The 113,410-nt window shown below is 69.4% G+C and carries 107 protein-coding genes, 3 pseudogenes and 1 riboswitch (1 of these 111 cut by a window edge); of the genes and pseudogenes, 65 read left to right on the top strand and 45 right to left on the bottom strand.

What is annotated here, in order from left to right; genetic code table 11:
• Both ABZ928_RS43685 and ABZ928_RS43680 read right to left on the bottom strand, forming a co-directional pair.
• On the bottom strand, positions 1-863 hold the 5' end (the start) of the coding sequence (locus ABZ928_RS43685; protein WP_361532233.1) for a hypothetical protein. 1,249 nt of this gene lie to the left of the window's left edge; only the first 863 of its 2,112 coding nucleotides appear in the window; the start codon lies at positions 861-863; the stop codon falls past the left edge of the window.
• A gap of 51 nt (positions 864-914) precedes the next feature.
• The gene (locus ABZ928_RS43680) at positions 915-1,247 is read right to left on the bottom strand and encodes a hypothetical protein (protein ID WP_361532230.1); all 333 of its coding nucleotides are present in this window, start codon (positions 1,245-1,247) and stop codon (positions 915-917) included.
• Positions 1,248-1,509: 262 nt separating this feature from the next.
• Here ABZ928_RS43680 and ABZ928_RS43675 point away from each other — a divergent pair, with 262 nt between their 5' ends.
• The 3 genes from ABZ928_RS43675 (at position 1,510) to ABZ928_RS43665 (ending at position 4,394) form a co-directional block, all read left to right on the top strand.
• Positions 1,510-2,181 carry a hypothetical protein gene (locus tag ABZ928_RS43675; protein WP_361532227.1) on the top strand — a complete coding sequence of 224 codons (672 nt, stop codon included), beginning with the start codon at positions 1,510-1,512 and terminating at the stop codon, positions 2,179-2,181.
• Positions 2,182-2,200: 19 nt separating this feature from the next.
• Positions 2,201-3,013 carry a hypothetical protein gene (locus ABZ928_RS43670; protein ID WP_361532224.1) on the top strand — a complete coding sequence of 271 codons (813 nt, stop codon included), beginning with the start codon at positions 2,201-2,203 and terminating at the stop codon, positions 3,011-3,013.
• A 124-nt stretch (positions 3,014-3,137) separates the two neighbouring features.
• Positions 3,138-4,394, top strand: coding sequence for a mucin-2 (locus ABZ928_RS43665; RefSeq protein WP_361532221.1), 1,257 nt, complete (start codon positions 3,138-3,140; stop codon positions 4,392-4,394).
• Positions 4,395-5,048: 654 nt separating this feature from the next.
• Here the strand turns inward: ABZ928_RS43665 and ABZ928_RS43660 are convergent.
• From ABZ928_RS43660 to ABZ928_RS43640, 5 genes are all read right to left on the bottom strand, one after another.
• Positions 5,049-5,579, bottom strand: a complete 531-nt coding sequence (locus ABZ928_RS43660; protein ID WP_361532218.1) for a DUF3093 family protein — start codon at positions 5,577-5,579, stop codon at positions 5,049-5,051.
• 119 nt (positions 5,580-5,698) lie between these two features.
• On the bottom strand, positions 5,699-6,784 hold the full coding sequence (locus ABZ928_RS43655; RefSeq protein ID WP_361532215.1) for a hypothetical protein: 1,086 nt from the start codon (positions 6,782-6,784) through the stop codon (positions 5,699-5,701).
• Positions 6,775-7,446: a hypothetical protein gene (locus tag ABZ928_RS43650; protein WP_361532212.1), complete on the bottom strand. Its 672-nt coding sequence runs from the start codon at positions 7,444-7,446 to the stop codon at positions 6,775-6,777. Before ABZ928_RS43650 ends, ABZ928_RS43655 begins: the two co-directional genes overlap by 10 nt.
• 217 nt (positions 7,447-7,663) lie before the next feature.
• A complete protein-coding gene (locus ABZ928_RS43645) occupies positions 7,664-8,005 on the bottom strand; it encodes a hypothetical protein (protein WP_361532209.1) in 342 nt (113 codons plus the stop codon).
• Positions 8,002-8,232: a hypothetical protein gene (locus tag ABZ928_RS43640; RefSeq protein WP_361532206.1), complete on the bottom strand. Its 231-nt coding sequence runs from the start codon at positions 8,230-8,232 to the stop codon at positions 8,002-8,004. Before ABZ928_RS43640 ends, ABZ928_RS43645 begins: the two co-directional genes overlap by 4 nt.
• 163 nt (positions 8,233-8,395) lie before the next feature.
• On the opposite strand from ABZ928_RS43640, the gene ABZ928_RS43635 reads away from it, so the two are divergent.
• Positions 8,396-8,680 carry a winged helix-turn-helix domain-containing protein gene (locus ABZ928_RS43635; protein ID WP_361532203.1) on the top strand — a complete coding sequence of 95 codons (285 nt, stop codon included), beginning with the start codon at positions 8,396-8,398 and terminating at the stop codon, positions 8,678-8,680.
• 140 nt (positions 8,681-8,820) lie between these two features.
• On the top strand, positions 8,821-9,204 hold the full coding sequence (locus tag ABZ928_RS43630) for a hypothetical protein (protein WP_361532200.1): 384 nt from the start codon (positions 8,821-8,823) through the stop codon (positions 9,202-9,204).
• A 99-nt stretch (positions 9,205-9,303) separates the two neighbouring features.
• Here ABZ928_RS43630 and ABZ928_RS43625 read toward each other — a convergent pair whose 3' ends face one another.
• Positions 9,304-11,700, bottom strand: coding sequence for an endonuclease/exonuclease/phosphatase family protein (locus ABZ928_RS43625; RefSeq protein ID WP_361532197.1), 2,397 nt, complete (start codon positions 11,698-11,700; stop codon positions 9,304-9,306).
• 416 nt (positions 11,701-12,116) lie between these two features.
• Between ABZ928_RS43625 and ABZ928_RS43620 the strand changes: the two genes are divergently transcribed.
• Together ABZ928_RS43620 and ABZ928_RS43615 are read left to right on the top strand one after the other, a co-directional pair.
• Positions 12,117-12,635 (top strand): hypothetical protein, encoded by a 519-nt coding sequence (locus tag ABZ928_RS43620; RefSeq protein WP_361532194.1) that lies wholly within the window; start codon positions 12,117-12,119, stop codon positions 12,633-12,635.
• Positions 12,636-12,708: 73 nt separating this feature from the next.
• The gene (locus ABZ928_RS43615) at positions 12,709-13,509 is read left to right on the top strand and encodes a hypothetical protein (protein WP_361532191.1); all 801 of its coding nucleotides are present in this window, start codon (positions 12,709-12,711) and stop codon (positions 13,507-13,509) included.
• Positions 13,510-13,608: 99 nt separating this feature from the next.
• On the opposite strand, the gene ABZ928_RS43610 is transcribed toward ABZ928_RS43615, so the two are convergent.
• Together ABZ928_RS43610 and ABZ928_RS43605 are read right to left on the bottom strand one after the other, a co-directional pair.
• Positions 13,609-14,520: a hypothetical protein gene (locus ABZ928_RS43610; protein ID WP_361532188.1), complete on the bottom strand. Its 912-nt coding sequence runs from the start codon at positions 14,518-14,520 to the stop codon at positions 13,609-13,611.
• 75 nt (positions 14,521-14,595) lie between these two features.
• Entirely contained in the window at positions 14,596-15,309 is a 714-nt protein-coding gene (locus ABZ928_RS43605; protein WP_361532185.1) for a hypothetical protein, read from the bottom strand.
• Positions 15,310-15,755: 446 nt separating this feature from the next.
• On the opposite strand from ABZ928_RS43605, the gene ABZ928_RS43600 reads away from it, so the two are divergent.
• From ABZ928_RS43600 to ABZ928_RS43560, 9 genes are read left to right on the top strand one after another with little or no spacing between them, the layout of a single operon-like run.
• Positions 15,756-16,475 (top strand): hypothetical protein, encoded by a 720-nt coding sequence (locus ABZ928_RS43600; RefSeq protein WP_361532182.1) that lies wholly within the window; start codon positions 15,756-15,758, stop codon positions 16,473-16,475.
• A gap of 17 nt (positions 16,476-16,492) precedes the next feature.
• Positions 16,493-17,410 (top strand): hypothetical protein, encoded by a 918-nt coding sequence (locus ABZ928_RS43595; protein ID WP_361532179.1) that lies wholly within the window; start codon positions 16,493-16,495, stop codon positions 17,408-17,410.
• Complete coding sequence (locus ABZ928_RS43590) at positions 17,407-18,714, top strand: ATPase, T2SS/T4P/T4SS family (RefSeq protein ID WP_361532176.1); 1,308 nt, start codon at positions 17,407-17,409, stop codon at positions 18,712-18,714. Before ABZ928_RS43595 ends, ABZ928_RS43590 begins: the two co-directional genes overlap by 4 nt.
• A gap of 2 nt (positions 18,715-18,716) precedes the next feature.
• Entirely contained in the window at positions 18,717-19,730 is a 1,014-nt protein-coding gene (locus ABZ928_RS43585) for a type II secretion system F family protein (RefSeq protein WP_361532173.1), read from the top strand.
• On the top strand, positions 19,727-20,650 hold the full coding sequence (locus tag ABZ928_RS43580; RefSeq protein WP_361532170.1) for a type II secretion system F family protein: 924 nt from the start codon (positions 19,727-19,729) through the stop codon (positions 20,648-20,650). Before ABZ928_RS43585 ends, ABZ928_RS43580 begins: the two co-directional genes overlap by 4 nt.
• A gap of 44 nt (positions 20,651-20,694) precedes the next feature.
• Positions 20,695-20,946, top strand: a complete 252-nt coding sequence (locus tag ABZ928_RS43575; protein ID WP_361532167.1) for a hypothetical protein — start codon at positions 20,695-20,697, stop codon at positions 20,944-20,946.
• A gap of 42 nt (positions 20,947-20,988) precedes the next feature.
• On the top strand, positions 20,989-21,426 hold the full coding sequence (locus tag ABZ928_RS43570; RefSeq protein WP_361532164.1) for a TadE family protein: 438 nt from the start codon (positions 20,989-20,991) through the stop codon (positions 21,424-21,426).
• Between the two features lie 35 nt (positions 21,427-21,461).
• The gene (locus ABZ928_RS43565) at positions 21,462-21,860 is read left to right on the top strand and encodes a TadE/TadG family type IV pilus assembly protein (RefSeq protein WP_361532161.1); all 399 of its coding nucleotides are present in this window, start codon (positions 21,462-21,464) and stop codon (positions 21,858-21,860) included.
• 47 nt (positions 21,861-21,907) lie between these two features.
• A complete protein-coding gene (locus ABZ928_RS43560; RefSeq protein ID WP_361532645.1) occupies positions 21,908-22,369 on the top strand; it encodes a pilus assembly protein TadG-related protein in 462 nt (153 codons plus the stop codon).
• Between the two features lie 44 nt (positions 22,370-22,413).
• On the opposite strand, the gene ABZ928_RS43555 is transcribed toward ABZ928_RS43560, so the two are convergent.
• Entirely contained in the window at positions 22,414-24,069 is a 1,656-nt protein-coding gene (locus ABZ928_RS43555; RefSeq protein ID WP_361532158.1) for a sigma-70 family RNA polymerase sigma factor, read from the bottom strand.
• A gap of 196 nt (positions 24,070-24,265) precedes the next feature.
• On the opposite strand from ABZ928_RS43555, the gene ABZ928_RS43550 reads away from it, so the two are divergent.
• Together ABZ928_RS43550 and ABZ928_RS43545 are read left to right on the top strand one after the other, a co-directional pair.
• Positions 24,266-24,679 carry an SsgA family sporulation/cell division regulator gene (locus tag ABZ928_RS43550; RefSeq protein WP_361532155.1) on the top strand — a complete coding sequence of 138 codons (414 nt, stop codon included), beginning with the start codon at positions 24,266-24,268 and terminating at the stop codon, positions 24,677-24,679.
• 16 nt (positions 24,680-24,695) lie between these two features.
• Complete coding sequence (locus ABZ928_RS43545; RefSeq protein ID WP_361532643.1) at positions 24,696-25,160, top strand: hypothetical protein; 465 nt, start codon at positions 24,696-24,698, stop codon at positions 25,158-25,160.
• On the opposite strand, the gene ABZ928_RS43540 is transcribed toward ABZ928_RS43545, so the two are convergent.
• Positions 25,108-25,332, bottom strand: coding sequence for a DUF397 domain-containing protein (locus ABZ928_RS43540; protein ID WP_361532152.1), 225 nt, complete (start codon positions 25,330-25,332; stop codon positions 25,108-25,110). The genes ABZ928_RS43545 and ABZ928_RS43540 overlap by 53 nt on opposite strands.
• 8 nt (positions 25,333-25,340) lie before the next feature.
• Positions 25,341-26,186, bottom strand: a complete 846-nt coding sequence (locus ABZ928_RS43535) for a helix-turn-helix transcriptional regulator (protein WP_361532149.1) — start codon at positions 26,184-26,186, stop codon at positions 25,341-25,343.
• Positions 26,187-26,414: 228 nt separating this feature from the next.
• Between ABZ928_RS43535 and ABZ928_RS43530 the strand changes: the two genes are divergently transcribed.
• From ABZ928_RS43530 to ABZ928_RS43520, 3 genes are read left to right on the top strand one after another with little or no spacing between them, the layout of a single operon-like run.
• Entirely contained in the window at positions 26,415-26,822 is a 408-nt protein-coding gene (locus ABZ928_RS43530) for an ATP-binding protein (protein WP_361532146.1), read from the top strand.
• Between the two features lie 33 nt (positions 26,823-26,855).
• A complete protein-coding gene (locus ABZ928_RS43525; protein WP_361532143.1) occupies positions 26,856-27,758 on the top strand; it encodes a hypothetical protein in 903 nt (300 codons plus the stop codon).
• On the top strand, positions 27,745-28,071 hold the full coding sequence (locus tag ABZ928_RS43520; RefSeq protein ID WP_361532140.1) for a hypothetical protein: 327 nt from the start codon (positions 27,745-27,747) through the stop codon (positions 28,069-28,071). The genes ABZ928_RS43525 and ABZ928_RS43520 overlap by 14 nt, the downstream gene beginning before the upstream one ends.
• A gap of 4 nt (positions 28,072-28,075) precedes the next feature.
• Here the strand turns inward: ABZ928_RS43520 and ABZ928_RS43515 are convergent, their stop codons facing one another.
• From ABZ928_RS43515 to ABZ928_RS43505, 3 genes are all read right to left on the bottom strand, one after another.
• Entirely contained in the window at positions 28,076-29,095 is a 1,020-nt protein-coding gene (locus tag ABZ928_RS43515) for a hypothetical protein (protein WP_361532137.1), read from the bottom strand.
• A gap of 81 nt (positions 29,096-29,176) precedes the next feature.
• Positions 29,177-30,256, bottom strand: a complete 1,080-nt coding sequence (locus tag ABZ928_RS43510) for a hypothetical protein (RefSeq protein WP_361532134.1) — start codon at positions 30,254-30,256, stop codon at positions 29,177-29,179.
• The gene (locus ABZ928_RS43505; RefSeq protein ID WP_361532131.1) at positions 30,244-30,921 is read right to left on the bottom strand and encodes a hypothetical protein; all 678 of its coding nucleotides are present in this window, start codon (positions 30,919-30,921) and stop codon (positions 30,244-30,246) included. Before ABZ928_RS43505 ends, ABZ928_RS43510 begins: the two co-directional genes overlap by 13 nt.
• A 476-nt stretch (positions 30,922-31,397) precedes the next feature.
• Here ABZ928_RS43505 and ABZ928_RS43500 point away from each other — a divergent pair, with 476 nt between their 5' ends.
• The 4 genes from ABZ928_RS43500 to ABZ928_RS43485 all read left to right on the top strand — a co-directional run bounded on the left by ABZ928_RS43500 (position 31,398) and on the right by ABZ928_RS43485 (position 36,770).
• Positions 31,398-34,280 (top strand): BTAD domain-containing putative transcriptional regulator, encoded by a 2,883-nt coding sequence (locus ABZ928_RS43500; RefSeq protein WP_361532128.1) that lies wholly within the window; start codon positions 31,398-31,400, stop codon positions 34,278-34,280.
• Positions 34,281-34,290: 10 nt separating this feature from the next.
• A complete protein-coding gene (locus tag ABZ928_RS43495; protein ID WP_361532125.1) occupies positions 34,291-35,025 on the top strand; it encodes an A24 family peptidase in 735 nt (244 codons plus the stop codon).
• A 91-nt stretch (positions 35,026-35,116) separates the two neighbouring features.
• Entirely contained in the window at positions 35,117-36,316 is a 1,200-nt protein-coding gene (gene mqnC / locus ABZ928_RS43490) for a cyclic dehypoxanthinyl futalosine synthase (RefSeq protein ID WP_361532122.1), read from the top strand.
• Between the two features lie 7 nt (positions 36,317-36,323).
• Complete coding sequence (locus ABZ928_RS43485; RefSeq protein WP_361532119.1) at positions 36,324-36,770, top strand: hypothetical protein; 447 nt, start codon at positions 36,324-36,326, stop codon at positions 36,768-36,770.
• Here the strand turns inward: ABZ928_RS43485 and ABZ928_RS43480 are convergent.
• The gene (locus ABZ928_RS43480; protein ID WP_361532116.1) at positions 36,767-37,786 is read right to left on the bottom strand and encodes a chitinase; all 1,020 of its coding nucleotides are present in this window, start codon (positions 37,784-37,786) and stop codon (positions 36,767-36,769) included. The two genes, ABZ928_RS43485 and ABZ928_RS43480, sit on opposite strands and share 4 nt — an antisense overlap.
• 306 nt (positions 37,787-38,092) lie before the next feature.
• Between ABZ928_RS43480 and ABZ928_RS43475 the strand changes: the two genes are divergently transcribed.
• From ABZ928_RS43475 to ABZ928_RS43460, 4 genes are all read left to right on the top strand, one after another.
• Positions 38,093-38,479: a hypothetical protein gene (locus tag ABZ928_RS43475; protein ID WP_361532113.1), complete on the top strand. Its 387-nt coding sequence runs from the start codon at positions 38,093-38,095 to the stop codon at positions 38,477-38,479.
• A gap of 19 nt (positions 38,480-38,498) precedes the next feature.
• A complete protein-coding gene (locus ABZ928_RS43470) occupies positions 38,499-40,808 on the top strand; it encodes a bifunctional polysaccharide deacetylase/glycosyltransferase family 2 protein (protein WP_361532110.1) in 2,310 nt (769 codons plus the stop codon).
• Position 40,809: 1 nt separating this feature from the next.
• Positions 40,810-42,153 carry an acyltransferase gene (locus tag ABZ928_RS43465; RefSeq protein WP_361532107.1) on the top strand — a complete coding sequence of 448 codons (1,344 nt, stop codon included), beginning with the start codon at positions 40,810-40,812 and terminating at the stop codon, positions 42,151-42,153.
• Positions 42,154-42,222: 69 nt separating this feature from the next.
• Positions 42,223-42,918, top strand: a complete 696-nt coding sequence (locus tag ABZ928_RS43460; protein WP_361532104.1) for a demethylmenaquinone methyltransferase — start codon at positions 42,223-42,225, stop codon at positions 42,916-42,918.
• A gap of 19 nt (positions 42,919-42,937) precedes the next feature.
• Here ABZ928_RS43460 and ABZ928_RS43455 read toward each other — a convergent pair whose 3' ends face one another.
• Together ABZ928_RS43455 and ABZ928_RS43450 are read right to left on the bottom strand one after the other, a co-directional pair.
• Complete coding sequence (locus ABZ928_RS43455; protein ID WP_361532101.1) at positions 42,938-43,252, bottom strand: PASTA domain-containing protein; 315 nt, start codon at positions 43,250-43,252, stop codon at positions 42,938-42,940.
• Positions 43,253-43,426: 174 nt separating this feature from the next.
• A complete protein-coding gene (locus tag ABZ928_RS43450) occupies positions 43,427-43,933 on the bottom strand; it encodes a GNAT family N-acetyltransferase (protein ID WP_361532098.1) in 507 nt (168 codons plus the stop codon).
• 97 nt (positions 43,934-44,030) lie between these two features.
• Here ABZ928_RS43450 and ABZ928_RS43445 point away from each other — a divergent pair, with 97 nt between their 5' ends.
• Positions 44,031-45,314: a geranylgeranyl reductase family protein gene (locus ABZ928_RS43445; protein WP_361532095.1), complete on the top strand. Its 1,284-nt coding sequence runs from the start codon at positions 44,031-44,033 to the stop codon at positions 45,312-45,314.
• 17 nt (positions 45,315-45,331) lie between these two features.
• Here ABZ928_RS43445 and def read toward each other — a convergent pair whose 3' ends face one another.
• A complete protein-coding gene (gene def, locus ABZ928_RS43440; protein WP_361532092.1) occupies positions 45,332-45,958 on the bottom strand; it encodes a peptide deformylase in 627 nt (208 codons plus the stop codon).
• Positions 45,959-46,047: 89 nt separating this feature from the next.
• Between def and ABZ928_RS43435 the strand changes: the two genes are divergently transcribed.
• Positions 46,048-47,868 (top strand): FAD-dependent oxidoreductase, encoded by a 1,821-nt coding sequence (locus ABZ928_RS43435; protein ID WP_361532089.1) that lies wholly within the window; start codon positions 46,048-46,050, stop codon positions 47,866-47,868.
• Between the two features lie 105 nt (positions 47,869-47,973).
• On the opposite strand, the gene ABZ928_RS43430 is transcribed toward ABZ928_RS43435, so the two are convergent.
• A complete protein-coding gene (locus ABZ928_RS43430) occupies positions 47,974-48,792 on the bottom strand; it encodes a C40 family peptidase (protein ID WP_361532086.1) in 819 nt (272 codons plus the stop codon).
• A 713-nt stretch (positions 48,793-49,505) separates the two neighbouring features.
• Here ABZ928_RS43430 and ABZ928_RS43425 point away from each other — a divergent pair.
• The 14 genes from ABZ928_RS43425 to nuoN are packed head-to-tail and all read left to right on the top strand — an operon-like array spanning position 49,506 to position 65,559.
• Positions 49,506-49,865, top strand: coding sequence for an NADH-quinone oxidoreductase subunit A (locus tag ABZ928_RS43425; protein ID WP_007383963.1), 360 nt, complete (start codon positions 49,506-49,508; stop codon positions 49,863-49,865).
• A 14-nt stretch (positions 49,866-49,879) separates the two neighbouring features.
• Positions 49,880-50,434, top strand: coding sequence for an NADH-quinone oxidoreductase subunit B (locus tag ABZ928_RS43420; protein ID WP_003998928.1), 555 nt, complete (start codon positions 49,880-49,882; stop codon positions 50,432-50,434).
• Positions 50,431-51,189, top strand: coding sequence for an NADH-quinone oxidoreductase subunit C (locus ABZ928_RS43415; protein ID WP_361532083.1), 759 nt, complete (start codon positions 50,431-50,433; stop codon positions 51,187-51,189). The genes ABZ928_RS43420 and ABZ928_RS43415 overlap by 4 nt, the downstream gene beginning before the upstream one ends.
• Entirely contained in the window at positions 51,186-52,526 is a 1,341-nt protein-coding gene (locus tag ABZ928_RS43410; RefSeq protein WP_361532080.1) for an NADH-quinone oxidoreductase subunit D, read from the top strand. Before ABZ928_RS43415 ends, ABZ928_RS43410 begins: the two co-directional genes overlap by 4 nt.
• Entirely contained in the window at positions 52,523-53,440 is a 918-nt protein-coding gene (gene nuoE / locus ABZ928_RS43405) for an NADH-quinone oxidoreductase subunit NuoE (RefSeq protein ID WP_361532077.1), read from the top strand. Before ABZ928_RS43410 ends, nuoE begins: the two co-directional genes overlap by 4 nt.
• Positions 53,437-54,789, top strand: coding sequence for an NADH-quinone oxidoreductase subunit NuoF (gene nuoF / locus ABZ928_RS43400; protein ID WP_361532074.1), 1,353 nt, complete (start codon positions 53,437-53,439; stop codon positions 54,787-54,789). The genes nuoE and nuoF overlap by 4 nt, the downstream gene beginning before the upstream one ends.
• Positions 54,786-57,290, top strand: a complete 2,505-nt coding sequence (locus ABZ928_RS43395; RefSeq protein ID WP_361532071.1) for an NADH-quinone oxidoreductase subunit G — start codon at positions 54,786-54,788, stop codon at positions 57,288-57,290. Before nuoF ends, ABZ928_RS43395 begins: the two co-directional genes overlap by 4 nt.
• Complete coding sequence (gene nuoH / locus ABZ928_RS43390) at positions 57,287-58,654, top strand: NADH-quinone oxidoreductase subunit NuoH (RefSeq protein WP_361532068.1); 1,368 nt, start codon at positions 57,287-57,289, stop codon at positions 58,652-58,654. Before ABZ928_RS43395 ends, nuoH begins: the two co-directional genes overlap by 4 nt.
• Positions 58,647-59,258, top strand: coding sequence for an NADH-quinone oxidoreductase subunit NuoI (gene nuoI / locus ABZ928_RS43385; RefSeq protein ID WP_361532065.1), 612 nt, complete (start codon positions 58,647-58,649; stop codon positions 59,256-59,258). Before nuoH ends, nuoI begins: the two co-directional genes overlap by 8 nt.
• Positions 59,255-60,112: an NADH-quinone oxidoreductase subunit J gene (locus tag ABZ928_RS43380; RefSeq protein ID WP_361532062.1), complete on the top strand. Its 858-nt coding sequence runs from the start codon at positions 59,255-59,257 to the stop codon at positions 60,110-60,112. The genes nuoI and ABZ928_RS43380 overlap by 4 nt, the downstream gene beginning before the upstream one ends.
• Positions 60,109-60,408, top strand: a complete 300-nt coding sequence (nuoK, locus tag ABZ928_RS43375) for an NADH-quinone oxidoreductase subunit NuoK (RefSeq protein WP_003974374.1) — start codon at positions 60,109-60,111, stop codon at positions 60,406-60,408. Before ABZ928_RS43380 ends, nuoK begins: the two co-directional genes overlap by 4 nt.
• 14 nt (positions 60,409-60,422) lie before the next feature.
• The gene (gene nuoL / locus ABZ928_RS43370; protein WP_361532059.1) at positions 60,423-62,336 is read left to right on the top strand and encodes an NADH-quinone oxidoreductase subunit L; all 1,914 of its coding nucleotides are present in this window, start codon (positions 60,423-60,425) and stop codon (positions 62,334-62,336) included.
• 5 nt (positions 62,337-62,341) lie between these two features.
• A complete protein-coding gene (locus ABZ928_RS43365) occupies positions 62,342-63,913 on the top strand; it encodes an NADH-quinone oxidoreductase subunit M (RefSeq protein WP_361532056.1) in 1,572 nt (523 codons plus the stop codon).
• A complete protein-coding gene (gene nuoN / locus ABZ928_RS43360; RefSeq protein WP_361532053.1) occupies positions 63,910-65,559 on the top strand; it encodes an NADH-quinone oxidoreductase subunit NuoN in 1,650 nt (549 codons plus the stop codon). The genes ABZ928_RS43365 and nuoN overlap by 4 nt, the downstream gene beginning before the upstream one ends.
• Before the next feature lie 76 nt (positions 65,560-65,635).
• On the opposite strand, the gene ABZ928_RS43355 is transcribed toward nuoN, so the two are convergent.
• Positions 65,636-66,205: a hypothetical protein gene (locus tag ABZ928_RS43355; protein ID WP_361532050.1), complete on the bottom strand. Its 570-nt coding sequence runs from the start codon at positions 66,203-66,205 to the stop codon at positions 65,636-65,638.
• A gap of 245 nt (positions 66,206-66,450) precedes the next feature.
• Between ABZ928_RS43355 and recQ the strand changes: the two genes are divergently transcribed.
• Positions 66,451-68,451 carry a DNA helicase RecQ gene (recQ, locus tag ABZ928_RS43350; protein ID WP_361532640.1) on the top strand — a complete coding sequence of 667 codons (2,001 nt, stop codon included), beginning with the start codon at positions 66,451-66,453 and terminating at the stop codon, positions 68,449-68,451.
• A gap of 249 nt (positions 68,452-68,700) precedes the next feature.
• Here recQ and ABZ928_RS43345 read toward each other — a convergent pair whose 3' ends face one another.
• The 8 genes from ABZ928_RS43345 to fahA all read right to left on the bottom strand — a co-directional run bounded on the left by ABZ928_RS43345 (position 68,701) and on the right by fahA (position 78,607).
• Positions 68,701-71,574: a fumarate reductase/succinate dehydrogenase flavoprotein subunit gene (locus ABZ928_RS43345; RefSeq protein WP_361532047.1), complete on the bottom strand. Its 2,874-nt coding sequence runs from the start codon at positions 71,572-71,574 to the stop codon at positions 68,701-68,703.
• Between the two features lie 11 nt (positions 71,575-71,585).
• Complete coding sequence (locus ABZ928_RS43340; protein ID WP_361532637.1) at positions 71,586-72,260, bottom strand: ABC transporter ATP-binding protein; 675 nt, start codon at positions 72,258-72,260, stop codon at positions 71,586-71,588.
• A gap of 343 nt (positions 72,261-72,603) precedes the next feature.
• Positions 72,604-73,596, bottom strand: a complete 993-nt coding sequence (locus ABZ928_RS43335; protein ID WP_361532044.1) for an ABC transporter permease — start codon at positions 73,594-73,596, stop codon at positions 72,604-72,606.
• Entirely contained in the window at positions 73,593-74,933 is a 1,341-nt protein-coding gene (locus ABZ928_RS43330) for an ABC transporter substrate-binding protein (protein WP_361532041.1), read from the bottom strand. Before ABZ928_RS43330 ends, ABZ928_RS43335 begins: the two co-directional genes overlap by 4 nt.
• 16 nt (positions 74,934-74,949) lie before the next feature.
• Positions 74,950-75,177 carry a ferredoxin family protein gene (locus tag ABZ928_RS43325; RefSeq protein ID WP_030347217.1) on the bottom strand — a complete coding sequence of 76 codons (228 nt, stop codon included), beginning with the start codon at positions 75,175-75,177 and terminating at the stop codon, positions 74,950-74,952.
• A gap of 113 nt (positions 75,178-75,290) precedes the next feature.
• Positions 75,291-76,079, bottom strand: coding sequence for a GntR family transcriptional regulator (locus ABZ928_RS43320; RefSeq protein WP_361532038.1), 789 nt, complete (start codon positions 76,077-76,079; stop codon positions 75,291-75,293).
• Positions 76,080-76,200: 121 nt separating this feature from the next.
• Positions 76,201-77,142, bottom strand: a complete 942-nt coding sequence (locus ABZ928_RS43315; protein WP_361532035.1) for a M56 family metallopeptidase — start codon at positions 77,140-77,142, stop codon at positions 76,201-76,203.
• Positions 77,143-77,386: 244 nt separating this feature from the next.
• Positions 77,387-78,607, bottom strand: a complete 1,221-nt coding sequence (gene fahA / locus ABZ928_RS43310; RefSeq protein ID WP_361532032.1) for a fumarylacetoacetase — start codon at positions 78,605-78,607, stop codon at positions 77,387-77,389.
• A 214-nt stretch (positions 78,608-78,821) separates the two neighbouring features.
• Here fahA and ABZ928_RS43305 point away from each other — a divergent pair, with 214 nt between their 5' ends.
• Positions 78,822-80,075, top strand: a complete 1,254-nt coding sequence (locus ABZ928_RS43305) for an ATP-grasp domain-containing protein (protein WP_361532029.1) — start codon at positions 78,822-78,824, stop codon at positions 80,073-80,075.
• A gap of 28 nt (positions 80,076-80,103) precedes the next feature.
• A complete protein-coding gene (locus ABZ928_RS43300; RefSeq protein WP_361532026.1) occupies positions 80,104-81,300 on the top strand; it encodes an FAD-dependent oxidoreductase in 1,197 nt (398 codons plus the stop codon).
• 149 nt (positions 81,301-81,449) lie between these two features.
• Here the strand turns inward: ABZ928_RS43300 and ABZ928_RS43295 are convergent, their stop codons facing one another.
• The 4 genes from ABZ928_RS43295 to ABZ928_RS43280 form a co-directional block, all read right to left on the bottom strand.
• Complete coding sequence (locus ABZ928_RS43295) at positions 81,450-82,055, bottom strand: hypothetical protein (protein WP_361532023.1); 606 nt, start codon at positions 82,053-82,055, stop codon at positions 81,450-81,452.
• Between the two features lie 15 nt (positions 82,056-82,070).
• Positions 82,071-83,198: a glycosyl hydrolase 53 family protein gene (locus ABZ928_RS43290; RefSeq protein WP_361532020.1), complete on the bottom strand. Its 1,128-nt coding sequence runs from the start codon at positions 83,196-83,198 to the stop codon at positions 82,071-82,073.
• A gap of 129 nt (positions 83,199-83,327) precedes the next feature.
• Entirely contained in the window at positions 83,328-84,473 is a 1,146-nt protein-coding gene (locus tag ABZ928_RS43285; RefSeq protein WP_361532017.1) for an arabinogalactan endo-1,4-beta-galactosidase, read from the bottom strand.
• A gap of 43 nt (positions 84,474-84,516) precedes the next feature.
• Positions 84,517-86,505 carry a beta-galactosidase gene (locus ABZ928_RS43280; RefSeq protein ID WP_361532014.1) on the bottom strand — a complete coding sequence of 663 codons (1,989 nt, stop codon included), beginning with the start codon at positions 86,503-86,505 and terminating at the stop codon, positions 84,517-84,519.
• A gap of 244 nt (positions 86,506-86,749) precedes the next feature.
• Here ABZ928_RS43280 and ABZ928_RS43275 point away from each other — a divergent pair, with 244 nt between their 5' ends.
• The 5 genes from ABZ928_RS43275 (at position 86,750) to ABZ928_RS43255 (ending at position 92,010) form a co-directional block, all read left to right on the top strand.
• On the top strand, positions 86,750-88,102 hold the full coding sequence (locus ABZ928_RS43275) for an extracellular solute-binding protein (protein ID WP_361532011.1): 1,353 nt from the start codon (positions 86,750-86,752) through the stop codon (positions 88,100-88,102).
• Positions 88,103-88,157: 55 nt separating this feature from the next.
• Positions 88,158-89,156, top strand: coding sequence for a sugar ABC transporter permease (locus ABZ928_RS43270; RefSeq protein ID WP_361532008.1), 999 nt, complete (start codon positions 88,158-88,160; stop codon positions 89,154-89,156).
• Positions 89,153-90,055 carry a carbohydrate ABC transporter permease gene (locus ABZ928_RS43265; RefSeq protein ID WP_361532005.1) on the top strand — a complete coding sequence of 301 codons (903 nt, stop codon included), beginning with the start codon at positions 89,153-89,155 and terminating at the stop codon, positions 90,053-90,055. Before ABZ928_RS43270 ends, ABZ928_RS43265 begins: the two co-directional genes overlap by 4 nt.
• Positions 90,052-91,080 carry a LacI family DNA-binding transcriptional regulator gene (locus ABZ928_RS43260; RefSeq protein ID WP_361532002.1) on the top strand — a complete coding sequence of 343 codons (1,029 nt, stop codon included), beginning with the start codon at positions 90,052-90,054 and terminating at the stop codon, positions 91,078-91,080. The genes ABZ928_RS43265 and ABZ928_RS43260 overlap by 4 nt, the downstream gene beginning before the upstream one ends.
• A 93-nt stretch (positions 91,081-91,173) precedes the next feature.
• Entirely contained in the window at positions 91,174-92,010 is an 837-nt protein-coding gene (locus ABZ928_RS43255; RefSeq protein ID WP_361531999.1) for an HAD family hydrolase, read from the top strand.
• On the opposite strand, the gene ABZ928_RS43250 is transcribed toward ABZ928_RS43255, so the two are convergent.
• The 3 genes from ABZ928_RS43250 to ABZ928_RS43240 all read right to left on the bottom strand — a co-directional run bounded on the left by ABZ928_RS43250 (position 92,007) and on the right by ABZ928_RS43240 (position 96,378).
• The gene (locus tag ABZ928_RS43250; RefSeq protein WP_361531996.1) at positions 92,007-92,453 is read right to left on the bottom strand and encodes a transglycosylase SLT domain-containing protein; all 447 of its coding nucleotides are present in this window, start codon (positions 92,451-92,453) and stop codon (positions 92,007-92,009) included. The genes ABZ928_RS43255 and ABZ928_RS43250 overlap by 4 nt on opposite strands.
• Positions 92,454-92,458: 5 nt before the next feature.
• Positions 92,459-92,645: riboswitch (cyclic di-AMP (ydaO/yuaA leader) on the bottom strand.
• Positions 92,646-92,852: 207 nt separating this feature from the next.
• Positions 92,853-94,847, bottom strand: a complete 1,995-nt coding sequence (locus ABZ928_RS43245) for a CocE/NonD family hydrolase (protein WP_361531993.1) — start codon at positions 94,845-94,847, stop codon at positions 92,853-92,855.
• 28 nt (positions 94,848-94,875) lie between these two features.
• Positions 94,876-96,378: a peptide MFS transporter gene (locus ABZ928_RS43240; protein WP_361531990.1), complete on the bottom strand. Its 1,503-nt coding sequence runs from the start codon at positions 96,376-96,378 to the stop codon at positions 94,876-94,878.
• A gap of 245 nt (positions 96,379-96,623) precedes the next feature.
• On the opposite strand from ABZ928_RS43240, the gene ABZ928_RS43235 reads away from it, so the two are divergent.
• The 5 genes from ABZ928_RS43235 to ABZ928_RS43215 all read left to right on the top strand — a co-directional run bounded on the left by ABZ928_RS43235 (position 96,624) and on the right by ABZ928_RS43215 (position 102,224).
• Positions 96,624-97,634: a polyprenyl synthetase family protein gene (locus ABZ928_RS43235; RefSeq protein ID WP_361531987.1), complete on the top strand. Its 1,011-nt coding sequence runs from the start codon at positions 96,624-96,626 to the stop codon at positions 97,632-97,634.
• Between the two features lie 187 nt (positions 97,635-97,821).
• Entirely contained in the window at positions 97,822-98,829 is a 1,008-nt protein-coding gene (locus ABZ928_RS43230; protein WP_361531984.1) for a CHRD domain-containing protein, read from the top strand.
• A 232-nt stretch (positions 98,830-99,061) separates the two neighbouring features.
• Positions 99,062-100,303: a sigma-E factor regulatory protein RseB domain-containing protein gene (locus tag ABZ928_RS43225; RefSeq protein WP_361531981.1), complete on the top strand. Its 1,242-nt coding sequence runs from the start codon at positions 99,062-99,064 to the stop codon at positions 100,301-100,303.
• A 33-nt stretch (positions 100,304-100,336) separates the two neighbouring features.
• Complete coding sequence (locus tag ABZ928_RS43220) at positions 100,337-101,317, top strand: ABC transporter ATP-binding protein (RefSeq protein ID WP_361531978.1); 981 nt, start codon at positions 100,337-100,339, stop codon at positions 101,315-101,317.
• Positions 101,304-102,224 (top strand): ABC transporter permease, encoded by a 921-nt coding sequence (locus tag ABZ928_RS43215; RefSeq protein ID WP_361531975.1) that lies wholly within the window; start codon positions 101,304-101,306, stop codon positions 102,222-102,224. The genes ABZ928_RS43220 and ABZ928_RS43215 overlap by 14 nt, the downstream gene beginning before the upstream one ends.
• Before the next feature lie 35 nt (positions 102,225-102,259).
• Here ABZ928_RS43215 and ABZ928_RS43210 read toward each other — a convergent pair whose 3' ends face one another.
• On the bottom strand, positions 102,260-102,844 hold the full coding sequence (locus ABZ928_RS43210; RefSeq protein ID WP_361531972.1) for an NAD(P)H-dependent oxidoreductase: 585 nt from the start codon (positions 102,842-102,844) through the stop codon (positions 102,260-102,262).
• Positions 102,845-102,945: 101 nt separating this feature from the next.
• Positions 102,946-103,485: a DUF6668 family protein gene (locus ABZ928_RS43205; RefSeq protein ID WP_361532634.1), complete on the bottom strand. Its 540-nt coding sequence runs from the start codon at positions 103,483-103,485 to the stop codon at positions 102,946-102,948.
• A 252-nt stretch (positions 103,486-103,737) separates the two neighbouring features.
• Between ABZ928_RS43205 and ABZ928_RS43200 the strand changes: the two genes are divergently transcribed.
• Entirely contained in the window at positions 103,738-105,216 is a 1,479-nt protein-coding gene (locus ABZ928_RS43200; RefSeq protein ID WP_361531969.1) for a tetratricopeptide repeat protein, read from the top strand.
• Between the two features lie 75 nt (positions 105,217-105,291).
• Here the strand turns inward: ABZ928_RS43200 and ABZ928_RS43195 are convergent, their stop codons facing one another.
• From ABZ928_RS43195 to ABZ928_RS43185, 3 genes are all read right to left on the bottom strand, one after another.
• The gene (locus ABZ928_RS43195; protein WP_361531967.1) at positions 105,292-106,251 is read right to left on the bottom strand and encodes a M28 family metallopeptidase; all 960 of its coding nucleotides are present in this window, start codon (positions 106,249-106,251) and stop codon (positions 105,292-105,294) included.
• A gap of 193 nt (positions 106,252-106,444) precedes the next feature.
• A complete protein-coding gene (locus tag ABZ928_RS43190) occupies positions 106,445-106,897 on the bottom strand; it encodes a VOC family protein (RefSeq protein WP_361531965.1) in 453 nt (150 codons plus the stop codon).
• Positions 106,898-106,956: 59 nt separating this feature from the next.
• Entirely contained in the window at positions 106,957-107,388 is a 432-nt protein-coding gene (locus ABZ928_RS43185) for a helix-turn-helix domain-containing protein (protein WP_361531962.1), read from the bottom strand.
• Positions 107,389-107,478: 90 nt separating this feature from the next.
• Between ABZ928_RS43185 and ABZ928_RS43180 the strand changes: the two are divergent.
• Positions 107,479-108,837: pseudogene (locus tag ABZ928_RS43180) on the top strand (MFS transporter); the annotation flags it as partial.
• Here the strand turns inward: ABZ928_RS43180 and rarD are convergent.
• On the bottom strand, positions 108,732-109,757 hold the full coding sequence (gene rarD, locus ABZ928_RS43175) for an EamA family transporter RarD (protein WP_361531959.1): 1,026 nt from the start codon (positions 109,755-109,757) through the stop codon (positions 108,732-108,734). The pseudogene ABZ928_RS43180 and the gene rarD sit on opposite strands and share 106 nt — an antisense overlap.
• Before the next feature lie 107 nt (positions 109,758-109,864).
• Complete coding sequence (locus ABZ928_RS43170; RefSeq protein WP_361531956.1) at positions 109,865-110,719, bottom strand: SDR family oxidoreductase; 855 nt, start codon at positions 110,717-110,719, stop codon at positions 109,865-109,867.
• 91 nt (positions 110,720-110,810) lie between these two features.
• Between ABZ928_RS43170 and ABZ928_RS43165 the strand changes: the two genes are divergently transcribed.
• The 5 genes and pseudogenes from ABZ928_RS43165 (at position 110,811) to ABZ928_RS43145 (ending at position 113,115) form a co-directional block, all read left to right on the top strand.
• On the top strand, positions 110,811-111,254 hold the full coding sequence (locus ABZ928_RS43165; RefSeq protein ID WP_361531953.1) for a helix-turn-helix domain-containing protein: 444 nt from the start codon (positions 110,811-110,813) through the stop codon (positions 111,252-111,254).
• Positions 111,255-111,501: 247 nt separating this feature from the next.
• On the top strand, positions 111,502-111,930 hold the full coding sequence (locus ABZ928_RS43160) for a DUF6082 family protein (protein ID WP_361531950.1): 429 nt from the start codon (positions 111,502-111,504) through the stop codon (positions 111,928-111,930).
• Between the two features lie 85 nt (positions 111,931-112,015).
• Positions 112,016-112,273 (top strand): hypothetical protein, encoded by a 258-nt coding sequence (locus ABZ928_RS43155; RefSeq protein ID WP_361531947.1) that lies wholly within the window; start codon positions 112,016-112,018, stop codon positions 112,271-112,273.
• 113 nt (positions 112,274-112,386) lie between these two features.
• A pseudogene (locus ABZ928_RS43150) lies at positions 112,387-112,821 on the top strand (DUF6082 family protein); the annotation flags it as partial.
• A gap of 63 nt (positions 112,822-112,884) precedes the next feature.
• Complete coding sequence (locus tag ABZ928_RS43145; RefSeq protein WP_361532631.1) at positions 112,885-113,115, top strand: hypothetical protein; 231 nt, start codon at positions 112,885-112,887, stop codon at positions 113,113-113,115.
• Positions 113,116-113,170: 55 nt separating this feature from the next.
• Here ABZ928_RS43145 and ABZ928_RS43140 read toward each other — a convergent pair.
• A pseudogene (locus tag ABZ928_RS43140) lies at positions 113,171-113,410 on the bottom strand (2-oxoacid:ferredoxin oxidoreductase subunit beta); the annotation flags it as partial.

Below are 113,410 nucleotides of genomic sequence, written 5' to 3'. Positions count from 1 at the left end.
GCGATGGCGTCGAACAGCTGGGAGTAGTGGTCGGCTTCCCAGGGGTCCTTCCCGCTGCCGTTCATCCACTGGGTGTCCATGGCCTGCTGGTCCTTGGAGAAAACCCGGTCACCCAGCGAGACCAGGAAGTCCTTGTCGTACGATCCCCCGGCGAGAAGCGGTGTCAGCCTGTCAGGCCTGAAGCCGCGGTTCGGGTCCATGGCGAACTTGTCGAACCACTTGTTCCAGTTCGCCTGCTTCTGCTTGGCGGTCTCGCCCTCGAAGGCCACTTTGGAGAAGGTGCCGAGCGTCTTGGCGATGAGATTGCGGTCGTGGGACAGCGCGTCAGGGTGCTTGTCGTAGTAGTCGTCGTAGGGATCATCGGCCATCTCGTTGGACAGCCAGACCAACTTGTCCGGCCCGAGGGTCTTGTAGAAGGCGTTGACGAAGTCGGCGTCGTCGGCGTTCGCCTCCAACTCTGCGAAGAGCTCCGCCGAGTTGCTACCGCTGAAGTCCTTCTTCAACCTCTCGGCCAGATCTTTGCCGTTGCGTTCGGCGGTGGCCTTCTGGCTGACCATCCCCTCGTCGATCGACACCATCAACGAGCCCTTGGGGCGGGACGGGTACGGTTCGTCAGCGGCAAGGGCGAGGTGGTAGCGCCGAGTCAGCAGAGGAAGCTCGTCCCTGGCCCAGCCAGCCACCTTCAGGACGTCACCGAGCTCCGTGGTCCCGATGCCGTAATACGCAAGCTGCGTCTTGTAGTAGGTGGCCCGGCCCTGCAGGGTCTCCTGGTCCTGCCGCACGGAGTTGATCGTGGCCTTGAGTTTGTCCGGGTCGATCCCTGAAAAGATGCTCTTGCCGCTTCCCCCGTCGTCCGGGCGCATACCGTCCCCCGTTTCCCTCGTATCGCAATCCGGTGCTGCTCTGGAGCCTTGTCAGTACATGCGTCTGTTGCGGTTCATCGAGGCGGCTTCCTCGGGCGTGACCTTTTCGGGCATGGTGTCGATTTCACGCTGAATGTCCTCAAGGACCTTGTCGATGCGTGAGCGCACTGTTGCGCGACGCCCGGACACGTCGTCGTGCCACTTATCGGCGTTCGTACCCACCCATGACTTATCGGAGTCCCGGCCGCCCTTCCCGACGTCGGTCGCCGCTCGCTTCAGGGTGCCCACCAGGTCGGACCGTTCTTTTTCGAGCTGCTGCTTCAGGCCGCGTAGTCGCTCCCGCTCGGGATTGTCCACCTTTGGCTTGTCGCCGTCGGTTCCCATGCGTCCGCCTCCCCTTATCCGGGGGCACTTTACAGAGCAGGTGTAAAAGGAACCCCAAGTCTGTGAGTGCTTTCGGTGGAGGTGCTGATCGGGCAGGGGGCGGCCCTCTTTTTGCCTCTCCATCGCGTCACGCCCGCCCGCCGGGAGCCTTGGCCGGTCTGTCCGACGACCGGGGCGTGCGGAGGCGCCTGCTTTTGTGGGCATCTCGGGTGAAACCAGTGGGGATTATTCGAATCGATTACCCTTCCTTTACGATGACTTGGTGTGCGAGCAGGCCGGGCTGTATGTTCTGGTTTGCGGCTATGCACCCTTTATTTTCCTGGCGGTTGGCGGAGCGAGGGAGGTGTTGAGGCAGATGAAGGGGGTCACGTTCCAGCTGCGGCGGGTCGCCTCCGTCAGGGGCACCCGGGGTGAGGTTCTCTCCTGGGCCGGGGATGTCGCCGGGCTCGGTCGCATCGGACTCGCCTTTCCCACCGACTACAGCGACTATCCGTCGACGTACACCGAGGTGGCGGTCAGCGGGGACGGCGTCCCGCTCACCACATACCTTGGGCTGCGGTACTTGCGGCGACCCCTGCTGGCCAGAGGCGAGTTGAGCATCGACTGGGAGCCGGCCGAGCTCTCCAGGAGTGCCTGGTTGGTCGGCCGGGAGGCGCGAGCCCTGCGGATCCGGGTCAAGGGGCGCACGTACACCTATGCCCAACGGGGTGGCAAGCGTGGTCACGAACTGGCGCGAGCCGGGGCGTCCGTGCGCATCCGGCGATCCAGCTGGAGTAAGCCCCGCACTATTTCCGGGACTTGCTGCGGCGACGCGGACGCCCTCGACATCAGTATCGCGCTCGTCCTCGAGGGCGTATACACCCGAAATCTGTCAGTGACCGGGGCGCTTGTCTCGCTGCCCGGACGCATTCTCAATCGGTTCAGCGACCTCTAATCCTGAGGGGAAACAAAGAATGCCTTCTATCGATGCGGCTCGGCGTCGGGTGCGGTTGTCCGATGCTCATGTCAGCGTGCTGGGGCTTCTCGTGGAGGAGGGGCAGATTCCTGACGAACTCGCCCATTCACGGGCCGAGTTGCAGGAAGCCGGGATTCTCGACGGTGATGACAAGATCGTGGCCGATCTCTATCCCCTCGTTGCCACGCTCATGGAGCCGCACGTCATCGCGCGTGTCGAGGTGACCGGGCCGGGCGGGGTCACGCAGAGCGGAGCCGTCGTCGGCGACGACTTCATCTTCACTCACGAGAACTGGCCCGGTGAGGCCGAGTCTGAGTATGTGCCCGCTGAGCCTGAGACGTTGGTATGGGCTCTGGCCCGGATGGTGGACCTGCACCGGGACTTCACGGACGGCATCGACTACGACGAGGTGATCCCGTCGACCATGGGCGCCTTCGACGGCGTGGTCGCCTGCATGGAGGCCGGGCAGTTCGAGGAGCCCGAGGCTGTGGCCGCGGCTGTCGGCGCGCCGGTGCGGTTGGCGGAGGTGCTGTCCCAGCTGAACTGCATGTGGCGCATGACCATGGCCTGGAAGGGCGCCGAGTCGCAGCAGACGCTCAGCAACGGGCTGGCCGTTTCGTCGCTCGCGGTGTGGGACTGCGGGATCGAGGGCTACTGGCTGCGGGAGCTGCCCGCGGAGCCGGTGACCGAAGGGCAAGTCGACGAGAGCAGCGAGCTGAGGGTGCGGCGTACCTCGGCCAAGGAGCTCTGGCACCTGATCACCGATCTGATTCCCGACGGGGCGCAGATCGCCTCTACGCGGCAGGCCTAGCCCGCCTCTTGGGGCCATATGAGTGCGTCGGCATCGGTGGCGACCTGAGGCTCTGCCTTCGCCTTCTGGCACCAGGCCCTGCACCAGTTCCTGTACGAAGCGCAGCACATGATCACGGGGAAAAATGAGCGACAGTTCCAAGCGCATGGCCAATCCGGATGACATGGAGCACCTGGCGAAACTGTTCGACGGCCGGGGCCATCTGCGGGACAAGTTGGACGAGGCCTTCACCCGGGCGTCCCGTCTCGGTGTGACCGACAAGCTGAGCTCCCTCAAGCCCATGCGGAACTGGGCCGACGGCACGGCGGTCGATCTTCGTCGGCGTGCGGCCATCCTGCGGGCCGACAAGGGTGATCCCAGGGCTGCCGCGTTGTACGCGGGGTTCACGGCGGAGGAGCTGAAGGGGGCGAACCTTCCGCCTGACGCGATGCTGATCGCGAACGCCTCCGTCGCCAACGGCGACAAGTTCGACACCAAGTGGCTGGAGCGGCAGAAGGGCGAGACGCTCTCGGACTGGATCGAACGCATCAAGGGGGATGCCGTCGCCAAGGTCACGGGTGACGAGAACCTTGGGGAAGTGGTCGGGGACTACATCGACTTGACGGCGATGGCTTCGACAGTTCCGGGAGCCTTCAAGATGTCGGCAATGGGCACGCTCCAACTCATCAAGTACTTCAAGAGCCTCAAAAACCCTGGACGGGTCGAGTTCTTGAAAGCACCCGGAACCACGCTCGCTCAGCTCTTGAAAGGGCAGTCGACGTCACGCTTCATTCCGGCACGTATTCGCGCCCTGGCTGCCACTATCGGGTCGCGTACTCCTGCTCCGATCCTTGATGCGCTGACAGGAAAGGACAGCCTGGCTGCTCTTTCGGGGCGGCAGTGGGCTTGGGAGGCGAACCTGCTCAAGGTCGGCAAGAATGCTGGCGCTCTGAGTAGGGCTGCCGGAGCGAGTCGACTGGGTGCCTTCGCTTCGGGAGCCGGGACAGCGATGCGTACGGCCGGTTGGTGGCGTGCGGCAGGGGTCGGTGGCAGCGCGGTGTCCACGGTGATCGGTGCTGTCGACCTGGTGCAGGAAGGAAACCCTGTTGAGGCCTTCAAGCGGGACAAGGCCGGATATGTAGCGAAGGCTTCCGGCGTGGCATTCAACGCCTCCATGACTGCGGCCATGATCGCACCCAACCCGGTCACGATCGGCGCGGCGGTGGTTACGGGTGCCGTCTATGGTGTCGCCACCATCATCGACAACCGGGAAAAGCTGAAGGCGTTCCCGGGCAAGGTGGCGGACGCTGGAGCCTGGGCAGGGAAGAAGATCGGCGAGGGCGCTGGGAAGATAGCTGACGGTGCGAAGGCGCTAGGTAGTGCGCTCAATCCCTTTGATTGATCCTTTGTGGCGAAAGAGGTTAGGGTCGGACAATGTCCCAATATTCGTTCGAGCTTCAGCGGCATACGAACACCGTCACTTCGCGCGAACAGTCCCATGTGACCTTTTGGCGTGGCAGTGTAGGGCAGCTGGGTCTTGTGGAGCTGATCGTGCCTGCTCTCGAAATCGTGGCCGTATCCGAACCGAGGGCGCTCATCGGAGCCATGGTGACCGGAGAAAATATTCCGATGTCATCTTTCAAGGGTATTCGATACGGAGGGCGACCACGCTTGGCTGAAGGCAAGTTGAGCGTGGCGGGGCAGCATGCTTCTTTCACCCGTAAGACCTTGCGGATGAGTAGAAGAGGCCGGTCTCTGAAGATCTGGGCGGTAGGGCGGGAGTACCAGTACCGGGAGGAGGGGAACCGGCGGCATCACATATTGGAACGGCCCGAGTCCAGGATTGCTGTGGTCCGCTCTAGCGGGGCAGATCCCAAGAGTATTTCCGGAACTGCCTACGGGGCTGTGGACTCTGTGGATATCAGTCTTGCGATCCTGTTCGAGGGCGTATACACGCGGAATCTGTCGTTCCGTGGTGCGATGGTTTCCGCCCCGGGGAGGTTCTTGGACGCCCTGTCTTCGCTCTCTTGAGTTTCTGATTGAGCGGGGGTACGAGCTACCGGCTAGGGTGCGGCACGCTCGTAGCCTGGGCCAGCGCCGTGAGGAAAGCCGTGCGGTCACGGGTGGCGATCGTGAGTTGCTCGCCCTGCCAGGTGCGGATGACGACGGTGTCCATGCCCATGGGGGCGCCCCAGCCGCCGCCTACGAGGCGGGGAGCGCCGCGGTCGGTGGCGCGGAGGCCGGGCACGGGTGCGTCGATCGTGTTCAGCGAGGCGGCGTACCGCTGAGCGGCTGTGGTGGCCTCGGCTGCGGCTGCCTGTACCGAGGCGGGGTCGATGGTGGCGAGCGGGATGCGCTCGCGGCCTACGCGCAGGGTCTGGGCGTCGATCTGGATGCGGTGGTAGATGAACTTCGAGATCGGGACCGCCAGGCAGGGGAGCAGCAGGAGAAGGAACAGCGCGCTCAGGCCGAGCCAGAGGCCGAACTCGTCGGGGAGGGTGTCTATGCCCATGTATCCGATGCCGAGCAGGTAGAGGGCGATGCAGATGGCGGACCAGGTTTTGGGGGTTTTCTCTGTGTAGTGCATGGTCCCTTTTTCGGGGTATCGGTGGTCGATTGTCGTCCTGCTCGCGGTCACGCCCACGCGCATGGGGTGCGGGCGCGTGGGCGTGGGCGTGAGGCTCAGCTGTGAACTGTGGTGGCGATTCAGCGGTTTACGGCCTGGATTTCCTGGACGGTGATGTCCTGGGTGGTTCCGAAGGTGCCGTTGGGGAGGTCGCCGCCGGTGCCGCCGGTGCCGGTCCAGGCGATGTCCCAGGTGATGGTGGCGCGGAGTTTGTAGGTGCCGTCGCCGGAGGAGCGGAGGTACTTGAGGCCGCAGGGCGGGGTTTCGTCGGACTTGCCCTTGGCCCAGGGTTCGCCGATGGAGCCATCAGCGTTGATGGTGCACTCGCCGGAGGCGGGGTAGGTCTGCGCGTCCTCGGTGCCTGGTTCGATCTTGAGGGCGACCGGCTTGGCGGTGGTGGTGGCCTGGATGTTGAAGCCGGGGACGTTGATGGCTGCGGTGGCCTGGACCTCGTTGAAGGTGGCCTTGTCGAGCCAGGCCCAGGTCGCCAGGTTCACCTTTGTGACGGCTTTGGGGGCGAGGGTGACCTCGGTGTCGGGGAGTTCCATGTGCTGGTAGGCGAGGGCGGCGAGGATCTCCGGCTTGATCGCCTCTTCGTACTGGGCCGGTGGGGCTTCGCCGTTCTCGACCCAGAAGGGGAGGTCGCTGCACGCCATCCGCTTCAGGGCGTCCGGCTCGTTGGGGTTCTCGACGCCGGCCCAGAACATCCCCTCGCCGTCCTTGTCGACGTTGTAGTCCTTGTAGCCGGGGGTGTCGGTCCAGCCGAAGCCGTCCTCGTAGTGGCGCTGCTCCTCGGCTGTCGCCGCGCCTGCGGTCCCATTCATGCCTGGAGTGTTCTTGGCCTTCTCGAAGTCCTCGGTCATCTTCTTCTTGAAGTCCTTGGCGCCGAGGTAGGGGGCGTACCAGCAGGACGGGGGCGTCCAGTTGACGTCGGAAGAGCTGACGTTGCCGGTACTGCCGTTCTTGGCGACGGAGCCGGAGTATTGGATCTTCGCGGCGGCGTAGATGCCGGTCGAGTCGCCACCGCCCGACTGTTCTGTCGTGCCGCCGTCACCGAAGCCTGGTGACTCCCCGGCATAGGCCGGTGCTGCGAGGGCGACGATGCCGAAGGCCAGGGCCAGCGCTGCGGCGTCGAGGAGCGTGCGTCCTGACCTGCTCACTGGCACTTCGCCGCCTTCTCCTGGACGTACACCTTGGACGCCTGCCACAGGCTGTCGGCCGTGGGGACCTTGACCATGATGATTTTGAAGTAGCCGAAGTCCGTGATGCTGGGCGTGGTCTTCAGGACCTTTCCGGTCTTGACCTCTTTGCCGTAGAACTTGCTTGAGTCCACGCAGAACGAGACTTCCACGGCGCTGCCGTTCGTGGTGGACCGGGTGCTGACGTCGTAGTGGCGTCGGGTGCCGGTCGCCGTCCAGCCACCTTTGACCCTCTCGTTGATCTGCACCTGCGCGTAGTGCAGTCCGTCGCCGGTGGAGTAGGCGACGACACCTGCATCGTCGGCCGTGCGCTTGACGACGCCGTGGTAGATGGCCCGGATGTAGTTCGCGGCATCGTCCATCGCCGCAGCCTCGTTCTTGTCCTTCGGCTTGTCCCAGTCGAAGACCAGGTTCATGTCCTTGGGCAGCGACACATCCACCCCGTCCGGCTTGTCCTCCGCCGGGGCTCCCGAAGCCGACGCCGAGGCCTTCGGAGTCTCCGAGCCCTGGTCGGCGCCCGCGATTTTGTCGTTGTCCTTGGAGTTGTCGTCCCCGCTGCCGCAGGCCGTCAACAGCAGTGCGGCCGTTGCCGCGAGCGCGGCAGCAACGGGCAAAGTACGGCGCTTCACAGTGAACTCCCCGTGAGACATAAGTTCAGTCAAGAGATCTGACGGTATCGGTGGGGTTCTCGGTTTCGCCAGAGCGAACTTCCCTGTGAACGTGGGCAATTCCGGTCGTATGGGGTGTCTGTTGGTGTGAGCTGTGTCCTGATCGTGCCCAAACGGGCGACGGCCTCGGACGGTCTGACGAGACGCGCCCGGGCCGTCGTTGCGGGCGTTCCGTTCGCTATCGCGGCGTCCCGCATCTCGGGCATGCGCACGGCGGATACGCCGACGTCCACGGCACCGGTTCCGCCCGGCCGCCGGCGATGAACTCCAGCCTGCCCCGGTCCTCGGTCACCGTTCCCTCGGCGTCGAGCCGGTAGATGCGCAGGGTGAGGCGGGAGCGGCGGTGGGCGGGCTCCATGAGGTCCAGTACGTCCGGCTGGGGCGGGTAATGGGGTGCGCACTCCCGGCAGGCGTACACGTTGAAGCCCGGGCCCGTCGGCGCGTGGACCTCGTGGACCAGGACCGGTTCCTCTGTCGTACGTTCGCAGCGGGCGCACATGCGCAGCGCCGGGCGGCTCATCGCGTCACCCCCGCCGGGAGGTGGACGCCGTGGATGCACGTCGGGCCCACGTCGATGCCCAGGGTGGCCAGCCAGGCGGCCCGGCGGCGGGCCCGCTGGAGGTGGCGAGGCGGTGGGGTGGGGAGGTAGCGCAGGGGCGGCAGCGCGCCCAGGCGGTGGCGGCCCCTCGGGCGCGGGGTGCACAGGGTCAGGATCCAGGCGAGGGCCCGGACGGTAAGGTCCAGCACGTTGACGCTCCTCAGTAGCGTTGGCCATGCCCCGGGACGGCTTCCCTCCGTCGCCGGGGTCTCTTTTGTGACAGGCACGCTACTGGGTGCATGTGGGAGGTGTATAGCGGTTGGGCGCACTCCACTCGTCCGTGTAACTGGATACTGTCGTACGTTGTTCGATATGACGCCGGAATCAGGTCAGTCGCCGATCGACCCGAACAAGATCGCGTACGTCTATATGCAGATGGCCGACCACATCGCCGACCGGATCGCCAAGGGGGAGCTCCGGCCCGGCGCCCGACTCCCCGGAGAGCGTGATCTCGCCGCGGAGTACGGAGTGGCTCATCTGACCGCTCGCCGTGCCACCCGCGAACTCCGCGAACGCGGCCTCGTAGTCACCCTCCCCGCCAAGGGCACCTTCGTCGCCTACCCCGAAGCCGCAGACCCCGCCCCCGACGAGCAGTAGGCCTGCCCCAGGTCGGCCCGCAGCCGTACGCCGCCGGGAGACCGCGCAAAGGTCTCCCGGCCGTGCTCGGCGTGGCGATCTAGAGTTGCAGGCTGCAGTACCGGGAACTGCGAACTGCTGACACGGCACATGGAGATGGAATGCTGAAGAACCGAGTGGTGCACGGGGTGCTCACGATGGCCGGGGCCCTCGTACTCGTCGTCGGTGCGACGGGGACGGCAAGCGCCGCGGACACCACGTTGACGTTGAAGCGCAGTGGGCACACGCTCGGCACGATGACGCATCTCGACCCCGACCCCGACACGTTCCGGGTGTGCGACAAGCGGGCCGATGGGCACAGCGTGACCGGGAAGCTGTACATGTACACGGCCGGATGGCAGCTGAAGGAGACGAAGTCGGATGGTGGTGACGCCGGTTGCGACTACTTCGACTACAACGTCGTTCCCTATGTGGCCAAGTACATGATGAAGCTGTGCCGGACCGGTACTGACATCTGCGTCCAGAAAGAGTTCACCGAAGACTGAGAAGACTGAGATGAAGAGTTCTTGACGACGTACGGGGAGCGGCCCCGCCCCGGACGGTGAGAGTCCGTCCAAGTGCGGGGCCGCTGCGCGTCGTTGGGGTCAGTGGCCGCCCCGGCACCGCCCCACGTCGATCCGCACGATCTGCGGGTCATGGTCGCTCGCCTGGTCCGAGAACTCCGCGTTGATGTGGACCACGTCGTAGTCGAAGTGGGTGACGGCCGGGGTCGTCAGGGTGTGGTCCAGGGTCTGGGAGTTGCCGTCGTAGACGTAGGTGTAGCGCTCGGCGGTGGGGAGGGTGGTGACGAGGTCCTTCAGGACTCCGCCGTCCGTCAGAGTGGTGACCGTCTTCGAGAACTCGTAGTCGTTCAGGTCGCCCAGGACCACCGCCTTGGCGTCCTTGTCGGCCGTCAGGAGGGACTTGACGAAGGTGTTCACCTCCGCCGCCTGGAGGGCGCGCTGGGTCTCCGAGCTGCGGGTCGGGGGCTGGTAGCGGCTGTGGAGGGACTGGTCGCCGCCCTTGGAGTTGAAGTGGTTGGCTATGACGAAGACCGACTCGCCGTGGAAGAGGAACTCGCCCACCAGCGGCTTACGGCTGCTGTCCCACGCGTCGCTCGTCGGGTTGATGCGGCCCGGGGAGTACGTGAGGGTCGCGCCCTTTCTCGTCTTCACCACCGAGGTCGCGGTCGTCGCGTCGCCGCCCGCGCGGTCCACGAAGGAGACCCGCTTGGGGTTGAAGAGGAAGACCTGGCGGATGTTGCCGCCGGGCTCGCCGCCGTCCTGGTTGTTCTCGGGGGAGATGTAGCGCCAGGAGTAGCGCGGGCCGCCGGCCGCGACGATGGCGTCGGTGAACTTGGTCAGCGTCGCCTCCGCCGTCACCGTGCCGTCGTTGGTCGCGCCGGTGTCGTCCTGGATCTCCTCCAGGGCAACGACGTCAGGGGACTTGAGGTTCACCGCGACGCCCTCGGCGAGGCGGTCGAACTTGGCCTGGTCGTCGGAGGGGTCGAGGTTCTCGACGTTGTACGTCGCTACGGCGAGCTCGTCGCCCTTCTGGCGGCGGGTGATCTCCTGCTTCAGGCCGTTGTCGGTGAGGGTGCCGAGCTGCGTGGCCTGGACGTTGTAGCCGCCGTACGTGGAGTAGTCGAGGGGGCCCGTCGTGACGCCGGAGAGCACATCACCCACGTCCGCCACCGGGAAGTCCGTCGTCTTGTCCAGCGACATGACCTCGACCCGGCCCGTGTTCTGGCCGTCGTAGGAGGAGTAGATCGTGCCGCCGCGCTTCGTCGGGTTCTCGTCCGGCTTCACCGTGACCCACAGCTCGTCGTACGCGTCCGTCGCGCCGGTCACGCGCGCGTCGGAGAACGTCGTCCGCATGCCCTCCAGGGATTCGTAGAAGTCGAGGGCGTACGTGGTGGGTTCGAGGGGGAGGGACTCGATGCCGCCGTCGGCGGTGGGTGTGTACGCGTCGGGGACTGTTGTGGCGTCCAAGGCGACCGGCTCGGGGACCGTGTTGCCGGAAGACAGGACCGTCGCGACCGGGCCCGTGATCTCGGTGACCGACTGCTGGCCGCTGGCCGGGTAGTACTCGCTGACCTTGCCGGTGACCAGGACCGAGTCGCCGACCGACACCGTCGGGACCGCCGAACCCGTGTAGACGAAGATGCCCTCGCTGGTACGGGCGTCGGTGTCCGCCTCCGGGTCCTGGATCCAGTAACCCTTCGAGCCCGACGTACGGACTCCCGTGACGATGCCGGGGACACGGGTGACCGCCTTGCCCGCGTACGGGGAGAGGCGGGTCGTGCCCTGGATGTCGTGGACGCGGACGGTGCCCGGGTCCGTCGTACCGCCACCGCCACCGCTGCCGCCGCCGTCGCCGCTGCCCGAATCGGCCGTCTGGCCCGCCGAGTTGTACGGCGTCGGGGTGCCGGCCGTGAGGTCCGTCGCGTTGTCGTCCGTGTCTGCGAGGGACTCGGGGCGGGCCACGGACGCCGTGTTGGAGGCGCCCGTCGCCGGGCCGCTGCCCTCGCGGACGACCGCGGTGCCGTATCCCACGATGTCGAGGACCCGGCTGTCGGCCGTGCAGTCCGCCGCGGTCTTGCAGGTCAGGGCGGTGGTGCCGGAGACGAGGGCGATGGTGCCGGTGGTGGCGCTCATCGCGATCGAGCCGGAGGCGTCGGGGGTGGGGAGGGCGGTCGTGCCGCCGGTGCCGGTGCCCTCGCCGATCAGGTAGCGGTTGCCGGCCGCGAGGGAGCCGCTGAGGGACGTGACCTGCCAGAGGGAGCTGGCCGAGGCCGAGCCCGGGAGGTACTGGACGCTGTAGCCGGACAGGTCGAAGACCTCGGAGCCCGCGTTGGCGAGCTCGACGAAGTCCCGGGTCAGCGTCGCGCCCGAGTTGCCTCCGCCGCCGTACACCTCGGAGATGACCGCGGTCGCCGACGGGGTCGCGGCGGCGGTCCAGGCGGGGAGGGCGGTCAGGGCGAGTGCGCCTACCGCGCCCACGGATATCAGGGGGTACGTGGCACGCCGGGTACGCGGGCCTCTTCCTGTACGGCTGCTTCTTCCATCGGGGCTGGACACGCTGGCGGTCTCCTCGGATCGGACGCCCGGGGGCGGTACGGGGTGGTACGGCGGGCAGTACGGCGGGTGGTGCGGGGCGGTACGGCAGTGCGGCGATACGGCCGTACTTGAAGCGGGGGTGTGGGGGGACCCGTGGGGAGTTGGCTCAAGTTACGCGCGTAGAAGTGGAGGCGCCAAGAGGGCGGAGGTTAAATCCTGGGAACAGGTGGGTGAGTGGCGCCTGTGAGACGTGACTTGAGGGCCTTGGGTGGGGAGTTGGCGTGAGCGGTGGACGGGATCGGGTTCAGGGGCAGGGTCCGAGCCGGGGTCGGGGTCGGGTGCGGGGCGGGGTGGGGGTTGTGGGGTTCCTGCTCTTCCTCGTCGCGGGGTTCGGCGTACTTCTGCTGGTCTTCGGCGTCGGGCGGCGGGTCGAGCGGGACTTGATCGAGGAGTTCGTCGAACTGCCCGGTGGGGCTTGGGCGGTCGGGGGTGCGCTGGGGGTGGTCAGCGTGCTCGGGTGGGTCGGCGGGACCGCGGTCTTCGGGGTGGACGGGGCCGTGAACAAGTGGGTCCAGGGGCGGTCGTTGCGGGTCGCTCGCTGGGTGGGGGGTGTCGTGTGCTGGGGCGCGGCGTTGGGGCCGTTCGTGTTGCTGTTCAGCGGGTTGCCCGGCAAGAACTGCCGGTCGTCGGCGTGCGAGTACGTCCCTGGGACCGGGCCCGCCTTCCTGGCGTACGCCGTTGTCGCGGGCGGGCTCGGGTACCTCTGGCGGTGGTGGTGGCGGGGCGTCTTGGAGGCGCAGGAGGCGGAACGGCGGGAGCGGATGCGGAAGTTGAGGAAGAGAGGGAAAGGGAAGAGCCGGGCGGCCCGGCAGCGGTGACCGGGCGGGCCGTTCAGGCCGGTAAGGTGCGGGTTCGCAACGGCCGGCCGACTCACGGGGAACGCGCGCACGCATGGGCACTCACGACATATCGACCGTAGATCCGGGAGGCGGCGGTCCTGAAGGCAGCGGTCCGGGAGCCGGCGGTTCGGGAGGCGGCGGTTCGGGAGGCGGCGGTCCTGAAGGCAGCGGTCCGGGAGCCGGCGGTTCGGGAGGCGGCGGTTCGGGAGGCGGCGGTCTGGGAGGCGGCGGTCTGGAAACCGGGGGCCTGGGCCTGGGGCTGCGCCTCACCCCGCGTCCTACGCGCAACAGCGTCAAGTGGGCCCTGCTCCTCCCCCTCCTCTCGGTGCTCGCTGGTGTCGTCACGCAGTATCCGTACGGCGGTCTCTGGATCGGCGTCGTCATCATCTGCGGCCTGGCCGCCACCGCCGCGATCCTCGCCGGAGGCGTCTGGCACCGGGCCGGGGCCGCGGTGCTCGCGACCGCCGCGGTGTTCGCGCTGAGCTTGTTCGCGGGGCCCGCCTTCTACGAGACGTATCTGAAGCAGGCGGGCGAGAAGACGGTCGCCGCCGTCGTGGACACCGGGGAGAAGCGAGGGGTCAAGCGGAGCACCGTGCTGGATGTGTGCCGGGTCGTCGCCACGTCGGGCGAGGTGTGGGACCTGTCCGCCCGCCAGAACTGTCATGGGCAGTTCGAGGCGGGGCAGCTCGTCGTCGTGTTCGAGGATCCGCTCGGGGTGCTCGACCCCTGGGTGGAGGCCCGTCCTGGGGAGCGGAAGCTCGATGCCCTCACCCTCGGCCTGACCGGGGGACTGTTCGTGGTGACCGGCGGGGTGCTCTTCTACGCCGGACAGCGGCGGCGGGACGGTCGGTGAGGTGCGTGTGCGCGCCGCGTCACTGGACTTGGGGCGCCTCCCGCACCCTGCGGGCCCGGCAGGGTCGGCAGGGTGCGGGAGGTCGTTCCGATGGGGGCCTCAGCCGTCGGCTTCCGTGAACAGGTCCTCCGCCGTCTCCGCGGTCACGGCGCGGGTGAGCCAGGCGCGGAGGGTGTCCAGGTCCGTGCAGGTGCTGATGCGTTCGCGTACGGCGTCCGGGACGTCGAGGCCGCGGGTGGTGAGGATCAGGAGGATGTCCTCGGCTCGGCTCTCGGCCTGGCCTTCGACGCGGCCTTCGACGCGGCCTTCGGCGCGCAGGCGCTGGGAGGTCTCGGAGCGGAAGAAGGAGAGGTCGACGGCCATCAGTTGCCTCCAGGTCTCGGCGGCCAGGGCTTTGCCGAGGCCGAGTTCGGTGAGCTCGGCGAAGATCCTGGCGGTGTCCTCGTCGATCGTTTTCAGGGCTACAGCCAGGGCTTTCAGTATGGCAGGGGCGTTCGGGTCCTTGGCGTGTGTGATGGCGCTGAGTGTCGCGAGCGGGATGTCGCGGGCGGCGGCGGAAGGGTCTGTGATGACGGGGACGTTGTGCGGGCCGAGGACGAGCGGGCGGAGGGTGAGCGTGGGCCAGAAGGCGGGGCCGATGACGATGGGCTTCTCGGCCCACCTGGCCGTGCTTCGGTCCTGGCACGTCACCACCAGGACCGGTGGGATGCCGTACTTCTCGCGCAGGTGCGCCACGTAGTAGGCCCAGCTGCTGGGCTTCTTCGGGTTTGGCTTGCCCTGTGCCTCGATGATCAGGAGGTGGCTCTCGCCCGAGGTCGCGTCGATTCTCAGGAGGGTGTCGACGCGTCGTTCGGTCGGCTGGATCTCCGTGAGGTCGTTCGGCAGCAGGGACACGGCGACCGGGTCCGGGAAGTCGGCGAGAGGGAGGTCGAGACGCCGGAAGGTCCGGGCGAAGACGCCCGGGTCCTCCTGGAAGATGCGGTGCATCGCCTCGTGGGATGAGGTGACCATGGAACGGACGGTAGGTAGGTGGTGCCGGCCCGGTCCGGTGTACGGCGTTGGATCACCCGACCGGGTGAGGCGTGATCAGCCCAGCTTCGCGTTCTGTGCCTTCAGCCCCGCCGCCGAGAGCTTGGCGTCGCTCGGCCTGCCCTGGGCGATGGCTCCGCCGTTGACGCCGAAGTAGACGGCGAGGACGTCGCCGTCGCGGACGGCCTCCGTGTGCACGGTGTGGGTGATGCCCTGGTAGGTGAGTGTCGAGGCGAAGGCCAGCGCCCCGTTCGTGATGGCCTTTTCGGCGGTCACCGAGCCGTAGGTGCTGGTGTTCTTGCCGGCCTTGGCGGTGAAGCCCGCGCCGCACGCGCCCACGGCCTTCTGGAGGCCGGTCAGGGCTGCCTCGGCCTTGGTGTCCGTGGTGTAGGCGGCGAGCGTGATGTACGTGCTCGGGTCGCTCCAGCTCTTCGACAGGTACCGGCTGAGGTCGGCTTCCGGCTCGTCCTGGGGGAGCTGGTTCATCGCCAGCGCCAGGGGCTTGCAGCTTGCCTTGTCGGTGCTCACCTGGTCCGCGGAGGTGGCGAACGCGTACTCGGCGCTGAGCTTCTCCACGTTGTAGCCGGGGACGTCGGCCTTGGTGACCATGAGTTCGGCCAGCCGCTCCGCCGGGCTGACCTGCTTCGCCTGGGAGGCGGTGGCCTTCGGCTTGTCGGCGGCCGTCTTGTCCGAGGTGTCGCCGTCTCCGCCGCCGCACGCGGTGAGTGTGACGAGGGCGAGCAGGGAGAGGGGGAGCGCGGCGCGCTTCATGGGGGGACTCCTCGGCGGATCGGTAAGTGGCTCTGTGGGGGCGTGAATCGAGCAAAGATCATGGCACGGCGGTTTCCGGCCCTCGTGAGCGAATCGTGCAGGCCTCATGGGTGGACCGTGACGAAGGGGCTCCCGTGAGGACGATGGAGGGCGGGAATCGGATTCGCTCACGCACAGCGGACGGCAAGCTTCCGGGCCGGATGTAACTGGGCGAGCAGCGCCTTTAGTTGCAGATGGATAACGGGGTGATGGGTGATGTGCGCGACGTCGGACGCGCCTTGAGGGGCTTATGTGCGGCTGATACGGTGCGATGGCTTGACACTCACCCCGGCGATGGCTATCCGCGGAGATCGAGAAGAACGCGTGGATCGAGCAGGCGCGGGTGAAGTGTCCCATTTCGTAGGGAATTTGGCAGACAATTTCTTGGCTGTACGGGGAGCGGTTGCGTGAAGATCCAAGAGCGTTCGGGGGCGGCTCACGGTCGTTCCGCGGCTCCGGCTCAACCCTCGGTCGGTGACCGGCTTCCCACGCCTCCTCGCGAGCGCAAACCGGCGTTGGCCGCGCTGGCGGTGCTGTTGATTCTGGTGGGTGCCCTCGGGGCGACCATGCTGGTGCTGCAGGCCGGGGACCGGGTCGAGGTCGTCAAGGTCACCAAGGAGATCCCGGCCGGCGGAGCGGTCACCGACAGCAACGTCACCTCCGTGCTGGTCGCCGAGGACTCCAGCATCCACTACATCAAGTGGGAGCAGCTGGCCTCGCTGAAGAAGCTGAAGGCCCTCAACGCGATCCCGGCGGGCGCCGTGCCCGTCGGTGAGATGTTCGGTGATGACACGGGCGCCACTCAGGGCAAGGCCCTCGTCGGTCTCTCCCTGAAGGCGGGCCAGTTCCCGGCCGGTCTGGAGGAGGGTGACGTCGTCGCCGCCTACCGCGCCGCCGACGGCGGGTCCGGCTCCAACAGCTCCGCCTCGACGTCGGGCAGCGACAACTCCGTACTCGCCGAGAAGGCGATCGTGACGTCCGTGCCGGATGCCGCGAGCGGTGACGAGATCGTCAGCAGCTCGAACACGGGGATCACCGTGGCCGTCGACCCCTCCGACGCCGCCGCCCTCGCCCAGGCCGCCGCCGCCAACGCAGTCGTCCTCGTCCTCGTCCCCAGCAGCAACTAGAAGGCGGCCCCGACCCCATGGCGCTCATCGCTCTCGCCGCCGACAAGGGTTCTCCCGGCGTCACCACCGCGGCCGTCGCCCTCGCGGCGGTCTGGCCGCGGCGTGTGCTGCTCGCGGAGACCGACCCGGCGGGCGGCGACCTCGTCTACCGCAGTGCCGCCGCGCACGGCGGGCCGCTCAACCCGAACACCGGCATGCTGTCCATCGCCGCCACCGCCCGGCGCGGCCTCGTCCCCGACCAACTCTGGGACCACGTCCAGCCGTTGAGCGGCGGCCTCGAAGTCCTCGTCGGCCTCGGGAACGCCGAGCAGGCCGCCGGTCTCGCCGGCCTGTGGCCCACCCTCGGCCACTCCTTCGCCGCGCTCGCCGAGTCCCCGCAGGCCGCCGCCGACGTCATCGCCGACTGCGGCCGCATCGCCGGTGACACCCCCGCCGTCGACCTCTTCCCGCACGCCGCCCTCGTGCTGCTGATCAGCCGCACCGAGCCGGAGGCCATCGCCCGCGTCCGCGACCGTGCCGCCGCCCTCGGCAACAAGCTGCACGGCGGCCAGCGCGGCGTCGCGACCATGGGCAACCCGATGATCGGTGTCGTCCTCATCGCCGACACCAACAACGCGGCGAAAATCGCGGGCCAGGTCAACGACATGCTCGTGCACGCCCAGACCGGAGCCCGAGTCGTCGGCACCATCGCCGACGACCCCGCCGGCGCCGACCAGTTGGCAGGGCGCAAGCGCGGACGCCTCGACAAGTCGCTGCTCATCCGCTCCGCCCGCAAGGTCACCGCGGACCTCTACCAGCAGTACGGCGCCGCCTGGTCCGTACCCACCCAGGCCCAGCACGGCCAGCTGCATGGCCAGATGTCCGGTCAGATGCACAGCCAGACGCATGGCCAGGCGCCCGGCCAGATGCCCGGCCATGCGGAGGCCGGCCGATGACCGCTGTCGACCATCAACTGGTCAAGCGGTTCCGGCAGGACGCCGGCGACCGGATCGCCGAGCAGCGGCGCCAGGACCAGGTGTCCGGCGTCACCCCGATGTCCCCCGAGGACGAACGGCACTACGCCCGCGCGGTCATAGCCCAGATCCTGGAGGACCATGCCCGCACCGAGATCAACGCCGGGCGCACCCCCCTCGACGCGGAGACCGAGGAGCAGTACGCCGCCGCCGTGCACGCCGCGCTCTTCGGCGTCGGGCGGCTCCAGCCGCTGCTCGACAACCAGGACGTCGAGAACATCGACATCAACGGGTACGACCAGGTCTTCGTCGGCTACTCCGACGGCCGCGAGGTCAAGGGCGACCCCGTCGCCGAGTCCGACGAGGAGCTCATCGAGCTCATCCAGGTCCTCGGCGCCTACTCGGGCCTCTCCTCCCGCCCCTTCGACTCCGCCAACCCCCAGCTCGACCTCCGCCTCCCGGACGGCTCCCGTCTGTCGGCGGTCATGGACGTCACCCGGCGCCCCGCGCTCTCCATCCGCCGCGCGCGCATGGGCAAGGTCTTCATCTCGGACCTCGTCGGCAACGGCACGCTGAGCCCCGAGGTCGCGCACTTCCTCGCCTGCGCGGTCCGCGCCCGCAAGAACATCATGATCGCGGGTGCGACCAACGCCGGTAAGACGACGCTGCTGCGCGCCCTCGCCAACGAGATCCCGCCGCACGAGCGACTCATCACCGTCGAGCGTGCGCTTGAGCTCGGGCTCGACACCTTCCCCGATCTCCACCCCAACGTCGTCGCCTTCGAGGAACGGCTGCCCAACTCCGAAGGCCAGGGCATGATCCCGATGGCCGAGCTGGTCCGCCGATCCCTCCGTATGAACCCCTCCCGCGTCATCGTGGGTGAGGTCCTCGGCGACGAGATCGTGACGATGCTCAACGCGATGTCCCAGGGCAACGACGGCTCGCTCTCCACGATCCACGCGAACAGCTCCAGCGAGGTCTTCAACCGTATTTCCACGTACGCGTTGCAGGCCTCCGAGCGACTGCCCATCGAGGCCAGCCAGATGCTGATCGCGGGTGCCGTGAACTTCGTCGTGTTCATCCAGCGGCGCAACAACTACCAGACGGGCGGCCGCCTCCAGCGCATGGTCACCTCCATCCGCGAGGTCAACGGCGTGGACGGCCGCGTGCTGTCCAGCGAGGTGTTCGCCGAGGCGCACGACGGCCGGATCGTGCCGCACGCGCCCATCGCCTGCGTGGACGACCTGATCGCACAGGGCTACCGGCCCACGGGAGCGTGGGGGTGACCATGACGACTCAGACGCGGAATCTCGCCGCACTCGACTCGCTCGGTTCCATGGGCGGGCTGTTCTCCACCGAGGTCCTGTACTCGATCGGCTGCGGTGTCGCCGTCGGCGGCGGTCTCGCCCTGTTCCTCGTCGCCGTACGAGGTCTGCCGGCCAAGCCGGAGCACGAGAAGCAGAAGGCGGCCGAGCGGGCCAGCGAGCTGATCCGGTTCGCGGGGCAGCGCGGGTCGCTGGCCGCCATCATCGGGATCGTCGTGCTGCTGCTCACCCAGTGGGCCGTGGCCGGTATCGCGGCCGGAGTGCTCGTGTTCTTCTGGGACCGGCTGTTCGGCGGTGCCGCCGAGGAGCGCGCCGCGATGAAGCGCGTGGAAGCGCTGGCCGGTTGGACGGAGTCGCTGCGTGACACCATCGCCGGCGCGGTGGGTCTGGAACAGGCGATCCCGGCGTCCGCACGTGCCTCGGCCCCCGTGCTGCGTCCGCACCTCGACGCGCTCGTCGACCGGCTGCGCGCCCGCACCCCGCTGCCCGACGCGCTCCAGCTCCTCGCCGACGAGATCGACGACGCGTCCGCCGACATCATCGTCGCGGCCCTCATCCTCAACGCCCGGCTGCGCGGCCCCGGTCTGCGCCAGGTGCTCGGCGCGCTCGCCAAGTCGGCGCGCGAAGAGGTCGACATGCGGCAGCGCGTGATGGCCCAACGCGCCTCCACCCGGCGCTCGGTGCAGATCGTCGTGGCCGTGTCGGTCGCCTTCGTCCTCGGACTGTCCGTGTTCAACCGAGAGTTCGTGGAGCCGTACGGCACCGCGGTCGGACAGCTCGTCCTCGCCCTCGTCTGCGCCCTGTTCGCGCTCGGCTTCTGGTGGCTGCGCAAGCTGTCCACCATCGAGACGCCCGAACGCTTCCTGGTCAAGGACGAGTCGGCGGTCCAGTTCGTACGTCCTCGCACGCCATCCCAATCGGCCCAGGCAGCCCAGTCGTCGCAGCCGTCGCCGCAGGAAGAGGGGGTACGCCGATGAGTGACATCACCATGCCGGTCGTCGTCGGCGCGGTCATCGGCCTCGGCATCTACGTCCTTGTCCGTGCCCTCATGCCGACCAAGCGCAGCGCGGTCTCGCAGGTCGCGCGGATCGACGCGCTCCGGGCGCGGGGGACGGCTTACGAGTCTCCCCGGGCCGCCGCCGACAAGGGGCGCCTCGGTTCCATCCGGGCCGATGTCGGGCAGCGCGTCGCCGAGTTCTACATGCAGCAGGGCTGGGAACAGCGCTCGCTGCGCGCGGACCTCGCTGTGCTGGACCGTAGCTGGGAGAAGTTCCTGGCGACGAAGGTGTTGCTGGCTACGGCGGGCCTGTTCTTCGGTCCGTTCATGTTCGCGATCGTGTGGACGCTCGGCTTCGGCTCCAGCCCGATCATCCCGGTCTGGCTGGCGCTGCTGTTCGCGGCCCTGTTCTTCTTCCTGCCCGACCTGGAGGTACGGCGGGACGCCGCCGACAAGCGGCGCGACCTGCGGCGTGTGATCGGCGCGTACCTCGACCTCGTGTCGATGAGTCTCGCCGGCGGCCGCGGTCTGCCGGAGGCGCTGATGGCGGCGGCCGACGTATCGGACGGCTGGGCCAACCAGCGCATCCATAACGCCCTCGCCGACGCCCGTATCACCGGTATCAGTCAGTGGCAGGCGCTCGGGCAGCTCGGTGAGGAACTGGGCGTGGAGGAGCTGAAGGATCTCTCGGCCTCCCTCGCCCTGGTGGCGGACGACGGGGCCAAGGTCCGTGAGTCGCTCGCCTCCCGCGCCGAGACCATGCGGCACCGGGAGATGGCCGAGATCGAGGGCAGTGCGGGCGAGAAGTCACAGTCGATGCTCGTGGCGCAGCTGTTGCTGTGCGCGGGCTTCCTGGTGTTCCTGATCTACCCGGCGGCCATGCGCGTCTTCCAGGTCTGAAGCCGTCTCTCTCTCGAACTCATTCTCTCGAAAGGACAACGACCATGAACCAGCGGAACTTCAACACCGGGATTCCGGCGGTGGACTTCCTCGTCACCTTCCTCCAGGGGCGTGTGCAGCGCGCTCGCTCCGGCGAGCTCGATCGCGGTGCCTCCGCTGTGGAGTGGGTCATCATCTCCGCGGTCGTCGTGGCGATCGTCGGCGTGGTGGCCGCGATCATCAACGCCGCGCTGGAGAAGGGCGCGACGAAGGTCGGCACCTGCATCGACGGCGCCAAGGCGTCCGGCACCTGCTGACGCAGCGTCAATCAACGAGGACACGGGGATCTGGTGCAGCGCATGCGGGCATGGGTACGCCGTCGACGGGAAGCCGCCGCGACGCGCGGCGATTCCGGTATGACGGCGATCGAGTTCGTGCTGCTCACTCCCGTTCTGTTCTTCATGATCTTCGCCACCGTGCAGTTCGCGCTGTACTTCTTCGCCGACCACGTGGCCCAGGCGGCCGCCCAGGCCGGTGCCCGCAAGGCCCGTGCCACGGCGCACGACGAGCCGGGTGCGTGGCGGGGTAAGGCGCGGGACGTGGTGGACGACTACATCGCCCAGCTCGGCCCGAGCCTGGTGCTGTCGCCGAACGTGGAGATGGTCCAGCCGGAGCAGAACACGGTGGGCGTGGAGATCACGGCGCGAGTCCCCTCGGTGTTCCCCGGACTGGACCTGACGGTGCACGCGCAGTCGGTCGGGCCGGTGGAGCGGTTCGTGAGGGAGAACGAGAACTAGAAATGCGCTTCTCTCTCACGTCCTTGAAGCGTCGGATGGCCGACGACCGGGGGCTCTCCGCCATCGAGGTGGTGATCCTCGCCCCGGTGATGATCCTGTTCATCCTCGTCCTGGTGGCCTTCGGCCAGATGGTGGAGGGCCGCGGAGCCATCGACGGCGCCGCGAGGGACGCCGCCCGCTCGGGCTCGCTCCAGTGGGACGTAGGCAACGCCATGGCGGAGGCCCGCAAGGCGGCCGAGGCGGATCTGACGGACGTCTGCGTAGGACCGGTCACGGTGAACAAGACCAGCGCGGGCTTCGCGAACGCCGACCTCTTCACGGTCGAGGTCAGCTGCCAGGTGAAGGGCCTGGCCATGCTGGGCCTGGACATCAAGAGCACGATGTCGGGTTCGTTCACGGCCCCGCTCGACCCGTTCAAGAGGAAGGCGGGATGAGCCAGTTGAGCCCGTGGGGCCCGTTGAGCCAGTTGAGCAAGTCGAAGATGCCTGCTGCCCTCCGTACGTGGCTGGAGTCCCGCCGCGCCCACCTCGACGACCGGGGCTCCGGCGCCGGCGCGGTCATCATCTTCGCCCTCGTCTTCCTCTCCCTGTCGGCCTTCGTGATCGACGGCGGCCTGTCCATCTCCAAGCGGGAACGCGCGGCGGACATAGCCGAACAGGCGGCCCGTTACGCGGCCCAGGACATAGACACCGATTCCCTCTACGAGAACGAGGGCGGCGACGCCCCGATCAACTACCAGAACTGCGACGCCCGCGTGAAGGCCTTCGCCCGCGAGATGGACATGTCCGGCGCGGACATCGCCGGCACCCACTGCGTGGCCGCGGACGTCAACCAGGTCGAGGTCGAGGTGCGATTGACGTACTCCCCGGTGTTCACGGGGATGTTCTACGGCGGTGACGTCGTCGTCCACGGCCAGGCAGTGGCGGAGAACCAGGTCGGCTGACGAGGTTCGCCGGGGAAACGGGAAGCGTCTACGCCGAGAAGCGTCTACTCCGTGTCGTGCCCTCGCTCGTCGTGCGAGGGGCTGTGCTGGTCTTCGCAGCCGTCCCCGGGCTGGGTGGGCGCGGGATCCTCGACGGGCTCAACGGGCTCAACGGGCTGGGGATCTGCGGGAGTTACCGGCTCCGGCGTGGGCTCAGGCGCAGGCTCCGGTGTCGGCGCGGGCTCGGGGGTGCTGTCGGCAGGGGGTGTCGGGTCCTTGGGCGGATCCTCCACGGGAGCCGAGGGAGCCGAGGGAGCCGGGGGAGCCGTAGGGACCGGGTCAGGGGCATGGACCGGGTCAGGGGCAGGCGCAGGGACCGGGTCAGGGGCCGGGGTCGGGGTTGCCGGAGCCGCCGGTTCCGTGTCGTCGGGCGGTATGACCTCGCCGGGCCCGGCCGGAGTCGACGGTTCGGATGGCTCCGGCGCAGGCGCAGGCTCCTCCGGCGCAGGCGTCGCCGTACCGTCCGAGCCCCCGTCGCCCTCCGCCCCGGCCCCGCTCTCCCCGTCATCCCCCGGCGCCGCAGCGGCCGTACGACCGCCTTCGACCGAGACGACAACCGTGCTGCTGCCGGACCCCTCGGCCCGCACCACCGTGACCGTGTCACTCGGGACGTCCCGCACACCCTCCTTCGCGCCGCCGCCACTCTCCTCGTCCACCGGCTCCTCCACCACCGGCACAGGAACCGCAGGCGCCTCCGCGACCGGCACCCGTTGAGCCGGGCCGGAGTCCGACTGGAGGGGCCCGAGGACGAGGAACACGGCGGCGGTGCCGACGACGACCGCACCCGCGGCGGCCGCGGCTTTCGTGCCGCCGAGGGTCGAGTGCCGCACCCCGCCCAGGAACCCACCGGCCTTACCGCTGAAGGCGGTTGCCGTGCCGCCGCCGAACGCCAGCAGGAACTTCCCGGCGCCGCCGCCGACCGCGAAGACGAGGAGGGCGGGTCCGACGAGTGCGGGGAGCCGGTCGTTGGCGGTCATGAGGGCCGCGAGCCGGGCGCGGCAGTCGTCGCAGGCGTCGACGTGTCCCAGCAGCCGCTCCGACTGCCGGTCCGTCGCGGAGCCACGCACGTACGCGGGCATACGGGCCCAATGGACCTGGCAAGCGGGGTCGTCGGGCGCACCGGTCTGGGTCCGCAGGAACGCCTGCCGCATACCCTCCCGCGCACGGTGGAGCAGTACGGCGGTGGCGCCCTCCTTGGTCCCCAGCTGCGGCCCGATCGCCGCCAGCGGCTGCCCCTCCGCCTCCGCCAACCACAGTGCCTTGACCCAGCGTTCGGGCAACTGCCCCAGCACCCGCACGACCATGTCGACGGAGGACACCTGCTCGGCCGGGTCCTCCCCGTGCGGCCCCGCCTCGGCCTGTTCGCCGCCGGGAGCCTGCGGGTCCTGAGGGGTCTCCCGTACGGCGCTCCCGGCGGCGCCCGCGAGGTGGCGCAACGTTGTCATCAGGTACGCCGGGACGTTGTCGATCTCGTGCCCAGCGGCCAGCCGCCGCCACACCCTGAAGTGCGCCTCGGCGACGAGGTCTTCGGCGGTGTGGGCGTTGCGGGTGAGGGAGCGGGCGTACGCGACGAGACGCGGTTGCTGCTCCTCGTAGATCTGGGCGTACGTGGAGGCGGAGACGGCGGAGTCGGCGGAGACGGCGGTGGAAACGTCGGGCATGGCGGAACGCTCCAGGGGCCTTGCAGCTAGGGCGGGGAGGATTTGTAAGCCTAGATGCCAAAAGTTTCAACCAAAGTTTCAGCAGTCCCGGAAAGTGACGCACGTCACTCACGTAACGGCGTAATGAGAGGCCCTTGGCCCTGCTCATACACATGCATCGCCACCGTCAGCCCCATCCACCTCGGAGACTCCCACCATGTACTTCGCCCTCGAACAGCCCACCGGCGCCCGCCTCCTCACCGCCGACGACGAGGAACTGTCCGTCCCCGTCACCCTCCGCTACACCTCCGCCGACCCGCTCGCCGTCCACTTCGTCTTCCCTCCCTGGATCTCCCTCGACGGCGACGAGGTGACCTGGACCTTCGCCCGCGGACTACTGGAGGAGGGGATCGGCTGCGCGGCGGGGGTGGGCAACGTCCATGTCCGGCCGTCCGGAACGGGGCGTACGGCCGTGGAGTTCCGCGCGCCGGAGGGCGTGGCCGTCGTCCTCTTCGAGACGCTCGCGCTGCATCGCTTCCTGCTGCGCTCGTACGAGGTCACGGAGCCGGGCGGGGAGCCCCTGGAACCGGCGTTGGAGCGTGGGCTGGCGGATCTGCTGGGCAGTGTCTGAAGACATGCCTGAAGACATGCCTGAAGACATGTGGGAGAGCGGCGAGGGTCTGTTGGGTCTGTCTGACCCCGAGGAGTGGGACGCCGCGTTCGAGCGCGGCGAGCGGCATCTCGGTACGGCGGTGATCGGGCTGGCCTTCAACTGCTCGCTGGAGGAGGCGTCGCCGCGGATCGTCCGTGCGATGGGGCTGCCGGAGAGGGATCAGCGGGGGTATGCGTTCACCGCGGCGGGTACCGCTGCGCGGCTCAACGGCGCGCTGACGCCGGAGCTTTACGCGGCGCTGCGGGCGGCGGGGCACCGCGGTGCCGCCGAGCCCGCGATCGACGACACGCTGACCTTTGTGCCGCACCGGGATCTGCCGCTGTGGTTCAAGTGGCGGAAGGTCGCGGTGAGGGTGTGGGACAAGGTGGAGACGTGGCGGCTGAATGTCACGTACGCGGCTGAGGACGCGGGGAAGGCTTGGCGGCGGTTTCGGTCTTGAGGGTGGATATGAAGGTGGCGAAGGCGGCCGGGGGGAACGAGAGGCTGCCGTACGTGGGGTACTTGGAGTCACGTATCGCCACTTGGGTACGCCGGTCTGCGATCTCCACGCAGGAGTCGCCGTCGCCGGGGCCGGAGTAGGACGACTTCCGCCAGGCGTCGGGGGTGTCCATGGGGTGCCTCACAGCTCTTGCGCCAACTTGTGGATGAAGTCGCGCGACCGATCGGGGTCGAGCGATACGGCCTCCACTTTACGGAAGAGCGTTCGAAAGGCGCTGAGTTGGGCTTCGGCGTCGACGAAGGCAGCGCCGTGCGGTGCGTCCCGTACGACGGTGTCCAGCTGGGGGAGGGGGCCGCCCGCGTAGGTCATCGCGCTCGCGGCGCCGGCGAAGCCCTCCAGGCTGAAGGGGATGACCCGTACGGTCACGTGGTCCGCGTCGGAGGCGTCCAGGATCCCGGCGAGCTGGGCCCGGGACGTGGCGCGGTCGCTCACCATGATGCGCAGGGCCGCCTCGTGAATGACGGCTTCGTACGGTGTGGGGTCGGGGCCTTCGAGGATCACCTTGCGGCGCATGCGGTGCTCGACACGCAACTCCAGCTCCTCGGCGGGGAGTTCGGGGACCCTGTAGGCGTAGACGGCTCGGGCGTAGTCCTCTGTCTGGAGCGGGCCGGGGATGAACAGGAACTGGACCTCGTGAAGGAACGTGGCATGGTGCTCCAGTTCGGCCAGGTCCAGGAACGCCGTGGGAAGTGAGCCTCGGTACTCCTCCCACCAGCCGCGGGTCCGGTCGGTCGCCATGGTTGCCAGTGCTTCGATCAACTCGGCGTCCGTGCAGGCGTAGTTGGCGGCCAGCAGGTGCAGCCTCTTCTCGCTCACTCCCGCGAGTCCGGACTCGATGTGGGTGATCTGGGCGGGGCTCACTCCGAGCAGTTCCGCCGCCTGGCGGGCGTTGAGGTCCGCCGCCTCGCGGAGCCTGCGCAGTTCAGTGGCCAGACGTGCCTGGCGTGCCGTCGGTTCGCGCCTCAAAACTCTCGCCCGCTCCTCGGTTCAACGCGCCCACGGACGCGACTCGTTCGGCGTCAGATTACGCGATCGGCTTGCTCAATCTATAGATTTATATCTACCGTCGGTGATGCGACGCACACTCTGCGGCACCCGGGACCCCGGAAGCGCACCACTCCGTCCTGCCACGACGGCTGCGGCACTGCCACCGCCCGCCGACCGCACCCCCACGACCCCGAACGGAGCTCACGCATGCCCGAAACCACCGACTGGGAGTACTCCCTTTACATCCCCAACGACCCCCGAGCCGTCCCCATCTGCCGCCGCACCCTCCGCCTCATCCTCACCATGCACGGCCTGATCAACCTCGTCGACGTCGCCGAACTCCTCGCGACGGAGCTGGTCTCCAACGCCGTACGGCATACGAAAGGCCCCGCCGCGCTACGGGTGCGTCGGTCGGGCAGGGTGCTGCGGATCGGGGCATGGGACGCGAGCCCTGAACCGCCGGAGCCGCCGGGGGAGTTGGAGCGGCTGGTGGAGATGGAGGAGGGGCGGGGGCTGGCGCTCGTGCGGGCGCACGCCGACCTCTGGGGGTGGCAGCCGCTCGCGCGGAACGGGAACCGGGGGAAGTACGTGTGGTGTGACCTGGTCGCGGTGTAGCTCGTTGATCACGTCGTATGGAAAGGAGAGCTGATGGTCGGGTCACCGCATGAAGGGTTGCACCGGTTCAGCCAGAAGGATCCGGCGGGTTTCACGCGCACCCTTCAGCATGTGCTGCATATCCCCATCCCGGAGCCACGTGACTTCGCCGTCCTGAACGCGGATCTCACGGAGATCGAGCCGATCGAGCGTCGCGTGGACACGCTGCTTCGGGCGGAGACGGATGAAGGGGTGTATCTGCTGGTCGTCGAGGCGCAGGGGGCGCGGGACGACGACAAGCGGAGCAGTTGGGCCTACTACCTGAGCTACCTGTACGCGAAGTACCGCTGGGAGCCGGTGCTGATCGTGCTCACCCAAAGCAGGGCCACAGCCCGTTGGGCGGCCCGGCCGATCCGCCTGGGGCTGCCCGGCTGGCACTCGCTCACCGTACGACCGCTCGTGCTGAGCCCCGAGAACGTACCGCTCATCACCAGCGAGGAGGAGGCGCGGCGGGATGTGTTCCTCGCGGCGTTCTCGGCGATGACGCATGGTAAGGGGCCGGGCGCCGCTGCCATACTGAGACCGTTGGCGGCGGCTCTGGAGACCACTGATAGCGACAGCGCGGTGATGATCGCGCAGTTCGTAGAGTCCTGCCTGGTCGATGCCCAGGCCAAGCAGATCTGGAAGGAACTGATGATGCCGATCAACTACTTCTTCCGGCACGAGGTTGCCGAGCAGGTGCGGGAAGAGGGCCGGGAAGAGGGAAGAGAAGAGGGCCGGACCGAGGATCGTGCCGCGATGACCCTGCGCATTCTTGAGTGGCGCGGAATCACGGTTCCGGATTTCGTCCGCTACCGGGTGGAAGCGTGCTCGGACCTGGACCAGCTGGAGATCTGGGCACAGCGGGCGGTTCACGCGAGCCGGGCGGAGGACCTGTTCGCCGATGACCGCGGCTGACGGGCTCGCCGGGCACGCGGAAGGTCACGGCGAGTGTCATGACGTATCCACGTGCCCGCTCACGCTCCTGTTCCAGCACCCCGTCTTCCTGCGGGCGTACGTCGAGATGACCGCCGAGGACGACTGGCCGCTGGACCGGCTCGCCGAACTCGTCCTGGCACTCGTGGACTCGGGCTCCCTGGCGGTCACCGACGAGATCCGCGCCCGTGTGAACTCCTGCTCCGACCCGGAGCAGCTCAGGGTGTGGGCGGTCCGGACGCTGGACGCGACGGACGCGGGGGAACTGTTCGCCGAAGACCCGCCCGCACGCTAGGGCGTCACTTCGAGTCCGTCATCCCGTACTCGCTCGCGATCACCGACGGCTTGCCGGACTTGGGCAGGGTGGCGAGGAGGATGCCCTGGAAGGTGTCGGTGATGATGACGCGCTTGGTGGGGTCGTAGACGGACTCCGTGTCGTTCGGGGTGATCGTGAACGCGCTTCGGTACTTCTCCTTGAGCAGGGTCTCCGAGGTGTGGGAGGTCGGGACGATCGCCAGTACGCCGCCGTCGGCGAGGCGGAGGGCGTACGTCGTGTCGTAGGCCGGGGTCTTCGCGAAGAAGTTCTTCGTCGCGTACTGGGACAGGTTGCCGTCGTTGCGCTCTTTGTAGGTCTTGAGGGCTGACTTCGCGGGCTCGGTGGTCTGCGTGAGAGCCGTGGCGGCCTTCTTGCCGCCGGTGGCGTAGAGGTCCTCGAAGGCGGCGCTGATGTCGTTCGGGGCGAGGGTGCCCACGCGGGTGGTGGGGGTGACGGCGGTGGCCAGGCCGTCGTTGCTGGTGTCGATCTTCGGGATGGGGGTGTCGGAGTAGATCGCCGACACCATCTTCCAGGCGCCGGTGCCCGTGCTCTCCTTGCTCTCCTTGGCGAAGACGAACATGCCCGGCGTCTTCGTGCCGCTCGCGGTGGCCTTCACCGCGAACCAGTCCTCGTCCGCCGGGATGTAGTACTCGCGGTCGGTGTAGGTGAACGGCTTCTTGTAGTCCTGCTGGTCTTCCTTCGACCACGTCTTGAACGTCGTGTAGTCCGACTTGCTCTGCTCGTGGACCTGGCCGCCCTCGACCGTGCTCAGCAGCTTCTCGTCCTGGGTCGCGTTCGCCTTGCTGTTGACCTTCTCGTAGGCGTCGACGATCTTCGATGCCTCCGCCGGAGTCACCGCGCCCTTGGGGGCGGCCGGACTCGTGGACGCCTTCGCGTCGGACGACGTGTCGCCGGAGCCGGACCCGCCGCACGCGGTGAGGGTGACGGCGGCGACCGCACCGAGCGCGGACAGGGTCAGGCGGGTGCGGGGACGGGCAGTCATCGGGCTCTCTCTTCTCTTGTCATGGTGGGGAGTTGACGGGGGAGCTGACGGGGGAGCTGACGGGGGCGGGCCGGGATTCCGTCAGCGGTTGATCGCCTGGATCTCCTGGACGGTCATGTCCTGCGTCGTCTCGAACGTGCCGTCGGGCAGATCACCGCCGGTGCCGCCCGAGCCCTGCCAGGAGATCTGCCAGGTGATGGAGGCCTTGAGCCGGTACGGCTCGCCGTCCGTCGCCTTCAGGTAGCGGATGCCGCAGGGCGGGGTCCGGTCGGCGTTGCCCTTTTCGTACGGGGTGCCGATGGAGCCGTCGGCGTTGATCTCGCAGTCGCCGGAGGCGGGGTACGTCTCGGCTTCCTCCGTGCCGGGGTCCAGATGCAGGGCGACCGGCTTGGCCGTCGTCTCCGCCCACAGGCCCGTGTCCGGGAGTTCGGCGCGGACCTTGACCTCCTGGAAGGTGCCCTTGTCCAGCCAGACCCAAGTGGGCAGATTCACCGTGGACTTGGTGGTCGGCTTCAGCTCGATCTCGGTGTCGGGGACCTCGATCTTGTTGTAGGCGTAGTCGGCCAGCGTCTCGGGTGTGGGAGCGTGGGCGATCTTGGGGATCTGGCCCGCGGGCTGCCAGAACATGAGGCGGGTGCAGTCCCAGGAGTCCGGGTCGGAGATGTCGGGTGCGACGCTGCGCCAGAAGTAGCCGTCCTGGCCGAGGTTGTAGTTCTTGTAGCCCTCGACCGTCTTCCCGTTCTCGAAGTAGTTGATCGTGGACTTCTCGTCGCGGAAGTAGTCGGTCCAGAGGTCCTTGCCGGCCCAGTACTCATGGATGCCGACGTCCCCCACGCCGTTGGTCTCCGAGAAGTTCTTCAGCGATGCGGGGGTGAAGACCGGTTCGTACCAGCAGGCCGGCGGCTTCCAGTTGACGTCCACGGAGGAGACCGCGCCGCGCTTGCCGCCCGTGGGTCCGCTGACCTGGGTGACCTTGATCCGGGACTGGCCGGCGGAGGCCAGCAGGGTCTTGCCGTCGGCGCCGCCCTCGGTGGTGTCGTGGCCGCCGGGCACGGGCTTGGCGGCGTACGCGGTGCCGACGGCGCCCGCCGTCCAGACGAGGGCGCCCGTGGTGAGGGCGAGGAGCCATGTCGTGCGGCGGCCGGCGGTCACTCCTTGCATTCCGTTGCCTTCTCCGTGACGGTGATCTGCTGGGCGCGCCAAACCGGCGAACTCTTCGCGGACGCCATGACGAGGCTGAACTTCAGGTAATTGGCGGCGCTGCCCTCGGCGTTCTCGCTTTCGAGGACCTTTCCGCTCTTCACTTCCTTGCCGAAGACCTTGGACTGGTCCTCGCAGAAGGTGACGTTCACGAGCTTCACCGTCTTCGAGTCGCCGGCCGCGCTGGTCTCCGCGCGGTAGTAGCGGTCCGTGCCGGTGAGCGTCCAGCCGCCTTTCACGTACTCCTTGATCTGGGAGTTCGCGTACCGGGCCGCGTCTCCCGCGGAGTAGTACTGGAAGGCGGGGTCGTCGGGGTTCTGCTCGGTGATGCCGTGGTTCAGGGCGCGGATGTAGTTCTCGGCGTCCGCGAGCGCGGCCGCGCTGTCCGTGTCCGACGGCTTCTCGAAGTCGAAGACCAGGTCCAAATCCTCCGGGAGGCTCACGTCCGGTCTGTCCGCCGCGGGCGACGCCGATGCCGACGCGGAGGCCGACGGACTGCTCGACCCCGTGTCCGCCCCCTTGATGTCATCCGAGGACGAATCGCCGCCCCCGCCGCACGCGGTGAGCAGAAGTGCCGCCGTAGTGGCGAACGCGGCGGCGGTGATGGGCAGGGCGCGGCGGGCCACGGAGGTTCCCCCTGGAGTCGGCTTCGTGTGCAACGGGGAACGAAGCTATCAGGGGTAGGTAATGCCCCTTTGAGTGGTCGTAGGGGATTGTGTGGGGAACGTGAGGGTGTCGCGTGGCGGTTGCGAATGGTGCGATGGGGAGGTGGGCGGCTAGGGGCAACTCGGGCTTATCGGGCGGGTGGTGAGGAATCCCGGCGTCCGGACGAGCAGAGTTATCCACAGGGCGGGACGACCTTCGACGGCGTACATAAGATCTCTGTAGGCTCAGTACACCCCTCACCTCACTCGTTTCACCCACTCCCTCACCCCACTCCTCCACCCGCCTCCTCCACACACCACCCAGGACGCCCGCCATGGCACGACGCCGCAGTTCAAGCTCGTCAAGCTCGACGGGAAACACGACCGCCTCCTCGACGCGGAGCTCGACTCCGAGCTCGACTCCGAGCTCGACTCCGAGGAACCGGACGCCGCAGGCCGTGCGGATCAGGCGGCGGACGTTCGGTGACTTCGTCAAGGCGTTCTTCGCGTTCGTCGCGCTGCTCGTGCTGGTCGTGGGAGTGCCGGGGGCGCTGGCCGTCAGTGTGGGATGGCCGTTGCCCAATGGCGTGCCCAGCCTGGACTGGTTGCAGCAGGAGATCACCGTCGGGACGTTCCTGCACATCCTGACCGTCATCGTGTGGTTGGCGTGGGCGCAGTTCACCGCTTGCGTGCTGGTGGAGATAAAGGCCGCCGTTTCCGGTGTCGGCGTTCCCGGGCGCGTTCCCGGTGCCGGGCCCAGTCAGATCCTCGCCCGGCAGCTCGTCGCCGCGCTGCTCCTCATCGGTGCCACCGCGGCCAGCCTCACCCCGGGGCTGTCGCAGCTCGGGCACAGCCTTGAGGGGAATCAGCGGGGGACCGTCGCCACCGCCGAGGCGACCCCCGGTGGGCTCTTCGCCCAGCAGCAGGAGCAGGCTGCCAGTACCGCCGCCGCTCTCGCCGAGCAGGCCTCCAACGCCGCCTCGCACGCCGACGCGCAGGGCGGTTCGTCCAAGGCCGAGGACACGAAGTACTACCGGATCCAGCCGCCCGAGGGCCGGCATCACGACTCCCTCTGGGAGATCGCGGAGCGGCATCTCGGCGACGGGCGCCGGTACAAGGAGATCTTCGACCTCAACAAGGACCGGGTGCAGCCGGACGGCTCCAAGCTGTCCGAGGCCAGCCTCATCCGGCCCGGCTGGATCATGGAGATGCCCGGCGACGCGCGCGGCGGCGACCTCGTCGAGATGCCCGCGGCGTCCGGCGGCCCCGCCGCCCAGCAGCAGCTCCACGACTACGCCAAGGCCGGCGGCGACCAGGCAGGAGGGGGCGGCGGCCACGCGCAGGGTGCCACCCAGGTCTCCCTCCCCGAGCAGCGGCCCGCCCCCGACCAGCAGACCGGCCACCAGCAGAACCAGCAGCACGCCTCCGCCACCAGCACCACCGCCTCCGACGCCTTCGGCCTCCCGCAGGCCCTCGTCGGCGCCCCCCTCCTCGCCGCCGGTCTCCTCGGTGCCCTCGGCCGCCGTCGCCGGCAGGCCCTGTGGCAGTCGGCCTTCGGTGCCGTCGGCGGGCGGCGCGGTATGGAGCCGCCCACGCCGACCGGCGACGCCGCCGATGTGCACGACGCGCTGCTGGTGGGCGCGGACCCCGAGGGCGTACGACTGCTGGACCTGGCCCTGCGCGGGCTGGCCGCCTCTCTCGCCGGGGAGTCGCGCCCGCTGCCCGTCGTGTACGCGGCCTGGCTCGGCAACAACGGCGACCTTCATCTCCAGCTCGCCCAGCCGTCCGGGAACCCGCCCGCCCCCTGGCAGCTCGGGCAGGACCAGACGTTCTGGATGCTGGCGCGCACCGACGCCGAGCGGTACCAGGACGTCGACGCCGCCGCCCCGTACCCCGGCCTCGTCAGCCTCGGCACCATGGACGACTCCCGGCTGCTGCTCAACCTGGAGTCCGTGCCCGGCATCGTCTCCCTCGCCGGCCGTGAGGCCGACCGGGCCGCCGTCTTCGCGTCCGTCGCCGCCGAACTGGCCACCAACGGCTGGTCGGACCGCATGACCATCACCCTCGTCGGCTTCGGCGAGGACCTCACCCCGCTCGCGCCCAACCGGCTCCGCCACCTCGACGGGATCGACGATCTCATCGAGGCGATGGAGGCCGAGACCCGGCAGCGGCGCGGAGCGCTCGGCGCCGCCGGTCACGACTCCGTGCTCACCGGCCGTACCGGGCCCGCCCAGCACACCCGTTGGGCCCCGCACCTCGTCCTCCTCGCCGCCCAGCCCTCCGCCGACGACGCGGTCAAGCTCGCCGAACTCGCCGCCGACGCGGGGCGGCTCGGCATTGGCTACCTCGTCGGCACCGAGAGCGGCTCGCTGCCCGGCGCCGCCTGGGAGATGGAGATCACCGGCGAGGGCAAGCTCCTCGCCCCGCTGCTCGGCCTCGAACTCGACGCCCAGCTCCTCCCCGTCACCCAGCAGCGCGCGGTCGTCGAACTGTTCGTCCAGGCCGACCCCGACGGCAACCCCGACGGGCCCGTCAACACCCCGCCGTTCCTCGTCGACATCAGCGAGCAGGGGCGGCCCGCGGTGTACGCGCGGCTCGTGGGGCCGTACGAGATCATCGGCCTCGACACCCCCGACGGCGACCGCAGCGCACTCCTCCACGAGGCGCTCGCGCTGCTCCTCCTGCACCGCGAGGGCGTGCACCCGCGCGTGCTGTCCTCCGCGCTGTGGCCGCGCGGTGTCACCGACGACGTCCGCGAGGCGCTCCTCGACCGGCTCCGCGCCTGGCTCGGCACCGACCCCGACGGCAGCCCCCGGCTCCGGACCGACTCGACCGGCCGGCTCACCCTCGCCAAGTCCGTCGTCTCCGACCTCGACGTCCTGCGCTCCCTCTACCACGAGGCCACCCAGGGGCGTGGGGTCGACAGCCGTGCCGTGCGCGGGCGCCTGCTCACCGACGCGCTCGTCCTCGTCCGCGGTCCGCTCCTCGCCGACCGGCCCGAGGGCCGCTACCGCTGGCTCACCCACGAGATCATCGACGCCCAACTCCCGCTCCTCGTCGCGGACATCGGCCTCGCGCTCTCCGAGTTCCACCTCGTCAAGGACCGCGCGGAGAAGGCCATCGAGGCCCTCGCCGCCGCCCTCAACTCCGCCCCCGGCGACGAGCGCCTCTGGCACGAACTCCTCCGCGCCACCCACGCCACCGGCGACACCGCCCGCCTCCAGGCCCTCGCCGCGGACCTCATCGCCCGCAGCGGTGCCCGCGGACTGCCCCCGCGCACCGAGGCCCTGCTCGACGAGCTCCTGCCGACGTGGCGCGACGGCGTCGCGGCGGTCGGATGACGGCCGTGGGATGACCGACCTGACGGTTCCGCTGGTGATCGCCGCCGCGCTGTGGGGCGCGGCGGCGGGCGCGCTGCTGCCGAGAGCGGCCTATCGGTTCTCCGCCCCGGCGGGGGAGGACTGGCGGGAAGCGTGTCCGGAGGGGCATCCGCTCCGGGGCTGGCTCGGGCGGGGGCGCTGCGGAAAGTGCCCACAGAAGACGTACGGCCCTTCGGCGGTCCTTCTCTCCGTCGCGACCGCCCTCATCAGCGCCGCGCTCGCCACCGCGACCGGCACCCGGCCCGAGATCGGGGTGTGGCTGCTGCTCGCGCCCGTCTGCGTTCTGCTCACGGTCGTGGACTTCCGGGTGAAGCGGCTGCCGGACCCGCTGACGCTGCCCCTCGCGGGCGCCGCGCTGGTGCTCCTCGGGGCGGTCGCGCTGGTGCCCGAACACGCGGGGGAGTGGCTGACGGCGCTCTACGGCTGCCTCGCGCTCGCCGGTGGCTACTTCGTGCTGTTCCTGATCAACCCCGCGGGCATGGCCTTCGGCGATGTGAAGCTGGCCCTGGGCCTGGGCGCGGTGCTCGGCTGGTACGGCTGGCCGACGCTCATGCTGGGCACCTTCGCCGGGTTCCTGCTCGGGGGCCTCTACGCCGGTGGCCTGGTCGCCGTACGGAAGGCCGGGCGCAAGACGGCGATCGCGTTCGGGCCGTTCATGATCGCGGGGGCGTTCGTGGGAGTGCTGATCGGGGCGTACGCGGCCTGACGTCGGTGTCGATGACGCCCTGGCGTAGGCTGGCGGAGTCCGTCCACTACGGATGGTTCCGTCCACAACCCTTGACGAAAGGGACGCCCCGGTGACCGAGAAGGCCGACCTTCAGTCCGTCCTCGACCGCGCCGCCGCCGGTGGGCGGATCACTCCGGAGGAGGCGCTCGACCTCTACCGCGACGCCCCGCTGCACGCGCTGGGCGCCGCCGCCGACGCCGTACGACGTCGTCGGTACGCCGGGACCGAGCACATCGCGACGTACATCATCGAGCGGAACATCAACTACACGAACGTCTGCGTGACGGCGTGCAAGTTCTGCGCGTTCTACGCCCCGCCCACCGCCAAGGACAAGGGCTGGACGCGCGACCTCGACGACATCCTGCGCCGCTGCGCGGAGACCGTCGAGCTGGGCGGTACGCAGATCATGTTCCAGGGCGGCCACCACCCGGACTACGGCGTCGAGTACTACGAGAAGCACTTCGCCGCGATCAAGCAGGCGTACCCGCAGCTGGTGATCCACTCGCTGGGCGCGTCCGAGGTCGAGCACATGGCCCGGATCTCCAAGGTGACGGTGGAGGAGGCGATCCAGCGGATTCACGCCGCCGGCCTCGACTCCTTCGCGGGCGCCGGCGCGGAGCTGCTCCCCGAGCGCCCCCGCAAGGCGATCGCGCCCCTCAAGGAGAGCGGCGAGCGCTGGCTGGAGATCATGGAGACCGCGCACAACCTGGGCGTGGAGTCCACGTCCACAATGCTGATGGGCACGGGCGAGACCAACGCCGAGCGCATCGAGCACCTGCGGATGATCCGTGACGTCCAGGACCGGACCGGGGGCTTCCGGGCCTTCATCCCGTACCTCTACCAGCCGATGAACAACCACCTGAAGGGCCGCACCCAGGCCACGATCTTCGAGTACCTCCGAATGATCGCCATCTCCCGGCTCTTCATGGACAACATCGCCCACATCCAGGGCTCCTGGCTCACCACCGGGCAGGACGCGGGGCAGCTGACCCTGCACTACGGCGCGGACGACCTCGGCTCGATCATGCTGGAGGAGAACGTCGTCTCGGCGGCCGGTGCCAAGCACCGCTCCAACCTCCAGGAAATGATCGACATGATCCGTACGGCGGGACGGGTCCCGGCCCAGCGCTCCACCACGTACGAGCACCTCGTCGTCCACGACGACCCGGCGAACGACCCGGTCGACAAGCGGATCGTGTCCCACATCTCGTCCACGGCGATCGAGGGCGGCACGGCACATCCCGAGCTGAAGATCCTCGCGTCCAACTGACGTACCTGTGCTGACGATTCACGCCGCGGACGAGGTCAGGTGCAGCTGGTCCTCGGAGCCGATCAAGGGCGGTGCGGTCCTGGTGGAACGGGACCGTATCGCCGCCATCGGCACCCTGGACGAACTCCGCGAACGCTTCCCGACCGCCCGCGTCCGCGTCTGGCCCGGCATCCTGGGCCCCGCCCGCAACTTCGTGAGCCCCCTCCCGGACACCCCGACCCCGCGCGAGATCATCCACGCCGTACTGAAGTCGGGTGCGACGACGATCCTGGTGGAGTACGCCGATACACCCGAACTCCGCGCGGCGGCCGAGCGGAACGACGTACTGATGGTCGAGCGAATCCAGGCGACACCGCTCAGGGAGGCGGGCCGCGCGGACTTGGCGGTCTTCGACGAGAAGGGCGAGTGCGTCGCGACGGTGTGCGCGGGCCGACTCGTGCACCGCAGGCGTTAGTTCTCCGCGAACGCCTCCGCGAACGCCCCCGAACTCTGTTCCACCCCACTGCAATTGGTCAACGCGTCGTCCTCACCGGATTCCCCCTCCTCGCACTCCTGATCCCGGAACGTCGACCACATCGACACCCACGCGACCTCCTTCTCCTCCGCGAACGCCCGCACCTGAGCCGCGTCCGACAACGTGAACGTCTCGCCGTCGACGTCATTCGTGCCGATCATCGACGTCAACGCCATCCCCTTCCACGCCACGTCGTCAGACGTTCCGAAGACATCCATCAACTGCGTGTGCGCCGCCGTCGCCGCGGTGACCGCGTAGTCCCCCATGTCCCCGTCGTACGACTCGCCGTAGTTCATGGTCATGAGGTTGACCGTCGACACCTGCACCGCACTGTTGTTGGCCGCCTCCAGCAGCGCGACGCTGTCGTCATCGAGCCCCGACGGCATGACAGGCAGCGTGAAGGAGACGGTGAGGTCACTCCGCTCCTTCTGGAGCAACGCGATGGCCTCGGACCGCAGTTCCACCGAGTCGGAGTCCGTCAGCGTGTCCCCCTCGACATCGAAGTCGGCCTGCGTGGACCCGGCCGCGTCGAGCGCCGCCCCGTACGCCGCGGCAAGCGCCGACGCACTGCCGCACGCCTCCGCCAACTCCGTACCGGACGCCCCGCCGAAGGACACCCGCACACTCGCCCCGTCCGCCTTGAGCTGCGAAATCCGGGACGCCACAGCGGAGTTGCCGATCGCCTTCGTACCGTTCCACATCGGCGTACAGCTACTGCCGTCCGCGATCACGAAGGCGAGGTTGTACGTCGTCGGCGACCCGGCCGAGTCATTGGCGGAGGCCTCCGTGGCGCTGACGTAGGGGGCGTACGAGGTGGTCGACGCCGTCTCCTCGGAGGGCTCGGCGGACTGGGTCGGCGTTGCCTCCGACGTGGTGTCGGTGTTCGCGGAACAACCCGCCGTGGCCAGGGCAAACAGGCAACTCAGCCCCGCGGCCGGCCTCAGGAAACGCCGCATTCCTCTGCACCCGCTCTCGTGATTTCTGTCTCAGGATGGAAACAAACTGTGGTGGCCGAGTGGAAATGTCTCACACGAGCCTGAGCTTCATGAGGACAGGATTTACACAGAGGGCGCATGGGAGAGCGCGAACGAATCGGGCATTCCGGTGGCTCGAACCGGACAATCAACCCCTTTCCCTTCCCCTGGAGTTACGCAGCCGTTCCAGCGAACTCTCAGAGAAGAGACAGGTTAAGACGTTTCTCATACGCGCCTCACATGGATTCCTGAGTTTTGGACACATAAAGACTCTCTACCGTCCGGGGAATGCATTCCGAGCCTGCCATCGAAAACCGCGCCGAACGTGGTCGCCGCCGCAAACGCCGCGGCAACGAGTCCGCCGACGGACCCGTGTTCGTTGACAACTCCGGACGCCGCTCCAAGCTGCTGCGCCGGATCGGTCTCCTCGTCGGGGTCCTGTGTGTGGGGTACGCCGTCGTCCTGGGCCTGGCCTTCATGGGCATCGGCACCTCGAACCCGTCCTCGCTGCTGCCCTTCGGCAACGGCGGACAGGGCGGTCCGGGCGTGCAGAACGGCAACGGCCCCGGCGTCCAGCCGCAGGGCGGAGTCGGCAACACCGTGAAGCCGACCGGCACTCCGCCGGCGCTGCCCTCGGGCGTGCCCACGCCGTCCGCCTCCGCGACCGCCAACTGACCGGAGCGCAGCCACCGTCATGACTACTTCGACTCCCACCCGCGGCCGCCGCCGCGCCCCCACCCGCCTGGGCAAGGCGGCGGGCAAGGCCGCGGCGCTCCAGAAGCCCCGCGTCCTCCTCGCCCTCCTCCTCCTGCTCGCTCTGACCAGCGTGATGCTGCTCGACGGCTATCTGCGCGCCGAGGTCGGCGGCGACGAGCGGGTCCGCGACGGGGCGAGCTCCAGCAAGGTCCCGGACAAGATCCTCAACGGCGGCCCGATCATCAGCTTCCGCGGCGGACAGGCGACGACGATGTCCGTCCCGGACAAGACCATCGCCCTGACCTTCGACGACGGCCCCAACCCGACGTATACGCCCCAGGTGTTGAAGATCCTGGAGAAGTACGACGTCCCCGCGACGTTCTTCGTGGTCGGCTCGGCGGTCTCGCGCTACCCGGGCATCGTCAAGGACATGGTCGATCAGGGCAACGAGGTGGGCATCCACACCTTCACCCACGTCGACCTCTCGTACCAGAGCGACGCCCGCGTCAACCGCGAGATGGAACAGACCCAGTTGGCGCTCGCGGGCGCGGCCGGCATCACCACCACGCTCTTCCGCGCGCCGTACTCCTCGGAGACGGACGCCATCGACAACTACAGCTGGCCCGTCTACGAGAAGCTCGGCGAGGACGGCTACACCAGCGTCTTCGTCGACACCGACAGCGACGACTGGAAGAAGCCGGGCGTCTCGAAGATCGTCAAGTGGGCGACTCCGGACGACGGCGAGGGCGCGTCCGTCCTCTTCCACGACGCCGGCGGCGACCGCGACCAGACGATGAAGGCGCTGCCCCAGTACATCGAGAAGATGAAGGCGAAGGGGTACACCTTCACCACCATCAGCGGGGTCATCGAGAAGGAGCAGTCGGGCAACGCCCAGGCCGGAAACGCGCAGGCCGGAAACGCGCAGGCGGGGAACGCCCAAGTCGGTGGCCAGCAGCCCGGTGGAGCCGCCGCCGGTCAGGCCCCGAACGGCGCCTCCAACCTCCAGGCCGCCCACCGCGAGGCCACCGGCGCGACCCTCTACGAGGGCAAGGCCCTGCTCGCCGCCGTCGCCGTCGCCGAGTACGCCGTACCCGCCCTGTCGGTCGGGCTGATGGTCGTCGGCGTCGCCGTCATGGGCCGGTTCGGGATGATGCTGATCCTCGCCCGCCGCCACTACAGACAGCGCAACAAACGCCGCTTCAGCTGGGGACCGACCGTCACCGGCCCGGTGAGCGTGATCGTCCCGGCGTACAACGAGAAGGAGTGCATCGCCAACACGCTGAAGTCGCTGGCGCAGAGCACCCATCCGATCGAGATCATCGTCGTCGACGACGGGTCGACGGACGGCACGTCGGAGATCTCGCGCCAAGCCGCCTACGAACTCGGCATGACGAACGTCAGGGTCATCCGGCAGGAGAACGCGGGCAAGCCCGCCGCCCTCAACAACGGTGTCCGCAACGCCAGTTACGACATCGTCATCATGATGGACGGCGACACCGTCTTCGAGCCGGACGCCGTCCACCAGCTGGTGCAGCCCTTCGCCGACCCCGAGGTCGGCGCGGTCGCCGGCAACGCCAAGGTCGGCAACCGCAACACGGTCATCGGAGCCTGGCAGCACATCGAGTACGTGATGGGCTTCAACCTCGACCGCCGCATGTACGACCTGCTGCGCTGCATGCCGACGATCCCGGGCGCGATCGGCGCGTTCCGCCGGGACGCGGTCCTCCAGGTCGGCGGCATGAGCGAGGACACCCTCGCCGAGGACACCGACATCACCATCGCCATGCACCGCGCGGGCTGGCGGGTCGTCTACCAGGAGCACGCCAAGGCCTGGACGGAGGCGCCCGGTTCGCTCAAGCAGCTGTGGTCCCAGCGCTACCGCTGGTCGTACGGCACCATGCAGGCGCTGTGGAAGCACCGCAAGTCCCTGACGGACAAGGGTCCTTCGGGCCGCTTCGGCCGGGTCGGGATGCCGCTGGTGGTGATCTTCCAGATCATCACGCCGGTCTTCGCCCCGCTGATCGACGTCTTCACCGCGTACTCGATGATCTTCATCGACTTCCAGGCGGCGCTGTACGCGTGGCTCGCGGTCCTGGGCATCCAACTGGTCTGCGCCGCGTACGCGTTCAGGCTGGACAAGGAGAAGTACCGCTATCTCCTGATGATGCCGCTCCAGCAACTGGCCTACCGCCAGATGATGTACCTCGTCCTCATCCACTCCTGCATCACGGCCCTCACGGGTGGCCGTCTCAGGTGGCAGAAGCTCAAGCGGACCGGCGAGGTCGGAACTCCGGCGGGGGCGAGCTGAGATGAGCTGGGAGCAGCAGCAGGGGTATCCGCAACAGGGCTATCCGCAGCAGGGGTACCAGTCCGGTTACCAGCAGGGTTACGACTACAGCGGCTATCAGCAGCCGCAGTATGTGCAGCAGCCGTACCCCCAACAGCCTTACCCGCAGCAGCAGTACGTGGATCACGGGCAACCGGTGGCGGTGGAGCAGACCGCTCCGCTGCCGCCGGTCGAGCCGGAACCCGAGCCCGCCCCCGAGCCCGAAGTAGCGGTCGCAGGGGAGAAGCCGGACGTGGAGGAGGTGGCGGAGGAGAAGCCGCCGCCCAAACCCGCCGGCCGCGACCGCTACTTCGACACCCTGCGGGCCGTCGCGCTGATCCGCGTCGTCACGTACCACACCTTCGGGTGGGCCTGGTGCGGCATGGTCTTCCCGTCCATGGGGATCATGTTCGGCCTCGCGGGCACGCTGATGGCGAAGTCCCTGGAGCGGCCGGCGTTCAAGGTGGTGAAGAGCCGTCTGCGGCGCCTGCTGCCCCCGTTCTGGTTCTGGGGCTTCTTCGTGGTGCTCGCGATGCTGATCCACGGCTGGATGCCGACGCACTACAACATCGTCTTCTGGATCGTCCCGTTCGGTGATCCACCGGGCAACAAATGGGGCGTCCAGGCCTGGGAGATCCTCTGGTACCTGCGGACGTACCTCTGGTTCGTGCTGCTGTCCCCGCTGCTGCTGAAGGTGTTCCGGCTCGCCCGGATCCCGGTGCTGATCCTGTCCCTCGCTCCGATCCTGGTCCTCAACTTCGTGTGGTCCGGCCCCGAGGGGCGGCTCGGCAACGAGATGTGGGACTTCTCGACGTACCTCTTCTGCTGGATCCTCGGCTTCGCACACCGGGACGGGGTGCTGGAGCGGCTGAAGCCGGCGCTGGTCGCGATCCTGTCGCTGGCCGCGATGGCGTACGGCGGCTGGTACGCGTTCTCGCACCAGGGCGAGGTCGGCACGTACGACCTCGACGAGATCCCGCTCGCGCAGGCCTTCTGGTCGGCGGGGTTCGTGATGATCCTGTTCTGGGCCAAGGCGCACTTCGGGATCGACTTCGCGTGGCTGACCCGTTTCAAGCGGCTCGACCGGGTGGTGACGGTCTTCAACGCGCGCGCGGTGACGATCTACCTCTGGCACGAGATCGCGCTGATCCTGGCCGTGCCGCTGATCGACCAGTTCTGGAAGGTGCCGGCCTTCGAGACGTACCTGCCGCTGGAGAGCCAGTGGTTCATGTTCGGCTGGGGCTGGGTGCTGATCGCGGTGTTCGTGCTGGCGTGCGGATGGGTGGAGGACGTGGCGGCGAAGAAGAAACCGAAGCTGCTCCCCTGAGCGGGCCCTGGGCGAACCCTGGGCGGGCCCTGGCCGGGCCTTCGGGGGGCGTGCTGCAAGAATGGCGAGGTGACCCGCGCTTCCCTGAACAAGCAGCCGCACGAAGTCGCCTCGATGTTCGACGACGTGGCGGAACGGTACGACCTGACGAACGACGTGCTGTCGCTCGGCCAGGACCGGGTGTGGCGCAAGGAGGTCGCTAAGGCGGTCGACGCCCGGCCCGCGCAGAAGATCCTGGACCTGGCGGCGGGTACGGCCACCTCGTCCCTGCCCTTCGCGCAGACCGGTGCGTACGTCGTCCCCTGCGACTTCTCGCTCGGCATGCTCAAGGTCGGCAAGAAGAACCACCCGTGGCTGCCGCTGACGGCGGGCGACGCGACGAAGCTGCCGTTCAAGGACGACACCTTCGACGCCGTCACGATCTCCTTCGGGTTGCGCAACGTCCAGGACTTCGACGCCGGACTGCGCGAGATGTACCGGGTGACCAAGCCCGGCGGCCGGGTCGTGATCTGCGAGTTCTCGCACCCGACCTGGGCGCCCTTCCGCACCGTCTACACCGAGTACCTGATGCGCGCCCTGCCGACGGTCGCCCGCGCGGTCTCCTCCAACCCCGAGGCGTACGTCTACCTCGCCGAGTCCATCCGCGCCTGGCCGGACCAGCCCGCGCTGGCGGAGCACCTGCAGAAGGCCGGCTGGTCGAAGGTGGCGTGGCGGAACCTCACGGGCGGGGTCGTGGCCCTGCACCGGGGCTTCAAGGCGGTCTGAGGGCTCGGAGCCCGGGGGCTCAGGGCGGGCCGATCCCGACCGTGCAGGGGTCACCGGGTTCGTCCAGCTCACGCTGCAACCCGCCGCCCGACGGCTTCGGCACGCGCGGCTCACGCATGCCTCCGCCGCCTTCACCCGGACCGAAGTCGAACCACACGTAGACCATCGACTCCCGCGGCACCTCGGCACCGGGCTGCGGGTACTGGCGTACCACGTAGTCGACGACGGTGAGGTGGAAGTCCTGCCGGTCCGGCGCGTTGAGGAACAGGCCCTGCGCCTTGGCCGTCTCGCGCGCGTCCACGGCCATCAGCCCGACGAGCCGTGGCACGCGCACTTCAGGCGTTTTGGGTGTTATTCGCACAGATGTCACCCCCAGCGGTACTGGCAGGGTAACCGCCCAGGGGTGCTACCTGGAAGCGCTGAGTGTTTATTTGTAGCCGATTATCACTCTGTGTCACGGATCAAGGTGGGGCTACGGATCAAGGTTCGGCTACGGATCAGGGTTGCGTCACAGATCGAGGCGGAAGCACAGCGCGTCCTCCTGGAACCGCGGATGCGGGAAGGTCTCCGCCAGCTCCATGCCCAGCTTCCGGGTGACCGCGACCGACCGCTCATTGCCGGGTCTGACCATCGCCACGACCTTCTCCACGCCCGCCGCGCGGAGCCGTTCCAGCGTCATCTGCGCGGCCGCGGTGGCGTACCCCTTGCCCCAGTACGCGCGCCCGAGCCGCCAGCCGATCTCGATCTCGCCCTTCGGTCCCCAGTCCTGCGGCCACGGCTGGGCGCCGGTGAACCCGATGACCCGGCCGGTGTCGTCGACCATGGTCCACAGACAGAACCCGAGCTCGGCGTCGTGCCGGCGCTGGCGGGCGGTGAGTTCCTCGTAGACGTACAGCTCGGCGGACCTGCCGCCGTGGAACTCCATGACGGCCGGGTCGTCGAAGACCCGGTGCCAGGCGACGGCGTCCTCATCGGTGGGGACACGCAGCCGTACTACGGGGAGAGCTCGGTTCACGGGGCAGCCCTTCAGCCGGGTGATCAATCGTGCTGAATAGACTGCCCATGTCCAGTGCCGGTCGGCACGCAGATTTCGAACTTGGGGAGATCCCGCCGTGACCGAGCCCCTCTCCGAAAACACCGCCGATGTGATCGTGGTCGGCGCGGGGCCAGCGGGCTCCACGACCGCGTACCACCTCGCCAAGGCCGGACTCGACGTGCTTCTCCTGGAGAAGACGGCGTTCCCGCGCGAGAAGGTGTGCGGCGACGGCCTGACGCCGCGTGCCACCAAGCAGCTGGTGTCCATGGGCATCGACATCTCCGAGGAGGCCGGCTGGCTCCGCAACAAGGGCCTGCGCATCATCGGCGGCGGCGTCCGGCTCCAGCTGGACTGGCCGGAACTCGCCTCCTACCCGGACTACGGCCTCGTCCGCAAACGTGACGACTTCGACGAGCAGCTCGCCCGCCAGGCCCAGAAGGCCGGGGCCCGGCTGTACGAGCGCTGCAACGTCGGTGCCCCGATCGTCGACGACCGCACGGGCCGGATCACCGGCGTGCACGCCAAGCTGGGGGACGAGAAGCGCGAGGTCACCTTCCACGCGCCCCTCGTGGTCGCCGCCGACGGCAACTCCACCCGCCTCTCCCTGGCGATGGGCCTGCACCGCCGCGAGGACCGCCCGATGGGCGTGGCCGTCCGGACGTACTTCGAGTCGCCGCGCCACGAGGACGACTACCTGGAGTCCTGGCTGGAGCTGTGGGACCGCCGCGGCCCCGAGCCCCGTCTCCTGCCCGGCTACGGCTGGATCTTCGGCATGGGCGACGGCACGTCGAACGTCGGCCTGGGTGTCCTCAACACCTCCGACTCCTTCAAGGAGCTCGACTGGCGCGAGGTGCTGAAGGCCTGGTGCGCCTCGATGCCGGAGGAGTGGGGCTACACCCCGGAGAACATGACGGGCCCGATCCGCGGCGCCGCCCTCCCCATGGCCTTCAACCGCCAGCCCCACTACACCAAGGGCCTCCTCCTCGTCGGCGACGCCGGCGGCATGGTGAACCCCTTCAACGGCGAGGGCATCGCCTACGCCATGGAGTCCGGCCAGATCGCCGCCGACGTCATCGTCCAGGCCCACGCGCGGGCCACGCCGGCCCAGCGTGAGATCGCGCTCCAGCGCTATCCGCAGGTCCTCAAGGACACCTACGGCGGCTACTACACGCTGGGCCGCGCCTTCGTGAAGCTCATCGGCAACCCGAAGGTCATGAAGATCGCGACCCAGCGCGGCCTCACCCACCCCCTGCTCATGAAGTTCACCCTGAAGATGCTCGCGAACCTGACCGACCCGACGGGCGGCGACGCGATGGACCGGATCATCAACGGGCTGAGCAAGGTCGCGCCGAAGGCGTGACCAGCGGCTCAGGGCTGCTAACTGCTCAGGGCCTCGATGTTGGCGGTCCGGCGCGCGAACACCTCGTCCCGCCGGTCCGCCACCTGCCGCAGCGCCGCCTTGCGGTCCCGCCTGGAGAGCCGGTCCAGGTAGACGTGCCCGCCGCAGTGGTCGGTCTCGTGCTCCAGGCAGCGGGCGAAGTACCCCGTGCCCTCGATGACGAGCGGCGCCCCGTCCTTGTCGTACCCGCGCACGACGGCCCGGTCCGGGCGCGGTACGTCCATGATGGCACCCGGCACTGACAGACACCCTTCGCTGTCGTCGAGCAGCCTGCGACCGGCGGGGTCGAGGGCGTCGAGGACCGGGTTGACGATGTGCCCGACGTGCCGGACCCCGTCGTCGTCCAGGCAGTCGTACACGAACAGCCGCAGATCGACGCCGACTTGGTTCGCCGCGAGTCCGGCCCCGTCCGCGATGTACATCGTCAGGAACATGTCGTCGATGAGCGCGGCGAGATCGGGCCCGAACTCGGTCACGTCACGGCACGGCTTGTGCAGGACCTCCTCGCCGACCTCCGTGATCCGCCGTACCTTTCCGCGCCGGGCGTCGGGCGCGAGCGGCGGATACGAGTCAACGGGCCTGCCTTGTACGAAGACGCTGGGCATGAGTGCGTTTCTCCTCGGTGTGTGGATGCTGTGGGCGGTGGGTCATCGGGCTTCCGGCCTCCGCGGCCGCTCCCTACCCTCCGTTGCCCATGACAACAGAACACACAGAGCAGCACCGGGGCCACACCCGCAGACGGTTCCTGGCCGGTACGGGGAGCGCGGCACTGGCCGGTGCCGGCGCGCTCGCGTTATGGCCCGCCGGGAGCGCGCACGCCTCTCCCGGCGGCAAGCGGGTCGTCGTCCTCGGCGGTGGCGTCTCCGGTCTCAGCGCCGCCCATGAACTCGCCGAACGCGGCTACGCCGTCACCGTCCTCGAGTACTACGACGTCCTCGGCGGCAAGGCCCGCTCGATGCCCGTCCCCGGCACCGCGGCCGGCGGCCGCGCGGACCTCCCCGCCGAACACGGCTTCCGGTTCTTCCCCGGCTTCTACCGGAACCTGCCGGACACCATGCGCCGCATCCCCGTCCCCGGCAACGCGGGCGGCGTCCGCGACAACCTCCGCAACGCGACCGAGGAGTTGTTCGCCCGCTCGGACGGACGCCCCGACCTGCACTTCCCGTTGCGCCGCGCCACCACCCCGCCGGCGCCCGGCGACCTCACCCCGCTCTGGATCCGCGACCAGATCCTCTCCGTCCTGGACCTCGCCACCAACCTCCCCGCCCACGAGGCCGCCTACTTCGCCGACCGGGTCCTGGTCCATCTGACCAGCTGCGACGCCCGCCGGGAGGACCAGTGGGAGAAGACCTCCTGGTGGGACTTCATCCGCGCCGGGGAGATGAGCGCGGAGTACCGGACCGTGCTGGGCATCGGCCAGACCCGCAACCTCGTCGCCACGCGCGCGGAGGTCGCGTCCACCAGGACGGTGGGGCGCGTGATCATCGAGGCCCTGATCCTGTGGGGTCTCCTGGGCCGCGGCCTGGACGGCCCCGACTCCGATGTCGACCGTGTGCTCAACGCCCCCACCAGCGAGGCCTGGATCGATCCCTGGGAGGCCCATCTGCGCTCCCTGGGCGTGGAGTTCGCGCTCGGCACCCAGGTCCACGAGGTCCTGTACGACGGCGGCCGGGTGACCGGCGTCCGCGTCTCGGCCCGCGACGGCGGCGACGAACGTACCGTCACCGCCGACCACTACGTCTCCGCGCTCCCCGTCGAGCACGCGCGCGTGACGTGGGGTTCGGCCCTGCGCGCGGCGGATCCGCAGCTCGCCCGCTGCGACGCGCTGCGGACGGACTGGATGACCGGCGTGATGTTCTACCTCCGCACGCCCACCCCAGTCGTCCACGGACACGTCAACTGCCTCGACTCGCCCTGGTCGGTGACGGCGGTCGGCCAGGCCCAGTTCTGGGACGGCCGGGACTTCCCGCGCGACTACGGCGACGGCCAGGCCCGCGACTGCCTCTCCGCGATCATCTCGGAATGGGACAAGCCCGGCATCCTGTACGGGAAGACGGCCAAGGAGTGCACGAAGGACGAGATCGTCGCCGAGCTCTGGGCCCAGCTGAAGGACGGCCTCAACGACTCCGGCAAGACGACCCTCGTCGACGACGACCGGCTCGGCTGGTTCATGGACCCGGCGGTGACGGGCGTAGGCGGCCCGGACCCGCGGAACCGCGAACAGCTCCTCATCCATCCCACGGGCACGCTCTACAACCGCCCCACGGCCCGCACGAAGGTGCCGAACTTCTTCCTCGCGGGCGACTACGTCCGTACCGACGTCGACCTGGCGACCATGGAGGGCGCCAACGAGTCCGCGCGGCTGGCCGTCAACGCCCTGCTGGACGCGGACCATTCGGACGCCGAGCGGTGTGAGGTGTGGGAGCTGTTCCGGCCGCCGGAGATGGAGCCGCTGAAACGGATCGACGAGGTGCGCCACCGGCTGGGACTGCCGAACACCTTCGATCTCGGATAGCCGTCAGGGCCGGCGCAAGGCCGGACGGGCGGAAGGGCCGCTGCCCCCGAGCGGCTGCGGCCCTTCCGACGTTCTATACGCGAATGCGCGTTTTATGCGTCCTCGTCAGAGTACGCGCACCGCGCCCGTCGCCGGGTAACCGGACAGGTCCTGGATGACGACGCCCTTGGACGGGTTGGCCGCGTCCAGGTACTGGCCGTTACCGATGTAGACGCCCACGTGGTAGGCGGAGCCGGCGGAACCCCAGTACAGGATGTCGCCGACCTGGAGGTTGGAGAGCGAGACCGGCGTACCGGCCGTCGACTGGTCCTGCGAGACGCGCGGCAGGTCGACGCCGACCTGCTTGAACGCGGCCTGCACCAGACCGGAGCAGTCCCACGCGTTGGGTCCGGTGCCGCCCATGACGTAGGCGTCGCCGACCTGCGCCTTGAGGAAGGCGATGACCGTCGCGACGCTGCCGCTGGCGGGCGCGGAGGCGGTCGTGGTGGCGGAGAGGGTGGTCCGCTCCGAGGAACGCGAGGCGGCGGCCTCAGCGGCGGCCTTGCGGGCCTCCTCGGCCTTCTTCTTGGCCTCGGCCTTCTTCTTCGCCTCAGCGAGGTCCTTCTTGGCCTCCTTGGCGGCCGCGGCGGCTGCCGCGTCACGCTCGGCCTGGAGCTCGTAGTTCGCGGCCGCCTGCTGTGTGGCGTCCGCGGACTGGGCGACCTGGGCGGCCAGGTCGGCGGTGAGGGTGGGCAGTTCGAGGGTCTGCGTGGTCTCGGCGGCGCTCGCCGAGGCCGACGCGCCCGCCGCCGCCATGCTGAGGACGCCACCGGCGACTCCGGCACGCACGGCGATCGAAGTCGTCGCGCTGCGGCGGGGTTTCCGGTGGCTGCGTATGTGAGCGGTGTGGGACATGAGAACAACCGGTATCAGGGGCTCCTCCATACCTTCAAGAAACGTGTCCTGCGCCACAGTTGTTCAATCGGCGCCCCAATTCCGCATTCCGTCACTCTTTATTGACGCCGTAACGGACATTGCGGACGCGGCCCATCACGGCCGTGATCACGCACTTTCGCGGTTACGTCCGAATTGCCCCGCACCTACCACCGGTTGGGACAGGTGGCCAACCCCCGCTCTCAGAGGTCTCTCATCGATGTGGCAGAGGTCACGCAACGGTTACAGCGGCGGCTGCGTCACGCGCGCACCCCCCGACTCACCCGCTCGTGAACGCGTGCACGCGTCCACATCGCGCCGCGCGACTCCCGCCGACGTGTGAACGCCGCGCACTATCAAGCGGCCCCGTCCAGCACCAATTTGCATGCAAGGGAACTCTCTTGATATTGAGACGCCCCCTCTCAACTGCGCCGACGAGCCAAAATGTCACGTCTCGTGATCGCTCGGACGCTTCACGTGCGAAGATCACCGCTCATCCGACTTCATGATCCTTCGTCAGGTGGTGGAGATCACAAAGCTTGTGCAATACCCCGTGTCGCAGATCACAGACCGGCGGGCATAAGATGCGGGTCAGTTGGGCTTGTGACCTGCTTCACATGTTCGCGATCTTCGCCGGGACGGGCGGGACTTGCGGGACAGGTGAGACGGAAGTGAACCCGACGCCATCGCCAGCAGTCAGTGCCGACTGAGAGGAGCGAGGAGCGGTGAACGCGTATGCGCCCATCCTCGTACTGGGAGCCCTCGGGGCAGGCTTTGCGATCTTCTCCGTGGTCATGGCCACGCTGATCGGTCCGAAGCGGTACAACCGGGCCAAGCTCGAGGCCTACGAGTGCGGGATCGAGCCGACCCCCACGCCGGCCGGCGGCGGGCGCTTCCCCATCAAGTACTACCTGACGGCGATGCTCTTCATCGTCTTCGACATCGAGATCGTCTTCCTCTACCCCTGGGCCGTCACCTTCGACGCCCTGGGTGTTTTCGGGCTCGTGGAGATGCTGCTCTTCGTGCTCACCGTCTTCGTCGCGTACGCGTACGTATGGCGGCGCGGCGGCCTGGAATGGGACTGAGGGGCCTTTAACTCATGGGACTCGAAGAAAAGCTGCCGAGCGGTTTCCTGCTGACCACCGTCGAGCAGGCCGCGGGCTGGGTACGCAAGGCGTCCGTCTTCCCGGCCACCTTCGGGCTGGCCTGCTGCGCCATCGAGATGATGACGACCGGCGCCGGACGTTACGACCTGGCCCGCTTCGGCATGGAGGTCTTCCGCGGCTCACCCCGCCAGGCCGACCTCATGATCGTCGCCGGCCGGGTCAGCCAGAAGATGGCGCCGGTCCTGCGGCAGGTCTACGACCAGATGCCGAACCCCAAGTGGGTCATCTCCATGGGGGTCTGCGCCTCCTCGGGCGGCATGTTCAACAACTACGCGATCGTCCAGGGCGTCGACCACATCGTCCCCGTCGACATCTATCTCCCCGGCTGCCCGCCGCGGCCCGAGATGCTGATGGACGCCATCCTCAAGCTCCACCAGAAGATCCAGACCTCCAAGCTCGGCGTGAACGCCGAGGAGGCGGCCCGCGAGGCGGAGGAAGCGGCGCTCAAGGCCCTGCCCACGATCGAGATGAAGGGGCTGCTGCGGTGAGCGACGCCAACGGCACCACAGGCGCGGGACCGAACGGGGTGAACCCCGAGAAGGACCTCAGCGCCTCCAACCTCCCCGGCCAGCGCGGCCAGGGCGGCGAGGAGATCCGCGTCCAGCGCGGCATGTTCGGCGCCGCCAACGGCGGCGACACCTCCGGCTACGGCGGCCTGGTCCGCTCGGTCCGGCTCCCGGGGGCTGCCACCCGCCCCTACGGCGGCTGGTTCGACGAGGTCGCCGACGAGCTGGAGGGCGCGCTGGAGGAGCAGGGACTGCTCCCCGGCAACGCGATCGAGAAGACGGTCGTCGACCGCGGTGAACTCACCTTCCACATCGAGCGCGAGCACCTGCTGCGCGTCGCGCAGACCCTGCGCGACGACCCGGCCCTGCGCTTCGAGCTCTGCACCGGCGTCAGCGGGGTCCACTACCTCCACGACAAGGGCCGCGAGCTGCACGCCGTCTACCACCTGCGCTCGATCACCCACAACCGGCTGATCCGCCTGGAGGTCAGCGCCCCGGACACGGATCCGAAGATCCCGTCCCTGGTCTCGGTGTACCCGACCAACGACTGGCACGAGCGCGAGACCTACGACTTCTTCGGGATCGTCTTCGACGGTCACCCGGCCCTGACCCGGATCATGATGCCGGACGACTGGCAGGGCCACCCGCAGCGCAAGGACTACCCCCTCGGCGGCATCCCCGTCGAGTACAAGGGCGCCCAGATCCCGGCTCCGGACCAGCGGAGGTCGTACTCGTGAGCACATCGCACGCATCCGCATCGGCCGCCGCTTCGGCGCGGGAGACCACCGAGGGCACCGTCTACACGGTCACCGGTGGCGACTGGGACGAGGTCGTCCAGGCCGCCGCCCGCGCCGACGACGAGCGCATCGTCCTCAACATGGGCCCCCAGCACCCGTCCACCCACGGAGTGCTCCGCCTGATCCTGGAGATCGACGGCGAGACGGTCACCGAGGCCCGCTGCGGCATCGGCTACCTGCACACCGGCATCGAGAAGAACCTCGAGTTCCGCACGTGGACGCAGGGCACCACGTTCGTGACGCGCATGGACTACCTGACGTCCTTCTTCAACGAGACCGCCTACTGTCTCGCCGTCGAGAAGCTCCTCGGTATCGAGGACCAGATCACAGAGCGCGCCAAGATCATCCGGGTGCTCCTGATGGAGCTGAACCGGCTCTCCTCGCACCTGGTGTGCATCGCCACCGGCGGCATGGAACTCGGCGCCACCACGATCATGATCTACGGATTCCGTGATCGTGAAATGATTCTCGACATCTACGAGCTCATCACGGGCCTGCGGATGAATCACGCGTACATCCGCCCCGGCGGACTCGCCCAGGACCTGCCGCCCGGCGCGGTGGACCACATCCGCGAGTTCGTGAAGAAGATGAAGAAGAACCTCCCGGAGTACGACAAGCTCGCCACCGGGAACCCCATCTTCAAGGCCCGTATGCAGGACGTCGGCTATCTCGACCTGGCCGGCTGCATGGCCCTCGGCGCCACCGGCCCGATCCTGCGCTCCACCGGCCTCCCGCACGACCTGCGCAAGACGCAGCCGTACTCCGGTTACGAGACCTACGACTTCGAGGTCCCGACCGCCGACACCTGCGACTCCTACGGGCGGTTCCTGATCCGCCTGGAAGAGATGCGCCAGTCGCTGCGCATCGTCGAGCAGTGCCTGGACCGGCTCCAGCCCGGCCCGGTCATGGTCGCCGACAAGAAGATCGCCTGGCCCGCCCAGCTCGCCCTGGGACCGGACGGGCTCGGCAACTCCCTCGACCACATCAAGAAGATCATGGGCACCTCCATGGAGGCCCTGATCCACCACTTCAAGCTGGTCACCGAGGGCTTCCGCGTCCCGCCGGGACAGGCGTACGCGGCCGTCGAGTCGCCCAAGGGCGAACTCGGGGTGCACGCGGTGTCCGACGGCGGCACCCGCCCCTTCCGGGTCCACTTCCGCGACCCGTCCTTCACCAACCTTCAGGCCATGGCGGCGATGTGCGAGGGCGGCCAGGTCGCCGACGTCATCGTCGCCGTCGCGTCCATCGACCCCGTGATGGGAGGCGTCGACCGGTGACCACCTCTTCTTCCGAGCGGGGCGTCAGCCTGGGCATGCCCGAACTGCCCGTGCCCGCCTACCCGGACGACGTCAGGGCCCGCCTCGAGGCGGACGCGCGCGAGGTCATCGCCCGCTACCCCGACTCCCGCTCCGCGCTCCTTCCGTTGCTGCATCTCGTGCAGTCGGAGGAGGGCCATGTCACGCGCACCGGGATGCGGTTCTGCGCGGAGGTGCTCGGCCTGACCACGGCCGAGGTCACCGCGGTCGCCACCTTCTACACCATGTACCGGCGCAAGCCGAGCGGTGACTACCAGGTGGGCGTCTGCACCAACACGCTCTGCGCGGTGATGGGCGGCGACGCGATCTTCGAGGAGCTCCAGGAGCACCTCGGCGTCGGCAACGGCGAGACCACCGACGACGGCAAGGTCACCCTGGAGCACATCGAGTGCAACGCGGCCTGCGACTTCGCGCCCGTCGTGATGGTCAACTGGGAGTTCTTCGACAACCAGACCCCGGGCAGCGCCAAGCGCCTCGTCGACGACCTGCGCGCGGGACGACCGGTCGAGCCCACGCGCGGGGCGCCGCTGTGCACCTTCAAGGAGACCGCGCGGATCCTCGCCGGCTTCCCCGACGAGCGGCCAGGGGCCGTCGAGGCAAGCGGCGGGGCGGGACCCGCGTCGCTGGTGGGCCTCCGCCTGGCCAGAGGAGAGGCCGCACCCGCGCGTGTGGTCCATCCGCGCGACGGCGGTCCGCACGACGAGCCGCAGGACAGGGCACCGCAGGACAGGGCACCGCAGGACCGGGCGCCCCAGGACAGGGCCGTGCACGAGCCGTCGCCGACCGAGCACCTGAGCTCACACGATGCGCCACAGGACACATCGGCCTCCGACCCAGCCCACCCGGCCGGGCCCGCCGCCGAGGAGGGGGAGTGATGACCTTGGCACCCGAACTCAAGAACAACAGCCCCGAGAAGCTGCTCGCACCCGTGCTGTCGGCCTTCTGGGACGAGGACAAGTCCTGGTCTCTGGACGTCTACAAAAGGCACGAAGGATACGAGGGGCTCCGCAAGGCGCTCGCCATGTCGCCGGACGACCTGATCGCGTACGTCAAGGACTCCGGTCTGCGCGGCCGCGGCGGCGCGGGATTCCCTACGGGAATGAAATGGCAGTTCATTCCCCAGGGTGATGGAAAGCCGCACTATCTAGTTGTCAACGCCGACGAATCGGAGCCGGGAACCTGTAAGGACATCCCGCTCCTGTTCGCGAACCCGCATAGCCTCATCGAGGGCATTGTCATCGCGTGTTATGCCATCAGGTCGTCGCATGCCTTCATCTATCTGCGGGGTGAAGTCGTCCCAGTACTGCGGCGGCTGCACGAGGCCGTGCGCGAGGCTTATGAGGCGGGCTACCTCGGCGAGAACATCCTGGGCAGCGGTCTCAACCTGGAACTCACCGTGCACGCGGGCGCAGGCGCGTACATCTGCGGTGAGGAGACCGCACTGCTCGACTCGCTCGAAGGCCGCCGGGGTCAACCGCGGCTCCGTCCCCCTTTCCCTGCCGTCGCGGGCCTCTATGCGTGCCCGACTGTGGTGAACAACGTCGAGTCGATCGCGTCAGTTCCCGCGATCCTCCAAAAAGGAAAAGACTGGTTCAGGTCGATGGGCAGCGAGAAGTCCCCGGGCTTCACGCTCTACTCGCTCAGCGGCCATGTCGCCAGCCCCGGCCAGTACGAGGCCCCGCTCGGCATCACCCTCCGCCAGCTCCTCGAAATGAGCGGCGGGATGCGGCCGGGCCACCGGCTCAAGTTCTGGACGCCGGGCGGCTCTTCGACGCCGATGTTCACCGACGAGCACCTCGACGTCCCCCTTGATTACGAGGGAGTGGGTGCCGCCGGTTCCATGCTCGGCACCAAGGCACTCCAGTGCTTCGACGAGACGACCTGCGTCGTCCGCGCCGTCACCCGCTGGACCGAGTTCTACGCCCACGAGTCCTGCGGCAAGTGCACACCCTGCCGCGAAGGCACGTACTGGCTCGTGCAGTTGCTGCGAGACATCGAGGCCGGCAAGGGCGTCATGTCCGACCTCGACAAGCTCAACGACATCGCCGACAACATCAACGGCAAGTCCTTCTGCGCCCTCGGCGACGGCGCCGCCTCGCCGATCTTCTCCTCGCTCAAGTACTTCCGCGAGGAGTACGAGCAGCACATCACGGGCCGCGGCTGCCCCTTCGACCCGGCCAAGTCGACGGTCTGGGCCGACTCCCGCACGGAGGTGAACGCATGACCGTGACCACCAACGCTCCCTCCGGTGGGGGAGAGGCGGCGGTCCCGCCGGAAGATCTCGTCTCGCTGACCATCGACGGCGCCGAGATCAGCGTGCCCAAGGGCACTCTGGTCATCCGCGCCGCCGAGCAACTCGGCATCGAGATCCCCCGCTTCTGCGACCACCCCCTCCTCGACCCGGCCGGCGCCTGCCGGCAGTGCATCGTCGAGGTCGAGGGCCAGCGCAAGCCGATGGCGTCCTGCACCATCACCTGCACCGACGGAATGGTGGTGAAGACCCACCTCACCTCGCCGGTCGCCGAGAAGGCCCAGCACGGTGTGATGGAGCTCCTCCTCATCAACCACCCGCTGGACTGCCCGGTCTGCGACAAGGGCGGCGAGTGCCCCCTGCAGAACCAGGCCATGTCCCACGGTCAGGCCGAGTCTCGCTTCGAAGGAAAGAAGCGGACGTACGAGAAGCCCGTGCCGATCTCCACGCAGGTGCTGCTCGACCGCGAGCGGTGCGTGCTGTGCGCCCGCTGCACCCGCTTCTCCAACCAGGTCGCGGGCGACCCCATGATCGAACTGGTCGAGCGGGGCGCGCTCCAGCAGGTCGGCACCGGTGAGGGCGACCCCTTCGAGTCGTACTTCTCCGGCAACACCATCCAGATCTGCCCGGTCGGCGCGCTCACCTCGGCGGCGTACCGATTCCGCTCCCGCCCCTTCGACCTGGTGTCCTCCCCGAGCGTGTGCGAGCACTGCTCCGGCGGCTGCGCCACCCGCACCGACCACCGGCGCGGCAAGGTCATGCGGCGCCTCGCGGCCAACGAGCCCGAGGTCAACGAGGAGTGGATCTGCGACAAGGGGCGCTTCGGCTTCCGGTACGCGCAGCAGCGCGACCGGCTGGAGACGCCGCTGATCCGCAATCCCGAGGGCGAGCTCGTCCCGGCCTCCTGGCCCGAGGCGCTGGAGATCGCCGCACAGGGGCTGCTCGCCTCGCGCGGCCGCACCGGTGTGCTGACCGGCGGACGGCTCACCATCGAGGACGCCTACGCGTACAGCAAGTTCGCGCGCGTGGCGCTCGACACCAACGACATCGACTTCCGCGCGCGCGTGCACAGTGGTGAGGAAGCCGACTTCCTCGCCGCGCGGATCGCCGGACGCGGCCGCGACCTCGACGGTACGGGCGTCACGTACACCGCGCTGGAGAAGGCGCCCGCCGTCCTGCTGGTCGGGTTCGAGGCCGAGGAGGAGGCGCCCGGCGTCTTCCTGAGGCTGCGCAAGGCCTGGCGCAAGCACGGGCAGAAGGTGTTCTCGCTGGCCACGCACGCGACGCGCGGTCTGGAGAAGGCCGGCGGCACGCTGCTCCCGGCCGCTCCCGGCACCGAGACCGAGTGGCTGGACGCGCTCGCGGGCGGGGTCGGCCTGGAGGAGGACGGGGCGAAGGCCTCCGAGGCGCTGCGGGCCGAGGGCGCGGTGATCGTCGTCGGTGAGCGGCTGGCCGCCGTGGCGGGCGGACTGACGGCCGCCGTACGGGCCGCGGCCGCGACCGGCGCCCGGCTGGTGTGGATCCCGCGGCGCGCGGGGGAGCGCGGTGCCGTAGAGGCAGGCGCGCTGCCGTCGCTGCTGCCGGGCGGCCGTCCGGCCACCGACCCACGCGCGCGTGAGGAGGTCGCCGCCGCCTGGGGCGTCGCCGAACTTCCGCACCGCTACGGCCGGGACACCACGCAGATCGTCGAGGCCGCCGCCACCGGCGAACTCCAGGCGCTGGTCGTCGCGGGCGTCGAGGTCGCCGACCTGCCCGACCCGGCACGCGCGCGTGAAGCACTTCACGAGGTGGGCTTCCTGGTCTCGCTGGAGCTGCGGCCCAGTGAGGTCACCGAGCACGCGGACGTGGTCCTGCCCGTCGCCGCGGTCGCCGAGAAGGCCGGCACCTTCCTCAACTGGGAGGGCAGGGTGCGCTTCTTCGAGGCCGCGCTCAAGCCGGACCAGATGACCCGCCGCCTCGCGCCCGCCGACGCGCGCGTCCTGCAGATGCTGGCCGACGCCATGGACGTACACCTGGGTCTTCCCGACCTGCGGACCGTGCGCGGCGAGATCGACCGGCTCGGTGCCTGGGACGGGCCGCGGGCCACCAACCCGCTGGAGATCGGGGCCCAGTTGCCGCGGCCGGCCGCCGGAGAGGCCGTACTGGCCGGGCACCGGCTGCTGCTCGACCAGGGCCGTCTCCAGGAGGGCGACGAGGCGCTCGCCGGGACGCGGCACGCGGCCCACGCGCGCGTGTCGGCCGCCACCGCCGCCGAAGCGGGCGTGAAGGACGGCGACGTACTGGCCGTGTCCGGCGCCGCCGGATCCGTCGAACTCCCGCTTCAGATCACCGAGATGCCCGACCGCGTGGTCTGGCTCCCGCTGAACTCCACGGGCGGGGGCGTCGCCTCCGACGCCGGAGTGGTGCCCGGCTCCCTCGTCCGCATCGGCCCGGCGACGCTCGCCGCCGAAGCTCCCAAGGAGGTGGAGGCATGAGCCCGTACCTCGCGGCGGAAGACCTCTCGATGTTCGGCACCGACCCCTGGTGGCTCGTCGTCGTCAAGGCCGTCTTCTGCTTCGCGTTCCTGATGGTGACCGTGCTGTTCTCCATCGTCTGGGAGCGCAAGGTCGTCGCCTGGATGCAGCTGCGCATCGGCCCCAACCGGCACGGCCCCTGGGGCATGCTCCAGTCGCTCGCCGACGGCGTGAAGCTGATGCTCAAGGAAGACGTCATCGTCAAGCGCGCGGACAAGGTGGTCTACGTCCTCGCGCCGATCGTCGCGGCCATCCCGGCCTTCATGGCGATCGCGGTGATCCCCTTCGGCCCGGCCGGCAACGAGATCTCGATCTTCGGCCAGCGCACCACGATGCAGCTCACCGACCTGCCGATCGCGATGCTCTACATCCTCGCGGTCGCCTCGGTCGGCATCTACGGCATCGTGCTCGCGGGCTGGAGTTCCGGATCGACCTACCCGCTCCTCGGCGGCCTGCGCTCCTGCGCGCAGATGATCTCGTACGAGATCGCCATGGGCGCCGCCTTCGCCTCCGTCTTCCTCTACTCGGGGTCGATGTCGACGTCGGCGATCGTCGAGGCGCAGCAGGACCGCTGGTACATCGTCCTGCTGCCGGTCTCCTTCATCATCTATGTCATCACCATGGTCGGCGAGACCAACCGTGCCCCCTTCGACATGCCGGAGTCCGAGGGCGACCTGGTCGGCGGCTTCAACACCGAGTACTCGTCGATCAAGTTCGCCCTGTTCATGCTCGCCGAGTACGTGAACATGGTGACGGTCTCGGCCGTGACGACCACGCTCTTCCTCGGCGGCTGGCGGGCCCCCTGGCCCATCAGCACCTTCTGGGAGGGCGCCAACCACGGCTGGTGGCCGCTGCTCTGGTTCGTGATCAAGGTCCAGCTGCTGCTGTTCTTCTTCATCTGGCTGCGCGGCACCCTGCCCCGCGTCCGCTACGACCAGCTGATGAAGCTCGGCTGGAAGGTCCTCATCCCGGTCTCCGTCGTCTGGCTGATGCTCGTCGCGACCGTGCGGACCCTGCGCAACGAGAACTACGACTTCGCCGACATCGCCCTCTACGTCGGCGGCGGTGTCCTCACCCTGCTGCTGCTCTCCTTCGTCGTCGACATCTTCCGCGAGAAGTCGAAGGCGGCCGAGCGGCCCGTCGAGGAACCGGCCGGCTTCGACCCGATGGCCGGCGGATTCCCCGTACCGCCGCTGCCCGGACAGGAGTTGCCACCCGTGCCCAGGCGCCGCTCGCACCGGGAGCGGGAGCTGATTGTCAGTGGCGGGGTGAATACTCAGAGTGACGACGGATCTCTGGATGGAAAGGAGGCGTCCGATGGCTGAGGAGCCCAAGGAGACCGGGCAGGCAAAGCCCGGCTTCCAGAACCCTGTGGCCGGCTTCGGCGTGACCTTCAAGGCCATGTTCAAGAAGCGGCTGACCGAGCAGTACCCGGAGCAGGAGAAGACCACCGCTCCCCGCTTTCACGGACGGCACCAGCTCAACCGCCATCCGGACGGCCTGGAGAAGTGCGTCGGGTGCGAACTGTGCGCCTGGGCCTGTCCCGCCGACGCCATCTATGTCGAGGGTGCCGACAACACCGACGAGGAGCGCTACTCGCCGGGCGAGCGGTACGGGCGCGTCTACCAGATCAACTACGCCCGCTGCATCCTGTGCGGCCTGTGCATCGAGGCGTGCCCCACGCGCGCGTTGACGATGACTAACGAGTTCGAGCTCGCCGACTCCAGCCGCGCGAACCTGATCTACACCAAGGAGCAGCTGCTCGCCGGTCTGGAAGACGGCATGGTCGACTCCCCGCACGCGATCTACCCGGGGACCGACGAGCAGGACTACTACCGGGGGCTGGTCACCGAGGCCGCGCCCGGCACCGTCCAGCAGGTCGCCGTCTCCAAGGGCGAGAAGCCCGAGGAAGAGGGGGTGGAGGCATGAGCGCGCAGCTCGCCGCCGCGGCCACTCTTTCTGCGGGCACCTCCACCGGCGAGGCCTTCCAGTTCTGGGTGCTCGGCACCGTCGCCGTGATGGGCGCCCTGTGCACCGTCTTCATGAAGAAGGCCGTGCACAGCGCGCTCTGTCTCGCCGGCACCATGATCATCCTGGCGATCTTCTACCTCGCCAACGGCGCCTACTTCCTGGGCATCGTGCAGATCGTCGTCTACACCGGCGCGATCATGATGCTGTTCCTGTTCGTGGTGATGCTCGTCGGCGTCACGGCCGCGGACTCCCTGAAGGAGACCATCAAGGGCCAGCGCTGGCTGGCCCTTCTCTGCGGGCTCGGCTTCGGCATCCTGCTGATCGCGGGCATCGGCAACGCCTCCCTGACGGAGTTCAACGGCCTGACACAGGCGAACGCGAACGGCAATGTGGAGGGCCTCGCCGTCCTCATCTTCACCAAGTACGTCTTCGCCTTCGAGATCACCGGCGCCCTGCTGATCACGGCCGCCGTCGGCGCCATGGTGCTCACCCACCGCGAGCGCACCGAGCGCGCAAAGACCCAGCGTGAGCTGGCCGAGGAGCGGGTGCGCGAGGGCAAGCACGTGCCCCCGCTCCCGGCGCCCGGCGTGTACGCCCGGCACAACGCCGTGGACATCGCGGGCCTCCTGCCCGACGGCAGCCCGTCCGAGCTCACGGTCAGCAAGACGCTGCGCGAGCGCGGCCAGATCCGTGATGTGTCGGCGGAGGCGCTGGGCGACCTCAAGGCGCTGGAGCAGCGCGCGGAGGAGCGTCTGGAGCGCACCGCGGTCGAGCCGGCGAAGCTCAAGCGGGCCGAGGAGGCGTCGAAGTGAATCCGGTCAACTACCTCTACCTCGCGGCCCTGTTGTTCACGATCGGCGCCACCGGCGTACTGATCAGGCGCAACGCGATCGTCGTGTTCATGTGCATCGAGCTCATGCTCAACGCCTGCAACCTCGCGTTCGTCGCCTTCTCCCGGATGCACGGCAATCTCGACGGCCAGATCATCGCCTTCTTCACGATGGTCGTCGCCGCCGCGGAGGTCGTGGTCGGGCTCGCGATCATCGTGTCCCTGTTCCGTTCCCGCCACTCGGCCTCGGTCGACGACGCCAGCCTGATGAAGCTCTGAGGGGTCGCTGAATCGTGGAGAACCTGATTGCGCTGCTGGTGGCGGCGCCCTTGCTCGGAGCGGCCGTACTGCTGTGCGGCGGTCGGCGGCTCGATGCCGTCGGCCACTGGATCGGCACGGCCCTCGCGGCCGTCTCCTTCGTGATCGGCGCCGTCCTCTTCGCCGACCTGCTCGGCAAGAACGCCGAACACCGGACCCTCACCAGCCACCTGTTCAGCTGGGTCCCGGTCGAGGGCTTCCAGGCGGACGTCGCCTTCCGTCTCGACCAGCTGTCGATGACGTTCGTGCTGCTGATCACCGGCGTCGGCTCGCTGATCCACCTGTACTCCGTGGGGTACATGGAGCACGACGAGCGGCGCCGCCGCTTCTTCGGCTATCTGAACCTGTTCCTCGCGGCGATGCTGCTGCTCGTCCTCGCCGACAACTACCTGCTGCTGTACGTCGGCTGGGAGGGCGTCGGTCTCGCCTCCTACCTGCTGATCGGCTTCTGGCAGCACAAGCCCAGTGCCGCGACCGCCGCGAAGAAGGCCTTCCTGGTCAACCGCGTCGGCGACATGGGCCTGTCGATCGCCATCATGCTGATGTTCACGACCTTCGGCACGTTCGCCTTCGGTCCGGTCCTCGGCACCCACGAGGAGCCGGGCGCGGTCAGTGACGCCGGCGAGGCGACGCTCACCGGCATCGCCCTGATGCTGCTGCTCGCCGCCTGCGGCAAGTCCGCCCAGGTGCCGCTCCAGTCCTGGCTCGGGGACGCGATGGAGGGCCCGACCCCGGTCTCGGCCCTCATCCACGCCGCGACGATGGTGACCGCGGGCGTCTACCTGATCGTCCGCTCCGCCAACATCTTCAACCTCGCCCCGGACGCGCAGTTGGTCGTCACCGTCGTCGGTGCCGTCACGCTCCTGTTCGGTGCGATCGTCGGTTGCGCGAAGGACGACATCAAGAAGGCGCTGGCCGGCTCGACCATGTCGCAGATCGGCTACATGGTCCTCGCCGCGGGCCTCGGCCCCATCGGCTACGTCTTCGCGATCATGCACCTGGTGACGCACGGCTTCTTCAAGGCCGGGCTGTTCCTCGGCGCCGGTTCGGTCATGCACGGCATGAACGACGAGGTCGACATGAGGAAGTACGGCGGCCTCAGGAAGTACATGCCGGTCACCTTCGTGACCTTCGGCCTCGGCTACCTCGCCATCATCGGCTTCCCGGGTCTGTCCGGCTTCTTCTCCAAGGACAAGATCATCGAGGCGGCCTTCGCCAAGGGCGGCACCGAGGGCTGGATCCTCGGCGCCTGTGCCCTGCTGGGCGCGGCCATCACGGCGTACTACATGACGCGCGTGATGCTGATGACGTTCTTCGGCGAGAAGCGCTGGCAGCCGGACGCCGAAGGCCACGAACCGCACCCGCACGAGTCGCCCAGGTCCATGACGATCCCCATGATCGTGCTGGCCTTCGGCTCGGTCTTCGCGGGCGGCATCTTCGGAATCGGCGACCGCTTCCTGCACTGGCTGGAGCCCATCACCGGGCACGACCACGGCGACGCGCCCATCAGCGCGGCCACGGTCACGGCGGCCACGGTCGCCGTCATGGTCATCGGTGTCGCCTTCGCCTACCTCCAGTACGGCCGCCGCCCGGTCCCGGTCGTCGCCCCGCGCGGATCGCTGCTCACCCGGGCCGCCCGGCGCGACCTGCTCCAGGACGACTTCAACCACGTCGTCCTGGTCCGCGGCGGCGAGCACCTCACGCGGTCCCTGGTGTACGTCGACCACACCCTGGTCGACGGAGTCGTCAACGGCACGGCGGCCTCGGTCGGCGGCCTCTCCGGACGGCTGCGCAAACTCCAGAACGGCTATGCGCGGTCGTACGCGGTCTCGATGTTCGGCGGTGCGGCACTGCTCATCGCCGCGACCCTGCTGATGAGGGCGGTCTGATACCGATGTCCTTTCCTCTGCTGACAGCGACGGCGGCGCTCCCGGCGATCGGCGCGATCGCCACGGCCGCCGTACCGGCCGCACAGCGCACCGCGGCCAAGTGGCTCGCGCTGCTCGTCTCGCTGGCGACCCTCGTGCTCGCCGCGATCGTCCTGGTCCGCTTCGACCCGGACGGCGACCGCTACCAGCTCACCGAATCCCACTCCTGGATCAAGGACTTCGGGGTCAGGTACGAGCTGGGCGTGGACGGCATCGGGGTGGCGCTCGTCGCGCTGACCGCGCTGCTGATCCCGTTCATCATCCTCGCGGGCTGGCACGACGCCGACCCGCTGGAGACCGGAAACAAGAGGTGGCGGCCCACCCAGGGCTTCTTCGCCCTGATCCTGGGCGTCGAGGCGATGGTGATCATCTCCTTCGAGGCCACCGACGTCTTCGTCTTCTACATCTTCTTCGAAGCCATGCTGATCCCGATGTACTTCCTCATCGGCGGCTTCGGCGACCGTGCCCACCAGCACGGCGAGGAGACGGCGTCCACGCAACGCTCGTACGCCGCCGTGAAGTTCCTCCTCTACAACCTGGTCGGCGGCCTCATCATGCTGGCCGCGGTGATCGGCCTCTACGTGGTCGCCGGGAGCTTCTCCCTCTCGGAGATCGCCGAGGCGCGCGCCAACGGCTCGCTCGACATGGCGACCAGCACCGAACGCTGGCTCTTCCTCGGCTTCTTCTTCGCCTTCGCGGTGAAGGCGCCGCTGTGGCCGCTGCACACCTGGCTGCCGAACGCGATGGGGGAGGCCACCGCCCCGGTCGCCGTCCTCATCACGGCGGTCGTCGACAAGGTCGGCACCTTCGCCATGCTCCGCTTCTGCCTCCAGTTGTTCCCGGAGGCCAGCAAGTGGGCGACGCCCGCGATCCTCGTCCTGGCGCTGATCAGCATCATCTACGGGGCGCTGCTCGCCGTCGGCCAGCGGGACATCAAGCGGCTGGTGGCGTACGCGTCGATCTCGCACTTCGGCTTCATCATCATGGGCATCTTCGCGATGACGAGCCAGGGCCAGTCCGGCGCGACGCTCTACATGGTCAACCACGGTATTTCCACGGCCGCGTTGATGCTGGTCGCCGGGTTCCTGATCTCGCGGCGCGGGTCGCGGCTCATCGCCGACTACGGCGGGGTGCAGAAGGTCGCCCCGGTGCTCGCCGGCACCTTCCTGATCGGCGGCCTCGCGACGCTGTCGCTGCCGGGTCTCGCGCCCTTCGTGAGTGAGTTCCTGGTCCTGGTCGGCACGTTCTCCAGCTATCCGGTGGTCGGCATCATCGCCACCTTCGGCATCGTGCTCGCCGCGCTCTACACCCTCGTCCTCTACCAGCGGACGATGACGGGCCCGGTGAAACCCGAGGTCGCGGCGATGCCCGACCTCAGGGTGCGCGAACTCGTCGTGGTCGCGCCGCTGGTCGTACTGCTGATCTTCCTGGGCGTCTACCCGAAGCCCGTCACGGACATCGTCAACCCGGCGGTCAAGGCGACCATGTCCGACGTACAGAAGAAGGACCCCCAGCCCGAGGTGGAGGCGGCCAAGTGAGTGCGACAGCCGTCCACAGCCTGTGGACAACCGCGGCCGATCCGATCTCGAAGATCGATACGCCGAAGATCGAATACGGACAATTGTCACCCACGCTGATCGTCGTCGGTGCGGCGATCATCGGAGTGCTCATCGAGGCGGCGGTACCGCGCAAGCAGCGGTACTACGCCCAGGTGTTCGTCTCCGCCGTAGCGCTGGTCGCGGCCTTCGCCGCGGTCGTCGCGCTCGCCGCGCGCGGATACGGCACCACCAAGGCGGGCATCGCGGCCATGGGCGCGATCGCCGTCGACGGACCGGCGCTCTTCCTCCAGGGCACGATCCTGCTGGCGGGCCTGGTCGGCCTGTTCACCTTCGCCGAACGGCGCCTGGACCCGGTGGAACACGGAAAGCGGGTCGACTCGTTCGCCGCGCAGGCCGCGTCCGTGCCGGGCAGCGACAGCGAGAAGGCGGCCGTGAAGGCCGGGTTCACCACCACCGAGGTGTTCCCGCTGCTGCTGTTCGCCGTCGCCGGCATGCTGATCTTCCCGGCGGCCAACGACCTGCTGACGCTGTTCGTCGCCCTGGAAGTCTTCTCGCTGCCGCTGTACCTCATGTGCGCCCTGGCCCGCCGCAAGCGGCTCATGTCGCAGGAGGCCGCGGTCAAGTACTTCCTGCTCGGCGCCTTCGCATCCGCGTTCACCCTGTTCGGCATCGCGCTGCTCTACGGCTACGCCGGCTCGGTGTCGTACGCGACGATCGCCCAGGTCGTCGACGGCACGATCGGGAACGTCGACCCGGCGCTCGCGGACACGATGGGCAACGACGCGCTGCTGCTGATCGGCGCCGCGATGATCGTGATGGGCCTGCTGTTCAAGGTCGGCGCGGTCCCGTTCCACATGTGGACGCCGGACGTCTACCAGGGCGCTCCGACGCCGGTCACCGGGTTCATGGCGGCGGCGACGAAGGTGGCCGCGTTCGGCGCGCTGCTGCGGCTGCTGTACGTCGTCCTTCCCGGCCTGCGCTGGGACTGGCGGCCGGTCATGTGGGGCGTCGCGATCGTCACCATGCTCGGCGGTGCGATCGTCGCGATCACCCAGACCGACATCAAGCGGCTGCTGGCGTACTCGTCGATCGCGCACGCGGGCTTCATCCTCGCGGGTGTCATCGCGACCACGCCGGACGGTGTCTCGTCCGTCCTCTTCTACCTGGGCGCGTACTCGTTCGTGACGATCGGCGCGTTCGCGGTCGTCACGCTCGTACGCGACGCGGGCGGCGAGGCGACGCACCTGTCCAAGTGGGCCGGTCTCGGCCGGCGTTCGCCGCTGGTCGCGGCCGTGTTCGCGGTGTTCCTGCTGGCCTTCGCCGGTATCCCGCTGACCTCCGGGTTCGCCGGGAAGTTCGCCGTGTTCAAGGCGGCGGCGGAGGGCGGTGCGGCGCCGCTGGTCGTGGTCGGTGTGATCTCGTCGGCGATCGCCGCGTTCTTCTACATCCGCGTGATCGTGCTGATGTTCTTCAGCGAACCGCGGCCCGAGGGACCGACCGTCGCCGTGCCGTCGCCGCTGACCATGGCGGCGATCGGGATCGGCGTGGCGGTCACGCTGGTGCTCGGTGTGGCACCGCAGTACTTCCTGGACCTGGCGAACCAGGCGAGCGTGTTCGTGCGCTGACCCGCGGGACGTGTACCTGCGGTGCTTGTACGGCGGCCCCGGTTCCCTTCGAGGGAGCCGGGGCCTTCGTGTGCGCTCAGCCGGTCGTCCAGTCGAAGTCGCCGATGTCGTCGAGGTCTGTCGCCCAGTCGGGGACGGAGGCGGTGGTCGCGGTTGTCGGAGTGGCGGGGCACTTCACCTTGGGGTTGAACCCCTCGAAGAGCCCGTCGGGGTTGGTCTTGTAGATCCAGGCGTGGAGCGTGAAGTAACCCGGCAGCTGGCCCTCGTCGAAGGTCTGGCCGAAGAGCGTCGGCGTGGCCTGGCCGGTGTCCTGGACGACCCACTCCACCGCGATCAGCTTGCGGGAGGCGGTGTTGGACCCGCCCTCGTACAGCAGGGCCGCCGGGGTGGACGGATCGAGGGAGCCGATGTTCGCCGGGTTGACGTAGTGGTAGCCCATCTCGGGCACACAGTCGTTCGTGCGGGCCCAGCCGCCCTTCGGGGCGAACGGTTCGTAGGCGTACTTCGCGGTGGCCGTGTACGTCGGGACCAGCTCCACCCAGACGGACGGGTCGGGTTCGGGGGCGGCCTGCGCGGGTGCGGCGGTCAGTGAGAAGGCTCCGGCTATCGCCACGGCGATGGCGGCCTTGAGGGGCCGAGAGGACATGGTGGGGGCTCCTTGAAGCAGGAGGGGCGCGCGTCTGTGTGCGGCGCGCCGCCGTACGGAGGGGCGGGCCTCCCCTGTCCCGCCCGAGCAGCATGTCCCGGCGGCCACCCGGCCTCCATGTGACGCAGACCATTCGGGTGAGCGCACAGAGTGATGAGGCGAGCCTGTGGATAACTCAGGCGCTGTCGGTGCGGGCCCCTATCGTGGACGCAGTGGTCGAGGTGCGACGGACGGGGGACACGGCGATGGGTGGGACGGGCGGGATCGGTGCAATGACAGCGGTATCCGAGAGCGAGGCGTTGGCCACGCTCCACAGGGTCTTCGGGTACGAGGCCTTCCGCGGTGAGCAGGAAGCGGTCATCGAGCATGTGGTCGCCGGCGGGGACGCGGTCGTCCTCATGCCGACCGGCGGCGGCAAGTCGCTGTGCTACCAGATCCCGGCCCTGGTCAGACCTGGTACGGGCATCGTGGTCTCGCCCCTCATCGCGCTGATGCAGGACCAGGTGGACGCGCTGCGGGCGCTCGGTGTGCGGGCGGGGTTCGTGAACTCCACGCAGGACTTCGACGAGCGGCGGGTGGTGGAAGCCGAGTTCCTCGCGGGCGAGCTGGACCTGCTCTATCTGGCCCCGGAGCGGCTGCGGTTGGACACCACGCTGGACCTCCTGTCGCGCGGCAAGATCTCGGTCTTCGCGATCGACGAGGCGCACTGTGTGTCCCAGTGGGGCCACGACTTCCGCCCCGACTATCTCTCCCTCTCCCTGCTCGGCGAGCGCTGGCCGGACGTCCCGCGGATCGCGCTGACGGCGACGGCCACGCACGCGACGCACCAGGAGATCACCCAGCGGCTGCACATGCCGACAGCCCGGCACTTCGTGGCGAGCTTCGACCGGCCCAACATCCAGTACCGCATCGTGCCCAAGGCCGACCCGAAGAAGCAACTGCTGACCTTCCTGCGGCAGGAGCACGAGGGCGACGCGGGCATCGTCTACTGCCTGTCCCGCAACTCGGTCGAGAAGACGGCGGAGTTCCTGAGCAAGAACGGCATCGAGGCGGTGCCGTACCACGCGGGCCTCGACGCGGGGACGCGCGCGGCGCACCAGTCGCGGTTCCTGCGGGAGGAGGGCCTGGTCGTGTGCGCGACCATCGCCTTCGGCATGGGCATCGACAAGCCGGACGTCCGCTTCGTGGCCCACCTCGACCTGCCCAAGTCGGTGGAGGGCTACTACCAGGAGACCGGCCGCGCGGGACGCGACGGACTCCCGTCGACGGCCTGGATGGCCTACGGCCTCAACGACGTCATACAGCAGCGCAAGCTGATCCAGTCCGGCGAGGGCGACGAGGCGTTCCGCCGCCGCGCCGCCTCCCACCTGGACGCGATGCTCGCGCTGTGCGAGACCGCCCAGTGCCGGCGCGGGCAGCTGCTGAACTACTTCGGCCAGGACCCGGACCCGGCGGGCTGCGGCAACTGCGACACCTGCCTCACCCCGCCGGAGACGATGGACGGCACGGTCGCCGCGCAGAAGGTGCTGTCGACGGTGGTACGGCTTCAGCGCGAGCGCGGCCAGAAGTTCGGCGCGGTCCAGATCGTCGACATCCTGCTGGGCAAGCGCACCGGCAAGGTCATCCAGTTCGACCACGACCAGCTGTCCGTGTTCGGCATCGGCGAGGAGCTCTCCGAGGGCGAATGGCGCGGAGTCGTACGGCAGTTGCTGGCCCAGGGACTGCTCGCGGTCGAGGGCGAGTACGGCACGCTGGTGCTGACCGAGGCCAGCGGGGCGGTGCTGCGGCGGGAACGGGACGTACCCCTGCGGAAGGAGCCGAAGAAGCCGGCGACCTCGCGCTCGGTGTCGGGTTCCGGCTCGGGCTCGTCCGGCTCCGGCCGCGGCAAGGCCAAGGCCGCCGTCGCCGAACTGCCCGAGGCCCTCGTGCCCGCCTTCGAGGCACTGCGCGCCTGGCGCGCCGAGCAGGCCCGCGAGCAGGGCGTCCCGGCGTACGTCATCTTCCACGACGCCACCCTCCGGGAGATCGTCACGGTGTGGCCGACCTCGGTCGCACAGCTCGGCACGGTCGGCGGGGTCGGCGAGAAGAAGCTGGTGACGTACGGGGAGGGCGTGCTGGAGGTGCTGGCCGGGCTCGGGGACGGGGGTCCTGCCACCGCCGGGGCGCCTGGTCCGGAGGACGAGGTGGATCCGCGGGCGGACGACTGGCCGGAGATGGACGAGGAACCGGAGCCGGACTGGATGTAGGGGGCGGTCAGGGGACGACTGGGCGCGGCGCGGCGGATCCGGTCCGGGCTCGGACGGGTTCCGGCACGGTGGATCCGGCACGGTGGATCCGGCCCGGGTCCGGGGGGTTCCGGCACGGCGAATCCGCCTCGGGCCGGACAGGGTTCCGCCCCGGACTTCCGGCACGGACTCCAATGCCGGCGTCAGCCTGATCGGCGGGCACGCGGGCACGCGGGCACATGCGGCGCGCACGCCCTGACGCCCGTCGGGTCACAGCGCGCGTGACGCGTACGCCCTGACATCCGCGTCCGCGTCGGTCGTCGCCGTGGCCAGGGCCGCGCGGGCGTCCTCGCCGCCGGCATGCCGGGTCAGGGCCAGTACCGCCGCCTTGCGGACGTCGGCGTTGGCGTCGGCCAGGGCCTTGGCGAGGGCGGGGACGGAGACGTCCGTGTCTGCCGCGGACAGGGCGGTCGCCGCACCGGACCGCACCTGCCAGGCGGGGTCGGACAGGGCGGTCACCGCGCGGGCGGCGAGGGGTGCTGGGCAACCGGTCGCGCCCAGGGCCCCGTAGGCGGCGGCGCGTACCAGAGCGTCGGGGTCGTCGACGAGTTCGGTGAGGGCTGCGTGGACGGAGCGCTCGGCGGGGGCGGGGTCGAGTTCGGCGAGGGAGGCCTCGGCGACAGTGGCTGCGGACTCGGAGTTCTGTGCTTCCTGTCGGCTCGCGAACACCGTCGCCAGGGCCTTGGCGATGGTGACGCGGACCTCGCGGGAGGGGTCGGCCGTTGCCGCGTGGGCGAGTTGCTCGGCGGCGTCGACCGAGACGAGGGCCCGTACGGCCTCGATGCGGACGGCGATGTCGGTGTCGGTCAGCGAGCCCGTGAACAGCTCGGCGTCGCCCAGCCGAAGGGCACGCAGGGTGTCGAGGGCGGCGGCGCGGACGACCGGGTCGGGCTCTCGGAGGGCGGCGGCGAGGCCGTCGCGCAAGGCGGGTTCCGCGGGCAGCGTCTCGACCAGTTCGCGGAGCGAGGCCGCGGCGGCGGCACGCACCTCGGCGGCGGGGTCGAGGAGCGCCCGCGCCAGGGCCGGGCCCGTACCCGGCGGCAACGCCTCCGTCAGTACGGCGACGGCCTCGCGTCGGACGGCGGACGCGGGGTCGTTCAAGTAGGGCAGCAGGGCTTCGAGTTCGGGCACTTCCTCGGCGAGGGCGACGAGTTCGAGCAGCCGGGCGGAGGTCTGCTCCCGAGCCGACGTCAAGGAGGTCGAGGCTGAGGTCGTGGCCGGGGTTGAGGCCGAAGGCGAGGGTGAGCCCTCGTTCTCCGCTCCCGCCGCCACCGGCGCCCGGTCCCGGGAACCGGCTGTCGCCACGTTCTCCGGGTGCACCTCGCCGAGGTGCCGGGAGGGGCCGCCGGTCGGGGTGAACTCCTCGATCGGGACCAGGTAGGGAGCCACGGGACGGGCCGTGAACTCCATCGCACCGGAGGGGGACTTGTGCAGGTCGAGGTGGTGGAACCAGGAGGTGTCGTCGCGGTGGGGGTGGTCGAGACGGTCGTGGTAGAGGCCCCAGCGGGACTCCGTGCGGGCCAGGGAGGCACGCGCGGCCATCTCCGCGCAGTCGCGGATGAAGGTGACCTCGGCGCAGCGCATCAGCTCGTGCGGGGTGCGGGCGCCCATCTCGGCGATGTCGGCACGCATCCGCTCGAAGGACTCCAGGGCCAGCGAAAGCCGCGCGCCCGACTTGGGCGGGGCCACGTAGTCGTTCACGAAGCGGCGCAGTTTGTACTCGACCTGGGGCTGCGGCGGGCCGTCCGGGTTGCGCAGCGGGCGGTAGATCAGTTCGTGCGCCTCACGGAGCTGGTCGGCCGGCAACTCGCCTCCGTACGGCCGGTATCGCGCCGCGTCCGCGCCCGCCAGGTCGCCGAAGACGAACGCGCCGATCATGTAGTTGTGCGGGACACAGGCGAGGTCGCCGGCGGCGTACAGGCGGGGGACGGTCGTACGGGCGTGGTCGTCGACCCGTACCCCGGAGGCGGAGTGGCCGCCGCAGAGGCCGATCTCGGAGATGTGCATCTCGATGTCGTGGGTGCGGTAGTCGTGGCCGCGGCCGGAGTGGAAGGTGCCGCGGGTGGGGCGCTCCGTGGAGTGCAGGATCGACTCCAGGGCCGAGACCGACTCCTCCGGGAGGTGGCTGAGCTTGAGGTACACCGGGCCCCGGTCCGACGCCACCTCCGCCGCGAACTCCGCCATCATCTGGCCGGACCAGTAGTCCGAGTCGACGAAGCGTTCGCCGTGCCGGTTGACCTGGTAGCCGCCGAAGGGATTGGCGACGTAGGCGCAGGCGGGGCCGTTGTAGTCCTTGATCAGCGGGTTGATCTGGAAGCACTCGATGCCGGTGAGTTCGGCGCCCGCGTGGTAGGCCATCGCGTAGCCGTCGCCCGCGTTGGTCGGGTTCTCGTACGTGCCGTACAGGTAGCCCGACGCGGGCAGTCCCAGGCGGCCGCACGCGCCCGTCGCGAGGATCACCGCGCCCGCGCGGACCGTCACGAAGGCGCCGGTACGGGTGTTGAAGCCGACCGCCCCCACGGCCCGCCGCGCCTCGCCCTCGCCCGTCGTCAGCACGCGCACCGGCATCACCCGGTTCTCGATGCGGATCCGCTCCCGCATCTCGCGCCGCCGCAACTGCCGGTACAGGACCTTCTTGACGTCCTTGCCCTCCGGCATCGGCAGCACATAGGAGCCCGAGCGGTGGACCTGGCGGACCGCGTACTCGCCGTGCTCGTCCTTCTCGAACTTCACGCCGTACGACTCCAGGCGCTGCACCATGGCGAAGCCGCGGGTGGCGGTCTGGCGGACGGTGGACTGGTCGACGATGCCGTCGTTGGCGCGGGTGATCTCGGCGACGTAGTCGTCGGGTTCGGCGCGGCCCGGGACCACCGCGTTGTTGACTCCGTCCATGCCCATCGCGAGCGCGCCGGAGTGGCGGACGTGGGCCTTCTCCAGGAGGAGGACGTTCGCGCCGTGCTCGGCGGCGGTCAGGGCTGCCATGGTGCCGGCGGTGCCGCCGCCGATGACGAGGACGTCGCAGGAGAGTTCCTCGGCGTCGGTGAGAGCGGGGATCGCCAGCGGAGTGTCGAGGGGGGTGGTCACCGAGAGGCCTTTCAGGAACCGAGGGAGGACAGGACTTCGCGACGCAGGGCGAGCCGTGCCGGGTCGTCGTGGGCGGAGCGGTCGCGCGGGCGCGGTACGTCGCGTACGGCGGTGAGGCGTCCGGCGCCCAGGAGGGCCACGCGGTCGCCGAGGAAGAGGGCCTCGTCGACGTCGTGGGTGACGAAGACGACGGTCGCGCCGGTGCCGTGCAGCACCTCCACGAGCAGGTCCTGCATGCCGGCGCGGGTCTGGGCGTCGAGCGCGCCGAACGGTTCGTCCATCAGGACGGCGCGGGGCGCACCGGCCAGGGCGCGGGCCAGCTGGGCACGCTGGCGTTGCCCGCCGGAGACGCGGTGCGGCAACTGCCGGGCGCGGTCGGCCAGTCCGACGCGGTCCAGCCAGGACTCGGCCTGGGCTCGGCGGGCAGACCTTCGGAACCCCTTGATGGCGAGGGGGAGTTCGATGTTGGCGCGCAGGGTGCGCCAGGGCAGCAGGGCGTCCTCCTGGAACACCAGGGAGCGGTCGGCGGAGGGCCCTGTCAGCGGGCGGGCGTCCTGGCGGACCTCACCGGCGAGGGGCGCCAGCAGCCCGGCCAGCGTGCGCAGCAGCGTCGACTTGCCGCAGCCGGACGGGCCGACGACGGTGAGGATCTCGCCGGGGGCGACGTCCAGGCCGACACCGGACAGGGCGACCGCGCCCGGGCGTCCGAGGTCGGCGCCGGTGAGGGTGAGGCGGGTGCCACGGGCGGGGGCCGGGGTGTCGACGCCGGGCGCCTCGGAGTCCGGGGCGGTGTCGATGCCGGGCGCCTCGCGGGCCGGGCCGGCGTCTGTGCCGGGCGCCTCGCGGTCCGGGGCGGCGTCTGTGCCGGTCCATCGGGACGCGGCCGAGGCCGAGGCCGAGCTGCTGGTATCGGCAGCCCCGGATGCCTTCGCCGCTCCGGGTGCCTTCACCGACCCGCTTGCTTCCACCGTCCCGCTCGCTTCCACCGCCCCGGACGCCTCCGCCGTGCCCTGCGTCGTCTCGGTCGTCTCAGACGAGGTGCTCATCGCGTGCCTCCTCGGTCGTCCTGGAATCGGCCCCCTGGTCGAGAGGGCCCCGGCTGACGGCCCCCTTGTCTCCGGCCCCCTCGTCCCCGGCCCCCTGGATCCCGGGGTCGCCCACGGAAGTGGCCGGCGTCTGCCCGCCGGACCGCGAAGCCCTCGGGCGGGCCCCCGCGTCGTACGACGTCCGCGGCAGCCAGTGGGTCAGGCGGCGGCCCAGTACCTCCACCGCCGTGGAGGTGAGCCAGCCGAGTACGCCGATGGTGGCCATGCCGACGAAGACGCCGGGGTAGTCGACGACGGTGTAGTCCTGCCAGGTGCGGTAGCCGACGCCGTACTGGCCGGAGATCATCTCGGCGGAGATGACGCAGATCCACGAGACACCGATGCCGACCGAGAGGCCGCCGAAGATGCCGGGCAGTGCGCCCGGCAGGACGACGGAGGAGAGGATCCGGAACCGTCCGCCGCCCATCGTGAGCACCGCCTCCTCCCACACGGGGGTCAGCGCGCGCACCGCGTGCCGGGTGGAGACCAGGACGGGGAAGAAGGCCGCGGTGAAGGTGATGAAGACGATGCCCTGTTCGTTGGAGGGGAAGAGCAGGATCGCCACCGGGACCAGGGCGATCGCGGGGATCGGGCGGATCACCTCCAGGACCGGTCCGAGCAGGTCCTCGGCGAGGCGCGAGCGTGCCACGAGCACGCCCGTGGCCACGCCCAGGGCCGCGGCGAGGAGGAAGCCGCTCAGGATGCGGGTGAGGCTGTCGGTGAGGTCCGTCCAGTAGTCCGGGCCGGACAGCCGGTCGGCGAAGGCTTGGGCCACGTCGGTGACCGTGGGGAACTGCGAGAAGCGCAGCCACAGGTCGATGTCGAGGCCGGTCAGCAGCTGCCACACACCGAGGTCGGCCACCAGCGAGCCGGCCCGCAGGGCGACCCGTCCGGCCCGGCGCGGATACCGGACCGCCTTGCGCGCGTACCCGCTCACGACGCCTGCTCCAACGCGGCCGCGTAGGTCACCACGCGCGCACCCGCGTGCTCGGCGACGTACGCGCGCGCGGTCGCCGGTGCGACGAAGGGGAGGAGCTGCTCGTCGTCCGCCACCCAGACCGCCTTGTCGGCGAACCAGAGGGTGCCGGTGGTGGCGTCGGGGACGTACGCGGCACGGATGCCGGACCGGTGCGCCGAGACGTACGCCAGCAGTTCCGACGGCGTCTTGAAGGCGCGCGTCTTCTCGGCGCCCTTGGGCCAGACCTCGCTCGCGGACGCCGGGGGCGTGGCCGCGAGCCGCTTCGCGTAGTCCGAGCCGAGGGCCTTCTTGACGTACTGGTCGTCGACGAAGGAGTCCACGTCCACGTCGCCGGTCAGCTTGGCCGACTTCAGGATCGAGACGTCGTCCTTCAGGGCGGCGACCAGCTGGGGCTTGATCGCCGGGTCGAAGGTGGAGATGCCATGGGCGCCGTTGTAGAGGTAGACGGCCTCGGCGGGCAGTTCGGTGGCCTCGGCGACCTTCTCGGCGGCGGCGACCGGGTGGGTGTTCAGATAGTCCGTGGCCTCGGCCTGGGCCTTCAGGAACGCTTCCAGGACGGCGGGCCGCCGCTGCGCGAAGTCCTCGCGGGCGGTGACGCCGTGGAAGGTGGCGAGGTTCAGCTGGGCGCCGTCGTAGAGGGCCTTCGCCTTGCCCTGGTAGGTGAGCAGGCCGGGCCAGGCGACGAACTGCGAGAGCGCGTCCGTGCTGCCGGCGGAGAGGGCGGAGGCGCCCACGGCGGGCTGCTGGTTGAGTTTCTCGATGTCCTTGTCGGGGTCGAGGCCGGCGCGTTGCAGGGCGCGTACGAGGGTGCCGTCGGCGGCGGAGCCGACGCTGGTCGACACCTTCTTCCCGCGCAGGTCCTCGAGGGAGGCGAGCTTTGAGTCGGGGGCCGTGACGATGGTGTTGAGACCGCCGCGGAGGTTGTAGCCGGTGACCGACACCAGATGGGTCGGCTTGCCGAGCTGCTTGCCGCGGGCCGCGTTGATGAGGAGCGGGAAGTCGCCCATCGAGCCGATGTCGATCTTTCCGGCGGTCATCTGGGCGGTGATGGGGGCGCCGGTGGCGTAGTCCTGCCAGTCGACCTTGTAGGTCCTGCCGTCGCCCAGCGCGTTCAGCTGCTTCTCGAAGTAGCCGAGGGAGCGCAGGAGGGTGCCGGCGGTGACCGTGTTGATGGTCTTGGACTGGTAGCCGACGGTGACGGTGACCGTGGAGCCGTCACCGGCCTCGGCGCTTCCGCCGCAGGCCGTCAGGGGCGCCAGCAGCAGGACGGCGGCGGCAACTGCTTTGTTCTTCATGGGAGTCCGAGGCCTCTCAGCGGAGCAGATAGGGCATGTTGACCGTGACGGCTCCGGTGGGACAGCGGGCCGCGCACGGGCCGCAGTACCAGCACTCGTCGACGTGCATGTAGGCCTTGCCACTGCTCTCGTCGATGGCGAGGGAGTCCAGCGGGCACATGTCCACGCAGAGCGTGCAGCCGTCGATGCACTTCGACTCGTCGATGGTCACGGGCACGTCGGCCCGCTGGGGCGCCAAGGGCATGGCTGTCTCCAGAGATTTCCAGAATTCCTGAGATTTCCCGTGCGGCGGTGAACCGAAGGGGAACTGCCGAACGATGAAGTGGTGAGAAGAGGGTGGTGAGAAGGGGGTGGTGGTCAGAGGGACCGGTGCAGCAGACCGCTCATCGTGATGCGGTCGCCGCGGAAGCGGATGAACTCCAGGTCGACCGGGCGGCCGTCGGCGAGATGCGTGAGGCGTTCCAGCATCAGGACCGCGGCGCCGCGCGGGGCCTCCAGTACGGCGGCGGAGTGGGTGTCCGCGTTCACCGCCTCCAGGGTGATCTCGGCGTGGCCGAGACGCTGTCCGGTGATCGTCTCCAGGAGGCGGAAGACATCGGTGTTCTCCAGGTCGGCACCGAGCAGGGCGGTGCCGATGTCGAGCGGGATGTAGGTGAGGTCGAGGGAGAGCGGGAGGCCGTTCAGCCGGCGGAGGCGTTCGATGTAGAGGACGTCGGTGCCGGGGGCGACCTGGAGGCGTTCGGCCACCGGGGCGGGTGCGGGTGCGGGGCCCATCGTGCGGACCTCGTTGGTGACCGTGCCGTGTTCGTGGAGGGTTTCCGCGAGGCCCATCAGACGGTCCAGGCCGTGGGGGTACTTCCGGGCGACGACCACCGTGCCCACGCCGGGCAGGCGGTCGACGAGGCCTTCCGCGCGCAGCAGGTCCAGGGCTTGGCGGACGGTGTTGCGCGAGGCCTGATAGTCGGCGGCCAGGGTCGACTCGTGGGGGAGCGGACCGTCCTCGAAGCGGCCGGTGAGGATCTGGTGGCGCAGGAGGTCGGCGAGCTGCCGGGCCTGGTCCGCGCGCAGCCGACGCCGCGCGCGGTGGGCGGCGACGGTGGTCGCGCCCTGGCCGGCGTGGTCGCGGATGCGGTCGGAGGGAGGCATGCCCGGAACCATAGCGAGGAGGTAGGGAAAGGGGTGTTGCGGCAGTGTTGCGCCACCTGCCAGAGCGTCAGGAGCACTGCTGACCTGGGGGAACAGTAATTCCGGGGCAAGATCTGCCAGGTTACGCCAGCGCTGTCAGCCCCGGTCCGAAAGCGATCAGGAGCGGCAGCAACGGCACCAGTGCCGCCGCTGTCGCGGTGAGGGCGCGCTGTCTGCGCAGGAGGCGCGGGCGGGGCTCCAGGAGACGGTCCACGCGCTCGCCGAGCAGGCGGTGGCTGGAGGCGCAGGACAGGACGCCCCGGTGCTGGTTCAGCTCGATGAGGGCCAGGGCGGTGGTGAGGTGGCCGCAGCGGCGGGAGGCGGTGTCGTCGGCGGCGAGTTCGACCAGGCGGTGGGTCTGGTCGCAGAAGTGCGCGAAGAGCGGGATACGGGGGAATCCGGTGGCGAGGGCGGTCGAGAGGTGCAGCAGCCAGTCGTGGTGGGCGCGGGCGTGGTCGCGCTCATGGGTGAGGACGGCGTCCAGCTGGTGGTCGGTGAGACGGTGCAGCGCGCCGGTCGTGACGACCAGCTGGGGCGGGCTGCCCGGCATCCACCAGGCGTCGGGGTACTCGTCCTCCAGCACCAGCAGCGGGCCGCGCGCGGCCTCCTCCAGTCCGCCGGGCAACTCCGGTGCGCGCTCCCGCAGCTGCGCCCGGGCCTCACCGCGGCGGCGGCGCGCCTCCACCAGCTCGCGGGCCAGCATCGCCGTCGTCCAGGCGGCCCCGCAGGCCAGCAGCAGGGTCAGGAGGGCCGCCCAGGCCGGCGCCGCGGACAGGTCGTACGCCGCGGTCACCGCGGGCGGCGCCGGGGCGAAGACATGGTCGCGGACCGTGTGGAAGACGGCGGCGGCGCCGAGCACCAGGGCCGTCAGACAGCACATCAGGACCGTGGCGACCAGGCACTGCCACACCCACAGCGCCACCACGGGTTCCCGTTCGGGCCAGCTCGCCCGGGTCAGCGCACGCGGCGCCGGCACGGCGGCCGTGAGCGCGACGGCGCTCAGCAGGAGCAGGCAGAAGGTCATCCCACGGGCTCCGGATCCTGGTCGGAAGGGAAGAACGGGCGGCTGCGGGGCGGCGAGGCGTGGTGCGCGCATCCCACCGCGTCCCATGCGGCGCGTACGCGTCACCTCGTCACCCGCCGCCAGTATGACGGCCCGGCCGACGGGAGTCAGGGGACAGAACGGACGAGGTGCCCTTCGCCGCCCTCAAGAACCCCTCAGCCCGTGCCCGCCCGCTCTCGCCCTGCCGCCCTAGCCGCCCGCTCACTCACTCCCCGCCCACCACCCGCCCCACCACATCCCCCAGCCCGACCCGCACTCCGCCCGGCCCAGGTGCCCAGGCCGACAGGGTCACCACGTCCCCGTCCTCCAGGAACGTCCGCTTGCCGTCGGGGAGTTCGAGGGCGTCGCGGCCGTTCCAGGCCAGCTCCAGGAGGGAGCCGCGCTGGTGCTCGGAGGGGCCGCTCACCGTTCCCGAGCCGTAGAGGTCGCCGGTGCGGAGGGAGGCGCCGTTGACGGTCATGTGGGCGAGTTGCTGGGCGGCGGTCCAGTACATGGTGGAGAAGGGGGGCTCGGAGACGACGTGGCCGTTGATGGCGACGGAGATGCGGAGGTCGTAGCCGCCGGGTCCGTCGGCGGGGTCGGAGTCGTCCAGGTAGGGGAGGAGGGTGTGGGTGCGCTCAGGGGGTGTCACCCGGGCGTCCTCCAGGGCGTCCAGCGGGGTGATCCACGCCGACACCGAGGTGGCGAAGGACTTGCCGAGGAAGGGGCCGAGGGGGACGTACTCCCAGGCCTGGATGTCGCGGGCGGACCAGTCGTTGAGGAGGCACAGGCCGAAGACGTGCTCGCGGAAGTCGGCGAGGGGTACCGGGGAGCCCATCGTGGAGGGCGTGCCGACGACGAAGCCGACCTCCGCCTCGATGTCCAGGCGGACGGAGGGGCCGAAGACCGGCGCGGGGTCCGCGGGGGCCTTCCGCTGGCCGGACGGGCGTACGACATCCGTGCCCGACACCACCACCGTGCCCGAGCGGCCGTGGTACCCGATCGGCAGGTGCTTCCAGTTGGGGGTCAGGGAGTCGGCGGCGTCGGGGCGGAAGATCTGGCCGACGTTCCGGGCGTGGTTCTCGGAGGCGTAGAAGTCGACGTAGTCGGCGACCTCGAAGGGGAGGTGGAGGGTCACCGAGGAGAGGGGGTGGAGGAACTCCTCGACGGCCGACCGGTGCGACGGGACCGTCACCCATGCCGTCACCGCCCGCCGTACGTCCGACCACGCGGTGCGGCCAGCGGCGAGCAGCGGGTTCAGGGAGGGGCGGGCCAGCAGGGAGGCGTACGGGGATCCCAGCGCGTGGGCGGCCGCGCCCGCGTCGAGGACGTGGTCGCCGAGCCGGACTCCGACGCTCCGGTCGGCGGACTCTCCGAGCGAGAAGACGCCGTACGGAAGGTTGTGCGGGCCGAAAGGGTCGCCCTCGGGGACATCGAAGGGGGGCATGGGGTGCTGCCTCTCTCTCCATCGCTTCGTGTGCCAGCGCTTCGTATGCAGTGGTCGCGCCACACGTTACGGCCGAGTTGCCTGTCTCGGGAGGGCCTAAAGAGTTCGTAATGTCCACGTAAGGAGCGGTTGGAGGCACCAATTCCGGCTTAGCTTCCTTTGGGGACAGCGGGCGGGGTGGGGCTGTTCGTTGACGGGACACGTGGGGGGACCCGTGGCCAGGAGTGCAGACGTATGTGTTCCGTTCGAGCCGGACCGTGATGTTCCGGGCCTGATCGTGAAGTTCGGCGACTATCCGCTGCACCACGGCGGGGTCGGCGCGATCCGCAGCCTGGGCCGTCTCGGTGTCCCGATGTATGCGATTACGGAGGACCGTTACACGCCCGCGGCCGCCTCCCGTTACCTGACGAAGGCATTCGTCTGGCCGACGACGGGGGCGGAGGAGCCCGGCCGGCTCGTCGAGGGACTGCTCGGGATCGGGCGCCGCATCGGCCGGCCGACCGTGCTGATCCCCACCGACGAGGAGGCCGCGGTCCTCATCGCCGAGCACCGCGACGCACTCTCCGCCCGCTTCCTCGTCCCGTGCGTCGAGCGCGGTCTGCCGCGCCGCCTCGCCAGCAAGCAGGGCCTGCACGAACTCTGCGTGGAGCACGGGATACCCAGTCCCACGGCCGCCTTTCCGGAGTCGTACGACGACATCGTCGCGTTCGCCGACAAGGCGCTGTTCCCGGTCGTGGCCAAGAACCGCGAGGCGTTCGTACGGCGCTCCCGGCCCGCCGTGAACGGCACGACCCGGATCGCCACCCGCGAGGGTCTGCTCGCCCTCGCCCGTGACTGGGGCGAGCGGCCCGGGGTGATCCTTCAGGAGTATCTGCCGAGGGAGGAGGCGGAGGACTGGATCGTGCACGCCTACTTCGACGCGGACTCCACGCCGCTCGCCCTGTTCACCGGGGTCAAGGTGCGCTCCTGGCCGCCGCACGCGGGGATGACGGCGAACGCGTACGTCGTCGACAATCCGGAACTCGCGGACCTCGCCGCACGTTTCATCAAACAGATCGGCTTCACCGGCATCATCGACCTCGACCTGCGCTTCGACCGGCGCGACGGTCTCTACAAACTCCTCGACTTCAACCCCCGCATGGGCGCCCAGTTCCGGCTGTTCGAGAACGAGTCGGGGGTGGACGTCGTCCGCGCCATGCACCTGGATCTGACCGGCCGCCGTGTTCCGGAGGGGGAACAGCGGGCCGGCCACCGGTACATCGTGGAGAACATCGACCTGCCCGCCCTCCTCGCCTATCGCCGCAGTGGCTATACGACGCCGCACGCGCCGGTCCGGCCGAGCGGGACCGAGCTGGCCTGGTTCGCGGGTGACGACCCGCTGCCGTTCCTCACGATGCTCGCGCGCTTCGTCAGACCGGGCGCGAAGCACCTGTACCAGCTGTGGCGGACCAACCACACCACGAAGTGACGAAGTGACGTTCCTGGGGAGGGACTTCGTGATCCGACCGGTAGCAGTCATCGGTGCCGGGCCCTTCGGCCTGTCCACCGCCGCACATCTCAGGGCCCGCGGCATCCCCGTCCGCGTCTTCGGTGACCCCATGGTCAGCTGGCGCGACCACATGCCCGTCGGCATGCTCCTCAAATCCACCCCCGCCGCCTCCAACCTCGACGCGCCCCAGCGCGGCCACAACCTCGTCGACTACTGCGACGCGGCAGGCATACCGCGGCTGGTGACCGACGAGGACATCGTGCCCGTGGAGACCTTCATCGCGTACGGCGAGTGGTTCCAGGAGAAGCTGGTGCCCGAACTGGAGCGGGTGCGGGTGGTCTCGGTGGACCGCCGGGCCGACGCCGGCTTCGAACTCAAGCTGGACTCGGGGGAGTCCTTCGCCGCCCGTGCCGTCGTCGTGGCCACCGGCCTCGCCGGGCTCGCCCATCTGCCGGGCGAGCTGAACACAGGAGACGGACCCACCCCCACGGGCCCGGTCTCCCACAGCTCCCAGCAGCACGACCTGAGCCGCTACTCGGGCAAGGAGCTGATCGTCGTCGGCGCCGGCCAGTCCGCGCTGGAGACGGCGGCCCTCGCGGCGGAGGCCGGCGCCCAGGTCAGGGTCGTCTCGCGCGGCCTGGGCCGGGTCGCCTTCGGCGCGCCCCCGTGGCAGCAGCCGCGGTTCCGCCCGGAGTCGCCCTTCGGCCGCGCCTGGTCCCTGTGGGCGCTCAGCTACTACCCCCACCCCTACCGCCATCTCCCGGCGCAGGCCCGCCACTACCTGGTCCGCCGGGTCCTCGGCCCGCTCGGCGCGTGGTGGCTGCGCGACCGCTTCGAGGGCAAGGTGAAGGTCAGCGAGGTCCGCCGCGTACTCCGCACGGACACCGCCGACGGCCATCCCGCCCTGACCGTCCTCACCCACACCGGCGGCACGCAACGCCTCATCGCCGACCACGTCATCGCCGCGACCGGCTACCGCGTCGACCTCGCCGCGATGGACTTCCTCGGCCATGAACTCCGTACCCGACTGGCGGTGAGCCGGGGCGCCCCCAAGCTCGGCGCCGGATACGTCTCGTCGGTGCCGGGGCTGTACTTCACGGGGCTTCCGGCGGCGTCGTCGTACGGGCCGGTGATGCGGTTCGTGTGCGGCACGGAGTTCGCGTCACCGAGGCTGGCGAGGCACCTGGCGGCAGCCCACGCCTGAGCACTCCGCGTCACCCGGCCTGCCTAAGCGCTCCGCTGGATGTGCGGCGACGTGTCGGCGTTCGTCTGCGGCGCCGTCGTGGCTGGTCGCGCAGTTCCCCGCGCCCCTTAGCGGCGCTGCCGTACCGCAGCCGACTTCACCGGGTCCGCTTAGAGCTCCTCAGCCGCCAGCTGCCACGCCATGAACTCCTCGATCAGCTCCGGCGGGTTGGCGTACTCCGTGGCGTGGAGTTCCCAGCCGGGGTTGGACATGTCGAACACGACGACGGGGAGCGGGCGGCCGAGGACGCGCTCGATCACCCCGTCGGCGTGCAGATGGCGGGCGAGGTCGATGACGGCGTCGTAGAAGTGGCGGCGCAGGAGGTCGGTCCGGGTGCGGATGTCCTCGTCGTCCAGCACCCGGCCGAGGTCGAACTCGCCGTCGTACCAGGCGCCGAGCCGCCTGACCTCGGCCTCGTGCACCCGCGCGCCCACCGGGTCCCCGGGGATGTTGCCGAGCGTCTCGAAGCCTTCGAGGAGCCAGTAGGCGTAGTTCCAGCGGGCCTCGCCCTCGTCACCCGGGTACTTCTCCTTCTCGTACTGGCTCTCGGTGTTGTAGCCGATGGCCACATACGGGTGGCGATCGTCGTCGTCGACGCGCCAGATGCGGAAGGACAGGGCGTATATCTCGGGCTTGAGCTCCTCGGGAAAGCGTTCGAGGACGCCGACCGCGGCCTTCCGCAGGTGGGCCAGGAAAGTCTCCGGTTGATCCGTCACCCGGTGAGCATGCCATCAGCGGCGGTACGACCCCACCGTGTAAAGCCCGCTCAGCGCCCGGCTGTTGTAGTCGAACAGCGCCTGGTTCTCCCACGCGTTGCCGGAGCTCGGGTTCGTCGGGTCCCAGCCGTTTCCGGTGACCGCCGTCCAGAGGCCCTCCCAATAGACGTATCCGAGGCCCCTGTTGTTGGGTGCGGCGGCCACCGTGTCGGCGATGGCCCGGATCCAGGCGTCCTGCCCCGCGGCCGTGGCGGGGTAGCCGGAGGTCAGCTGGCTGCTGGAGCTGACGATGTTGCTGGTGGAGTCCTTGTTGGCGAGGGTCCACGGGTAGGCCGTCTCGACCACGATCGCGGGGGTGGCGTACCGGTTGGTGATGAAGGAGAGGTTCGCGGAGAGGTCAGACAGTGTGCCGTGCCAGTACGGGTAGAAGGACAGGCCGATCACATTCCAACTCACGCCCCGCGAGCGCATGTTGTCGAAGAACCACTGATACAGGCTCTGCGTACCGCCGTTGGCCAGATGCAGGATCGTCCGCACGCCGGAGGTCGTCGCGCGGGCCGCGTTGGTCCCGGACTTGAGGAAGGTCGCGAGGTTGTCGAGGTGCTCCCAGTTGCCGTCCGGCCAGAGCATGCCGCCGTTGAGCTCGTTGCCGATCTGGACGAGGTCGGCCGGGGTGCCCTGGGCGACCAGGGCGCCGAGGACGTCGGCGGTGTGGTTGTAGACGGCGGTGGAGAGCTGGGAGACGGAGTACGACGACCAGGCCGCCGGCTTGGTCTGGGTGCCGGGGTCGGCCCAGGTGTCCGAGTAGTGGAAGTCGATGATCAGCTTGATGCCCACCGCACTCAGCCGACGGGCCAGCGGCAGGATGCGGGCCTTGTTGTTGTAGCCGTCCGCCGGGTTCACCCACACCTTGAGGCGGGCGTGCGAGATGCCGACCGTGCCGAGCAGGGCGACCGGGTCGACTCTGGTGCCGGCGGAGTTGTAGTAGACCCCGCCGTAGGCCTCGGACTTGGGCAGCGAGGAGATGTCGATACCGCGGACGGAAAGGGTGGTCGCGGCGGCGGCCGGGGTGGCGGTGGCGCCCAGCACCACGGGGGTGGCCGCGGAAGCGGCGGCGGCTTTCAGGATCGTACGACGGCGCATGGGGATTCCTTCCGGTTGCGAACGTGTGCGGACGTGCGGTTTCGGATGGAGAGTCGTGCGACGTACGAGGGTTGTCCCGTCGGCGGCGCCACGCACCGGAGGCCCGCCGACGGTCAGGAACAGCGGGCGCTACGACCGATAGCGACCCAGCGTCCGCAGCCCCGGCAGGGCCCTGTCCTCGAAGTCGAACAGCGCGAGGTTCTCCCACGCGTTCCCCGACCCCGGGTCCTCCGGGTTCCACCCACTGCCGGCGCGGTACGTCCACACGCCCTCCCAGTAGCAGTAGCCGAGGCCCTGCCCGCCCGGGACGGCGGCGGCGAGGTCGGCGACCGCGCGGATCCACGCGCCCTGGCCCTCGGGGGTGGCGGGGAAGCCGGGGGTGAGCTGCGAGGGACTGTTGAGGATGTCGTTGATGTCGTCCTCGCTGTTCAGCGTGAACGGGTACGCCGTCTCGGCGATGACGACCGGCTTGCCGTAACGGGCCGTGATGTCGGCCAAGTTGGCCGCGGCCGCCTCCAACCCGCCGTGCCAGAACGGGTAGTACGACTGGGCGATGATGTCGAAGTCGAGGCCGTAGGCGACCGCGTTGTCGAACCACCAGCGGGACGTGCCGTTGTCGCCGCCGGACGCGATGTGCAGCATCGTGCGGACGCGGGGCGTGGTGTCGCGGGCCGCGCTCAGACCGGACTTCAGCAGGGCGGCGAGTCCGTCCCAACCCCCGCTGCCGTCACCCCAGTTCTTGCCCTCGGGCCACAGCATGCCGCCGTTGATCTCGTTGCCGACCTGCACGAGATCGGCGGGCGTGCCCTGGCGCCGCAGCGCGCCCAGCACATCGGCGGTGTGGTCGTACACGGCCCGGCTCAGCCCCGTGATGTCGAGGTCCGCCCACGCGGCCGGCTTGGTCTGGTGCGCCGGGTCGGCCCACGTGTCGGAGTAGTGGAAGTCGATCCAGATGCCGATCCCGGCCCGTCTCAGCCGCCGGGCCAGCGGCAGCACCCGCGCCTTGTCGTTGTAGCCGTCGACCGGGTTCACCCAGACCTTCAGCCGGGCGTGGGTGATCCCCGCGTGGGCGAGGATGCGGAGGGGGTCCTCGCGACGTCCGTCGGCGGTGCGGTACACGGCACCGTGGTCCTCGTTCTTCGGCAGCGAGGAGATGTCCATGGCCCGAATGTCCAGGCGGTGCCCGCCCGTTGAGGCCGCGGCGGGCACCGCCCCCAGCACCGGAACGGCCAGCGCGGCGGCTCCCGCAGCGGCGATAACACTGCGTCTACGCATGTCAGAGTCCCTTTCAGATGGTTCAGAAGATTTTGAAGAGGTGTCAGCGCGGCTCGCGGAACACCTCGACGGCCCCCGCCGCCACCGCGGCCTGACTGCCGTCCGGCAGTACGACCTTCACCTCGCCCCCGGTGTGATTGACGGCGAAGCGGAACGTCCCCGACTCGCCCTGCCGTAAGACGAGTTCGACGTCCCGGGGAAGCGCGACCGGGGTGACCCCCGTGTGCGCGAGGGCCAGATCCACGACCGCCGCGAGCCCGTCCCCGGTCAGCCGCGTCGCCAGATACCAGGCCGCCCCGCCCCCGAGCGCCCGCCGGGTGAGCGCCGGCCGTCCCGCCGTACGCCCGTCGGCGAACACGGCGACCGTCTCGCAGCCGTCGCCGGGGACGACGTACTCGGACCACAGATCGGCCTCGTACGCCTCCCCTCGCAGCGTCCGTACGGTGATCCGCTCGCCCGGCAGCAAGGGGTCGAACTCCTCGACGGTCAGGCCGAGTACGTCCCGCAGCGCACCCGGATGCGCCCCGGGGTGGACGGCGTCGTACTCGTCGACGATCCCGGAGAAGAACGAGACGAGGAGCGTGCCGCCGCGCGAGACGTACCGCTCGAAAGCCGAAGTGACCGACGCCGGGGCCGAGTACAACTGGGGGACGACGAGCAGCGGATACCGGGCCGGGTCGAGGTCGCCCACGCCCGACGGCGGGAAGAAGTCCACGGTCAAGTGCCGGTCGTACAAGGCCTCGTAGAACGCGTCCAGCCGCTCCCGCGCGTCCAGTTCCGTGCTCGGCCGCCACTCCAGGCGCTGCGCCCACCAGGAGTCCCACGACCAGACCATGGCCACGTCGGCGCGGGTGCGGGTGCCGCGCAGGTCGGCCAACTCGCCGACCCGTGCGCCGAGTTCGACTACCTCGCGCCACACCCGCGTCCCCGTCCCGCCGTGCGGCAGCATCGCGGAGTGGAACTTCTCCGCTCCGTGCCGGGACTGCCGCCACTGGAAGAACATCGCGCCCTCGGAGCCGCGCGCCATGTGGGAGAGGGAGTCGCGGGCCATCTGGCCCGGCTCCTTGGCCGGGTTGTGGGGCTGCCAGCTGACGGCCGAGGTGGAGTGTTCGAGGAGCAGCCAGGGCGCGCCGCCGGCCAGTGAGCGGGTGAGGTCGGCGGCCAGTGCCAGGTTCACCTGGGTGCGGCGGCCGTCGGTGATCAGATAGTGGTCGTTGGTGACCACGTCCACCTCCTTCGCCCAGGCCCAGTAGTCGGCCGAGTCGCACTGGCTCGGCGCGACCATGAAGTTGGTGGTGACCGGGACGCCGGGGGAGAGGCGGTGCAGGATGTCCCGTTCGGCGGTGAAGTTGGCGCGGGCCTGGGCGTCCGCGAAGCGCCGGAAGTCGAGCTGCTGGGCGGGGTTGGCGACCGTGGGGGTGGCGGCCGGTACGCCGATCTCGTCCCAGTCGCCGTACTGCTGGCCCCAGAAGGCGGTTCCCCAGGCCTGGTTGAGGGCGCCGAGGGTGCCGTAGCGGTCCATCAGCCAGTGCCGGAAGGCCCGTTCGCAGGTGGCGCAGAAGCAGCTCATCAGCGGGGCGCCGTACTCGTTGTGGACGTGCCACAACGTGACCGCCGGATGGCGGCCGTAGCGCTCTCCGAGCCGCGCGGTGATCTCCCCGGCGGCCGTTCGGTAGTGCGGGTTCGAGTGGCAGATCGCTGCCCGCGAACCGAACGCCAGCCGCACGCCCTCCCGGGTCACCGGCAGCGCCTCCGGATGCGCCCGGTAGAACCACGCGGGCGGTACGACGGTCGGCGTCGCCAGCGCCACGCCGATCCCGGCCGTGTCCAGCATGCCGATGATCCGGTCGAGCCACTCGAAGTCGTACGCCCCGGGCCGGGGTTCGAGCCGCGCCCACGCGAAGACGCCGAGCGAGACCAGCGTGACGCCGGCCTCCCGCATCAGCCGTACGTCCTCCTCCCACACCTCTTCCGGCCATTGCTCGGGGTTGTAGTCACCTCCGAAAGCGAGTGGCTGACCGTCGTACGGCATGGGTGGACTCCCCGGGGGATCGACAAGGATCGACAAGAAGACGCCCTGATTCTGTGATCGTGCACATTTCGAGGAGCGTCCGACATCCGCGAGCAACAAGTAGGTAACCCGACGTCCCCTCCATTGACAAGGGGTTGAAACGCTTCTCTACTGTGCACGATCACAGAGCCGATCGGCGTTCGCGCGCAGCCCCTCGGCCCTGAGAACCGCACCTCCGCAGCAGGCCCGTTCTCAGTCAGGGGAGATGACCATGTCGACGCACAGCCCCCGGATCAGCAGGCGCACCCTCCTCGCCGGGGCCACGGTCCTCGGCCTCAGCGGAACCCTCGCCGCCTGCGGCGGTTCCGACGACTCCGACGACTCCGGAAAGAACGACGGCGACAGCGGTACGCCCGTCAAGCTGACCTACTGGTCGTGGGCGCCCAACATGGAGAAGGTCGCCGCGATCTGGAACAAGAAGAACCCGAACATCACGGTCACCGTCTCCAAGCAGGCGTCCGGTGGCGAGATCGTCTCCAAACTGATCACCGCGAAGAAGGCGGGCAACGCGCCCGACCTCATCCAGGCCGAGTACCAGTCGCTGCCGACCCTCGTCTCCAACGACGTCCTCGCCGACATCGCGAAGTACGCCGGTGACGCCAAGTCCGAGTTCGCCGAGGGCCTTTGGGGCATGGTCACGCTCGGCACCGACGCGGTCTACGCGATCCCGCAGGACTCCGGGCCGCTGATGTTCTACTACCGCGAGGACCTCTTCAAGCAGCACGGGCTCAAGGTCCCGACGACCTGGACGGAGTTCGCGGAGACCGCCCGCGCCGCCAAGAAGGCGCTGCCGAAGTCCTACCTCACGACCTTCTCCGCCAACGACCCCGGTCTGTTCGCCGGGTTGGCGCAGCAGGCCGGCGCGAAGTGGTGGACCGTCGACAGCGGCGGCACCTGGACCGTGGCCATCGACGACGCCGCGACCAAGCAGGTCACCGAGTTCTGGGGCGGCCTGGTCCAGGAGGGCGTCATCGACAACCAGCCGATGTACACCCCGGCCTGGAACAACGCGCTCAACAAGGGCACCCACATCGGCTGGGTCTCCGCCGTGTGGGCGCCCGGCGTCCTGGTCTCCTCCGCGCCCGACACCAAGGGCAAGTGGCGGATGGCGCCGCTGCCGCAGTGGAAGGCGGGGGACAACGTCACCGGCAGCTGGGGCGGCTCCTCCACGGCCGTCTCCACCGACTCCCGGCACGCCGAGGCGGCGGCGAAGTTCGCGCGCTGGATCAACACCGACCCGGAGGCGCTGGCCGCGCTGGTCAAGGAGGCCGCGATCTACCCGGCCGCCACGAAGGGGCAGTCCGGGTCGATCCTGACGACCCCCGAGTTCTTCCCCAACCAGCCCGACTTCTACGACACGGCCGCCGAGATCGCCGCGACCACGGCCGCCTCCGCCTGGGGCCCCAACGTCACCATCGCCTACACCACCTTCAACGACGCCTTCGGCAAGGCCTCCAAGGCGAAGAAGGAGGCCCAGTTCCTGACCGCCCTGACCGACATGCAGTCGAAGACCTTCGACGACATGAAGAAGCAGGGCTTCAAGGTGGCCGGGGCATGACGGCCGCGCCGCTCACGAAGACGCCGCCCGCCCCGCTCCGGAAGGCGGCCCGGGCATGACCAGCGCCGCCCCCCTCAAGGGCTCCGACCGCACCCCGGTCGGGCCCCCGGCGGGCGGTGCGGGACCGGCCGACCCCGCCCGCCCCCGCCGTATACGGCGTCCCGGCCGCAGCGCGCCCTACTGGTTCCTGTTGCCGACCCTCCTCCTCTTCGCCGCCTTCACCGTCGTCCCCATCGGCTACGCGATCTGGCTGAGCCTGCACAAGGTCCAGGTCAAGGGCATGGGCCTGGGCAAGGGGGCCCGCGAGGAGGTCTGGAACGGCATCGCCAACTACACCGCCGTCCTCCAGAACTCCTCCTTCGGCCACAGCGTGCTGCGCGCCTTCGGCTACGGCCTCATCGTCATCCCGACCATGCTCGGCCTCGCCCTGGTCTTCGCACTGATGCTGGACACGCCGAGGGCCCGCAGTGCCCCCTTCGCCCGCCTGATGATCTTCCTGCCGTACGCGGTCCCCGGCATCATCGCGGCGTTGATGTGGGGCTTCCTGTACCTCCCCGACGTCAGCCCCTTCTACTACCTGCTCCGCGAGTTCGACCTCCCCCAGCCGGACCTCTTCGCCGACAGCAACCTCTACCTCTCCTTCGCCAACATCGCGGTCTGGGGCGGCACCGGCTTCAACATGATCGTCATCTACACCGCCCTCAGAGCGATCCCGCAGGAGATCTACGAGGCCGCCCGTATCGACGGCGCCTCGAACCTCAAGATCGCCCTGCGTCTCAAGATCCCGATCGTCATGCCCTCCCTGGTGCTCACCTTCTTCTTCTCGGTGATCGCCACCCTCCAGGTCTTCACCGAGCCCATGGCGCTGCGCCCGCTCACCAACGGACTGCCCACCGACTGGAGCCCGTTGATGGCCATCTACGACAGCGCCTTCCGCCAGTCCGACATCTACGGCGCCTCCGCGACCGCGGTCGTCCTGGCCCTGGCCACCTTCGTCGTCTCCTTCGCGCTGCTGCGCGTCGCCGACCGCCACACCGGGGAGGACCAGCGATGACGGCCCTGACCTCCACGACCACGACGTCCACGACGTCCACGACGTCCGCGACATCCGGGCCCGGGGCGCGACGCCGTACCGCCTGGGTTCCCACCCTCGTCCTGCTCCTCGGCGCCCTGTACTGCCTGGTCCCCATCGCCTGGGTGGTCATCGCGGCGACGAAGAACCGGGCCGAGCTGTTCTCGACCTTCACCTTCGCCCCCGGCACCGGCTTCCTCGACAACATCAGCGAGCTGACGACGTACCGGGACGGCATCTACTGGCGCTGGATGCTCAACTCCGCCTTCTACGCGGGCCTCGGCGCGTTCCTCTCCGCCGCGGTCTCGGCGGCCGGCGGCTACGCGCTGGGCCGGTTCGCGTTCCGCGGCCGGGAGGCGATCTTCAAGATGATCCTGGCCGGCGTCCTGGTCCCGGGCATCGTGCTCGCCGTACCGCAGTATCTGCTGCTGTCCGAGCTGGGCCTGGCCGACTCGTACTGGTCGATGCTGCTGCCGTCGATCCTGTCCCCGTACGGCGTCTACCTGGTCCGGATCTACGCGGCCGCGTCGGTGCCCGCGGAGCTGATGGAGGCGGCCCGTATGGACGGCGCGAGCGAGTGGCGGATCTTCTCGCGGGTCGCCGTACCGATGATGGTCCCGGGCCTGATCACGGTGTTCCTCTTCCAGTTCGTCGGCATCTGGAACAACTTCCTTCTGCCCTACGTCATGCTCGCCGACGACGAGAAGTTCCCGATCACCCTCGGCCTGTACACGCTCCTCGCCCAGGGCGCCTCGCAGCCCGCGCTCTACACCCTGGTCATCACCGGCTGTCTGCTGGCGATCCTCCCGCTGATCGCGCTGTTCCTGGTGATCCAGCGCTTCTGGTCGCTGGACCTGCTGAGCGGCTCGATCAAATCGTGACGGCCCGTGCGAACGGCCGCCGCAGACCACCCACCATCCATGACGTGGCGCGCGAGGCGGGCGTCTCGCGCGGCACCGTCTCCCGCTTCCTCAACGGCGGCCACTACGTCTCACCGGCCGCCGGACGGGCCGTGGCGGACGCCATCCGCAAGACCGGGTACGTCGTCAACCGCCATGCCCGCAGCCTGAGTACCGGACGCTCGGACTCGGTCGCCTTCTTGTTGACCGAGCCGCAGGAGAAACTGTTCGAGGACCCCAACTTCAATGTCCTGCTGCGGGGTTGCACCGAGAACCTCGCCCGGCACGACATCCCGCTGCTGCTCATGCTCGCCGCGAGCGACGGCGACCGGCGCCGACTGACCCGGTACCTCACCGCGGGCCACGTCGACGGCGTCCTGCTCGTCTCCAGCCACAGCGGGGACCCGGTCGCCGCCGAACTGCGGTCCGCCGGAATGCCGTTGGTGGCCTGCGGCAAGCCGATGGGGCTGGGCGCGAGGGTGAGTTACGTGGCGGCCGACGACCGCGACGGCGCCCGTGAGCTGGTCCGGCATCTCGTCGCCCGGGGCCGCCGCCGCATCGGCATGATCACCGGTCCGCTGGACCTCCCGGGCGGCACCGACCGCCTCGCCGGGTACCGCGAAGTGCTGACCGAGGCGGGCCTGCCGTACGACCCGGCGCTGGTGGCGGAGGGCGACTACCGCCGGGCGAGCGGAGAGCGGGCCGCCCGGCGACTCCTTGATCAGGCCCCCGACATGGACGCGGTGTTCGTGGCCTCCGACCTCATGGCCCAGGGCGTCGTCAACGCCCTTCACCTGCTGGGACGTTCGATCCCCGGCGACATCGCCGTCGGCGGCTTCGACGACTCCCCGGCCGCCGTCGCCGTCACCCCGGCCCTCACCACCGTCCGCCAGCCCTTCGAGCGCATCAGCACCGAGATGGTCCGCATGCTGCTCGCCCAGATCGCCGGTGAGGACACGGCCGGAGTGGTCCTTCCGACGGAACTGGTGGTGCGCGATTCCACTTGAGCGCGCAACCGGAGCACCGGTCAACGCATGTGAAGGCTGCGCCCGTCCGGTTCGCGTCGAGTCGCCGGGGGATTCCATCCGTATTCTCTGATCATGGCCGCACCCACCGCATATTCGCTCATCGCCACTGACCTGGACGGAACCCTCCTCCGGGGTGACGACACGCTCTCCGACCGGTCGCTCGCCGCGCTCGCGCGGGTGGCGGAGGCAGGCGCCCGGCATCTGGTGGTGACCGGCCGGCCGGCCCCGAGAGTGCGACCACTCCTCGACGACCTCGGCAGCACGGGGCTCGCGGTGTGCGGACAGGGCGCGCAGGTGTACGACGCCGGCGCGGACCGTCTGCTGTGGTCGGTCACCCTGGACCGGGAGCTGGCCGAGACCGCGCTCGGCAAGATCGAGGCCGAGGTCGGCCAGGTGTACGCCGCCGTCGACCAGGACGGCGTCGAGGGGCTCACGCTCATCGAACCGGGCTATCTGATGCCGCACCCGACCCTCCCGGCTGTACGGGTCGACCGGCGCGACGACCTGTGGTGCGAGCCGATCAGCAAGGTGCTGCTGCGCCATCCCACGCTGTCCGACGACGAGTTGGCGGCGACCGCGCGCGGAGTCGTCGGTTCCCTCGCGACGGTCACGATGTCGGGTCCCGGCACCGTCGAACTCCAGCCATGCGGCATCACCAAGGCGACGGGTCTCGCCCTGGCCGCCGAGTACCTCGGCCTCGGCCCGGACCGGACCATCGCCTTCGGGGACATGCCCAACGACATCCCCATGTTCGACTGGGCGGCCCACGGCGTCGCGATGGCGAACGCCCACCCCGAACTCAAGGCCGTGGCCGACGAGGTGACCTTGTCCAACGAGGACGACGGCATCGCCGTCGTCCTCGAAAGACTCTTCGGCAGCCCTGGGCAGAGCCTTTGTACGGGCCCTTAGTAGGCGCCCCACACGTTGTCGATGGACCCGTACCGCTGCGCCGCGTAGTTGCAGGCCGCGGTGATGTTGGCGACCGGGTCGTACGGGTCCCACGAGGTGTTGGCCACGTGGTACGCCTGGAAGGTCGGGTCGATCACCTGGAGCAGGCCCTTGGACGGGGTGCCCGCGGCCGCGTTGGAGTCCCAGCCGTTGATGGCGTACGGGTTGCCCGAGGACTCCCGGATGACATTGCGGTAGATGCCGTCGTACGTGCCCGGGATGCCGTTCTGCGCCATGACCTGGAGGGAGGCGCGGATCCAGCCGTCGAGGGTGTCGGAGTAGCCGAGCGAGGTCGCGGAGACCGTGCCGGTGGTGGCCGCGGAGGCGCTGGTCGCGCCGATGACGGGGAAGGCGAGCGCGGCGACGGCGGCACCGGTGACGGCGAGTTTGCGGGACAGGCGCATGGCGAAGTTCCTCTCCGGCGCCTGCGAGGTGAGCTGTCGGGTTCGGGCGGGAGATGCCCGGCCACACCGGAGAAGGCATGGCTTCACCCCGAGCCGTACCGGTGGGCCGTAATGGCACCGGTGCGGCGACTTACCTTGGGTCCCCCGCTCCTGCCGTACGTGTTCTCGTGAGTGAGTGAGCGGTATCAGGGCGGCGGCAGGATTCGGCGTCCGCCCTGGGCCGGGAACGTATGCGATCGCACATGTCCGGAACAAGTACCGGATTCACACATCACACCCGTTGATCATGGTGTGCGGCTTATGGGGCGCTGAATTCCGGGGGTGACGGGTGTGGCGAAGTGAGGCAAGTCACCGCGAAGCGCAAGAGGTGCAAAACGGTCAAGAATGCCCAACTGGCAACTAACCGGCCGTCCGTGGAATCCGCCGCTCCCACGTCCGGTGGAAGACCACCTCGCCGCCCTCCGCGCAGATCACCTCGTTGAAGGTGAGGAACTCAGCCGCCTCACAGGTGATCTCCGAGCGGGTCCGCACCGTGGTGTCCCACGCCAGCTCCGGCCGGTGCAGCCGGATCGACCACTCCGAGCGGGCCCGCGCCGACAGCGGGTCCGTCTCGTCGATCGTGTACGTCTCCAGCGCGTCCTCGGTGAACTCCAGACCGTCGGGGTACACGCGCGTGCCGCCGTATCGCGGATCGACCTCCAGCCGCCACTCACCCTTGGCGACATCGCGTACGACGAGGCGCTCGGGGCGCGGTTCGTCGAGAGTGACCGGGAAGGCCACGCCCAGCGGCTCGGACTGCTCGGGCTCGTCGAAGGTGACGGGCGCGCTCAAGTCGTGATTCCTGACCGGAAGTTCGAGGAAGCTGCCGGCCGGGTCCAGGGTGAAGCCCGCCTGCGACTCGGGCTGCGGCCACACCCACGGCCAGTACGCGGACGAGACGGCGAGCCGGATGCGATGCCCGGGCGGGAAGGCGTGCCCGATGCCGTTCAGCTCGAAGACGACCTCCTGTGTGGAGCCCGGCTCCCACGGCACGACCCGGTCCCGGCCGTGCCGCGCCGACAGGTTCAGCACACCCCGGGTGACCAGCGTCGACGACCCGTCCGGCGCGACATCGCACAACCGCGCGATCACCTGTCCGCGTGAAACCTCCGAGGTCACTTTGAGCCGCACCCGCGGCCGCCCCAGCACCCATGTCTCCTCACCCACCGCGAACTCGAAACAGGCCGAGCGCGCGTCCTCCTCCCGCTGGTCCGGCGGCAGATCGGCGTCGTTCCCGAACGGGAAGAAGCGCCCGGCGTCGACACCGGTGTGCTGGGGGGACCGTACGAGCACGGGGGCGCCCTGAAGGCCGTACGAGATGGTCGTGACGTGGGGGGAGGGCCAGGCCGGTTCAGCGACCCAGCGGCCGGGCAGGGTGTCGTAGACCGTGGCCGGGCGGTGCGAGTCGCTGATGTAGGAACGGAGCAGGGGCTCGCGCATGACGCCGGTGTCGATGCCCTTGAGGTGGTGGTCCCACCAGCGCAGGGTCTCCTGGAGGAAGCCGATCGCCGGGCCGGGCGGCAGGCCGCGGTCCGGGTACTGGTGGGACCAGGGGCCGATGAGGCCGCGTACGCGGTCCGGCGGGAGGTGCTCGACCAGACGGAGGACCGTGTCCCGGTACGGGTCGTGCCAGCCGCCCACCGCCAGGACCGCCGCGTCGATCGCGCCGTAGTCCTCGCAGACGCTGCCGTGCCGCCAGTAGTCGTCGCGGGTCTGGTGGGCCAGCCAGGTGTGGAGGAACGGGTCGACCTGCTCCAGGCGCTTGAGCCACAGGTCCCGCCACGCCACGCCCGCGTACTGAGGGTCCGGCGGGCGCGACACGAAGGCGAGCATGGTGGCGGCCCACGCGTGCATGTCGACCGCGAGGACGGAACCTCCCGTGTAGTGCACGTCGTCGTCATAGCGGTCGTCCGTCGAGCAGACCGTGACGACCGCCTTGAGCGGCTCGGGCGCGAGGGCCGCGATCTGGAGGGAGTTGAAACCGCCCCAGGAGATGCCGAACATGCCGACCTCGCCACTGCACCAGGGCTGCGCCGCCAGCCAGTTGACCACCTCGACGCCGTCGGCGAGCTCCACCGCCGCGTACTCGTCGCCCGGCATGCCCTCGCTGTTGCCGTGCCCGCGGATGTCGACGCGCACGGACGCGTACCCGTGGCCCGCGTACCAGGGGTGGCGCTGCCAGTCGCGGGGCGCGGTCCAGTCGGTCAGGCGGTACGGAAGGTATTCGAGGAGCGCGGGGACGGGCTCGTCGGTCAGGGGGCGCCACACGCGCGCGTAGAGCCGCGTCCCGTCGGGGAGCGGGATGCGGAGGTCCTCGTGGGTCGTCTCGTAGGGGAAGGAGGTGCGGATGCGCATGAGCGTGACCCCAGTGGCTGCGTTGGTTTCAGTGGACCGGGTGCATCGTGCGGCGCAGCCACGGTGCGGCGGCCATCACGGCGAGGCCCGCGGCCACCGCGATCGCGCCGTTGACGCCGAAGTACGCCGGGTGCGAGACGTTGTCGTAGAGCTTCACCGTCTGGGCCTGGATGCCGTTGGCGAGGGCGAGGGACAGGAACCAGAGGGACATGGTCTGGCTGGAGAAGGCCACCGGGGCGAGCTTGGTGGTGGCGGACATGCCGGAGGTCTCCAGGAGGATGTCGCCGAGGCCCAGCAGGAAGTAGGAACCGACGATCCACCAGGCCGACATGAGGTAGTCGTCGCCGCTGTGTCCGCTGGTCGGCAGGACCATCAGCAGGAACGACAGACCGCCGAGCACGACCCCGATCGCGATCTTGTTGGAGGCGTGCGGCTGGCCGTGGCCCATACGGACCCACAGCGCGGCCACGAAGGGCGCGAGACCGACCTCGAAGGCGCCGAGCGCGGAGGCGTACCAGCTGGCCGGGAAGTCGAAGCCGAGGATGGTCGTCTCGGCGTTCGTGGAGGCCAGCAGCATCATCGTGGAGTAGGCCTGGAAGAGGATGAAGTTGAAGACGGTCGAGGCCAGGAAGAGCACGATGTACGGCCTGAGGCGGCCGCGTTCCCCGGCGGTGACCCGCGGGCTGCGGAACATGACGACGAAGTACACGACCGGCGCGATCACCGAGATGAGGGTGAGCAGGTCGACGAAGCGGTCCATGGTCAGCCAGCCGACGGCGGCCAGGAGACCGGCGAGCACGGCGACGGCGACGGTGCCCGCGATGATCAGCTTGACCGCCCCGCGCATGGCGTCCGGGGCGAGCGCGAACTCGGCGGAGTGCTTGCGTCCGGCCAGGTGACGGCGGCCCATGACGTACTGGACCAGCCCGAAGGTCATGCCGATCGCGGCGGCCGAGAAGCCCCAGTGCCAGCCCTTGTGGTCGCCGAGCCAGCCGGTGATCAGCGGGCCCGCGAAGGCGCCGATGTTGATCGCCATGTAGTAGAGCGCGAAACCGGCGTCCCGGCGGTCGTCGTCGGTGGCGTAGAGCTTGCCGACCATGGTGGCCACGTTGGGCTTGAGGAGCCCGGTGCCGGCGCTGATGAGGCCGAGGCCCACCCAGGTCATGGTCGCGGTCGGGACGGCCATCGAGTAGTGGCCGCAGGCGATCAGGATGCCGCCCCACAGCACCGCGCGGTACGAGCCGAGCATGCGGTCGGCGAGCCAGCCGCCGGCGACCGAGACGAGGTAGACGAGGGTGCCGTAGGCGGCGGAGACGGACGCGGCCGTTCCGGCCGACATGCCCATGCCCTCGTTGGCGACCGAGTCGGCGAAGTACAGGACCAGGATGGCCTGCATGCCGAGGAACGAGAAACGCTCCCAGACCTCCAGACCGGAGAGGGTGAGCAGGCCTTTCGGCTGGCCGAAGAAGGCGGTGTCGTCCTCGGGAGGCGGCTGGTTTCCGGGCTCTACGTCAACGGTTGTTCGAGACACGCTCTACTACTTCCGTGTAAGTCGATAGATATCCGTTCTTTTCAGTTGATCAAAAACATACCGGTCGTGATCCGATACCGCCCCTGCTGATGGGGGCACCTCCCGATCGAGCGAAGTCGAGATTGGGGGAGGGTGGGCGGCAGCGGTGATCGAAAGGTGACCGGATACGCTGACTTGAGTGATGGCAGCGACCTATCGACAAACCGTGTAATCGCCAGTAGACACCAGCAGACAGGAGACCCCTCGTGACCGTCGTCGGGCCGTTCGGGCTGAGCGTGCGGGACCAGGCTCTGGAAGCCGATGTCCAGGCCGGATTGGCGGCCGTCGAGGAGGGTTTGCTCGAAGCCACCAAGAGCGAGGTCCCCTTCATCACGGAGGCCGCGCAGCACCTCGTCCGGGCGGGCGGGAAGCGCTTCCGTCCGCTGCTCGTGATGCTCACCGCCCAGTTCGGCGACCCGTACGCGCCAGGTGTGGTGCCCTCGGCGGTCGTCGTCGAGCTGACCCACCTCGCGACGCTGTACCACGACGACGTCATGGACGAGGCCGCCGTACGACGCGGTGTCGAGAGCGCCAACACCCGCTGGGGCAACTCGGTCGCGGTCCTCACTGGCGACTTCCTCTTCGCCCGCGCGTCCCACATCCTGGCCGACCTCGGGCCCGAGGCGGTCCGCGTCCAGGCCGAGGCGTTCGAACGGTTGGTGACCGGGCAGATCCTGGAGACCGCGGGGCCTGTGGACGGTCGGGATCCGGTCGAGCACTACTTGGACGTGCTCGGCGGCAAGACGGGTTCGCTGGTCGCGGTCTCCTGCCGGTTCGGCGCGATGATGTCGGGTGCCGACGAGACGGTCGTGGACGTGCTGACGCAGTACGGGGAGCGGCTGGGGGTCGCCTTCCAGCTCGCGGACGACGTGCTGGACATCGCCTCCGACTCCCATGAGTCCGGCAAGACGCCGGGCACGGACCTGCGCGAGGGCATCCCGACCATGCCGGTCCTGCGGCTGCGGGAACGCGCCGCTCGGCTGGGGCTGGCGGAGGATCTGGCTCTGTGCGAGCTGCTGGACTCCGACCTGAGCGATGACGTGCGGCACGCGGAAGCTTTGGCCGCTCTGCGAGTGCACCCGGCGCTGGAGCAGGCCCGGCGGGACACCGTGCGGTTCGCGGAGGAGGCGCGGGCCGCGCTGGCTCCGCTGCCGGAGTGCGACTCGAAGGCGGCGCTGGTGGAGCTGTGCGATGCGGTGGTGCACCGGGCCGGGTAGTGCCTCTTGGGTGCGCTGCCGTCTGCGGGTGCGTTGTGGCTGGTCGCGCAGTTCCCCGCGCCCCTGGGCCGATCGATGTGATGCACGTCACAATGTTGGACTGAGTCCAATCTGAGATCGCCTCCGTATTCATGCCCAGAAGCTGACGCAGGGGGCGTCAGCCGCAATACGGGGAGATAAAAGAATCATGGGCATCAAAGCGACGTACTCCGCACGCCGTAAGAGCCTGATCGTCACCGCCGTCGCGGTGGCCGCCGCCGGTGGTGTCGCCGCCGCGGTGATACCCGCCTTCGCCGCCGGAGGTGACCGCGCTGACCACGCGGGGCACACCGGCGGCGAGAGCATCGTCAGCCAGAGCGGTGTCCTCGGGGGGAACGGCGGCACGATCCTCGCCACCAGCCTCCGGGGCGCCAACGAGGTACCCGTCGAGGGCGGCCCGGCCGTCGGCGACAAGGACGGCGCCGCGCTGGAGTTCATCAAGGTCAAGGGCGACAAGGTGTCCGTCGCCGTGACCTGGCGCGGCACCGGCAAGCCCACCCTGCTCCACATCCACCAGGGCGCCAAGGGCACCAACGGCGGCGTCAAGGTCGACTTCGGCAAGCTCCTTGAGAAGGCGAAGGGCCACAGCGTCACCGGCACCGTGAAGGTGAAGGACGGCGCGCTGCTCGACGCCCTGAAGTCCGACCCCGGCTCGTTCTACGCCAACCTGCACACCGCCGAGTTCCCCGGCGGGGCCGTCCGCGGCCAGCTCCACAAGGTGACCGTCGCCGGCTTCGACTTCCGTGACGCGCTGCGCAACTTCCAGGCGTCCGTCATCAAGGGCAAGCAGATCTACGAGTGCAAGCCGGCCGAGGGCGGCGGTTACGCCTTCGCCCAGCGGGACGTCAGCGCCGTGCTCGGCGGCGGCATCGCGCACTCCTTCGTGCAGCCCAACTCCGGTACGCCGCAGTGGATCGCGCGGGATCGCAGTGCGGTCACCGGGTCCCTCATCTCCAAGACCCCCAACGGCGACGGGAACATCCCGGAGCTGGACCTGAAGGCCACGCAGTCCGGCAAGCACCATGGCCTGCTCGCCGACACCAGCGAGATCCTGCGCCTGAACACCGTCGGCGGCGTCGCCCCGACCGGCTCCTGCACGCCGGGCACGATCGTCGGGGTGCCCTACCAGGCGGACTACGTGTTCCTGCGCGGCTGACCCCGTGAAACGTCGGCGCCCCCTACGGGTCGTAGGGGGCGCCGACGTGTCGTGTCATACCCCAGTTGTACGCGGAGTTGGCTCCGTGGGCTGACGCCCCGGGTCGGCGGATTTGGTCAGATGGACACCACGGAAAACACCACTCCTCACCGATTCGGGTGAGAATGGCGGCTACGGGGTGGACGAGTACGAGCAGTTGGAAGCCGCCGCCTATCACGGAGGTAGGGCACACATGGCACCGTACGGATCCGACGACAGCACGACGACGGAGGCCGACGACCTGCGCGCCGGTCGGCGCAAGGCCGCGCGGTACGTCGTCCCGGTCGCGGTCGTGGGGGTGGCCGCGGCGACCATCGGGCTCGTCCCGGCGCTCGCGGACTCCGGCGACCCGGACCTGCCGAAGATCAGCGCGCAGGAACTCATCGAGAAGATCGCGCAGTCGGACGTGCAGCAGCTGTCCGGCACCGTGAAGATCAGCACGGATCTGGGGCTGCCGGACTTCGGCGGCCTGGGGAGCAGCCTGACGGGCGGCGGTGGCGGCTCGCGGTCGGGTTCGGGTGACGGCTCGTCGGCCGACCCCTCCTCGAAGCTCACCGAACTCGCCACCGGCACCCACACCCTGCGGGTCGCGGCCGACGGCGACGACAAGCAGAAGCTCTCGCTCCTGGAGGACGCCGCCGAGTACAGCGTCATCCACAACGGCAAGGACCTGTGGGGCTACGACAGCGCCTCCAACGAGGTCTTCCACTCCACCGTCGGCGACAGCGCGAAGGGCGAGGAGACCCCGGACGCCACGCCCAAGGACCTCACGGACGAGGCCCTGAAGGCGGTCGACGACACCACCTCGGTGACCGTCGAGGGCACCGCGCATGTCGCGGGCCGCGACACCTACCGGCTCGTCATCAAGCCCAAGGACTCCGGGTCCACCGTCGGCCAGATCACCGTGGCCGTGGACTCGAAGACCGGCCTGCCGCTGAAGTTCACACTGACCCCGTCGAGCGGCGGCGCCGCGGTGATCGACGCGGGCTTCACCCAGCTCAGCTACGCCAAGCCGGCCGCCTCCACCTTCGACTTCACGCCCCCGAAGGGCGCCAAGGTCACCGAGGAGGACGCGTCCGAGGCACAGGACGGCGACTTCGAGCACGCGCTGCCCGGGGGCGGCAAGACGGACGAGGACTTCGCCAAGGGTCTCGAAGGCGCCGACGGCTTCGAGGGGCTCAACGTCATCGGCGAGGGCTGGGACTCCATCGCCACCTTCGACACCGGCGGCCAGGGCATCCCCTCCGGCTCCGAGGTCGGCGGCGACTTCGGCGGCTTCCTCGACTCCCTCGGCGACAAGGTGAGCGGCAAGTTCGGCGAGGGCACCGTCTTCAAGACGCGGCTGATCAACGCGCTCATCACGGACGACGGCAAGGTGTACGTGGGTGCGGTGACCAAGGACGCGCTGGTGAAGGCGGCCAACGAAGGCAAGTAGGCCCCGTACGGGCACGACCAGGAGAGGGAGCCGATGGAGGAACCGTCCACCGCGGAGCCGGAATCGACCTCGGCCGACGCGGGTGACAGCGTGATCGTCACCCGCGCCCTCACCAAGCGCTACCGCGGCGGGCAGCTCGCCGTCGACGGTCTCGATCTGACCGTCCCGGCGGGCAGCGTCTTCGGCTTCCTCGGCCCGAACGGCTCCGGCAAGACCACCACCATCCGCATGCTGATGGGCCTCATCGAGCCCACGGCCGGCACGGCAAGAGTCCTGGGCCGTCCCATGCCCCGCTCCGCCCGCGCGGTCCTGCCCCACGTGGGCGCCCTCATCGAGGGCCCCGCCCTCTACGGCTTCCTCTCCGGCCGCGACAACCTCCTCCGCTACGACGCCGCCGACCCGACCTCCGACCCCCGCACCCGGCGTACCCGCGTCGCGGCGGCACTGGACCGGGTGGGCCTGGCGGCCGCCGCGGGCAAGAAGGCGAAGGCGTACTCCCTGGGCATGAAACAGCGCCTGGGCCTGGCGGCCGCGTTGCTGCAACCCCGCGAGCTGCTGGTCCTCGACGAGCCGACCAACGGCCTCGATCCGCAGGGGATGCGCGAGATCCGCTCCCTGGTACGGGAGTTGGCCTCCGACGGCACGACCGTCTTCCTCTCCTCCCACCTCCTGGACGAGATCGAACAGGTCTGCACGCACGCCGCTGTGATGGCCCAGGGAAAGCTGATCACACAGGGGGCGGTGGCGGATCTGGCGGCGGGGTCACGGGGGAGGCTGGTGGTGACGACGCCGGATACGGGGGATGCGGCGCGGGTGTTGAAGGAGCAGGGGGCATCGGATGTCGTGATCGCCGAGGACCGGGTGACCGCGGAGCCCCCGGACAGCGAACTGGCGGATCTGAACGCGGCGTTGGTGAAGGCGGGAGTGCGGGTCCGGGGCTTCGGCGTGGAACGGGCGTCACTGGAGGACGCTTTCGTGGCGCTGACGGGGGAGGGCTTCGATGTCGCAGGTTGAGGTGGACGTACCTCAGGGGCGCGGGGAACTGCGCGATCAGCCACAACAAACCGTTCGCCGCCGCACAACCTTCCGAGGCACCCTCTTCGGCAACGAACTACTCACCACCTTCCGCCGCTGGCGCACCCTGGCACTGCTCGGAGTCCTCGCGGCCGTCCCGATCCTCGTAGGCATCGCGGTCAAGATCGAGACGAGCGACGGCGGCGGAGTCGGCCGAGGCGGCGGCGGGGGAGGAGGCCCCGCGTTCGTCTCCCAGATCACCAACAACGGCCTGTTCCTCGTGTTCACCGCCCTCGCCGCGACCCTCCCCTTCTTCCTCCCGATGGCCGTGGGCGTGATCGCGGGCGACGCGATAGCCGGCGAGTCGAACGCCGGCACCCTCCGCTACCTCCTGGTCGCCCCGGCGGGCCGCACCCGCCTCCTCCTCACCAAGTACGCGACGGTGATGGCGTTCTGCGTGCTCGCCACCTTGGTGGTCGCGGTCTCGGCGCTGGCGGTAGGGGCTCTGCTCTTCCCCCTCGGCGACCTGACGACCATCTCCGGCACGCGGATCACCTTCGCGGAGGGGCTGGGCAGAGCCTTCCTCATCGCATTGGTCGTCGCCGCGTCACTGACGGGCATCGCGGCGCTCGGCCTGTTCGTGTCGACGCTGACCGGCAGTGGCATCGCGGCGATGGCGACCACGGTCGGCCTGCTCATCACCGTCCAGATCCTCGACCAGATCCCCCAACTGCACGCGATCCAGCCGTACTTCTTCTCGCACTACTGGCTGTCCTTCGCCGACCTCATGCGCGAACCGGTGTACTGGGACGACCTCCAGAAGAACCTGGGCCTCCAGGCCCTCTACGCGGCGGTCTTCGGCTCGGCGGCGTGGGCGAGGTTCACGACGAAGGACATCACGGCGTGACCTGTTGAGCGGGCCTCATTGAGTACTAAAGGGGCTCACTGGGTCTCGTAAGGGAATCGCGCGAGCGGCGCGTCCTGCGCGAAGAACGTCTTCGCCCGGGCCAGCGCCTCCGTGTCGGCCAGTACGTCACCCGGCTTGCTGCCGTTGCCGAGGAGGACGCCGCCGAACCGCATCTTCATGTACGCGGCCGAGTGGTGGAGGGTGCCGATCAGCGGGTCGGCGACCTCGGACTCCTCGTGCGCGAGCGCGGTGACGCCCCAGAGCGTGCGGCCGGCGAGGGTGCCCCGGAAGTCGGCGCCGGGGGTGCGCAGCCAGCCGGACCAGTAGTCGAGGTACCGCTTGGACAGGGCGGACAGCGAGTACCAGTACAGCGGCGAGACGATCACGATGTCCGTCGCCGCGAGCGTGGCGTCGAAGAGCAGCCCGATGTTCCCGTCGGTCGGGCGGACGTGGTCGCTGTCGTGCCGCAGGTCCTGGAAGTCGGGCAGCGGGTGGTCGTTGAGGTCGATCCACCGCTGCTCGACGTCGTCGGCCAGCTGCTCGGCCGCCCTGCGTGCCAGCAGCTCGGTGTTGCCGTCTTCGCGGCTGCTGCCGAGCACGAAGAGAAAGCGGCGCGTCATGTGATCCCCCTGGTGATGGATGTACGGCGAGCCAAGTATATGCGCATGCAAGTATCTGTCGAGGGGGATCAGGAGGGTGAGGTGATCAGGCGTTCGCGGCGTCAGCGTGATCGGCCGGTCAGGCGGGCGAGCGGCTCGGCCTCGCGCGGGGGATGGCCGCCGAGGTCACCGAGGCGCCAGGCCGGCACCCACGGCACCCGGTAGACGTCGATCACCGACTCGATCACCTTGATGTGCTGGGCGAGCGGCTTCGGCAGCCGTCCCGGGGCGTCCGCGACCAGCACCACGGCATCGAGATCCAGCCCGTGCGGGACCTCGCCCCGGCGGAACGCCTCCAGCGTGCGCAGGACGGCCGCGAGCCCGGCGGCGTGCGTGCGGGCGACGAGGAGCACGGACGGGGGAGCGTCGGGGGCCAGCCAGTCCCGCCCGCAGTCGTGACCGCCGTAGACCGCGCAGAGCGTGGAGACACCGGCGCCGCCGTGGGTGCCGACGAAGGAGAAGCGGCGGGTGGAGGCGTGGGTGTGGGTGGCGGCGTGGGCGGAGGTGTGGGCGGCGGGCCGAGGCGGGCCTTCCGGCAGGGCCACCGGACCACGCACCCAGATCTCGGGTCCGAGCCGTTGCCCCTGGTCGCGGCCCTGCACCTGCACCTGCGCCTGCCCCTGTCCCTGCTGCACGTGAGAGTCTCCTTCCCCGGGACGTCCCCGCGTCGGCCTGGGACGAGCCTGTGACGCCACGGTGACGTGAGAACCGTGAGCGAGCGGAGAGACTACTCAACAGTACGTGTACGACCGGCTCTTGATGCCGGGGGAGCGGGAGGTGGGCGGCCGATGGGGGCACCATGGAACACGAACACACCGTCCACCCACTCCCCGACGGATCCGAGTGAGGGAACGATGTCGCGACTCAGCCGTGAGAAGCGGGAACAGAAGGGCGCCGAGGGAGCTGGTGCCCCGGTGCTCGCGGCGCCCCCGATCGACGTCCTCGTCGGCCCGTCCGGCGCGTCGGTGGGCGGCGTACCGGTGCCGCCCGTGCCCGGCGAGGAACTCCAGCACACCGTCCTCAACCACCTCCACCGCATCGCCCTCGCTACCGGCCACCCCGTCCACGCCACGGTCCGCGACGACCGCATCGGCTATGTCGTCGCCCTCCACATCGACACGGACGGCGCGAGCCGCTTCACGGCGGAGCCGGTACTGACGGCTGTGCCGGGGGCGGGGACGGCTGAGATGGCGCCGGGCGGGGAGGTTTCCGAGGCGCGGCAGGGGGAGTCGGCACAGTCCGCGCGACCGGCACCGGCACCGGCACCCGCACCGGCACCGGCACCCGCACCGGCATCCGCATCGGGAGCCGTCGAGCCGACAGGGGTCCCCGCGCCCGAAGCCGCGTCGCCGCCCGCCCCGACCGAGCAGCCCCACCGCGACAAGCCCACCCACCTCCTCCGCCAGACCTCCGAGCCCCCCACCTTCCCGTTCCGCGCCGTCCCGGGGCCGGACGCTCAGGAACCCCGGGACGCGGTGCCGACGTTCCGACTGCGGGCCGTACCGGAGTGGGTGGCGGACGCGGTGCCCGGCACGGTCGCGCCCCCGACAGGCCAGTTCGGACCACCGCCGGTGATGGACGCACCGGTGACGGACGCACACCGGGCCGAGGCACCTCCCGCCGACGCATCCCCGGCCGACGCCTCGGCGGCGGACGCGCCCGCCGTAGCGGACGCCAGCCCGGGAACCAACCCACAGCCCACACCGTCCCCTGCGCCCGCGCCCGCGCCCGCCCCCGCACCCAAGCCCTTCCTGGACCTCGCCGCCGGCCGCCTCGACGACCCCGACCCCAAGCCCACCCCGCCCCGCGGCTTCGACGCCGTCGCCGAGGCCGTGCTCGGGGACGATCCGGCGACGGCGTACGACGGTGGTGGCACGGTGTTTCTCGTCGGCCCGATGGCGCGGATCAACGAGTCCGTGAAGGCGGGCCGGATAGAGGACGCCGCGCGGCTCGCGGAGCAGACGGTCGTGGAGGCGTCCCGCACGCTCGGCGCCGAGCACCCCGAGGTGCTGAGGCTGCTCGAACTCACCGCCTACATCGCCTACTTGGCCGGAGACCCGGTCCGCGCCTTCGGCATCTCCCTGGACCTGGCCCGCACCCGCCGCCAGGCAAGGGACGGGGAGGCCGCGTACGGCAACGTCCAGAGCGCGGCGACCGCCTGGCGTGCCGTACGCGACCCGGAGCAGGGCCTGCGCATGGGCGTTGATCTCATCGGCCTGTGGACCGAGCTGACGAGGGAGGACGGCCCCGCGGCCGAGGACATCGAGCAACTCGAATCGGCCCGCACACGCATGGTCCGTCTCGCCGAACGAGCCCGAAAGCTCAACTCCTAGGACCGTCCCCCCACAAGGAACCTCTACGACTAGCCCCTACGACGAGCCCCTACGAGGGGCCCCTCCTACGAGTTCCTACGAGGCCGACAACTGCCACACCGCGTACGCCACCGCGTCACTGTTGCGGTCCAGCGCCGTGTCGTTGATGTTCGACGTCGAGTCGCAGGACGAGTGGTAGCACCGGTCGAACGCCTGCCCGGACGTCCCGCCCCACTTCGCCGCCTGCGCCGCCGTCTTGACGTAGTCGGCCCCGCTGAACAGCCCGCCGACCGGCACACCCACGTTCTTGAACGGCGCGTGGTCCGACCGGCCGTCGCCCTCGGTCTCGATCTCCGTCGCGATGCCGAGGCCGGCGAAGTAGTCCTTGAAGGTCTTCTCGATCGCGGGATCGTCGTCGTAGACGAAGTACCCGGGGTTGGGTGAGCCGATCATGTCGAAGTTCAGATAGCCGCTGATCTTCGCGCGGTTGGTCGAGGACAGGTTGTTGACGTAGTAGCGGGAGCCGACCAGCCCCAGCTCCTCCGCTCCCCACCAGGCGAACCGCAGATGCTTGGTGGGCTGGTACCCGGCTCTCGACACGGCCAGCGCCGTCTCCAGGACGGCCGCCGAGCCGGAGCCGTTGTCGTTGATGCCGGCCCCGGCCGAGACGCTGTCCAGGTGCGAGCCGGCCATGACGACCTTGTTGGTGTCGCCGCCCGGCCAGTCGGCGATCAGGTTGTAGCCGGTACGGCTGGACGACGTGAACTGCTGGATGGCCGTGGTGTAACCGGCCGCGTCCAGCTTGGCCTTCACATAGTCGAGCGAGGCCCGGTACCCGGCACGGCCGTGCGCCCGGTTGCCGCCGTTGGCGGTGGCGATGGACTGGAGCTGGGTGAGGTGGGCCTTGACGTTGGCCAGGGGTATGTCGGGCGCGACGGCGACGGTCACCTCGGGCGCGGGAGCGGGCGCCGCGCCGGCTATGGATCCGCCGGTCAGCAGCATCACGGCCACGACGAGACCCGCCGTCGACGCACGCCCGGAAACGGAGAGCTTCATGGTGGGGGGCTCCGAATTCCTCGGGAATCCACAGGGATTCCACAGTGAATGGGGTGCCTGGATGGTGAAGGTGTGGCTAACTCTCCGTCAAGAGCGGTATCAGGACACGGAGTTCGGATTCCGGACCCCGGCGGGGCGGCCCGTATCGCCCGTCCCCCTCTCTAGTGCACGCACTCTCTAGTGCACGCACTTTCTAGTGCACGCAGAACTCATTCCCCTCCGGATCCGCCATCACGACCCACTGCCCCGACGGCTCCTTCACCTCCCGCAGCACACTCGCCCCCAGCCCCGTCAGCCGCTCGACCTCGGAGTCCCGTTCCCCGTCGCCCGGGTGCAGATCGAGATGGAGGCGGTTCTTGACCTTCTTCTCCTCCGGCACCCGCTGGAACAGCAGCCGCCGCCCGAGCCCCGTCCCGCTGTCCTCGTCGTACGGATCGTCCGGATGCCGTACGGCGACCAGGTCCCGGAAGGCGAGCCGGGCGTGGAACTCGACGGTGGCTTCGCGGGGCAGGGCGCCGAGCTCCAGCAGGCGTTGGATCAACGCGTCGTTGTCCTCCACCTCGTACCGCAGCGCGGCGGCCCAGAAGTCGGCCTGGGACTGGGGATTGCCGGCGTCGATGACGAGCTTCCAGTGCACGGGAGTCATGCACTCACTTATAGCGCCGCCCACTGACAATGCCCCTCAAGCGGGCGTCCGCCGGCCCCCTACGCGGACTGCTCCCGCCGGTCGTAAGCCTCCCGAGCCGCCGCGATCTCCCCCTGATGCGTCTCCGTCCATGTCACCAGCGACCGGATCGTCGCGTGCAACGTCCCGCCCAGCGGCGTCAGTTCGTACTCCACGCGTGGCGGCACCACCGGATGCACGGTCCGTTTCACCAGCCCGTCACGCTCCAGCTGCCGCAGGGTGACCGTCAGCATGCGCTGGCTGACGCCGTCGATCTCCCGGCGCAGTTCGGTGAAGCGGAGCCGCCGGTTCTCCAGGAGGGCGATGACAAGAAGGGACCATTTGTCGGCGATCCGGTCGAGGATCTGCCTTACCTGACAGTCCTCGCGGGTGTCCCATTGGAAGGGATCGGCATCGCCGTAGTCCACGGTGCTCTCGCAGTTACTCGGTGACTTCGAAGTGCCTTCTTCCATGTCCGTCGATGCTGCCGGAGGCTGGGGGTGGTTACAAGAGGGAACTGACCCTCAATCACGTAACCGTCCCCTGACGCATGGAGTGTTGCCATGGGCACGCGCGCGTGGGCGCTGCTGTTCGTCCTCTGCGGAACGATCTTCCTGGAGGGCGCCGACATCGCCATGATGGCGATCGCCATCCCCTCGATCAGATCCGACCTGGGCCTCGCGACGGACACCGCGGCCTGGGTCATGAGCTCGTACGTCCTCGGTTACGCAGGCTTCACCCTGCTCGGCGGCCGCGCGGCCGACCTTCTCGGGCGCCGCCGGATGTTCCTCCTCTGGCTGACGGTCTTCCTCGCCTTCTCCGGCCTCGGCGGCCTCGCGACCGACGGCTGGATGCTGATCGTCGCCCGCTTCGTCACCGGCACGGCCTCCGCGTTCATGACCCCGGCCGCGCTCTCCCTGATCACGACCTCGTACGCGGCGGGCCCACAGCGAGACAAGGCCCTCCTGATCTACGCCGGCACCGGCGCCGGCGGCTTCTCGCTGGGCCTGGTCATCGGCGGCCTGCTCACCTCGCTCGACTGGCGCTGGGTGTTCTTCGCCCCGGTACTGATGGCGGCGGCGCTCCTCCTGGCGGCCGTCCGCCTGATCCCACGACAAGAGCCCCCGAGCCTCGAGGCCTCGCCGACCGGCGGACTTCGCGGCTTCGACCTCCCCGGCACCCTCACCATCGCCGCCGCCATGCTGCTGGCCGCCTACACCGTCGTACGACTGGAACACGGCCTGCACGGCTGGCCGCTGACGGCGGCGTCGACCCTCGGGGCGCTTCTGTTCGCCGCGCTCTTCGTGGCCGTGGAGCGGCGCTGCGCGAACCCGTTGGTCCGGCTGGGCATCCTGCGTGAGGGCCCGGTGGTCCGCGCCAATATCGGGATGCTGCTCTTCGTGGGGGCCTTCTTCGGCTTCCAGTTCGTCGTGACGCTGTATTTGCAGGAGCTGCGGGGCTGGTCGGCGTTCCGGACGGCGATCGCGCTGGTGATCATGGGATGCGATGCCGTACTCGCGCCCACCGTCACTCCCCGCCTGGTCGCCCGCTTCGGGCACGCGCGCGTGATCGTCGGCGGCTTCGTGCTGGCGGTGATGGCGTACGGGCTGTTCGTGCCGGTCGGCATGGACTGGCCGTATCTCGTGATGCTGCCGACGCTGTTCGTCGCGGGCGCCGCCTTCGCGCTGGCGTACGGGCCGCTGACGATCACGGCGACGGACGGGGTGCGCGACGCCGAGCAGGGGCTGGCGAGCGGGCTGCTGACCACGTCGACGCAGTTCGGCTCGGCGGTCGGGATCTCGGCGGTGACGGCCGTCTACGGCTTGGCCTCGACCGGGTCCGGACCCGCGGCGACGCTGTCCGCGTTCCGCGCGGCGCTGGTGGTGCCGGTCGTGATGGTGACGGCGGGCCTGCTGATCTCGGTCCTGAACCTGCGCGCGGCCCGCAGGGCGTCCCAGGTGAGCAGCGACAGCGCCAGCCAGACCAGCGCGAATCCGGCCCAGCGCTCGGGCGGCATGGCCTCGTGGAAGTAGAGGATGCCGAGCAGGAACTGGAAGACCGGCGCGAGGTACTGGAGCAGCCCGAGGGTGGAGAGCGGCACGCGGATGGCCGCCGCCCCGAAGCAGACGAGGGGGAGCGCGGTGACCAGGCCGGTCCCGGCGAGGAGGGCGGTGTGTCCGGCGCCCTCGGTGGTGAAGGTGGCGCCGCCGTGCGTGCCCAGCCACACCAGATAGCCCAGCGCGGGCAGGAACTGCATGGTGGTCTCGGCGGCCAGCGACTCCAGGCCGCCGAGGTTGACCTTCTTCTTGACCAGGCCGTACGTGGCGAAGGAGAAGGCGAGACAGAGCGAGATCCACGGCGGACGGCCGTAGCCGACGGTCAGGACGACGACGGCGGCGGCCGCGCCGACCCCCACCGCCGCCCACTGCACGGGCCGCAGCCGCTCCTTGAGCAGCAGGACGCCCATCGCGATGGTGACCAGCGGGTTGATGAAGTAGCCGAGCGAGGCCTCGACGACCCGGCCGTTGTTCACGGCCCAGATGTAGACGCCCCAGTTGACCGCGATGAAGCCCGCGGCGGCGGCGATGAGCGCGAGCCGGCGCGGCTGCCGCAGCAGCTCCCCGGCCCACCGCCACCGCCGTAGCACGACCAGGGCCAGGGCGACCGCGACGAACGACCACACCATCCGGTGGGCGAGCACCTCGGAGGCTCCGGCGGGCTTCAGCAGGGGGAAGTAGAGCGGGAACAGCCCCCACATCCCGTACGCGGCGAAGCCGTTCAGCAGTCCTATGTGCCGCTCACCCTTCGGCTTCCCGCTCACGGGCCCTCCTTCGTACGTCATGTCGCCCGCACGAAGGTAACGCCGAGCGCCCCCGGCTGTCATGCCCGTATCGCCATACGGTCATGACAGCCGGGGGCGGGGCGCCCAAAGGCTGCTCTGGGGGAGTGTCAGCCCTTGAGCGCGGCCGTGATCGCCTCGGACAGCGGGGTCGTCGGACGGCCGGCCAGCCGGGAGAGGTCGCCGGAGGAGACGACCAGCTCGCCCTTCTCGATGGAATCGTCCACCCCCGCGAAGACCGCGGCGAGCGGCGCGGGCAGCCCGGCGCCGGTCAGGATGCCGGTGTACTCCTCGGCCGAGACCGAGTTGTAGACGATCTCCTTGCCGGTCTGATCGCTGAGCTGCGCCGCGTACTCCGCGAAGCTCCACGCCTCGTCGCCGCCGAGCTCGTACGTCTGGTTCTCGTGCCCCTCACCGGTCAGTACGGCGACGGCGGCGGCCGCGTAGTCGGCGCGCGAGGCGGAGGAGACGCGGCCCTCACCGGCGGCCTGGGTGACGGCGCCGTACTGGAGGACGGGGGCGAGGTTCTCGGTGTAGTTCTCGTGGTACCAGCCGTTGCGCAGCAGGGCGTACGGCAGACCGGAGGCGAGCAGCGCCTCCTCGGTGCCGCGGTGGTCGTCGGCGAGCGCGGCCTTCAGGGTGCCCGGGGCGCTGGTGTAGGCGAGCAGGGCGACACCGGCGGCCTTCGCGGCCTCGATGACGACCTTGTGCTGGCCCACGCGGCCCTTGTCGAACTCGTTGCCGGAGATCAGCAGCACCTTGTCGCCGGCGGCGAAGACGCTGTCGAAGCTCTCGGGGGTGTTGTAGTCGGCGATCGCGAGCTTCACACCCTTGGCCGCGAGATCGGCACCTTTCTCCGCACTGCGGACCACGGCGGTGACCTGCTCGGCCGGCACCTTCTCCAGCAGCTGCTCGACGACGTGGCGGCCCAGGTGTCCGGTGGCTCCGGTGACGACGATGCTCATGATGTGCGATCTCCTTGTGGGGTGCGGATGCACTAACCCTAGGGCAGGCGCTAACTGATCGAAAGTACCCACTTTGAAGTAAGGTACTGGCATGGGAGTAAGTAATAAGATTCCGGCCGATCCCGAGGCGATGTGCCCCTACCGCCTGGTCCTGGAGCACCTCACGAGCCGTTGGGGCGTCCTGGTCCTGATAGCCCTCCTCGACCGCCCGTACCGCTTCAGCGAACTCCGCCGCGCGGTCGGGGCGATGAGCGGGACAGGCGAGGCTGCCGGGGCCGGCGGGGTCGGGTCCGGGCGGGGCGTCAGCGAGAAGATGCTCGCCCAGACCCTCCAGACCCTGGAGCGGGACGGCCTGATCCACCGCGACGCCAAGCCGGTGATCCCCCCGCGCGTCGACTACTCCCTCACCGACCTGGGCCGCGAGGCGGCGGAACAGGTGCGGGGGCTCGCGATGTGGACGCAGGAGCGGATGGGGGCGGTGCAGGAGGCGCGGGAGGTGTACGACACGCGGAAAGCGGGCTCTGAGCAGGGATGACGTCATCGCCAGAGGGCAACTGAACGTATGCGGGCCGGACTTGCTGGGCACATACATGTCAGGGCGTCGGTTGACCCGAGCGACGCGTCCATCCGTGCGCCCCCCTTCCGCCTCCCGCGCCGACTTGAACCGCCCGGCATGCTGGGGGCGGTGCGTTGTGCCCAACCGCGCGTCGACCCAGGCAAACCGCCGACCGACGCCCGGACGCTTCACTCGGGGGTTCGCCTTGGCCACAGAGAATCCGGATGTGCGAGGGAACGATTCAGCAGCGGGCGGAAGGTCGGAGGAGCTGGCGGAGCAGCTGCTCCGGCAACTGCTGGCGGAGGCCGTCAGTACCCTGTCGGGTCTCAGCGAGCGCGAGCGCCGTCAGATGATCCATGTCAACGCGCACTACCACAGTGCCGTGCTCCAGCATCGTGTAGAGGCCACGACATGGAACGAATTGATGGGGCACTTGCGGGTGTTGCGCCGGAACCCGGTCTTCGACCGCTATTGGGAGCTGACCCGAGACCATCGCAGGAGCCTGCCCCCCGAATCGCTGGAGGCGCGGGTCGGGAAGGCAGTGGACGTGGTGGTGCAAGGGCTTCGTGAGGAGCCTGAGGAATGGTGGGTCGTGGCGTACCGTGAGGAACTGCTTTCACTCGACGTGACAGAACCCTTCACTCCCAAGGTTTAACTCCGTTTAGCATGACGGGACTTGGAGAACTGGTGCCGGTTGTGCCCGACGACTACGGCCCCAACTCCCCGAAGAGGCTCTCCGCATGCACAACGAACCTCACGCCGTCCGTATCCTCCGACGCATCGGTGACGCGCCGCGCGAGCGAGGAAGTATTTCGTACGAGACGTGTCCCGACCTGTTCGAACTGAGCGATGGCAGTTTCGCCGTCATTGGAACGGACCGCACCGACGAACTGGACGCGCTGCTTCCCAGTGACGCGGCCCGGGCTGAGTACGAGCGCATCGTCGTCATCACCCGCGACACGCTGCTGCGAGCCAAGCGCGACATCCCCGACGCCTGAGGCCGACAGGTCCGGGCGTGCATGTCCACCGATGCGCCCTCTTCCCGCTTTACGCTCCGGCTTGCACGCTGGGGGCAGGACGCGTTGGCGCTCGGTGGACCGGGGGTGGGGGCATGGCCGTGTCGAACCAGGAAGAGCCACTGCAGGAGCTGTTGCGGGAGACCGCTCGGCAACTCGGCCGTATGGCAGACGGGTACGAGCGGATCGCCATGGAACTGCACCGGGCGAACCTGGTCCAGTTGCAGGGGTTCGCCCTGGCGCGACTGGACCGGGCGATCGACGATCCGGCGCTGGCCGAGTCTCTCAGCGCTTTACCCGGCCTGTCGGACGAGCAGCGCCGTCAGATGATCAACGCCAACGCGCAGTACGGACTCATTCTCCTGGCCCACCGGGTCGGATCCTTGGACCGAGCCGAACTCCTTGGGCACTTGAAGGCGTTGCGTGGCAGTCCGGTCTTTGCGGAGTACTGGGCACGGACGGCCGAGGCGCGCGGTGCGCTGCCTCCGGAGTCCTTCGAGGCCCGGGTCGGCAGGGCCGTCGACGCGATCATGGACGAGCGTCTCGAAGACCTTGAGGAGTGGTGGGTGGTGGATCCAGGGGTCGTGAGCGGGATTAAGAGGCGTCTCGGAGATCCCCCCAGGCAACGGGGTTCGGCTACGTCCGAAACCTGCCCGGACGTCTTCGAACTGGATGACGGCAACTTCGCCGTCATAGGCACCGAAGCCACCGCCGCCCTGGACCCCCACCTCCCGCCGGACGCCGCCCGGGCCGACCACGAACGCATCGTCGTCATCAGCCGCGAGACCCTCATCCGCGCCAAGCGCGACATCCCCGACGCCTGACACACACAGGGCCTGGACGCCGTACGACATCCAGGCCCCCTGCGCCACGAAACGCTCAGCCGACGACAGTCCAGGTGTCCCCGCCCGCCAACAGCGCCGCCAGGTCCCCCTTGCCGTTCTGCTCGATCGCCGCGTCCAGCTGGTCAGCCATCTGCGTGTCATAGACCGGCCGGTCCACCGACCGGAACACCCCGATCGGCGTGTGGTGGAGGGTGTCCGGGTCGGCGAGGCGGGAGAGGGCGAAGGCGGTGGTGGGGGACGCGGAGTGGGCGTCGTGGATGAGGATGTCGGCCTC

This window comes from Streptomyces sp. NPDC046909 (assembly GCF_040644695.1).
Classification (GTDB): domain Bacteria; phylum Actinomycetota; class Actinomycetes; order Streptomycetales; family Streptomycetaceae; genus Streptomyces.
The sequence above is the reverse complement of the archived record's forward strand: the minus strand, read 5'-3'. Positions and strand labels throughout refer to the sequence as shown.

Coding starts and splice junctions, on each gene's coding strand:
- ABZ928_RS43645 (WP_361532209.1), bottom strand. CDS start 8,005: ATGAGCCGCCCGGCGCTGCGCATGTGCGCCCGCTGCGAACGTACGACA.
- ABZ928_RS43200 (WP_361531969.1), top strand. CDS start 103,738: ATGTCGCGACTCAGCCGTGAGAAGCGGGAACAGAAGGGCGCCGAGGGA.
- rarD (WP_361531959.1), bottom strand. CDS start 109,757: ATGACGTACGAAGGAGGGCCCGTGAGCGGGAAGCCGAAGGGTGAGCGG.
- ABZ928_RS43315 (WP_361532035.1), bottom strand. CDS start 77,142: ATGACCTTCTGCCTGCTCCTGCTGAGCGCCGTCGCGCTCACGGCCGCC.
- ABZ928_RS43520 (WP_361532140.1), top strand. CDS start 27,745: ATGACCGCGGCTGACGGGCTCGCCGGGCACGCGGAAGGTCACGGCGAG.
- ABZ928_RS43275 (WP_361532011.1), top strand. CDS start 86,750: ATGACCATGTCGACGCACAGCCCCCGGATCAGCAGGCGCACCCTCCTC.
- ABZ928_RS43510 (WP_361532134.1), bottom strand. CDS start 30,256: ATGCAAGGAGTGACCGCCGGCCGCCGCACGACATGGCTCCTCGCCCTC.
- ABZ928_RS43280 (WP_361532014.1), bottom strand. CDS start 86,505: ATGCCGTACGACGGTCAGCCACTCGCTTTCGGAGGTGACTACAACCCC.
- ABZ928_RS43355 (WP_361532050.1), bottom strand. CDS start 66,205: ATGTCCTCTCGGCCCCTCAAGGCCGCCATCGCCGTGGCGATAGCCGGA.
- recQ (WP_361532640.1), top strand. CDS start 66,451: ATGGGTGGGACGGGCGGGATCGGTGCAATGACAGCGGTATCCGAGAGC.
- ABZ928_RS43465 (WP_361532107.1), top strand. CDS start 40,810: ATGAGCTGGGAGCAGCAGCAGGGGTATCCGCAACAGGGCTATCCGCAG.
- ABZ928_RS43595 (WP_361532179.1), top strand. CDS start 16,493: ATGGCGCTCATCGCTCTCGCCGCCGACAAGGGTTCTCCCGGCGTCACC.
- ABZ928_RS43575 (WP_361532167.1), top strand. CDS start 20,695: ATGAACCAGCGGAACTTCAACACCGGGATTCCGGCGGTGGACTTCCTC.
- ABZ928_RS43290 (WP_361532020.1), bottom strand. CDS start 83,198: ATGCGCCGTCGTACGATCCTGAAAGCCGCCGCCGCTTCCGCGGCCACC.
- ABZ928_RS43475 (WP_361532113.1), top strand. CDS start 38,093: ATGCATTCCGAGCCTGCCATCGAAAACCGCGCCGAACGTGGTCGCCGC.
- ABZ928_RS43525 (WP_361532143.1), top strand. CDS start 26,856: ATGGTCGGGTCACCGCATGAAGGGTTGCACCGGTTCAGCCAGAAGGAT.
- ABZ928_RS43365 (WP_361532056.1), top strand. CDS start 62,342: ATGTCCTTTCCTCTGCTGACAGCGACGGCGGCGCTCCCGGCGATCGGC.
- ABZ928_RS43635 (WP_361532203.1), top strand. CDS start 8,396: ATGACGCCGGAATCAGGTCAGTCGCCGATCGACCCGAACAAGATCGCG.
- ABZ928_RS43570 (WP_361532164.1), top strand. CDS start 20,989: ATGCGGGCATGGGTACGCCGTCGACGGGAAGCCGCCGCGACGCGCGGC.
- ABZ928_RS43165 (WP_361531953.1), top strand. CDS start 110,811: ATGGGAGTAAGTAATAAGATTCCGGCCGATCCCGAGGCGATGTGCCCC.
- ABZ928_RS43395 (WP_361532071.1), top strand. CDS start 54,786: ATGACCGTGACCACCAACGCTCCCTCCGGTGGGGGAGAGGCGGCGGTC.
- nuoI (WP_361532065.1), top strand. CDS start 58,647: ATGGCTGAGGAGCCCAAGGAGACCGGGCAGGCAAAGCCCGGCTTCCAG.
- ABZ928_RS43210 (WP_361531972.1), bottom strand. CDS start 102,844: ATGACGCGCCGCTTTCTCTTCGTGCTCGGCAGCAGCCGCGAAGACGGC.
- ABZ928_RS43480 (WP_361532116.1), bottom strand. CDS start 37,786: ATGCGGCGTTTCCTGAGGCCGGCCGCGGGGCTGAGTTGCCTGTTTGCC.
- ABZ928_RS43430 (WP_361532086.1), bottom strand. CDS start 48,792: ATGGAGGAGCCCCTGATACCGGTTGTTCTCATGTCCCACACCGCTCAC.
- ABZ928_RS43680 (WP_361532230.1), bottom strand. CDS start 1,247: ATGGGAACCGACGGCGACAAGCCAAAGGTGGACAATCCCGAGCGGGAG.
- ABZ928_RS43610 (WP_361532188.1), bottom strand. CDS start 14,520: ATGGTCACCTCATCCCACGAGGCGATGCACCGCATCTTCCAGGAGGAC.
- ABZ928_RS43320 (WP_361532038.1), bottom strand. CDS start 76,079: ATGCCTCCCTCCGACCGCATCCGCGACCACGCCGGCCAGGGCGCGACC.
- ABZ928_RS43220 (WP_361531978.1), top strand. CDS start 100,337: ATGGAGGAACCGTCCACCGCGGAGCCGGAATCGACCTCGGCCGACGCG.
- ABZ928_RS43630 (WP_361532200.1), top strand. CDS start 8,821: ATGCTGAAGAACCGAGTGGTGCACGGGGTGCTCACGATGGCCGGGGCC.
- ABZ928_RS43565 (WP_361532161.1), top strand. CDS start 21,462: ATGGCCGACGACCGGGGGCTCTCCGCCATCGAGGTGGTGATCCTCGCC.
- ABZ928_RS43550 (WP_361532155.1), top strand. CDS start 24,266: ATGTACTTCGCCCTCGAACAGCCCACCGGCGCCCGCCTCCTCACCGCC.
- ABZ928_RS43155 (WP_361531947.1), top strand. CDS start 112,016: ATGCACAACGAACCTCACGCCGTCCGTATCCTCCGACGCATCGGTGAC.
- ABZ928_RS43170 (WP_361531956.1), bottom strand. CDS start 110,719: ATGAGCATCGTCGTCACCGGAGCCACCGGACACCTGGGCCGCCACGTC.
- ABZ928_RS43495 (WP_361532125.1), top strand. CDS start 34,291: ATGACCGACCTGACGGTTCCGCTGGTGATCGCCGCCGCGCTGTGGGGC.
- ABZ928_RS43515 (WP_361532137.1), bottom strand. CDS start 29,095: ATGACTGCCCGTCCCCGCACCCGCCTGACCCTGTCCGCGCTCGGTGCG.
- ABZ928_RS43380 (WP_361532062.1), top strand. CDS start 59,255: ATGAGCGCGCAGCTCGCCGCCGCGGCCACTCTTTCTGCGGGCACCTCC.
- ABZ928_RS43435 (WP_361532089.1), top strand. CDS start 46,048: ATGACAACAGAACACACAGAGCAGCACCGGGGCCACACCCGCAGACGG.
- ABZ928_RS43255 (WP_361531999.1), top strand. CDS start 91,174: ATGGCCGCACCCACCGCATATTCGCTCATCGCCACTGACCTGGACGGA.
- ABZ928_RS43670 (WP_361532224.1), top strand. CDS start 2,201: ATGCCTTCTATCGATGCGGCTCGGCGTCGGGTGCGGTTGTCCGATGCT.
- ABZ928_RS43225 (WP_361531981.1), top strand. CDS start 99,062: ATGGCACCGTACGGATCCGACGACAGCACGACGACGGAGGCCGACGAC.
- ABZ928_RS43530 (WP_361532146.1), top strand. CDS start 26,415: ATGCCCGAAACCACCGACTGGGAGTACTCCCTTTACATCCCCAACGAC.
- ABZ928_RS43190 (WP_361531965.1), bottom strand. CDS start 106,897: ATGACTCCCGTGCACTGGAAGCTCGTCATCGACGCCGGCAATCCCCAG.
- ABZ928_RS43590 (WP_361532176.1), top strand. CDS start 17,407: ATGACCGCTGTCGACCATCAACTGGTCAAGCGGTTCCGGCAGGACGCC.
- ABZ928_RS43585 (WP_361532173.1), top strand. CDS start 18,717: ATGACGACTCAGACGCGGAATCTCGCCGCACTCGACTCGCTCGGTTCC.
- ABZ928_RS43330 (WP_361532041.1), bottom strand. CDS start 74,933: ATGAAGAACAAAGCAGTTGCCGCCGCCGTCCTGCTGCTGGCGCCCCTG.
- ABZ928_RS43615 (WP_361532191.1), top strand. CDS start 12,709: ATGGGCACTCACGACATATCGACCGTAGATCCGGGAGGCGGCGGTCCT.
- ABZ928_RS43185 (WP_361531962.1), bottom strand. CDS start 107,388: ATGGAAGAAGGCACTTCGAAGTCACCGAGTAACTGCGAGAGCACCGTG.
- fahA (WP_361532032.1), bottom strand. CDS start 78,607: ATGCCCCCCTTCGATGTCCCCGAGGGCGACCCTTTCGGCCCGCACAAC.
- ABZ928_RS43250 (WP_361531996.1), bottom strand. CDS start 92,453: ATGCGCCTGTCCCGCAAACTCGCCGTCACCGGTGCCGCCGTCGCCGCG.
- ABZ928_RS43605 (WP_361532185.1), bottom strand. CDS start 15,309: ATGAAGCGCGCCGCGCTCCCCCTCTCCCTGCTCGCCCTCGTCACACTC.
- ABZ928_RS43660 (WP_361532218.1), bottom strand. CDS start 5,579: ATGCACTACACAGAGAAAACCCCCAAAACCTGGTCCGCCATCTGCATC.
- def (WP_361532092.1), bottom strand. CDS start 45,958: ATGCCCAGCGTCTTCGTACAAGGCAGGCCCGTTGACTCGTATCCGCCG.
- ABZ928_RS43215 (WP_361531975.1), top strand. CDS start 101,304: ATGTCGCAGGTTGAGGTGGACGTACCTCAGGGGCGCGGGGAACTGCGC.
- ABZ928_RS43265 (WP_361532005.1), top strand. CDS start 89,153: ATGACGGCCCTGACCTCCACGACCACGACGTCCACGACGTCCACGACG.
- ABZ928_RS43230 (WP_361531984.1), top strand. CDS start 97,822: ATGGGCATCAAAGCGACGTACTCCGCACGCCGTAAGAGCCTGATCGTC.
- nuoH (WP_361532068.1), top strand. CDS start 57,287: ATGAGCCCGTACCTCGCGGCGGAAGACCTCTCGATGTTCGGCACCGAC.
- ABZ928_RS43470 (WP_361532110.1), top strand. CDS start 38,499: ATGACTACTTCGACTCCCACCCGCGGCCGCCGCCGCGCCCCCACCCGC.
- ABZ928_RS43285 (WP_361532017.1), bottom strand. CDS start 84,473: ATGCGTAGACGCAGTGTTATCGCCGCTGCGGGAGCCGCCGCGCTGGCC.
- ABZ928_RS43325 (WP_030347217.1), bottom strand. CDS start 75,177: ATGCCCTTGGCGCCCCAGCGGGCCGACGTGCCCGTGACCATCGACGAG.
- ABZ928_RS43540 (WP_361532152.1), bottom strand. CDS start 25,332: ATGGACACCCCCGACGCCTGGCGGAAGTCGTCCTACTCCGGCCCCGGC.
- ABZ928_RS43245 (WP_361531993.1), bottom strand. CDS start 94,847: ATGCGCATCCGCACCTCCTTCCCCTACGAGACGACCCACGAGGACCTC.
- ABZ928_RS43195 (WP_361531967.1), bottom strand. CDS start 106,251: ATGAAGCTCTCCGTTTCCGGGCGTGCGTCGACGGCGGGTCTCGTCGTG.
- ABZ928_RS43270 (WP_361532008.1), top strand. CDS start 88,158: ATGACCAGCGCCGCCCCCCTCAAGGGCTCCGACCGCACCCCGGTCGGG.
- ABZ928_RS43420 (WP_003998928.1), top strand. CDS start 49,880: ATGGGACTCGAAGAAAAGCTGCCGAGCGGTTTCCTGCTGACCACCGTC.
- ABZ928_RS43580 (WP_361532170.1), top strand. CDS start 19,727: ATGAGTGACATCACCATGCCGGTCGTCGTCGGCGCGGTCATCGGCCTC.
- ABZ928_RS43665 (WP_361532221.1), top strand. CDS start 3,138: ATGAGCGACAGTTCCAAGCGCATGGCCAATCCGGATGACATGGAGCAC.
- ABZ928_RS43555 (WP_361532158.1), bottom strand. CDS start 24,069: ATGCCCGACGTTTCCACCGCCGTCTCCGCCGACTCCGCCGTCTCCGCC.
- ABZ928_RS43545 (WP_361532643.1), top strand. CDS start 24,696: ATGCCTGAAGACATGTGGGAGAGCGGCGAGGGTCTGTTGGGTCTGTCT.
- ABZ928_RS43560 (WP_361532645.1), top strand. CDS start 21,908: ATGCCTGCTGCCCTCCGTACGTGGCTGGAGTCCCGCCGCGCCCACCTC.